107 protein-coding genes and 9 pseudogenes (1 of these 116 running past the window's edge) are annotated in these 113,849 nt (G+C 60.2%); 47 read left to right on the top strand and 69 right to left on the bottom strand.

The genetic code is table 11. The features are described from left to right. From JQ604_RS26280 to JQ604_RS26230, 11 genes are all read right to left on the bottom strand, one after another. Window positions 1-701, bottom strand: partial view of a transketolase gene (locus JQ604_RS26280; protein WP_212363515.1) — the 5' portion only. Its footprint begins 139 nt before the window's first position; 701 of the gene's 840 nt are visible here — the first part of the coding sequence; the start codon lies at window positions 699-701; its stop codon lies beyond the left edge, outside the window. A gap of 576 nt (window positions 702-1,277) precedes the next feature. Beyond that, window positions 1,278-2,606, bottom strand: a complete 1,329-nt coding sequence (glcF, locus tag JQ604_RS26275; RefSeq protein WP_212363513.1) for a glycolate oxidase subunit GlcF — start codon at window positions 2,604-2,606, stop codon at window positions 1,278-1,280. A 2-nt stretch (window positions 2,607-2,608) separates the two neighbouring features. Beyond that, complete coding sequence (locus JQ604_RS26270; RefSeq protein WP_212363511.1) at window positions 2,609-3,793, bottom strand: FAD-binding protein; 1,185 nt, start codon at window positions 3,791-3,793, stop codon at window positions 2,609-2,611. Between the two features lie 40 nt (window positions 3,794-3,833). Beyond that, entirely contained in the window at window positions 3,834-5,267 is a 1,434-nt protein-coding gene (locus tag JQ604_RS26265) for an FAD-binding oxidoreductase (RefSeq protein ID WP_212363509.1), read from the bottom strand. A 309-nt stretch (window positions 5,268-5,576) separates the two neighbouring features. Further along, window positions 5,577-6,992 carry a pyruvate kinase gene (gene pyk / locus JQ604_RS26260; protein WP_212363507.1) on the bottom strand — a complete coding sequence of 472 codons (1,416 nt, stop codon included), beginning with the start codon at window positions 6,990-6,992 and terminating at the stop codon, window positions 5,577-5,579. Between the two features lie 70 nt (window positions 6,993-7,062). Beyond that, a complete protein-coding gene (locus JQ604_RS26255) occupies window positions 7,063-7,848 on the bottom strand; it encodes an SDR family NAD(P)-dependent oxidoreductase (RefSeq protein ID WP_212363505.1) in 786 nt (261 codons plus the stop codon). Window positions 7,849-7,875: 27 nt separating this feature from the next. Continuing rightward, the gene (locus tag JQ604_RS26250; RefSeq protein ID WP_212363503.1) at window positions 7,876-8,904 is read right to left on the bottom strand and encodes a TRAP transporter substrate-binding protein; all 1,029 of its coding nucleotides are present in this window, start codon (window positions 8,902-8,904) and stop codon (window positions 7,876-7,878) included. Between the two features lie 53 nt (window positions 8,905-8,957). Further along, window positions 8,958-10,808: a TRAP transporter large permease gene (locus JQ604_RS26245; protein ID WP_212363605.1), complete on the bottom strand. Its 1,851-nt coding sequence runs from the start codon at window positions 10,806-10,808 to the stop codon at window positions 8,958-8,960. A 110-nt stretch (window positions 10,809-10,918) separates the two neighbouring features. Further along, window positions 10,919-12,307, bottom strand: a complete 1,389-nt coding sequence (locus JQ604_RS26240) for a four-carbon acid sugar kinase family protein (RefSeq protein ID WP_212363501.1) — start codon at window positions 12,305-12,307, stop codon at window positions 10,919-10,921. Then, window positions 12,304-13,647, bottom strand: coding sequence for a ribulose-bisphosphate carboxylase large subunit family protein (locus JQ604_RS26235; protein WP_349631146.1), 1,344 nt, complete (start codon window positions 13,645-13,647; stop codon window positions 12,304-12,306). Before JQ604_RS26235 ends, JQ604_RS26240 begins: the two co-directional genes overlap by 4 nt. A gap of 141 nt (window positions 13,648-13,788) precedes the next feature. Next, entirely contained in the window at window positions 13,789-14,697 is a 909-nt protein-coding gene (locus tag JQ604_RS26230; RefSeq protein ID WP_212363499.1) for a LysR substrate-binding domain-containing protein, read from the bottom strand. A gap of 177 nt (window positions 14,698-14,874) precedes the next feature. Here JQ604_RS26230 and JQ604_RS26225 point away from each other — a divergent pair, with 177 nt between their 5' ends. Then, window positions 14,875-15,759 (top strand): 3-keto-5-aminohexanoate cleavage protein, encoded by an 885-nt coding sequence (locus JQ604_RS26225; protein ID WP_212363497.1) that lies wholly within the window; start codon window positions 14,875-14,877, stop codon window positions 15,757-15,759. Between the two features lie 196 nt (window positions 15,760-15,955). Here JQ604_RS26225 and JQ604_RS26220 read toward each other — a convergent pair whose 3' ends face one another. From JQ604_RS26220 to JQ604_RS26185, 8 genes are all read right to left on the bottom strand, one after another. Continuing rightward, the gene (locus JQ604_RS26220; protein WP_212363496.1) at window positions 15,956-16,936 is read right to left on the bottom strand and encodes an aldo/keto reductase; all 981 of its coding nucleotides are present in this window, start codon (window positions 16,934-16,936) and stop codon (window positions 15,956-15,958) included. 39 nt (window positions 16,937-16,975) lie between these two features. Beyond that, window positions 16,976-17,824, bottom strand: coding sequence for an N-acyl homoserine lactonase family protein (locus JQ604_RS26215; protein ID WP_212363494.1), 849 nt, complete (start codon window positions 17,822-17,824; stop codon window positions 16,976-16,978). After that, window positions 17,821-18,291, bottom strand: a complete 471-nt coding sequence (locus JQ604_RS26210; protein ID WP_212363492.1) for a hypothetical protein — start codon at window positions 18,289-18,291, stop codon at window positions 17,821-17,823. Before JQ604_RS26210 ends, JQ604_RS26215 begins: the two co-directional genes overlap by 4 nt. 8 nt (window positions 18,292-18,299) lie before the next feature. After that, window positions 18,300-19,349, bottom strand: a complete 1,050-nt coding sequence (locus tag JQ604_RS26205; RefSeq protein ID WP_212363490.1) for an aldo/keto reductase — start codon at window positions 19,347-19,349, stop codon at window positions 18,300-18,302. Window positions 19,350-19,376: 27 nt separating this feature from the next. Then, window positions 19,377-20,441, bottom strand: a complete 1,065-nt coding sequence (locus JQ604_RS26200; protein ID WP_212363488.1) for an aldo/keto reductase — start codon at window positions 20,439-20,441, stop codon at window positions 19,377-19,379. Window positions 20,442-20,506: 65 nt separating this feature from the next. After that, window positions 20,507-21,493 (bottom strand): substrate-binding domain-containing protein, encoded by a 987-nt coding sequence (locus JQ604_RS26195; RefSeq protein ID WP_212363487.1) that lies wholly within the window; start codon window positions 21,491-21,493, stop codon window positions 20,507-20,509. 92 nt (window positions 21,494-21,585) lie between these two features. Then, window positions 21,586-22,569: an ABC transporter permease gene (locus JQ604_RS26190; RefSeq protein ID WP_212363485.1), complete on the bottom strand. Its 984-nt coding sequence runs from the start codon at window positions 22,567-22,569 to the stop codon at window positions 21,586-21,588. Window positions 22,570-22,627: 58 nt separating this feature from the next. Continuing rightward, a complete protein-coding gene (locus JQ604_RS26185; RefSeq protein WP_212363483.1) occupies window positions 22,628-24,166 on the bottom strand; it encodes a sugar ABC transporter ATP-binding protein in 1,539 nt (512 codons plus the stop codon). 176 nt (window positions 24,167-24,342) lie between these two features. Between JQ604_RS26185 and JQ604_RS26180 the strand changes: the two genes are divergently transcribed. The 3 genes from JQ604_RS26180 (at window position 24,343) to JQ604_RS26170 (ending at window position 26,277) form a co-directional block, all read left to right on the top strand. Then, window positions 24,343-25,053, top strand: a complete 711-nt coding sequence (locus tag JQ604_RS26180; RefSeq protein WP_092083581.1) for a FadR/GntR family transcriptional regulator — start codon at window positions 24,343-24,345, stop codon at window positions 25,051-25,053. Between the two features lie 118 nt (window positions 25,054-25,171). Then, window positions 25,172-25,558, top strand: a complete 387-nt coding sequence (locus tag JQ604_RS26175; RefSeq protein WP_212363481.1) for a CidA/LrgA family protein — start codon at window positions 25,172-25,174, stop codon at window positions 25,556-25,558. Then, window positions 25,555-26,277, top strand: a complete 723-nt coding sequence (locus JQ604_RS26170) for an LrgB family protein (protein WP_212363479.1) — start codon at window positions 25,555-25,557, stop codon at window positions 26,275-26,277. The genes JQ604_RS26175 and JQ604_RS26170 overlap by 4 nt, the downstream gene beginning before the upstream one ends. Window positions 26,278-26,508: 231 nt before the next feature. Here JQ604_RS26170 and JQ604_RS26165 read toward each other — a convergent pair whose 3' ends face one another. From JQ604_RS26165 to JQ604_RS26155, 3 genes are read right to left on the bottom strand one after another with little or no spacing between them, the layout of a single operon-like run. Continuing rightward, window positions 26,509-26,949, bottom strand: a complete 441-nt coding sequence (locus JQ604_RS26165; protein ID WP_212363477.1) for an SRPBCC family protein — start codon at window positions 26,947-26,949, stop codon at window positions 26,509-26,511. A gap of 37 nt (window positions 26,950-26,986) precedes the next feature. Continuing rightward, window positions 26,987-28,543: a 4-hydroxyphenylacetate 3-hydroxylase family protein gene (locus JQ604_RS26160; protein ID WP_212363475.1), complete on the bottom strand. Its 1,557-nt coding sequence runs from the start codon at window positions 28,541-28,543 to the stop codon at window positions 26,987-26,989. A 5-nt stretch (window positions 28,544-28,548) separates the two neighbouring features. Further along, window positions 28,549-29,775 carry an ABC transporter substrate-binding protein gene (locus JQ604_RS26155; RefSeq protein ID WP_212363473.1) on the bottom strand — a complete coding sequence of 409 codons (1,227 nt, stop codon included), beginning with the start codon at window positions 29,773-29,775 and terminating at the stop codon, window positions 28,549-28,551. A 306-nt stretch (window positions 29,776-30,081) separates the two neighbouring features. Here JQ604_RS26155 and JQ604_RS26150 point away from each other — a divergent pair, with 306 nt between their 5' ends. Continuing rightward, a complete protein-coding gene (locus JQ604_RS26150; protein WP_349631145.1) occupies window positions 30,082-30,999 on the top strand; it encodes a winged helix-turn-helix transcriptional regulator in 918 nt (305 codons plus the stop codon). Here JQ604_RS26150 and JQ604_RS26145 read toward each other — a convergent pair whose 3' ends face one another. From JQ604_RS26145 to JQ604_RS26100, 10 genes are all read right to left on the bottom strand, one after another. Further along, window positions 31,000-32,541, bottom strand: coding sequence for a class I adenylate-forming enzyme family protein (locus tag JQ604_RS26145; RefSeq protein ID WP_212363469.1), 1,542 nt, complete (start codon window positions 32,539-32,541; stop codon window positions 31,000-31,002). It lies immediately after the preceding gene. 11 nt (window positions 32,542-32,552) lie between these two features. Continuing rightward, entirely contained in the window at window positions 32,553-33,302 is a 750-nt protein-coding gene (locus JQ604_RS26140) for an SDR family NAD(P)-dependent oxidoreductase (protein ID WP_212363468.1), read from the bottom strand. Then, window positions 33,295-35,661: a xanthine dehydrogenase family protein molybdopterin-binding subunit gene (locus tag JQ604_RS26135; protein WP_249158647.1), complete on the bottom strand. Its 2,367-nt coding sequence runs from the start codon at window positions 35,659-35,661 to the stop codon at window positions 33,295-33,297. Before JQ604_RS26135 ends, JQ604_RS26140 begins: the two co-directional genes overlap by 8 nt. A 28-nt stretch (window positions 35,662-35,689) precedes the next feature. Beyond that, complete coding sequence (locus tag JQ604_RS26130) at window positions 35,690-36,451, bottom strand: N-acyl homoserine lactonase family protein (RefSeq protein WP_212363464.1); 762 nt, start codon at window positions 36,449-36,451, stop codon at window positions 35,690-35,692. Next, a complete protein-coding gene (locus JQ604_RS26125) occupies window positions 36,448-36,930 on the bottom strand; it encodes a (2Fe-2S)-binding protein (protein ID WP_212363462.1) in 483 nt (160 codons plus the stop codon). Before JQ604_RS26125 ends, JQ604_RS26130 begins: the two co-directional genes overlap by 4 nt. A gap of 6 nt (window positions 36,931-36,936) precedes the next feature. Then, complete coding sequence (locus JQ604_RS26120) at window positions 36,937-37,797, bottom strand: FAD binding domain-containing protein (protein WP_212363460.1); 861 nt, start codon at window positions 37,795-37,797, stop codon at window positions 36,937-36,939. A gap of 39 nt (window positions 37,798-37,836) precedes the next feature. Further along, the gene (locus JQ604_RS26115; protein WP_212363457.1) at window positions 37,837-38,610 is read right to left on the bottom strand and encodes an enoyl-CoA hydratase-related protein; all 774 of its coding nucleotides are present in this window, start codon (window positions 38,608-38,610) and stop codon (window positions 37,837-37,839) included. Window positions 38,611-38,965: 355 nt separating this feature from the next. After that, window positions 38,966-39,562 carry a hypothetical protein gene (locus JQ604_RS26110; protein WP_212363456.1) on the bottom strand — a complete coding sequence of 199 codons (597 nt, stop codon included), beginning with the start codon at window positions 39,560-39,562 and terminating at the stop codon, window positions 38,966-38,968. Window positions 39,563-39,652: 90 nt separating this feature from the next. Continuing rightward, window positions 39,653-40,825, bottom strand: coding sequence for a Fic family protein (locus tag JQ604_RS26105; protein ID WP_212363454.1), 1,173 nt, complete (start codon window positions 40,823-40,825; stop codon window positions 39,653-39,655). Beyond that, window positions 40,788-40,946, bottom strand: a complete 159-nt coding sequence (locus JQ604_RS26100) for a hypothetical protein (RefSeq protein WP_212363452.1) — start codon at window positions 40,944-40,946, stop codon at window positions 40,788-40,790. The genes JQ604_RS26105 and JQ604_RS26100 overlap by 38 nt, the downstream gene beginning before the upstream one ends. Before the next feature lie 364 nt (window positions 40,947-41,310). Between JQ604_RS26100 and JQ604_RS26095 the strand changes: the two are divergent. Then, window positions 41,311-42,463, top strand: a pseudogene (locus tag JQ604_RS26095) (DUF2130 domain-containing protein). 223 nt (window positions 42,464-42,686) lie between these two features. On the opposite strand, the gene JQ604_RS26090 reads toward JQ604_RS26095, so the two are convergent. Next, window positions 42,687-43,103 (bottom strand): hypothetical protein, encoded by a 417-nt coding sequence (locus JQ604_RS26090; RefSeq protein ID WP_212363450.1) that lies wholly within the window; start codon window positions 43,101-43,103, stop codon window positions 42,687-42,689. Window positions 43,104-44,219: 1,116 nt separating this feature from the next. On the opposite strand from JQ604_RS26090, the gene JQ604_RS26085 reads away from it, so the two are divergent. Further along, on the top strand, window positions 44,220-44,474 hold the full coding sequence (locus tag JQ604_RS26085; RefSeq protein WP_212363448.1) for a helix-turn-helix domain-containing protein: 255 nt from the start codon (window positions 44,220-44,222) through the stop codon (window positions 44,472-44,474). Further along, window positions 44,474-45,787 carry a type II toxin-antitoxin system HipA family toxin gene (locus JQ604_RS26080; RefSeq protein ID WP_212363446.1) on the top strand — a complete coding sequence of 438 codons (1,314 nt, stop codon included), beginning with the start codon at window positions 44,474-44,476 and terminating at the stop codon, window positions 45,785-45,787. The genes JQ604_RS26085 and JQ604_RS26080 overlap by 1 nt, the downstream gene beginning before the upstream one ends. A 678-nt stretch (window positions 45,788-46,465) precedes the next feature. Here the strand turns inward: JQ604_RS26080 and JQ604_RS26075 are convergent. Further along, entirely contained in the window at window positions 46,466-46,711 is a 246-nt protein-coding gene (locus JQ604_RS26075) for a hypothetical protein (RefSeq protein ID WP_212363610.1), read from the bottom strand. A gap of 247 nt (window positions 46,712-46,958) precedes the next feature. Here JQ604_RS26075 and JQ604_RS26070 point away from each other — a divergent pair, with 247 nt between their 5' ends. The 4 genes and pseudogenes from JQ604_RS26070 to JQ604_RS41670 all read left to right on the top strand — a co-directional run. Continuing rightward, window positions 46,959-47,888 carry a class I mannose-6-phosphate isomerase gene (locus JQ604_RS26070; protein ID WP_212363445.1) on the top strand — a complete coding sequence of 310 codons (930 nt, stop codon included), beginning with the start codon at window positions 46,959-46,961 and terminating at the stop codon, window positions 47,886-47,888. Then, on the top strand, window positions 47,885-50,170 hold the full coding sequence (locus JQ604_RS26065; RefSeq protein WP_212363444.1) for a glycosyltransferase family 4 protein: 2,286 nt from the start codon (window positions 47,885-47,887) through the stop codon (window positions 50,168-50,170). Before JQ604_RS26070 ends, JQ604_RS26065 begins: the two co-directional genes overlap by 4 nt. Further along, entirely contained in the window at window positions 50,170-51,498 is a 1,329-nt protein-coding gene (locus JQ604_RS26060) for a glycoside hydrolase family 130 protein (RefSeq protein WP_212363443.1), read from the top strand. Before JQ604_RS26065 ends, JQ604_RS26060 begins: the two co-directional genes overlap by 1 nt. Before the next feature lie 197 nt (window positions 51,499-51,695). Next, window positions 51,696-51,928 (top strand): annotated as a pseudogene (locus tag JQ604_RS41670) (tyrosine-type recombinase/integrase); the annotation flags it as partial. A 121-nt stretch (window positions 51,929-52,049) separates the two neighbouring features. Here JQ604_RS41670 and JQ604_RS26055 read toward each other — a convergent pair. Then, window positions 52,050-52,388, bottom strand: a complete 339-nt coding sequence (locus JQ604_RS26055; protein WP_212363609.1) for a hypothetical protein — start codon at window positions 52,386-52,388, stop codon at window positions 52,050-52,052. A 421-nt stretch (window positions 52,389-52,809) separates the two neighbouring features. Here JQ604_RS26055 and JQ604_RS41665 point away from each other — a divergent pair, with 421 nt between their 5' ends. The 3 genes from JQ604_RS41665 to JQ604_RS26045 are packed head-to-tail and all read left to right on the top strand — an operon-like array spanning window position 52,810 to window position 53,618. Further along, window positions 52,810-53,019: a hypothetical protein gene (locus tag JQ604_RS41665; protein ID WP_349631150.1), complete on the top strand. Its 210-nt coding sequence runs from the start codon at window positions 52,810-52,812 to the stop codon at window positions 53,017-53,019. Next, window positions 53,016-53,312, top strand: a complete 297-nt coding sequence (locus tag JQ604_RS26050; protein WP_128963677.1) for a hypothetical protein — start codon at window positions 53,016-53,018, stop codon at window positions 53,310-53,312. The genes JQ604_RS41665 and JQ604_RS26050 overlap by 4 nt, the downstream gene beginning before the upstream one ends. 27 nt (window positions 53,313-53,339) lie before the next feature. Then, window positions 53,340-53,618, top strand: a complete 279-nt coding sequence (locus JQ604_RS26045; protein ID WP_212363442.1) for a DUF1488 family protein — start codon at window positions 53,340-53,342, stop codon at window positions 53,616-53,618. Between the two features lie 901 nt (window positions 53,619-54,519). Here JQ604_RS26045 and JQ604_RS26040 read toward each other — a convergent pair. Then, window positions 54,520-54,834 (bottom strand): annotated as a pseudogene (locus JQ604_RS26040) (transposase); the annotation flags it as partial. A 42-nt stretch (window positions 54,835-54,876) separates the two neighbouring features. Continuing rightward, window positions 54,877-55,039, bottom strand: a pseudogene (locus JQ604_RS26035) (DUF3606 domain-containing protein). Between the two features lie 129 nt (window positions 55,040-55,168). On the opposite strand from JQ604_RS26035, the gene ligD (JQ604_RS26030) reads away from it, so the two are divergent. The 4 genes from ligD (JQ604_RS26030) (at window position 55,169) to JQ604_RS26015 (ending at window position 59,001) form a co-directional block, all read left to right on the top strand. Next, window positions 55,169-56,092: a non-homologous end-joining DNA ligase gene (ligD, locus tag JQ604_RS26030; protein ID WP_212363441.1), complete on the top strand. Its 924-nt coding sequence runs from the start codon at window positions 55,169-55,171 to the stop codon at window positions 56,090-56,092. Window positions 56,093-56,706: 614 nt separating this feature from the next. Beyond that, entirely contained in the window at window positions 56,707-57,024 is a 318-nt protein-coding gene (locus JQ604_RS26025) for a PepSY domain-containing protein (RefSeq protein WP_212363440.1), read from the top strand. Window positions 57,025-57,035: 11 nt separating this feature from the next. Continuing rightward, window positions 57,036-57,665 (top strand): general stress protein, encoded by a 630-nt coding sequence (locus JQ604_RS26020; RefSeq protein WP_212363439.1) that lies wholly within the window; start codon window positions 57,036-57,038, stop codon window positions 57,663-57,665. Window positions 57,666-57,936: 271 nt separating this feature from the next. Further along, window positions 57,937-59,001, top strand: coding sequence for a zinc-binding metallopeptidase family protein (locus JQ604_RS26015; RefSeq protein WP_212363437.1), 1,065 nt, complete (start codon window positions 57,937-57,939; stop codon window positions 58,999-59,001). Window positions 59,002-59,145: 144 nt separating this feature from the next. Here JQ604_RS26015 and JQ604_RS26010 read toward each other — a convergent pair whose 3' ends face one another. Beyond that, window positions 59,146-60,180 carry an AI-2E family transporter gene (locus tag JQ604_RS26010; protein ID WP_249158645.1) on the bottom strand — a complete coding sequence of 345 codons (1,035 nt, stop codon included), beginning with the start codon at window positions 60,178-60,180 and terminating at the stop codon, window positions 59,146-59,148. Window positions 60,181-60,624: 444 nt separating this feature from the next. On the opposite strand from JQ604_RS26010, the gene JQ604_RS26005 reads away from it, so the two are divergent. From JQ604_RS26005 to JQ604_RS25995, 3 genes are all read left to right on the top strand, one after another. After that, window positions 60,625-61,023: a hypothetical protein gene (locus JQ604_RS26005; protein WP_249158644.1), complete on the top strand. Its 399-nt coding sequence runs from the start codon at window positions 60,625-60,627 to the stop codon at window positions 61,021-61,023. After that, window positions 61,020-61,979, top strand: a complete 960-nt coding sequence (ligD, locus tag JQ604_RS26000; protein ID WP_212363433.1) for a non-homologous end-joining DNA ligase — start codon at window positions 61,020-61,022, stop codon at window positions 61,977-61,979. The genes JQ604_RS26005 and ligD (JQ604_RS26000) overlap by 4 nt, the downstream gene beginning before the upstream one ends. Before the next feature lie 101 nt (window positions 61,980-62,080). After that, on the top strand, window positions 62,081-62,293 hold the full coding sequence (locus tag JQ604_RS25995; RefSeq protein WP_212363431.1) for a hypothetical protein: 213 nt from the start codon (window positions 62,081-62,083) through the stop codon (window positions 62,291-62,293). 74 nt (window positions 62,294-62,367) lie between these two features. Here the strand turns inward: JQ604_RS25995 and JQ604_RS25990 are convergent, their stop codons facing one another. Together JQ604_RS25990 and JQ604_RS25985 are read right to left on the bottom strand one after the other, a co-directional pair. Then, the gene (locus tag JQ604_RS25990) at window positions 62,368-62,823 is read right to left on the bottom strand and encodes a TspO/MBR family protein (RefSeq protein WP_212363429.1); all 456 of its coding nucleotides are present in this window, start codon (window positions 62,821-62,823) and stop codon (window positions 62,368-62,370) included. 16 nt (window positions 62,824-62,839) lie between these two features. Continuing rightward, window positions 62,840-62,989: a hypothetical protein gene (locus tag JQ604_RS25985; protein WP_212363428.1), complete on the bottom strand. Its 150-nt coding sequence runs from the start codon at window positions 62,987-62,989 to the stop codon at window positions 62,840-62,842. Window positions 62,990-63,732: 743 nt separating this feature from the next. On the opposite strand from JQ604_RS25985, the gene JQ604_RS25980 reads away from it, so the two are divergent. Both JQ604_RS25980 and JQ604_RS25975 read left to right on the top strand, forming a co-directional pair. Then, complete coding sequence (locus JQ604_RS25980; protein ID WP_212363426.1) at window positions 63,733-63,993, top strand: DUF7662 domain-containing protein; 261 nt, start codon at window positions 63,733-63,735, stop codon at window positions 63,991-63,993. 2,950 nt (window positions 63,994-66,943) lie between these two features. Next, on the top strand, window positions 66,944-67,258 hold the full coding sequence (locus JQ604_RS25975) for a hypothetical protein (protein WP_212363424.1): 315 nt from the start codon (window positions 66,944-66,946) through the stop codon (window positions 67,256-67,258). 995 nt (window positions 67,259-68,253) lie between these two features. On the opposite strand, the gene JQ604_RS42035 is transcribed toward JQ604_RS25975, so the two are convergent. Beyond that, entirely contained in the window at window positions 68,254-68,604 is a 351-nt protein-coding gene (locus JQ604_RS42035; protein ID WP_349631144.1) for a hypothetical protein, read from the bottom strand. A gap of 233 nt (window positions 68,605-68,837) precedes the next feature. Between JQ604_RS42035 and JQ604_RS25965 the strand changes: the two genes are divergently transcribed. Next, window positions 68,838-69,566: a Crp/Fnr family transcriptional regulator gene (locus JQ604_RS25965; RefSeq protein ID WP_212363422.1), complete on the top strand. Its 729-nt coding sequence runs from the start codon at window positions 68,838-68,840 to the stop codon at window positions 69,564-69,566. Here the strand turns inward: JQ604_RS25965 and JQ604_RS25960 are convergent. Both JQ604_RS25960 and JQ604_RS25955 read right to left on the bottom strand, forming a co-directional pair. Continuing rightward, entirely contained in the window at window positions 69,563-69,775 is a 213-nt protein-coding gene (locus JQ604_RS25960; protein ID WP_212363420.1) for a DUF6894 family protein, read from the bottom strand. The genes JQ604_RS25965 and JQ604_RS25960 overlap by 4 nt on opposite strands. Before the next feature lie 663 nt (window positions 69,776-70,438). Next, complete coding sequence (locus JQ604_RS25955) at window positions 70,439-70,645, bottom strand: DUF3606 domain-containing protein (RefSeq protein ID WP_212363419.1); 207 nt, start codon at window positions 70,643-70,645, stop codon at window positions 70,439-70,441. 122 nt (window positions 70,646-70,767) lie between these two features. Between JQ604_RS25955 and JQ604_RS25950 the strand changes: the two are divergent. The 4 genes and pseudogenes from JQ604_RS25950 to JQ604_RS25935 all read left to right on the top strand — a co-directional run. Then, window positions 70,768-71,316: pseudogene (locus JQ604_RS25950) on the top strand (DNA ligase); the annotation flags it as partial. 94 nt (window positions 71,317-71,410) lie between these two features. Continuing rightward, entirely contained in the window at window positions 71,411-72,319 is a 909-nt protein-coding gene (locus tag JQ604_RS25945; protein WP_349631143.1) for a hypothetical protein, read from the top strand. Further along, window positions 72,319-72,459: a hypothetical protein gene (locus JQ604_RS25940; RefSeq protein WP_212363415.1), complete on the top strand. Its 141-nt coding sequence runs from the start codon at window positions 72,319-72,321 to the stop codon at window positions 72,457-72,459. The genes JQ604_RS25945 and JQ604_RS25940 overlap by 1 nt, the downstream gene beginning before the upstream one ends. Before the next feature lie 279 nt (window positions 72,460-72,738). Next, window positions 72,739-73,974 (top strand): GNAT family N-acetyltransferase, encoded by a 1,236-nt coding sequence (locus JQ604_RS25935; protein ID WP_212363599.1) that lies wholly within the window; start codon window positions 72,739-72,741, stop codon window positions 73,972-73,974. 165 nt (window positions 73,975-74,139) lie between these two features. Here JQ604_RS25935 and JQ604_RS25930 read toward each other — a convergent pair whose 3' ends face one another. The 7 genes from JQ604_RS25930 to JQ604_RS25900 form a co-directional block, all read right to left on the bottom strand. Further along, window positions 74,140-74,295, bottom strand: coding sequence for a hypothetical protein (locus tag JQ604_RS25930; RefSeq protein ID WP_212363414.1), 156 nt, complete (start codon window positions 74,293-74,295; stop codon window positions 74,140-74,142). Next, entirely contained in the window at window positions 74,292-74,693 is a 402-nt protein-coding gene (locus tag JQ604_RS25925; protein WP_212363412.1) for a hypothetical protein, read from the bottom strand. The genes JQ604_RS25930 and JQ604_RS25925 overlap by 4 nt, the downstream gene beginning before the upstream one ends. Before the next feature lie 117 nt (window positions 74,694-74,810). Next, a complete protein-coding gene (locus JQ604_RS25920) occupies window positions 74,811-75,293 on the bottom strand; it encodes a protease IV (RefSeq protein ID WP_212363410.1) in 483 nt (160 codons plus the stop codon). Then, a complete protein-coding gene (locus JQ604_RS25915; protein WP_212363408.1) occupies window positions 75,290-76,510 on the bottom strand; it encodes a peptidoglycan-binding protein in 1,221 nt (406 codons plus the stop codon). Before JQ604_RS25915 ends, JQ604_RS25920 begins: the two co-directional genes overlap by 4 nt. A 21-nt stretch (window positions 76,511-76,531) precedes the next feature. After that, complete coding sequence (locus tag JQ604_RS25910; RefSeq protein ID WP_212363406.1) at window positions 76,532-76,828, bottom strand: hypothetical protein; 297 nt, start codon at window positions 76,826-76,828, stop codon at window positions 76,532-76,534. Then, window positions 76,825-78,015, bottom strand: coding sequence for a hypothetical protein (locus JQ604_RS25905; RefSeq protein ID WP_212363404.1), 1,191 nt, complete (start codon window positions 78,013-78,015; stop codon window positions 76,825-76,827). The genes JQ604_RS25910 and JQ604_RS25905 overlap by 4 nt, the downstream gene beginning before the upstream one ends. An 8-nt stretch (window positions 78,016-78,023) precedes the next feature. After that, window positions 78,024-79,712, bottom strand: coding sequence for a phage tail protein (locus tag JQ604_RS25900; protein ID WP_212363402.1), 1,689 nt, complete (start codon window positions 79,710-79,712; stop codon window positions 78,024-78,026). 433 nt (window positions 79,713-80,145) lie between these two features. Between JQ604_RS25900 and JQ604_RS25895 the strand changes: the two genes are divergently transcribed. Then, window positions 80,146-80,355 carry a hypothetical protein gene (locus JQ604_RS25895; RefSeq protein WP_212363400.1) on the top strand — a complete coding sequence of 70 codons (210 nt, stop codon included), beginning with the start codon at window positions 80,146-80,148 and terminating at the stop codon, window positions 80,353-80,355. A gap of 173 nt (window positions 80,356-80,528) precedes the next feature. Here JQ604_RS25895 and JQ604_RS25890 read toward each other — a convergent pair whose 3' ends face one another. From JQ604_RS25890 to JQ604_RS25845, 10 genes and pseudogenes are all read right to left on the bottom strand, one after another. Continuing rightward, window positions 80,529-80,702: a hypothetical protein gene (locus tag JQ604_RS25890; protein WP_212363398.1), complete on the bottom strand. Its 174-nt coding sequence runs from the start codon at window positions 80,700-80,702 to the stop codon at window positions 80,529-80,531. Between the two features lie 300 nt (window positions 80,703-81,002). Next, a pseudogene (locus JQ604_RS25885) lies at window positions 81,003-81,446 on the bottom strand (metallophosphoesterase family protein); the annotation flags it as partial. 172 nt (window positions 81,447-81,618) lie between these two features. Then, window positions 81,619-81,780 carry a DUF2934 domain-containing protein gene (locus tag JQ604_RS25880; protein ID WP_212363396.1) on the bottom strand — a complete coding sequence of 54 codons (162 nt, stop codon included), beginning with the start codon at window positions 81,778-81,780 and terminating at the stop codon, window positions 81,619-81,621. 160 nt (window positions 81,781-81,940) lie between these two features. Beyond that, complete coding sequence (locus tag JQ604_RS25875) at window positions 81,941-82,144, bottom strand: hypothetical protein (RefSeq protein WP_212363394.1); 204 nt, start codon at window positions 82,142-82,144, stop codon at window positions 81,941-81,943. A 202-nt stretch (window positions 82,145-82,346) separates the two neighbouring features. Further along, window positions 82,347-82,586 carry a hypothetical protein gene (locus JQ604_RS25870; protein ID WP_433996284.1) on the bottom strand — a complete coding sequence of 80 codons (240 nt, stop codon included), beginning with the start codon at window positions 82,584-82,586 and terminating at the stop codon, window positions 82,347-82,349. A gap of 17 nt (window positions 82,587-82,603) precedes the next feature. After that, window positions 82,604-82,927, bottom strand: a complete 324-nt coding sequence (locus tag JQ604_RS25865; RefSeq protein ID WP_212363593.1) for a hypothetical protein — start codon at window positions 82,925-82,927, stop codon at window positions 82,604-82,606. Window positions 82,928-83,010: 83 nt separating this feature from the next. After that, window positions 83,011-83,463 (bottom strand): Hsp20 family protein, encoded by a 453-nt coding sequence (locus tag JQ604_RS25860; protein WP_212363393.1) that lies wholly within the window; start codon window positions 83,461-83,463, stop codon window positions 83,011-83,013. A gap of 308 nt (window positions 83,464-83,771) precedes the next feature. Then, a complete protein-coding gene (locus tag JQ604_RS25855) occupies window positions 83,772-84,008 on the bottom strand; it encodes a hypothetical protein (RefSeq protein ID WP_212363391.1) in 237 nt (78 codons plus the stop codon). A gap of 763 nt (window positions 84,009-84,771) precedes the next feature. Next, window positions 84,772-85,146, bottom strand: coding sequence for a hypothetical protein (locus tag JQ604_RS25850; protein WP_212363390.1), 375 nt, complete (start codon window positions 85,144-85,146; stop codon window positions 84,772-84,774). A 188-nt stretch (window positions 85,147-85,334) separates the two neighbouring features. Then, the gene (locus JQ604_RS25845) at window positions 85,335-85,562 is read right to left on the bottom strand and encodes a hypothetical protein (protein WP_249158642.1); all 228 of its coding nucleotides are present in this window, start codon (window positions 85,560-85,562) and stop codon (window positions 85,335-85,337) included. Between the two features lie 279 nt (window positions 85,563-85,841). Here JQ604_RS25845 and JQ604_RS25840 point away from each other — a divergent pair, with 279 nt between their 5' ends. The 3 genes from JQ604_RS25840 (at window position 85,842) to JQ604_RS25830 (ending at window position 90,519) form a co-directional block, all read left to right on the top strand. Continuing rightward, complete coding sequence (locus JQ604_RS25840) at window positions 85,842-87,275, top strand: HlyD family efflux transporter periplasmic adaptor subunit (RefSeq protein ID WP_249158641.1); 1,434 nt, start codon at window positions 85,842-85,844, stop codon at window positions 87,273-87,275. A gap of 68 nt (window positions 87,276-87,343) precedes the next feature. After that, the gene (locus tag JQ604_RS25835) at window positions 87,344-88,537 is read left to right on the top strand and encodes a hypothetical protein (protein ID WP_433996287.1); all 1,194 of its coding nucleotides are present in this window, start codon (window positions 87,344-87,346) and stop codon (window positions 88,535-88,537) included. Continuing rightward, on the top strand, window positions 88,537-90,519 hold the full coding sequence (locus JQ604_RS25830) for a glycosyltransferase family 2 protein (RefSeq protein WP_212363389.1): 1,983 nt from the start codon (window positions 88,537-88,539) through the stop codon (window positions 90,517-90,519). The genes JQ604_RS25835 and JQ604_RS25830 overlap by 1 nt, the downstream gene beginning before the upstream one ends. A gap of 482 nt (window positions 90,520-91,001) precedes the next feature. Here the strand turns inward: JQ604_RS25830 and JQ604_RS25825 are convergent. Both JQ604_RS25825 and JQ604_RS25820 read right to left on the bottom strand, forming a co-directional pair. Then, window positions 91,002-91,943, bottom strand: a pseudogene (locus JQ604_RS25825) (response regulator); the annotation flags it as partial. A 75-nt stretch (window positions 91,944-92,018) separates the two neighbouring features. Then, window positions 92,019-92,813, bottom strand: a complete 795-nt coding sequence (locus tag JQ604_RS25820; RefSeq protein ID WP_212363387.1) for a PAS domain S-box protein — start codon at window positions 92,811-92,813, stop codon at window positions 92,019-92,021. A gap of 359 nt (window positions 92,814-93,172) precedes the next feature. Between JQ604_RS25820 and JQ604_RS25815 the strand changes: the two genes are divergently transcribed. Beyond that, window positions 93,173-94,606 carry a PAS domain-containing protein gene (locus JQ604_RS25815; protein ID WP_433996286.1) on the top strand — a complete coding sequence of 478 codons (1,434 nt, stop codon included), beginning with the start codon at window positions 93,173-93,175 and terminating at the stop codon, window positions 94,604-94,606. 169 nt (window positions 94,607-94,775) lie between these two features. On the opposite strand, the gene JQ604_RS25810 is transcribed toward JQ604_RS25815, so the two are convergent. The 3 genes and pseudogenes from JQ604_RS25810 to JQ604_RS25800 all read right to left on the bottom strand — a co-directional run bounded on the left by JQ604_RS25810 (window position 94,776) and on the right by JQ604_RS25800 (window position 98,170). After that, entirely contained in the window at window positions 94,776-95,951 is a 1,176-nt protein-coding gene (locus JQ604_RS25810; protein WP_212363385.1) for a Gfo/Idh/MocA family protein, read from the bottom strand. Window positions 95,952-95,967: 16 nt separating this feature from the next. Continuing rightward, a pseudogene (locus JQ604_RS25805) lies at window positions 95,968-97,022 on the bottom strand (sugar phosphate isomerase/epimerase family protein). 632 nt (window positions 97,023-97,654) lie between these two features. Continuing rightward, entirely contained in the window at window positions 97,655-98,170 is a 516-nt protein-coding gene (locus tag JQ604_RS25800; protein ID WP_249158639.1) for a septal ring lytic transglycosylase RlpA family protein, read from the bottom strand. A gap of 255 nt (window positions 98,171-98,425) precedes the next feature. Between JQ604_RS25800 and JQ604_RS25795 the strand changes: the two genes are divergently transcribed. After that, window positions 98,426-98,650, top strand: coding sequence for a hypothetical protein (locus JQ604_RS25795; protein WP_212363384.1), 225 nt, complete (start codon window positions 98,426-98,428; stop codon window positions 98,648-98,650). 170 nt (window positions 98,651-98,820) lie between these two features. Here JQ604_RS25795 and JQ604_RS25790 read toward each other — a convergent pair. After that, window positions 98,821-99,153: pseudogene (locus tag JQ604_RS25790) on the bottom strand (PRC-barrel domain-containing protein); the annotation flags it as partial. Window positions 99,154-100,030: 877 nt separating this feature from the next. Between JQ604_RS25790 and JQ604_RS25785 the strand changes: the two are divergent. Continuing rightward, window positions 100,031-100,279 (top strand): hypothetical protein, encoded by a 249-nt coding sequence (locus JQ604_RS25785; protein WP_212363381.1) that lies wholly within the window; start codon window positions 100,031-100,033, stop codon window positions 100,277-100,279. Window positions 100,280-100,470: 191 nt separating this feature from the next. On the opposite strand, the gene JQ604_RS25780 is transcribed toward JQ604_RS25785, so the two are convergent. Both JQ604_RS25780 and JQ604_RS25775 read right to left on the bottom strand, forming a co-directional pair. After that, window positions 100,471-100,626 carry a hypothetical protein gene (locus tag JQ604_RS25780; protein WP_212363379.1) on the bottom strand — a complete coding sequence of 52 codons (156 nt, stop codon included), beginning with the start codon at window positions 100,624-100,626 and terminating at the stop codon, window positions 100,471-100,473. Between the two features lie 15 nt (window positions 100,627-100,641). Beyond that, window positions 100,642-101,283: a MarC family protein gene (locus tag JQ604_RS25775; protein WP_212363377.1), complete on the bottom strand. Its 642-nt coding sequence runs from the start codon at window positions 101,281-101,283 to the stop codon at window positions 100,642-100,644. 422 nt (window positions 101,284-101,705) lie between these two features. Between JQ604_RS25775 and JQ604_RS25770 the strand changes: the two genes are divergently transcribed. The 7 genes from JQ604_RS25770 to rpoH all read left to right on the top strand — a co-directional run bounded on the left by JQ604_RS25770 (window position 101,706) and on the right by rpoH (window position 107,211). Further along, window positions 101,706-102,017, top strand: a complete 312-nt coding sequence (locus JQ604_RS25770) for a hypothetical protein (protein ID WP_212363375.1) — start codon at window positions 101,706-101,708, stop codon at window positions 102,015-102,017. A gap of 192 nt (window positions 102,018-102,209) precedes the next feature. Next, entirely contained in the window at window positions 102,210-102,707 is a 498-nt protein-coding gene (locus JQ604_RS25765) for an Hsp20/alpha crystallin family protein (protein ID WP_212363373.1), read from the top strand. A gap of 622 nt (window positions 102,708-103,329) precedes the next feature. Beyond that, a complete protein-coding gene (locus JQ604_RS25760) occupies window positions 103,330-104,469 on the top strand; it encodes a sensor histidine kinase (protein WP_212363371.1) in 1,140 nt (379 codons plus the stop codon). A gap of 460 nt (window positions 104,470-104,929) precedes the next feature. Further along, window positions 104,930-105,385 (top strand): small heat shock protein HspD, encoded by a 456-nt coding sequence (hspD, locus tag JQ604_RS25755; RefSeq protein WP_212363369.1) that lies wholly within the window; start codon window positions 104,930-104,932, stop codon window positions 105,383-105,385. 71 nt (window positions 105,386-105,456) lie between these two features. Further along, complete coding sequence (locus tag JQ604_RS25750) at window positions 105,457-105,777, top strand: hypothetical protein (protein WP_212363367.1); 321 nt, start codon at window positions 105,457-105,459, stop codon at window positions 105,775-105,777. A gap of 15 nt (window positions 105,778-105,792) precedes the next feature. Then, on the top strand, window positions 105,793-106,296 hold the full coding sequence (locus tag JQ604_RS25745) for a hypothetical protein (RefSeq protein WP_212363365.1): 504 nt from the start codon (window positions 105,793-105,795) through the stop codon (window positions 106,294-106,296). A gap of 24 nt (window positions 106,297-106,320) precedes the next feature. Beyond that, window positions 106,321-107,211, top strand: a complete 891-nt coding sequence (gene rpoH, locus JQ604_RS25740; protein ID WP_212363363.1) for an RNA polymerase sigma factor RpoH — start codon at window positions 106,321-106,323, stop codon at window positions 107,209-107,211. A 704-nt stretch (window positions 107,212-107,915) separates the two neighbouring features. Here rpoH and JQ604_RS25735 read toward each other — a convergent pair. After that, window positions 107,916-108,206, bottom strand: coding sequence for a hypothetical protein (locus JQ604_RS25735; RefSeq protein WP_212363362.1), 291 nt, complete (start codon window positions 108,204-108,206; stop codon window positions 107,916-107,918). Between the two features lie 212 nt (window positions 108,207-108,418). On the opposite strand from JQ604_RS25735, the gene JQ604_RS25730 reads away from it, so the two are divergent. The 4 genes from JQ604_RS25730 to JQ604_RS25715 form a co-directional block, all read left to right on the top strand. After that, window positions 108,419-109,726, top strand: coding sequence for an AfsR/SARP family transcriptional regulator (locus JQ604_RS25730; RefSeq protein ID WP_212363360.1), 1,308 nt, complete (start codon window positions 108,419-108,421; stop codon window positions 109,724-109,726). Then, a complete protein-coding gene (locus JQ604_RS25725) occupies window positions 109,723-110,052 on the top strand; it encodes a hypothetical protein (protein WP_212363358.1) in 330 nt (109 codons plus the stop codon). The genes JQ604_RS25730 and JQ604_RS25725 overlap by 4 nt, the downstream gene beginning before the upstream one ends. Further along, window positions 110,049-111,155 (top strand): HupE/UreJ family protein, encoded by a 1,107-nt coding sequence (locus JQ604_RS25720; RefSeq protein ID WP_212363356.1) that lies wholly within the window; start codon window positions 110,049-110,051, stop codon window positions 111,153-111,155. The genes JQ604_RS25725 and JQ604_RS25720 overlap by 4 nt, the downstream gene beginning before the upstream one ends. Window positions 111,156-113,031: 1,876 nt before the next feature. Next, window positions 113,032-113,849: TAXI family TRAP transporter solute-binding subunit (locus JQ604_RS25715; protein WP_212363354.1), on the top strand; the 818-nt coding region annotated here is incomplete at its 3' end.

Below are 113,849 nucleotides of genomic sequence, written 5' to 3'. Positions count from 1 at the left end.
GGCACGGCTCCCTCGTGCGTCTTTGCCGCATCGAATGCCGCGACTACGGCATTGAGATCGTTACCGTCCACCCGCTGAACGAACCAGCCGAATGATCGCACTTTGTCGACGAGGGGCTCAAAGCCCATCATTTGGCCGGAAGGGCCATCCGCCTGCTGGTTATTGACGTCGACCACGGCAATGAGATTGTCTAACTTGTAGTGAGTGGCGGACATCATCGCCTCCCACTTCGATCCTTCATCGAGCTCGCCGTCAGAGAATAAGGTGTAGACGAAGCTGTCGGATCCTTTTCGCTTCAATCCAAGGCATCGGCCGACCGCGATGGTAAGACCGAGCCCCAGCGAACCGCCCGACATTTCCATCCCCGGCGTGTAGCTTGCCATACCGGACATCGGCAGACGGCTATCATCGAAGCCGTAGGTCTCCAGCTCTGCCTCCGGAACGAGGCCCGCCTCGATCAGCGCGGCGTACAGTGCAATTGCATAGTGACCACTGGAGAGAAGGAAGCGGTCGCGCCCTTCCCACTCTGGATCTTCCGGCCGATACCGCATGGCATGGAAGTAAGCCACCGCCAATACGTCAGCGATATCCAGGGCTTGGGCGATGTAGCCCTGCCCTTGCACTTCGCCCATTCGGAGCGCATGGCATCTGATGCGGCGAGCTCGTTCGTGCAGTGAGACGTTGTGGCCTTGAACCGTCATGTCGCCTGATCCTAGTTGTTGCGGAACGCGCGAAACCCGCGCTCCAGTCGAACAGCGAACGAGACGAGGCATACGGCGATCTTCCGTTGCGCACTCGATCTGGGCGCTTCTCCGATTCGCGCGGCTCTTCGGTCCGCGATTGCCACCAGCAATATAAGTCTGGGCGATTACAGCAAACGAATTAGATCGGCATTTAGGTGATTCGGATTCATGCATGACGGCGACGCCGTTGCAGGTTTCGAGCGAAGATCGGCGCGAGCCATCCGCCCGCCCCGCTTAACATGCGTCAAGCAGGTGACATCGTCCTCCGTCTCTGGAGGACCCTTTGCAGGAACGCCGCGTCTTCCAACAACACATTGGAGATGTGACATGCTGAAAGATCGCTTTTGTTTGCCGTGGGCGCGCTCGCACTATCGACCCACTCCGCCCAATCGAGAACCGCCGCTCACATCAGAGCCATGCCGGATGCCGCTGGATGATCGGCAGCGACGTCTGAAACTAAGGTGGGCTTTGCGTCGTCCATGCTCGAGTTCTCAGCGCGCAATCTCGCACTCGCCGCAACCAGACACACAGTTGTTACTTCGCGCCCCTGAGATCAGCCGAACGCAATGACTTCGGCGCCGGCCCTCCGGTCGCCCAATCGAGCAATTGGATCGTATGGACAATCGGTATGTCGGCGCCATCGCCGATCTGCGTGATGCAGCCTATGTTTCCCGTCGCGATCAGGTCTGCTTTCACGCGTCGGATGTTTGCCACTTTTCGCGCACGCAATTGTTTCGCTATTTCCGGCTGAAGAATGTTGTAAGTCCCCGCCGATCCACAGCAGATGTGTCCTTCAGGTATATCCTTGACCGCAAAGCCGGCCTGTTTAAGCAACGCTTTCGGCTCCTCTGTGATCTTTTGACCATGCTGCATCGAACAGGCCGAATGGTAGGCGACGACGAGATTGCGCGCTCTCGGTGAGAAGTCCAGTTTCATCGGCCAGAGGAATTCGGTGATATCTCGCGCGATTGCAGAAACCCGCCGTGCCTTATCAGCATAGGCGGGATCTTCACGGAGCATGAAGCCATAATCCTTGATCGTCGTTCCGCATCCAGACGCCGTAATGATGATCGCGTCGAGGCCCTCGCCATCCATCTCTGCGATCCACGCGTCGATGTTTCTCCTTGCGAATTCGTGTGAATCGCGTTCGTGTCCGAGATGATGGACCAGCGCGCCACAGCACCCCTCACCTCTGGCTTGCACCACGTCGACTCCGTGGCGGGTCAGGAGCCGGACGGCTGCCTCATTGAAGTCGGGGCGTAGTACAGGCTGGGCACAACCGCTGAGAATTGCGACGCGGCCGCGCTTCTCTCCCATTGCCGGAAAAACACTCGGCTTTTGCGTGGCAGATCGAAGCGGCACTTGGGCTGGCGCGAGATCGAGCATTGCCGCAAGCCGATCGCCTACATGGGGCAGGCCGGCCAAGACATATTTTAACGGCCGGCCAATTTGCGCCGCAGTGATCGCCGCTCGAAACCGTCTCGGATAGGGAAGAATCATCGCGAGCATGGCCCGGACGAGCCGGTCGTGGAAGGGCCGCCGATACGTCTGTTCTATATAGGCGCGAGCATGATCCACTAGGTGCATGTAGTGCACGCCCGACGGACAGGTGGTCATGCACGACAGGCAGGATAGGCAGCGGTCGATGTGCTTGACGACTGGCGTGGTCGCCGGTTTGCTGCCCTCCAGCATGTCCTTGATCTGGTAGATGCGGCCGCGAGGGCTGTCGAGCTCGTCACCAAGCAGCAGATATGTCGGACAGGTGGCGGTGCAGAAGCCGCAATGAACGCAGCTTCGAAGGATCTTTTCCGAAGCCTCTGTTGCGGGATTCTGTAGTTGTTCAGCGGTAAACGTTGTCTGCATCGTTACAGCTCGGGGAACATCCGGCCAGGATTGAATATCCCAGTCGGATCGAGAGAGGCTTTCAGCCCGGTCTGAAGCCGCGCAATCGCTTCGATCGGTGGATCAAATACATCGACCGCAGCACGGACGTCTTCGGGTGCTCGCACGAGGGTGGCATGTCCACCGGCCTGACGGACCGCCGCGCGAATCGTTGCCGCACCGGCGGCACTCGCAGTTTCGCACGCCAGCCAGATCAACCCGCCACCCCAGTCAAAGAACCACCGCGCATCGATAGTCCGAGCAATCCGCGCCGCGACATCAGCACCCCTGGTCGGTGCCGTCGAGATGCGCCAGATCGCCTTATCGCGCGGCTCAGCGATGACCGTTGCATCGCGGATCGCCACCCAGAGATCCTTCGCAGCGTCATCGGCAAGCACCTCAGCCGTGTCGAACGCTTTCAAAAGCGACCGCAGCTCACCGAGGCGATATTCGACCGAATCTGGAAACCCCTCCACGCGGATCAAGGTGCGCGCGCCGCCACCGATTTTCGCTGGCAGGTGCGCTGCACCGCTGACATCATACGGCGAGCCGAGTGCCGCCGACAGCGCCGCTATGGCGGTCTGGTCGGAGAGGCCCACTAGACACAATGTTGCTACACGCTGTGGGCTCGGGACGACTTTGAACGTGACTTCGGTCAGGAAGCCGAGCGTGCCATGCGCGCCGACCATGAGTTTGACGAGGTCAAGGCCCGTCACGTTCTTCATCACACGACCGCCGCACTTGATCGCCTCGCCGCGTCCATTGACGAACCGCACCCCGAGAGAACTATCGCGGGCTGCCCCGCCAGCGATTCGGCGCGGTCCCGAAAGGTTCATCGCGGCGACCGCTCCGATCGTCGGTTCGCCGTCGCTGGCCAGCAGTGGGCGGTAGTCGAGAGGTTCGAAGGCGAGCTCTTGCCGATGCTCCGCGAGCAGCCGAACGATCCCACTGAGAGAGGCGCCAGGCTCGGCGGAAATCACGAATTCTGCTGGCTCATAGAGCGTGACTTTTGTCATTTGGGATGACGAGAGGATCGACTCGAATTGTGGCGGCCTGCCGAACGCGCGCTTCGTCCCACCGCCCTGAATCGCCAGTGGAGTGCGCTGGGCCGCAGCTTCTGCGACAATTGCGCAGGCATCAGCCTCAGACGTTGGATTATGGCGGGTCATATGGACAACTCCCTCCCGATGCCGGTGTCGCACGGCGTAGCTACGCCGTTAACCGGTTGTCGAGCGGGAACACTTTTGCGGGATTGAGCAGCCATGCAGGATCGAATACAGCTCGCACGCGCATCTGCTGCCGCAGATCGCGTTCCTCGAATTGGAAGCGCATCAAATCGCGTTTCTCGATCCCGACCCCGTGTTCGCCGGTCAGGCAGCCGCCAACTTCCACGCAGTATTTCAGGATGTCTTCGCCAGCGGCCTCCGCCTTTGCCTGCTCGGCTGGATCGTTAACGTTATAAAGAATCAGCGGATGCATGTTGCCGTCGCCCGCATGAAATACATTTGCGACGCGCAGGCCGTAGGATGCGACAATCTCGCCTGTCCGTTTCAAGACGTTCGACAGCTGACCAAGCGGCACTGTACCGTCCATGCAGATGTAGTCGGCAACACGCCCTGTTGCTCCGAACGCGGACTTGCGTCCTTTCCAAATTGCCGCGGCTTCCGCTGCGGAGTGGCTCTCCTTGATGTGACGGACATTGTGCTTCCGCGCGATTACGACGATCCGCGCGAGCACGGCTTCCATCTCACGCTCGGAGCCCTCCACCTCGATAATCAGAAGAGCGCCGACGTCGAGCGGATAACCTGCCTTGGCAAATCCTTCCACGATCTCGATCGTCTGCTTATCCATGAACTCAATGGCAACCGGGATGATGCCCGCACCCATGATTGCCGCGACACAGGCCCCCGCTTCCTCGCTCGTATCGAAGCCGAATAGGACGGGCTTGGCGCCCTCCGCGGCACGACGAATCCGCACGACCGCTTCGGTAACGACGCCGAGCTGGCCTTCCGATCCAACGATAAGACCGAGGAGATCGTAGCCTGGGCTGTCGAGGTGCTCTCCGCCGATCTCAACGATCGTTCCGTCGAGCAAGACAAGCGTCACGCCAAGGATGTTGTTCGTCGTCACGCCGTATTTCAGGCAATGCGCCCCGCCCGAATTCATGCCGATGTTGCCGGCGATGGTGCAGGCGAGCTGGCTCGACGGGTCGGGCGCATAGAAAAAGCCTTCGTGCGCAACTGCCTGGCTTACCGCAAGGTTGGTCACGCCCGCCTGCACTCGGGCGGTCCGGTTCTCGAAATTGACATCCAAGATCCGGTTCATCTTCGATACGCCGAGAACGATCGCATCCTCCTGCGGAATCGCGCCGCCCGCGAGCGACGTTCCGGCCCCGCGCGGAACAACCTTCACCTGATTTTGCGCACAGAACTTCAGGACGGTCGACACTTCCGTGGTGGTCGACGGAAGCAGGACCGCGAGCGGCATGCGCCGATAGGCGGTAAGGGCGTCGGTCTCGAAGGCGCGGCGTTCGTCTTCGGAGATGATGAGCGCCTCCGGGGCAACGAGTTGGCCGAGGCCGGTCAGAATTTCGCCGCGGCGGCCGAGCACGGCCTCGTCAGGTATTGGGAATGCAATCGGCATCTCTTCCTTCACTCCGCCCGGCAGAACGGGCCTTGTGCCACTAGCCAGATCAGATCCGCGGTTTGGAGGTTAGGTAACATCCTTCGGTTCTCCGACTACCCGCCATGAGAGCGAGCGAATGCGCTAGTAAGATGCGAGCGACCACGCGTCACTTGCCTAATTGAACCGTAGCAGCGCGGCAGCTTCCAAGGCCCTTTCCTTCGCATGGCTTTTAGTCTGCGAAGCGTAGAACCGCCACTGGGCGCGATGAGAGTGGACAAATGCCAACGACTAGTTGTAGCGGCGATGTTCGGTTAACGTTACAGAAACTCAAGGCACCGCCATAACGCGGATGTTGTTCGTGGTGCCGGCCTGCGCGAATGGGATTCCAGCGACGATCACTACCGTGTCCATACTTTCAGCGAACTGCTCGCCGACCGCGGTAGAGACGGCCCGAGACACCATCTCCTCGTAGTCGTTCACGTCGGTTGACGACACACTGTGCGTACCCCAGAGCAAGCAAAGCCGACGCGCAGTGTCCATGCTTGGAGTCACGGCAAGAACGGGAACATCCGGGCGGCGACGGGCAATGCGAGCCGCGGTCGTGCCTCCAGATGTGTAGACGACGATGGCAGAGGCATGGATCGCAGATGCTAAGCCCGCAGCCGCCGCGGCCACCGCGTGGGGAGCCGTGTGCTCCTCTTCCGGGCGCAACGCATCCACGATGGAGCGGTACATCTTGTGACGTTCGGTGCTGCGGATAATGCTATCCATCATCTCCACTGCCTCACGCGGGTACCGGCCTACGGCAGACTCCGCGGACAGCATGACCGCGTCGGCACCATCATAGATGGCCGTCGCCACATCGGATGCCTCCGCACGGGTCGGCGTCGGCGAAGCAACCATGGAGTCGAGCATTTGCGTGGCCACGATGACCGGCTTCACCGCCAATCGGCAGGCCCGCACCAATTCCTTTTGTCGGCCGGGAACGTCCTGATGAGGAATCTCGACGCCAAGATCGCCCCGCGCCACCATGACCGCGTCGGACAGACTAATAATGTCGTCGATCCGGTCGAGCGCCGCCGGCTTCTCGATCTTCGCGACGAGGCCTGCCCGATCCCCGATCAGCCCCCTCGCCTCAATGAGATCTCCCGGCCGCTGCACGAACGACAACGCCACCCAATCGACGCCCAGTTGGAGACCGAAATCGAGGTCTGCACGGTCTTTCGGAGTCAGTGGCGACAGATCGAGGATCGTCCCCGGCAGGTTAACTCCCTTGTGGTTGGAGAGCTTTCCACCGATGATCACCTCGGCTTCAAGGCTATCGCGACCGAGCGACTTGACACAAACTCGCAGCCGTCCATCGTCGATCAATAGATCATGCCCCGGCGCGGCCGCCGCAAACACCTCCGGATGCGGCAGCGGGATCGCATTCCGATCGCCTTCGGCGCCTTCCTGAACGAACCGGACGGTCTCGCCCGCCACCAGTGTCAGGCTCCCGTCGCGTAACGTACCGATGCGAATCTTGGGCCCCTGGAGGTCAAGCAAGATGCCGATCGGCCTGCCCGTCTCGATCTCCAGAGCCCGGATCGCGGCGTGGACCCTGGCATGGTCCTGCTTTGCGCCGTGACTGAAGTTGAGACGAAACGTATCGACCCCAGCTTCGAACAACTTTCGAAGCATGTCAGGCTCGCAGCACGCCGGTCCAACGGTCGCTACGATTTTTGCTCGGCGATTTCGGCGCACGTGAGTCACTCCATCGGCAAATCAGGACCCGCTCCCGGACGAAGCGGTTCCTCAGGGCCCTCTATCCCGGCTATCGCGGCGGCGCCTTGTCCGGCCCGAACATCAAGCCGGCCTCGCGGAATCCTCCGTCGACGTTCAACGTATGGCCGTGCACGTATCGGCTCTCGTCCGACGAGAGGAAGACCGCGGCATCGGCAATTTCCTCCGGAAGCCCATAGCGACTCATCGGAATGAGATACTCATAGGCCTTCCGCGTCGCCGGATCGTGCGCCGTCTTGGCCATCTCGGTTTCGATCGCTCCTGGCGCGATATTGTTGACATTGATCTTGTGCTGCGCGAGCTCGACCGCCATGACCTTCGTGAGCAACTCCAGCCCCGCTTTGGCCGCGCCATATGCGGCTCGTCCGTTTCCGCCGCGCTGTCCCGAAAGCGACGCAATGTTGATGATCTTTCCGCCGCGGCGCTGATTGACCATTTGGCGCGCAACTGCCTGCGCGACGATGAATGCGCCGGTCAAGTTGATCGAGATCATTCGTTGCCAATCCTCGAGCTTGATTTCGAGGAAGGGCGTATTGCCTCCGATGCCGGCATTGTTGATCAGGATGTCCAATCCGCCGCACTGCTGGGCGATCTCATCCAGCAACTCGGTCACAGACCCCTGGTCCGCCACATCCACCTTCAAGCCGAGATGCTCCCGGCTTGCGTTCTCAAGCATCGCCGCCGACACCTTCGCGCCATCAACGTTGAGGTCCGCGATGACAATGCGAGCCCCTTCCCGCGCCAATGCCTTCGAGATCGCGAAGCCAATACCGCGCGCGCCACCCGTGACGAGCGCTACCTTGTTGTTCAATCTCATGTCGATCTAACTCCCGCTCCGTCGTCCTCAGGTCAGCTTCCCGGTGGTGCGCTCAAGCGTCGTCCACAGTTCCTCGCCGTACTTTGCACGCCACTCCTTGTAGAATCCCGCAGTGCGAAGCGATTCCCGGAAGGCCGCGACATCAGGCTCGTTGAAGATGAGGCCCTTCTTGGACAGGTCGCCGCGCAAGGATGTCGCGAGCGTTGCCATGTCCTTTCTCTCGGCCATCACGGCATCGTTGATTGCAGTCGTGATGACCTTGCGGAGATCCTCCGGGATGGCCTCCCAGTTCCGCTTGTTGGCGACGCAGAAGAAGGCGTCCCACATGTGGCCGGTCATGGCACAGTATTTCTGAACCTCGAAGAGATTCGCCGTGAAGATATTTGCCAGCGAATTTTCCTGACCGTCGACGATCTTGGTCTGCAGCGCGGAATACAGTTCGCTGTAGTTGATCGTTGTCGGCGCGGCGCCAAAGGCCTGGAACATCGACGTCCAGAGCGCGCCGACCGGCACGCGGATCTTGACGCCCTTCAGATCGGCGGGGGTGCTGATTTGCTTCGTGCTTGTCGTGATGTTGCGGAATCCGTTGTCCCACATCTTGCCTACGGTTACGAGGTTCGCTTTTCCGATAGCAACCCGCAACGCATCGCCGAGCTCTCCGTCCATCGCCTTCCAGACGGCATCATAGTCGGGGAAGATGAACCCCAATCCGTAGATCGATGCCGATGGGACGATCGTCGAGAGAACATTGATCCCGGAATTGAGGAACAGATCGAGCCCGCCGGCGCGGAGTTGCGACAGCATGTCCGTGTCACCGCCGAGCTGGTTGTTGGGAAACACATTGATCTCCACCCGCCCCTTCGTTTCGGCCAGCACGCGTTCGGCCGCCTCTCTGGCGCGCGTCGTAATCGGATGAGACTCGGCGAGATTGAAGCCCCAGCGAAGCCGAAACTCCGCAGCCGCCCGAGCGCTCTTGATCGGAAATCCAACGCCAGTCGCCAGAGCTGCTGCCGTGGTCCCCTGCAGAAAAGTCCTGCGATTCAAAGTCCGTTTCATTGCTTCCTCCATTCTCTACGTGGTTCGTACTCTTATGGTCTGCGCATCACCGCTTACAGAAATCCCGTCGAGATCCACGGGACAAGCGCCACGATCACGAGCCCGATCAACAGTGCTGTCATGTAGCCCACGATGGGTTTCATTCCGGCGTCCGGGTTTACTCGGCTGATCGCGCAAGCTGCGTAGTAACCAACGCCGAACGGCGGCGCGAACAAGCCGACGCCCATCGCCAGTATGACGACCATCGAATAGTGAACGAGATCGATTCCGAGCGCTTGAGCGATCGGAAAAAGCAGCGGCCCGAAGAGAACAATCGCTGGGATGCCCTCCAGCACGCTGCCCAGTACGACGAAGGCTACGATGGACACCGCCATGAAGCTCATCGATCCGCCCGGCAGCTGCTTCATCGCCACGGCGAGCGCGCGCGAGAATCCCGATTGCGTCAAACTCCAGGCCATCGACGTAGCAGTGCCAATGATGAATAGAATTGCGCCGGACAAGCTGGCGGTCTCGACCAGCATGGGCTTGATCCGTCGCCAATCGAACTGCCTGTAGAACAGGACGCCGACGACAATCGCATAGAATATGCCGATCGTAGACACCTCGGTCGCAGTCGCCACGCCTTCGATGACCGCAGAGCGAATGACGAACGGCAACGCGATGGCCGGCACGGCAATCAGAAATGTCTCACCGATTTCCTTGGCGGAGGCACGATGGGCAAGGCTGCGGTCCTCGTTGCGGTACCTCCACGCGATGACGCAGCAGAGCGTAATCGCCAGGATGACGCCGGGGAGCAGGCCTCCGGTGAACAACGCCGCGATTGAGACACCGGTCACAGAGCCGATCGTGATGAGCACGATGCTGGGAGGAATTGTCTCGGTCTGGGCGCCCGTTGCCGCGAGCAGCGCGACGAGGTCTCCCTCCTTGGCGCCGCGACGCTTCATCTCAGGGAAAAGGACGGGTGCAACCGCTGCCATGTCCGCAGCTTTCGATCCGGAGATGCCGGAGACGAGGTACATGGCTCCGACGAGCACGTACAACAGGCCCCCGCGCACATGACCCAACAGACTGGCAAGGAATGCAACCATGGCCCGCGCCATGCCCGTCATTTCGATCAGCTGACCGAGAAAGACAAACAGAGGGACCGACAGCAGGATCAGATGGCTGACGCCCTCGTCAATGCGGCCCACGATGATGAGTGGCGGCGTCCTGGTCGTGAGCATCAGATAGCCGAACGTCGCCAGACCGAACGAAAAGGCGATCGGCACCCCGGTGAACACGGCGCACGCCACCACGACGACGAAGAAGATTATGAGATTGATGTTGCCAAGCGGCCCAAAGATCGGCTGGAGCAACCAAAATGCGCCCACGATGAACGCGACGATACCGATTGCAGACAAAGCCAATCTTGTGTCAGCGAGGCGAACGAGCCGAAGCAGTGCAAATATGCCCATCAACCCGAAGCCAACGGGTGCGGCGGTGGCGCGCCACGCATTGGAGAGGTCCATCGCCGGCGTCCTGACGATCGCTTCCTCGATGGCGTATTCGAGCGTGGCCGGGAAGAGCAGGACGACCAGCCCCAGCGATGCCGCCAACGCGATGGCGTCGAGTTGCGCCCGCATCCGGGGCGATACGAACGCGAATAGAGCTGTCATTCGCATATGCTCGCCCCGCCGCAATGCGATGGCGGAACCCAGCATCACGAGCCAGAGAAACAACATCGACGCGAGTTCGTCCGACCAGATGATCGGCTTGAGGAAGACGTAACGCGCCAGGACACCCGCAAACAGCAGCAAGATCTCGGCGGCAAGCAGTATGGAGACGCAAACCTCAAGCAGTCGGCCGATCAGTCGGTCGACGCCGTCTGCAGCCGCGAGCAGGCCGCTCTTGCTTGAGTTCTCCATGGCTTCTTCCAGAGCCGCGCGCGAACCAGCGTCGCCCGCACCATCGTGCGCAACCACGCCACCTGAAGGCATCGATGGGACACTCACGGCATCCTCCCTGTTCGTTTTTGTTAAATTTTGCCCAGCCGCCCGTGTTTGAAGAAATCTTCTTCGCCGAGTTGACCGCCCTTGAACGCTATCTGAAGTCCATCCAGCCGCCCGCGTGTCGCTCGGGCTCTGCAAAGTGGAACGCCCGGACTTACGCGGGCCGCAATTTCGAGGGCGTCTATGTCCAGCAGTTGCGCGACCTGGCTCGACGTGTCGCCGCCCGACAGCAGCAATCTCTTCAAAGGCACCGCATCGAGGATGTCACTGACGAGTCGTCCGAGCTTCCGGCCGAGATCGCGGCCGCCCTCATGCTTGGCGAACTCGCGAGACATTCCGCCGCCGACGAGCTTCTCAATCATCTTTCCGATCCGTGGGTCATCCGGACCGCGGGCGGTGTGCAATATGACGCTGCGTCCTTCCTTGAGCAGGGAAATGGCGCTCTGGACGATTTGGGTCGCGACGGCGCCATGCTTGTCGGCATCGAGCAAGTCGGCTGCATCGAGAGGCACTTCAGCAAAACCGGCCCGCACGGCGGCGTCGATCTGCAAGGCGGTCAGCGATGAAGCGCTGCCCGACACGGCGAGCACCTGGTCAACCGGGGACGGGTTACCGTAGGTTTCGGACGGCGCAGGAATGATCCCGGCCTCGCGCCACCATTGCATCAAGGCGTATTCCACGCCTGACGGGCCAACCACAAATGCGCTTCGATTACCGGCCGCGCGATCGGCGATCAGTCGGCCGACCTGCGTAAGTTGCGACGCATTCACGGAATCCAGCAATATTGCGTCGGGCGCAGATTTCGCCAGTTCTGCGAATCGGTCGGCGGCCCTCGCATGATTCTGATCAAGGAAGGGCAACGTGAGTTTTTCGATCTTGAGCGCTGCCTGCCGCGCGATATGGACGGCCAGATCGCTTTCGTTCATCGGCGTCACCGGATGAACGCTCATGATCGGGTGACGGTCGATTCTGTAGATGTTCCCATCCGTCCCGGATCGGGCGAATAGATTGCCGAAGAGGCAGTATCGTTGCAGTGAGGGCGTTCCGCCAACGATCGGGACCGGATCGTTGCCGAACACCGACTTTGCGATCTCGATCACCCGGCCGATGCTGCCGATCTCGGGCGAACTGTCGAAAGTCGAGCACACCTTGTAGTGCACGATCGGCGCACCGAGCGATGCAAGGTACCGGAAATCTCCCGACAGGCGCTCGGTCATCTCCGCGGGAGACATGCCGCGACTGACTCCGGCGAGGCCAACAACCTCGATGTCGCCGAAATGCTTCAAGACGTCTGGCGTCGGGGGACGTAGAAACAGCGCCGCACGAAGCCCGGCGAACGCCACAGCCTCCAGGGCGTCAGTCGACCCTGTGAAATCGTCGCCGTAGAATGCCAGCCGGTATCGACCTTGCGTCACGTCGCGCCCCCGAACTTCGAGAGGGCGAGCTGAAGTGGCCGATGGGATTTGGCGTATTCGGTTACTGACACGCCTTGAACCGCGGCTTCCCACGCTTCGCGCAGGCTCATGACACCATCAGCAATGCCACCGGGATGCCCCATGATGCCGCCTCCGGCCAGATGCATCAGATCGACACTTCCAAGCCGCTCGAACGTATCGCCGGCTTGTCCCGCCCATTGCCCTGACGAGAAGACCGGCATCATCGGCGTGACGCCTGAAAACGCCGACAGACACGACCTTGCCGAAGCAATGACCGAATCATCCGGCTCCCAGAACTTGCTCCTCAGGCCGTTGACATGCAGATGATCGACACCGGTCAGGCGCCATAGCTTTTGAAACGCGGCAAAGTCGAAGCCGAGCCACGGGTGGCGGGTAAACAGGCCCCATCCGTTGCGGTGACCGTGGATCGGTAGATCGGTGTATGTCCGCAAATGCTCGATTGCCGAAAAGCCGCACCAGTTCACACTCACCATCACGCACGTGCCGCCGGCTTCCAGCACAAGGTCGTGGCGACGTCGCATGTCGTCGATTGAGCCACTGATGTTGATCGCGTACATAGGCTTTCGACCCAACCGATCGGCATGCTTTTCGATGACGGGGAACACAGCCTTCAGACGCTCTTCAAAGGGCGCATACGGCGGATCCGCAATCAGTTCGTCGTCCTTGAGAAAGTCTATGCCGGCCTCGCAAAGCTTATCGACGAGCACGGCGGTCTCGGACGCAGACATACCAATACTGGGTTTCAGGATCGTACCGATCAATGGCCGATCAATAACCCCGGCCAAACGTCGGGTCCCGTCAACACCGAACTTCGGACCTGGAAAGCGCGCGGCGTAGCTAACGGGCATCTCGATGTCGAGGAGCCGGAGGCCCGTCGTCTCGCCGAGTTCGAACAGATTGCCCGCAACGGTCGCCAATAGCGTCGGGATATTGCAGCCTACATTATCAACCGGAAAGGCGATTTCGATTTCGCCGCGATGAAACGCTTTTGGACGATCCTTTTTCTCGAAGAAGGAACTGCGCAGAGTCGGGCTATCGACAGGCGGAAGCTCGGTGACGCTAATCACCCGGGCTCGCGATCGCTTCTTGAGCTCATCGGTCTCCCCGGGTAACGCAAGGAACGTCCCGCTCGACTGCTCCCCGGCAATGACTTCCGCTGCCCTCGCCACGCTATCGCCGGTCTCGACGATATATCGGGCGGTAAACTCGGATCGCGGACTATCGCTGTGCATGGTACGCCCTGTCGAGGTTTGCTGCGTTTCTTCCGAAATTTCGTCTCTTTCATCCGGACGGCCCACAGCACCGTTCGTATGATGGATGGGCACATCTGACCTTGAGTACCCCGCGGCAGCAAACGATATTGATGAAGCGAGATGTGAGAAAAACTCACATCATGCGATCCGCGGATCCAACACGGCTCGGGGCTTCGAAGGACTGGACTAGGCGTCCACGCTGCCCAGGGCCGCGCACATCTCCGCGGTGGCGGACATCTCGCGCGTGAGCCAGTTGGAAACCGCCCTACTTTCAGGACGGGTCGCCACGTGAGGAGCGGTCCAAAGCATCAACATTCGCTTGCCGGGAATGCTGCCGAATGGCGCGACCAGTCTTCCACTGTTGATCTCCTCGAGGACAAACATCGTGGGGACGAGGGCCAAGCCAAGGCCGCACAGCGCGGCCTGGATGAGCAAATAGAAGTGTTCGTAGGATTCTTGAATGCGGACATCTTGCCGCAGCCCCAACTCGTCGAGCCAGTCCGACCAGGCCTCGGGACGCGTCCGCGTCCCCAACAATCGGCAATCCGCGATGTCGCTTGGCCTTCTGAGCCTGTTAGCCTTCGCATAAGACGTCGCACAAACGGGCGAAATCCACTCCCGCGCAAGCTCTTTTATGACAACATCCTTGGGTGGTGTGATGGTGCTGGAGCGGATCGCGACACTCACTTTGTCACGGATGAAATCCACTTGATCGTAGTTCATGTTGAATTGGAGTTCGATATTCCTGTGAGCTTCGTGAAATCCCGCGAGGCGGGGTATCAGCCAATACATCATGATGGTCGCCGAACAGGAGACCGTCAGCGGTCCAGGCAATATCTGCTCGACACTACCATCTATAAGATTGAATGCAGCGGTGAGGCCTTCGGCCAGGCGACTCCCCTCAGGGGTCGGGTCTGTCGAGGAGGACGTTCGCACCAGGAGCGGAACGCCAAGCAATTCCTCGAGCGACCGGATATGGCGGCTGATCGCTCCATGAGTCACCGATAATTCGAGCGAAGCCGCAGTCATGCTGCGCAACCGCGCCGTTGCTTCGAAAGCACGTAACGCATTGAGCGAAGGCTTTGGACGCGCCATCCGACCCTCCAAACGACAACTCTAGCGGCTGTGAGCTTTTATCACAAGGGTGGCGTTAAAAGTCGTTTGGGGGTTCTGCGCCGGAGTCTTAAGCTGGCGCGACGCTCGATCATGGCTGGCCCAACCCACTACGGACGGCCTTGAAGTCTGCCCGATCGTTGGCATGAGGCATCAAGAATGGCGCACAAGAAGATGATCGTCGAGGCTCGCGTGAACGAATACGCGATGCGGGATGGAAACCCTCACGTTCCCTGGACGGCAGACGAAATCGCCGAGACGGCAGTTCGCTGCCGCGAAGCTGGGGCTTCAATTCTTCACTTCCACGCTCGTGCGGACGACGGAGCGCCGCTCCATACCGCCGAAAGGAACGCTGAGATCATCCGAAAGGTTCGGCAGAAGTGCGACATGCTGATACTGCCAACGCTCGGCTTCTTCGCCAACGACACCGACCCGAATGCGAGGATTAACTGCATTCTCGAGCTTGCCAAGGACCCGGCGACCAAACCGGACATCGTTCCGATTGACACCGGCAGCACCAATCTCGACGTATTCGACCGTGAGAAGCTCGGTTTTTCGCACGCCGATCGCGTTTACGAAAACCGAACCAACGCAGTGGAGCATTACTTTCGCTGCCTGAAGAATGCCGGCATCAAACCGAAGATGACCTGCTGGTCGATCGGCTTTGTGCGACGCGCGCTGGCATTCATGGAGATGGGCCTCGTGGCCGAGCCCGGCTACTTCCTGCTCAACATGACCGATGGGCCGTATCTCACCGGCCATCCCGGTACGCTCGAAGGATTGGACGCATTCTTGCCGTTCCTGCCCAAGACCGTCAGGCACAGCTGGACTGCCAATATTGTCGGCGGAAATTTGTTGGATCTGTGCGAGGGCGTCGCGAGGCGTGGCGGCAATATCGCTCCGGGGATTGGAGACTACCCATATATTGAGCTCGGCTGTCCGACCAACGAGGAACTCGTCCGCCGCACTTGCATGATTGCGCGAGGATGCGGCCGGGAGATCGCCTCGCCAGATGACGTCCGCGAGATCCTCGAAATCTCCTGATGCGGCGCATCTCGACACGAAAGGGTGCTGGAGAACGCCCTTCGGTAAAAATCAGCCAACGAGACCAAGAATTCTGCACATCTACGAGGTTCTCCCTGACTGTGCCGGGATCTTAATAGACCCCGGCACTTTTTTTGCGGCAGGTACGCTTGCGGGCGCAACCTCTCAGAATAAAGCGGTCCGATTGGGCTGCGCTCTATTTCAATCCAACCACGGTATGAGGCACGTAGCGCTCTTCCAGCCTGCCTATTTCATCGGATGTCAGCTTCAGGCCGAGCGCTGCGATCGCATCGTCAAGGTGCTGCGTCTTGGTCGCACCAACAATTGGTGCCGTCACTCCAGCCTTCGCAGCGACCCATGCCAGCGCCACGTGCGCTGGAGCCACTCGTCGTTCCATCGCAATATCCGTAACTGCGTCGACGATGCTCCGGTCGGCAGCTTCGGCATGGCCGTAGAACTGTGCCGTTACGTTGTCAGTATCGGAGCGAGAGCTTCTCTCAGTCCAGGGGCGGGTGAGCCGGCCCCGGGCAAGCGGACTAAACGCAATCACACCGACGCCTTCGTCCCGACAGAGCGGAAGCATTTCTCGCTCTTCTTCTCTGTAGAGAAGATTCAAATGACACTGCATGGAGACGAAACGCGCCCACGAATTCGCGTCAGATCGGTACAAAGCCTTGGCGAATTGCCATGCATAGACATTGCTCGCACCAATGTAGCGCACTTTCCCGCTTCGTACGAGGTCGTTCAAGGCTTCAAGTGTCTCATCGATTGGCGTGTCGTTGTCCCAGAAATGGATCTGGTACAGATCGATATAGTCAGTGCCGAGCCTCCGGAGACTGGCTTCCGCTTCGGCAATAATTGCCTTTCGCGAAAGGCCGATCCCGTTTGGTCCCGGGCGCATGCGGCCGTAGACCTTCGTAGCGATCACGATTTCGTCTCGCGGTACCATTTCCTTGAGAATCTTACCGACGATCTCCTCGCTCGTACCGTCCGAGTACACGTTGGCCGTATCAAAGCAATTGATCCCGGAATCGAGAGCCTTCCGGATGAATGGCCGGCTATCGCTCTCGCTTAGGGTCCAAGGATGATTCCCCCGCTCCCCGACTCCGTAACTCATGCAACCCAGCACAATCCGCGAAATCTTGAGGCCCGAACGGCCCAAACGGATGAAATCCATGAGCGATATCCTTCGGGCCCTACCAGCCCCTAAGCTGTTTCAAAGTGTCGTGATGTCAGTGATCCGAAGTCCACGATCGCTCAACCGAGACGGGAAGTGATCCTTGAGCTTTTCCTCGTGGACGGGGACGAGCCTCAGCATGTCGCCGCCGACGCCGGCGAGCATCTCTTCCGCCGTGAGGATGAGATTGGTCTGGCTTCCCGTCGCCAGTCCTGGCGGCACGAAGCACGGATCATCTCGATCGCCTCCGTGCAGGTTTTCGTAGGTGTAGACAACGTCTCCGGTAAGGACCCATCGGTCCTCTAAGCTTCCGCCGTTACGGACGACCACGTACTGCGAACCTGCCGTGTGGGTGTCAAAGGCGGGAAGAAGGTCGATATTCGGCAGGACGTCATGCGACGCCCCGTCCAGTACGACCAGTCGATTCTTCATTCCGAGATCCACGAGCTTCAAGACATCAGTAGGATTGATGCCGCCGAGGAGAGATCGAAAACGACGTCCCTTGGACAGGGCCCAGATCCAGCTCTCGATTTCGCGCTTCTGGATGTAGAACTTGGCGTTCGGGAAGTAGGCCAGCCCACCCATGTGGTCGAAATCAGCATGAGTTAGGAACACGTGTTGCACATCGTCGGGACGAATGCCGACGGCACCCAACACTTCAGAAGGGGGGGACCAACCGGTGACTCCGATGGTATTGGCGATCTCGCCTCCGAAATCCGACTGATCGTAGCCCGTATCAACCAAAGCGACCGTGTCGCGGCCACGCAGGAGCACATAGGCAAACGGCAGGTTCATGCTTCCGCTATTGTGCCGGCCGTACAGCACCCCGCTTGTCGGGTGTTTGGGACTGGCTGCGTATTCAAGCACGGTGATGGCATATCTTGTCATTCGGACGCTCCGATCAGAAAGTCAGCACCAAGGTTCAGTTGACCGCAGCACTGCCGCAGGTCGATCAAGCCTCCGCTACCGACCGGGCTCGCCCGACGCAGATGGCCCCAAGCCCTTGACAGCAAGCTCGCCTCGCTCGTGCGCAGATGCGGCGCCAAGGCGGCCGCCCGCGTCGGCAGCAGCAAATGCGCCGCCTGCTTCACGTGATGATGCTCGTGCCGCCGCTGCAGCGGCACCCGAACCGCTGCAAGAACATCGTACACCTGATCCGAATCGCCGGCGTCAGGCTTGCTTTCGTCCCCCAGATGCGACGTTCCGATGAAGTTCGCGAGAAGACGAACAGAGCGGTCGGTCACGACATCGCGCAGATAGCGGACGACCGGCCCGATCACGATATCGTACTCCGCGACCGCTGAACCAGGTGCAATGCCTTCGAAGGGATCGTCGGCACGGAACTGTGCGCCCACAAACCCGCTCACGAGGATTGCCCGCCTTCAGGAACCGGAGCATTCGATGGGATCAGTATGGAGGCCCTCAAATCCTGCCAGAGAGCAGCGGGTATCCGCGCCGAGACAGCGTGGACGTTCTGGGTAACCTCGCTTGTCGACTTCGCGCCCTGAACCACCGTGGCCACGGCGGGATGCGCTTGCACGAACTGCGTCGCGACGGTCGGCAAGTCAACACCGTGCCGTTCGCAAACTTCCTCGATTGAACGGACGCGCTCAAGGATAGCGCTCGGGACCTGCTGGTAGTCATAAGTCGAGGCCGCGGCCTTCGATCCAGCGGCCAGGATGCCCGAATTGTAGATGCCGCCCGCAATCACCGAGACATTCCGCGACCGCAGTTCGTCGAAGTGCCCATCGAGTGGTGCATGGTTGAGAAGCGTGTATCGACCTGCGATCAACGCGCAGTCAATCGGGAATTCGCGCGCTACTCCAACGACGGATTCGGTCTCGTTTACCCCCAGCCCTACCGCACCGATAGCACCCGAACTCTTCAGCTCCTCGAGGGCACGGTATCCGCTCTCACGGAGTTGGTTCCAGTAAAATTCTGCTTGATCGCCATGCCATGCGCGCCCGACGTCGTGGACCAGAAGCACATCGATATAATCGAGGCCCAAACGCTGCTGACTGTCCTCGAACGAGCGCATCACACCGCCGTACGTGTAGTCGTAGGTGTCTCTAAACGGGTATGGATCAACCCATTCGATGCCGTACACCGTGTCGAGCTTCGGTGTTCGGCTTGCGGGCTTGAGCACGCGGCCGCACTTCGTGCTCACGACGACCTGATCGCGAATGCGGAGGTCCCGGAGAGCACGGCCAAGGAAATGCTCGGCTTTTCCGAGACCGTACATCGGCGCGCAATCGAAATAGCGGACCCCGAGATCGAAAGCTGCCTTAACGACAGCTTCGAATTCGGAATAGGGCACTCCGACATTGAACCCTGAAAGAGGCACTGTCCCGAGCCCCGCGGATGTGACGGACACTTTAGTGCGGCCTAGAGTTCGTTTTTCGAGCGGAAGCATCGCTCTTCTCCTTGCTTGTGTGGAAATTTAGTCGGACAGGGCCAGGGAGCCCTGATCCGGGAGCGGGGCTTCTTTGGGAATCAGACCTTCGCTCTTGAGGTCCATCCAGAACGCCTGAGGAATTGGCGCCGATATCGAGGCGACGTTCTGCTCCACATGTGCCGTTGTGAGCGCGCCTTGAACCACCGATGTCACGGCCGGATGCGCATAGACGAACTGGGAAGCCGCATTGGCGAGCGCGACGTTGTGACGTTCGCAGACAGCTTCCAGCGCCTTCACGCGCTGTACGATCGCTTCGGACGCCGTCTGGTAGTCATAGGTCCGCGTCAAGGCGTTACCCCGACTGCCCTCCGCCAGGATCCCCGAATTGTAGACCCCGCCCGCGATGATGCCGATGCTGCGACGTTGGGCCTCGGGAAAGAAGTCAGTCAGTGGCGCATGATTGAGGAGCGTGTACCGCCCTGCCACAAGCGAGCAGTCGAGATCGAACTCGGCTGCCACTTCAAGCACCGAAGCCGTCTCGTTAACACCGAGACCGATCGCCTTGACCGCTCCCGAGCGACGGAGTTCGTCGCACGCGCGGTATCCGCTCTCGCGGAGTTGCGACAGATAAAGTGGATACTTCTCCTGGTGCCAGACTCCGCTCACATCGTGCAGGAAAAGAATGTCGATGCGGTCGAGACCGAGGCGCTGCTGGCTGTCCTCGAAGGACCGCATGATGCCATCGTAACTGTAATCGTATTCGTCGACGAAGGGCAGCGGATCGACCCAATTGATCCCGTAGAGACTTTCCGCGCGCTTCGAACGGCTTGCCGGCTTCAACAGCCGGCCCGCTTTGGTGCTTACCACGACCTCCGGACGAAGACCGTGAACACGAAGGACATGGCCGAGGAAATGCTCCGACTTTCCGAGACCATAGAGCGGAGCAACATCGAAATAGCGTACGCCCTGCTCGTAGGCCTTCAGGATCACCGCCTCGAAGGTCTCGAAGCTAACCGGAACACCGCACCCGCCCAAAGGTGATGTTCCCAGCCCAAGCGAAGTCAAATTCAGACGCCCGTTCGGAAGCGCCCTCTTCTGCAGAGCCACCATATCCAGATATCCCTGTTTAAGCATCAGTGCGCACGCGGCTGTTCACCGCGTGCGCACGATTGGAGTCACATGTATTTTGCGACGTTCGAGGAATCCAAGAGAAGCCAGGGAACGACGTAGTCCTTCTGCGCCCCGCCTTTCCACTCCATCAGAGACTCCCAGATTTCGGACCGGGGCTTGTAGCTGTCTCCCTTGACGGCACGTAAGGCGAGATCGACCGCGCCCTGCCCCTCAGCACGGGCGTACTTGTAGAGCGTTATGGTCATTTCGCCTTTCTGAACGGCACGCTTTCCATCCGGAATGCCATCGATCGCAAGCACCGGAACGGACTTGAAGTCGACCTTTGCGCTCTTCATGGCCTCGATCGCGCCCAGCGCCATCTCGTCATTTTCGGCGAGTACGGCATTGATCTGCCCCGGATGCGCGAGCAACCAATTCTCCATGAGCGACTGCCCCTCGGCACGGCTCCAGTTGCCCGACTTGCTGGCAATCAACTTGAGCTTCGGGAACTTGGCCAAGCCGGCATCGATGCCAGCCTTGCGCTCGATCTGCGCCGACTGACCGATCGGACCTTCCATGAGCACCACGTTCCCACCATTCGGAAGCAGCTTGCCGAGTTGCTCCCCGATGATACGCCCTCCTTCAGTGTCGTTGACGATGATCGACGCGGTGTAGTTCTTCGACGCTGTTTTCAGAGCCGACACGATCACCGGAATGCGAGCGGCAATGGCCTTGTCGATCGCGGGGGTCGACGCCTGAAGATCGAACGGCGACATAATGATGGCATCGAACTTTTGGGTAATGGCCGTATCGATCTGGTTAGCTTGGACGAGAGGATCGTACTTGCCGTCAAAGATCGTGACTGCGACAGAACCGTCCTTAACTGCCGGATGGCTCTGAATCTCGCTGGACCAGGCCTTCATGTATTCGCCGGATTCTCCGAACGATAGGGCGGCGATCCGTGTCTTGCTTTGAGCAAAGGCCGTACTGGTCGAAAGAATGATTGCAGCAGCGGCGAAACCCGCCATCGTCGATCTACGCGTAAACTTCATTGTCTCCTCCGATTGATATAGTCAGTCACCTAGTCCGCCCATTGCTGGGCGTTACAGCCGTTTCCCATCGTCTGTAATGGTTTTCGCAGGGGTCACTTGCGAAATTGGTCAAGCATCACGGCGACGACAATGATCGCGCCCTTGAGAAGCTGCTGGTAGTAGGAAGACACGCCCATCAGATCCATGCCGTTGTTGATGGTTCCAATGATGAGTGCGCCGAACAACGTCCCGACCAGCGAACCGCGTCCTCCTGCGAGGCTAGTCCCGCCGATCACCACGGCCGCAATCGCGTCGAGTTCGTAACCGATGCCCGCCTGTGGAAGTGCGGCGGTAGTGCGAGACGTCAGCACCAGACCGGCGAGTCCGGCAAGAAGTCCGGAGATCACGTAGGTGGATGCAATGACGGTCCGAGTCGAGATGCCGCTCGTCTTGGCCGCCTTGTCGTTCCCTCCTACGGCGTAAACGTAGCGTCCGAAGGTGGTGTAAGAGAGCACCACCCAGCCGGTCGCGAACACAAGAAAGAGGATCAAGACCGGTACGGGGACGCCCGCCACGCTGCCGCCGCCGATCCAACGAAACGACTCGGAGAGATTCGGAACAGGGCGCCCATCAGAGAAGATGAGGGTCAAGCCGCGAGCCATGCTCAGCATTCCGAGCGTGGCGACGAAAGGCGGGACATTGAAGGTCGTCACGATGACGCCGTTCAGCAAGCCCAACAGCGCGCCCGTCCCGAGTCCCGCCAGAACCGCCCAAAGCACGAAGTGCTGGTTGGTCGAAGTCACGAGGCTGGCAGCGATCATGCCCGCGAGGGCCATCACTGAGCCGACGGAAAGGTCAATGCCCCTTGTCAGAATGACGAACGTCACTCCGATCGCCAAAACGCCGTTGATCGAGGATTGCCGCAGCAGGTTCACCCAGTTCAGCCATGTCATGAAGTACTCGTTGGCCACGGCGAAGAACGCCGAAATCACCACGAACACGATGACGATGCTGAACGACTTCAGGTATGGTCCTATAGCAGCGATACTTTTGGATCGGGCACCCGTCGCGACGTTGCTTATTACGTTGGCCACCATATCCACTCCTTGCTTCGACCGCATGCGCACGCGAGTTCTTGAAAAACCTTCGATCCGCTCAACTGGCGAGATCTGTAAGCATTTGCTGGGTTGTCTCGTGCCCGTCGACGACGTGATCGAGTCGTCCCTGCCGGAACACCGCAATTCGATCGCTGATTTGGAGTATCTCCGGCGCTTCGGATGAGACGACGAGCACCCCATTGCCCTTCGCCGCGAACTCGCGGAGAAAAGCGTAGATCTCCTGCTTTGAGCCCTCGTCGATTCCACGTGTTGGCTCGTCGCATATCAGCAAACGCGGATTGGTCAGGAGACAGCGTGCGAAAACCACCTTCTGCTGGTTTCCGCCGCTAAGCGTCTCTACAGCAACGTTTGGAGATGCCGCCTTGATCCGATGTAACTTCATCATCCGATCGGTCGCAGCCGCCTCCGCTTTGCGACGGACAAATCCGCTGACGGCGCGAAGCGTTAGCGATGACAAGGCAATGTTGTGTGCGATAGACGCGCAAAGAACGAGGCCGGTATCCTTCCGATCCTCGGAAACCATAGCCATGCCTTGTCGGATGCACTTCTTGGGATTACCCGGATCCACCCTTTTCCCATCGAGGAAGACGTCGCCGGCGGTCGGCGCGTGGATGCCGAATATCGTTTCCAAGAATTCGGTCCGACCCGAGCCAAGCAAACCGTAGATGCCCAGGACTTCTCCTGCAGCGACGGTCACAGAGATGTTCTTGAAGTGAGATCCGCGCGACAAGGAGCGCACTTCGAGCAGGATTGGCGCGCCTTCGTTGGGCCTTCCCTTTTCGACCGTCTTGATCTCGTGCCCGACGATCTGTGTAACGAGGTGATTGCGATCGATCGAGGAGATTGCACCGCTTTCGATGAACCGACCGTCGCGGAAAACCGTGTATTCGTCCGCGATCTCGAAAATCTCGGTCAATTTGTGCGAGACGTAGATGATCGCGGATCCGCGTGCTTTTATCCGCTTCAGCGCATTGAAGAGGATATGCACCTCGTGCTCGCCGATGGCCGAGGTGGGCTCGTCCATAATGACGATGTCCGCACGGTGGCTAAGTGCCTTCGCTATCTCGACGAGTTGGATCTGGGCCAGGCTCAAGTCCCGCATGCGGGCGCCGACGGGAACATCGAACTCAAGGTCATCCAGAAGCCGTTTTGCGGCCCGCCGCATCTTCGGGAAGTCCACCACAAGGCCGCCGATCTTCGGCTCTCTTCCCAAGTAGATGTTCTCGGCCACGGTCATCTCGGGAACCGGAGACAATTCCTGAGTGATGATGGTCACGCCATGCCGCAAAGCATCCGCGGCACTCCTGAAATCGACAGCCACCCCGTCGATGCGAATGCTGCCTTCGTCGCGGTGCAACAAGCCCATCACGATGTTCAGGAAGGTCGACTTTCCGGCGCCGTTACCGCCGCAGAGCGCGTGGACGGTTCCGCGCTTGAGGACAAGCCGACCGTCGCGAAGGGCTGGAACGCCGTTGAAAGACTTCGCGACACCGTCCGCTACCAGCAGAGGCTGGTCGTGCAGCCCAATGGCAGCGTCATCGCGGACTTCCGGCTCTGCCCCGGACAACGAAAGCATTGATTTCCTCCAGCGGACGTCTTGGCGTCTGCGCCGAGATATGAGGTCATACCTTATACCTGTTGTCAACAGAGATCATACCTCCTACCTTGTGGATGTTCGTTGGTTTGATCTGGTCGCGCGGCGGCTTATGTGATCGCAATGCGACGGCGGAAAATGAGAGCTGCGAGCGACCGATGGAGCAGATGGAGAACAAGAAGCTACCCACGCGTGTCGAAGTCGCGCTGAATTACATCACCGGTGAAATTGCCAAGGGCAATTTGAATCCAGGTGACAAGCTACCCAACGAGAAGGAGCTTGCAGAAAAGCTCGGCATCAGCCGCACTCCGATCCGCGAGGCCATGAAGACCCTTGCGGTCTCAGGACTGATCGAGACGCGGCATGGGCACGGCAACTACATCCGCAAGGACGAAGGCACTGCCGTGATGCCGCTGATGATGTTCCAACTCTATCTCCAGGATTCTTCACCTGAAATGCTGATGGAGCTCCGGTACATTTTCGATCGAAACTGCGCAGAGCTGGCTTCGATCAGGCGCACCGATCGTGATCTGGCAATTATGCGCGAAAGCATCGACCGCCTGAAGGCTCTCTCGGAGGATCCCAACTCGCCAATCGAGAAGCTGCTGGAGGCCGACCTTGATTTTCATCGCGCGGTCTATGCGGCAGCGGGCAACAAACTCATCGTTGTGATCGCTGACTTCGTTCTGAACATGGTCGCTCCTTGGGTTCGCAAATCGCTGGAGGTCAGTGGGCGCTATCGCGCCGTTGGGCTGCACGAGAAGATGTACGCAATGATCCGCGATCAGAAGACAGGTTTGCTCAGCCGAGAAAGCGTCGAGGCGAACATGGAGCACTTCATGTCGTCTCTGAAGATTCCGGCAGCGTAGCTTCCAGCGGCGTCAGGTTGCGCTTCGGCTCGGTAAGAGCGCCCTCTAACGATTTGTCGCTCCGCAAGGCGACCGCGCAGACTCCGTCGCGGCGTCTGTCACGCAACGGACATTTCTCATGATCGCGAGCCTGAGCTTGATTCTGCTCTGCCAGCTGGCCGGCGAAGCGATCGTGCGCGGCCTTAACCTACCGATGCCAGGACCGGTGCTCGGCCTGTCATTCTTGCTGCTTCTTCTCTTGACGCGCGATCGCTACGTTGCGCTCCGTCGAGGCCCTTTGCACAACGATGCCGTCGAGAGCACGGGCCGCGGCTTGCTCGCCCATCTATCTCTGTTATTTATTCCTGCGGGCGTCGGTGTTGTGCAGAGGCTCGACCTGGTTGTCGAACATGGTGTCGGAATCCTGCTGACGCTGGCTGCGTCCGTGGTCGTCACTTTGCTCGTGACCGTCGCCACATTCCTCGCAGTCAGCCGCCTGCTCGCGAGAAACCAGACAACGCAATGAACGGAAACTCATCCTCTCTTTGGGTTTATCTCTCGCAGTCGCCTCTCCTCTGGCTGACCGTAACGCTCTCTGTCTATGCCATCGCAGATGCCGTCTCGCTTGCGACGCATCGCCATCCGCTGGCAAATCCGGTCCTTCACTCAATCTGGATCATCGGCGGATTCCTGCTCATCACGAACACTTCTTACACCACGTACTTTTCCGGCGCGCAGTTTGTGCACTTCCTGCTCGGTCCAGCTACAGTGGCACTCGCGGTACCACTGTATGACAACCGCAAACGCGTCGTAGCTGCGATCGTGCCGATGCTGATCTCACTGGTCGCCGGCTCAATCACAGCCATCGTCTCCGTCGTTCTGTTCGCCCGGGCCTTTGGTCTGCCACAGGCAGTCATCCTCTCGCTGGCGCCGAAATCGGTCACTGCAGGCGTAGCCATGGGTATCAGCGAATCCCTGCGTGGCGATGCATCTCTAACAGCGGTTTCAGTCGTCCTCACCGGCATAATGGGTGCCATCATTGTCACTCCGCTTATGAATCGGATAGCCATCACTGATTTCCGCGCTCGCGGTTTCGCGGTCGGCATCGCTGCGCACGGCATCGGCACAGCACGCGCGTTTCAAGTCGACGAAGTGGCCGGCGTTTTTTCTGGCATTGCCATGGGCCTGAATGCGCTTGTAACGTCGTTGTTGGTGCCGCTCGCGGTAACATTGCTGCTGCACTGATGTACCGATGCCGTCGCGTATCGACGTGCCGCTTGAAGCGAAGGCGGCAGGAGAACTGATACGGTCTCGATGGATAGACGTTGGCGTCCTCGCCGCATTGCGCCTTACGCAATGCCGCTGGCGCGGAGGCATGCTTTGTCGCCATCCAAGATTCCCCTACGCAGAGAACATTCGGGTGGCAAGTCATGGTAAACTAGGGTTGCTCAGGCGAATTGGACGAGCGGTCGTGAATTAAAGTGACCGCGCGAAACTGATAAAGAACTCATCTGCCAGTTTCTTCGCCGTGCCGTTGACAAGTCGCTGCCCCAGTTGCGCCAGCTTTCCGCCGATTTGCGCCTCGACCTGATACGTCAAAAGGGTGCCATTGTCTCGCTCGAGAAGCCTGACTTTTGCGCCGCCCCTTGCGAAGCCCGCGACACCGCCCTCGCCTTCTCCCGCGATATTGTAGCTGTTCGGCGGGTCGAGGTCGGTGAGAGCGACCTTGCCTCTAAACCGCGCCGAAACAGGCCCCACCTTTATCTTTGCGACGGCGCGAAATCCTTGACGGTCGATCTCCTCCAGTTGCTCGCATCCGGGAATACAGGCTTTCAGAACCGCGGGGTCGTTCAGTTTGGCCCAAACGACCTCCCTCGGGGCGGCGAGCTGGATCTCGCCCGTCATTGTCATAGCCATTGTCGTCTCCAAAAAACTCGAGCTGAACCAGCGCGCCTCAATCGCGAACGGGCGCGAATACCCGGGCCATGTAACTCGATAGATCGTCCTCGATCTTCGCCCGCGATGTCGATGAAATGCCGGCAAGCGCCTTGGCCAACTCTTTTTTGAAGTCGATCTGCATCGACCGCGCGATCTGGATCCGTTGCGCCTGCGGCGAACCCGCCCCATGCATTGATTCCGTCAGATATCCGACCGCGTTCCTGCCCAACGTCATGTTCTCGACGAGGCGCAGAACACGGATCCTGTCCTCCGTCGCAACTTCCGGCCGGCCTTTCAGATATTTTTCGATCAGGGGACCGATCGTCTCATGGCGCAGCTCGCGTTCCGACGGCAAGGTCACCATCAGTCCGCCCGCGAGATCCTGCGCCAGCCGGCCGATCTCGTAGGGCAAGCGCGTGACGTGGTGCTTGCAGACGTTCGCAAGCATCTCGTCCGGTAGGTACGCCCCCGAGTTCATCGCGATCCCCTGGTGGCTCGCGGCGATGCCCGCGCCGTAGATGGTTTCGTTCAGATGGGTCATCTCGACCAGCTTGTCGCGGATATGGGAGGCGCGCTCGACTCCGTTATAGTCTGCGATCGTCGCCGCTGCGCCGATCAGAACGTCTCCGACGCCGGTCTTGCAGACGTAGCTGCGCCGATGATAGCAGGTGAAGCGTTCGACCAGCGCAGATGCAAATTCCACCTCGCCGTCCATGAAGACGTGCTCGGCCGGGATGAACACATCCTCGAAGACGATCATGGCTTCCTGGCCGGCGAACCGCGCATTGCCCGCGTCGATGTCGCCCTCTTCGGCGCTGCGGGCATCGCAGGATTGCCGGCCATAGATGTAGGTGATGCCCTCAGCATCAACAGGGAGCGCGCCGACGATGGCGTAGTCCTTGTCGTCCAGGTCCAGCCTCATCGTCGGCATAACGATGAGCCAATGCGAGTTCAAGCAACCTGTCTGATGCGCCTTAGCCCCGCTGATAAAGACGCCCTCCGACGTACGCCGCGTGACATGCACGAAGAGATCGGGATCCGCTTGCTGCGACGGTGATTTGCCGCGATCACCCTTCACGTCGGTCATCGCGCCGCCGATCACAAGATTGGAGCGTTGGACCCGCACGAGAAAGTCCTTGAACCGATCATGGTAGCCCGTGCCGTACTTCCGGTCCAGATCATGGGTCACGGAGTGCAGCGCGTTCAACGCGTCCATGCCGACGCAGCGCTGAAAGCAAGTGCCCGTCAACTGCCCGAGCCTGCGCTGCATCTTGTTCTGCATGACCAGGTCTGCGGGGCTGGTCGCGATATGCAGAAAGCGGTTGATGCGCTCGCCGGTCAATGGCGATGTCGCCGACGCCAACTCGGGGTTGTCGTTGGCGAGATCGTAGGTTTCCGCGACGGCGTTGATCGAGGGCCGGATGATCGGATGATCGACCGGCTCAGCAACCGTTTCGCCCATCAGATAGACCTTGAGCTTGCGGCCCCTCAGGCTTGCGACATAATCGGCGCCGCTGCGGATCGGCTCCCGAGCAAGTGTGGCGAGACCCTCGATAGCGGCGTCCTGATCCATCTAGGTTACCCCTTCTTGACCTGCGGGCAGAGGCTGTCCTTGAGCGGACGGAACGCCTGCTCGCCCGGGATCACTTCGCGCAGCTTGTAGAAATCCCATTCGCCCTTGGACTCCGACGGCTGCTTCACTTCGTACACATACATGTCGTGCACCATGCGCCCGTCCTCGCGGATACGACCGTTCTTGGCGAAGAAGTCGTTGATCGGCATTTCGCGCATCTTGCTCATGACGGCCTTGGCTTCGTCGGTGCCCGCAGCTTCGATCGCCTTGAGATAGTGCATGGTCGACGAATAGTCGCCGGCATCGCCCATGTGCGGCATCCGCTTCATGCGTTCATAGAAGCGCTTGGACCATGCACGCGTCTCGTCGTCGCGATCCCAATAGAAGGCATTCGTCAGTACGAGCCCCTGTGCCGTCCGCAGGCCGAGGCTCTTGATATCGGTGATCCACACGAGCAATCCGGCCAGCGTCTGGCCGCCCTTCGTGATCCCGAACTCCTGTGCCGACTTGATCGAGTTGACGAGGACATTGCCTGAACCTGCGAGGCCGATGACTTGGGCTTTTGACGACTGCGCCTGGAGCAGAAATGATGATTGATCGAAGGCCTCGACCGGGTATCGCGTCGATCCGACCACCTCGCCACCCAGGCTCTTCACGACCGAAGTCGTATCTGCTTCCAGCGCATGTCCAAAGGCATAGTCCGCCGTCAGGAAGTACCAACTCTTCTGACCTGCCTTCATCAGCGCGCTGCCGGTGCCGCGGGCGAGCGCGTAGGTGTCGTAGGCATAGTGAACGCTGTTGGGCGTGCAGGCATCATTGGTGAGGCGCGATGAACCGGAGCCGTTGATGATGGCGATGCGGTTCTTCTGCTGCGCAAGCTGGGAGACGGTGAGCGCGATCGAGGAATTGATCAAATTTGCGACCATGTCGACATGATCGACGTCGAACCATTTGCGGGCGAGGCCCGAGGCGGTGTCAGGCTTGTTCTGGTGATCGGCCACCAGCACCTCGATCGGCTTGCCCAGCAACTTGCCGCCGAAATCCTCGACTGCCATCTTCACTGCCGTTACGGACCCCTCACCGGATTCGTGAGAGAACTGGCCGGACATGTCGGTCAGCACGCCGATCTTCACGGCATCGTCGGAAACCGCAGCCGTCTGCGCGGCGACATTGCTCCCCAAGACAACCGCCGCTGCGGCTGCGATCAAGATTGTCTGCACTCCAGCCTTCATGATGCTCCTCCCTTGAAAATCAGCCGCGGTGCGATCCGCAATATTACATGCATAACTAGACTTTGTTACATGCGTAACTAGACTGATTTTTTGTGAGAGTCAATCGCGCCGATGTGTTAAACGGACCGAGCTTGTGAAGCGGCCCTTGAATGGTGACTGCGAATACGGATTGCCCGAGACATGCCAGCCACCGCCAAGGCCCCGTCCACGAAACCATCGGTACGATCGACGGCGAAGGCGCCCAAGAGCCAGGCCAGCGTTACCAGGCGCGAACGAAACTGTTCTGTCGCGCGCACGTTGGATATCGTGTCCGACGCCTGGGCTTTCCTGATCATCCGCGAGGCGTTCTTCGGCACGCAGACTTTCGAGGCGTTCCGTGCCGCACTCGGCATTCCCAGGGCGACACTGACCGATCGTCTGCGGAAACTCACGCAGCTCGCGATCTTCCGGCAGGTCGCGCCCGGCACGTCGCTGCGCAAGGAATATCGTCTGACCAAAATGGGCTTCGATCTCTATCCGAGCTTCATCGCGTTGATGCAATTCGGCGATCGCTGGCTCGCAGGCGGCAAGCCCGCGCCACTGACACTGGTCCATATCGGCTGCGGTTGCGACAGCCACCCGATCGTCGCGTGCTCGCATTGTGGCGAAAGCGTCAACGCGCGCGATGCCAAATACCGCGACGGGCCGGGCGCCGGGCGCCACCCCGCCAAGGCCGGCCGCAACACAAGGAGGGCCTCCGACGGCAACCGCTTTCAGCTCGGCCGTCCAAGCTCGGTGTCGCGCGCACTCGAGATCATTGGCGACAAATGGAGCTTCATGGTCGTGCGCGAGGGCTTCTTCGGCAATCGTCGCTACGACAAGATCCTGACCGAACTCGAGATCGCGCCTAATATCCTGACCGACCGCCTCAACCGTCTCGTCACCAGCGGCGTGTTGCGCCGTCGGCAATACCAGAGCTCGCCCGATCGCTATGAGTATCTTCTCACCGACATGGGGCGCGACCTCTACGGGCCCTTCATCACCATGCTGCAGTGGGGCGATCGTTGGCTCTCCAAGGGCAAGCCGCCCCTGCTGCTCACCCACCTCACCTGCGGGCATGATTTCCATGCGTCGGTGAATTGCGACCGCTGCAAGCAGCCCATCGTCGCCGCCGACATGCGCTACAGGCTGACCTACGATCCCAAGGCGTTTGGTGCCCTGGGCCCGCGTTCCGTCGATTCATAGTCAAGCTTGGCTCAATCCCTCGACCAGCCTGAAGCGCATGATCTTCCCCGAGCCGGTGCGCGGGATCTCGGCGACAAGATGGGTCGCTTCAGGGATCTTGTAGGATGAGAGATGGGCCCTGCAGTGGTCCATCAGCGACGCGACATCCAGCTCATTGGCCTTGGCCACGACAAAGAGGCACGGCACTTCGCCGAGTGTGGCGTGACTGATGCCGACAACGGCACAATCGGTCACTTGCGGATGCCGCACCACGACCTCCTCGATCTCGGCCGGCGCGATGTTCTGGCCGCCGCGGATGATCAGTTCCTTGATCCGGCCGGTGATCGTCAGGTAGCCGCTTGTGTCCGATTTCGCGAGATCGCCGGTATGATACCAGCCCTTTCGCAGGGCAGACGCAGTCTCCGCCGGCTTATTGTGATAGCCGTGCATCAGGTTCGGCCCCCGCACGATCAGCTCGCCTTCCGCGCCGATCGGGACATCCTCAAGCGAGGATGGATCGACGATGCGTGCGGCAAGGCCAGGCACCGGCAATCCGCACGATCCCATCGGCCGCGCGCCGTGCAGCCAGTTCATCGTGACCATCGTGGACGTCTCGGTGATGCCGTATCCGTCCAGCAGTCGTGTCTTGAACTGCTCCTCGAACGCATTGTTCAGGGTGGCCGGCATGATGGCGCCGGCGGAGATGCACAGACGGACCGAGCCGAGGCGTTCGATGCGGGCTTCCTGCGCGCGATGCAGAAGATAATGAAACATCGTCGGCACGCCAGGCAGGATCGAATACTTGCCCGTCTGCAACAGATCGAGCGCCTGCTGCGGCGAAAACTTCTCCATGATGTGCTCGCTCGCACCGACCGCGAGCACGCTGAGCACCGACAAATTGAGGCCGTAGGAGTGAAACAGCGGCAGCGGTGACAGAACGACATCCTTGTCGGTCAGCTCGCAGATCGGCGCCCAGCATGCCGCCGCGATCCACAGCATGCCGCGCAACGACAGTAGCACGCCTTTCGCCCGGCCCGTCGTGCCGGACGTGTAGATGATGAAGGACGAGCGATCGATATCGTCAGGATCGAGTGGAGTTGCGCCGCTCTCTACCGAAAGATCCGCCAGCGCGATGCCGGCCCGAGCCGCATCCGCGCCGGCAAAGATCACCGTCGGCGCAATTCCGGCATCACTGCAGATCTTCGCGATCAGGTCCTTCTTCGCCGGAGCCGTGATGACCAGGCTGCAGCCGGCATCGGTCAGACGATAGCTGATCTCACCTTCCGCGGCATCGAAGCTGATAGGCACTACGACCGCCCCGGCACGCAATGCCGCGAAGCAGGCTTCGATCCAGTCGACGCCATTGGGCAGATAGATCGCAACCTCGTCGCCCTCCCGAAGACCGGCCTTCGCCAGGTTCGCGGCGACCGCAGCGGTACGCTTCGCAAGCTCCGTGTACGTGACGGATCGCGACGAATCCCAATAGGCAACCTGCTCGGGCCGCTGTTTCGCATGACGATCAAGGAGCGTTGCGATCGGAGCGATCAGATCAACGTGCAGCATCGTCGTATCTCCTAGACCATACTGTACCCGCCGTTGACGCTAATGACCTGCCCCGTGATCCAGCTGCCCGCATCGGAGGCCAGCAGGGCGACCAACGGTGCAACGTCGGACGGCAAGCCCAGCCTGCGGATCGCATAGGCCTTGACCAGCTTGTCGCGGTTGGCATCGACCCAGGTCTTGTCGTGGGCAGTTTCGATGAGGCCGAGCGAGATCGAATTCGCTGTCACGCCAGAGCGGCCCCATTCGCGGGCCAGCGATTTCATCAGCGCGATGGTGCCGGCGCGCGCGGCCGCACCGAGCGCAAGGCCGGATTCGCCGACCCTCGAGGAGTCCCCCATGATCGATATGATGCGGCCATGGCCGGACGCTTCGAGCAACGGCCCGGCGCTGTGGGAACAATTCAGCGCACCGTACAGGCAGGTGTCGATTTGCTTCTTCCAGTCCTCGGGCGTGCTTTCGCTGAAGCGCTTGCGAAACACCAGCCCGGCGTTGTTGACGAGGATATCGAGCCCGCCGAAATCGTGCTTGATGCCGGCGACCATTTTCCGAACGACGTCGGCGTCCGAAATGTCGGCCTGATAGGCCCTCGCCTTGCCGCCGCCCTTCTCGATCTCGGTGACTACCGCCTCGGCCTCGGACTTCGAGCTGTGATAGTTGACCGCAACGCTGGCGCCGTGATCCGCCAGCAGCTTCGCGATCGCCGCGCCCACATCCCGTCCGCCGCCGGTCACAAGGGCAACACGTCCTTTGAGATCACTCATCTGCTTTTCCTCTCGCGTTGAATCTGGCCTGCTCCATGAGCCTGAAGATGCGCTCCGGAGTCATCGGAAGAATGGACACGTCGACGCCGAGCGGCGACAGCGCGTCGGCGATCGCATTGGCAATGGCGGCCGGCGCGCCGATCGTGCCGCCCTCGCCCATGCCGCGGAATCCGCCGGCCACCGCCGATTCGCTTTCGATGTGGATGACGTCCATGGCCGGCACTTCGGGCGCGGAAGGGATCACGTAGTCGACGAGGCTCGCGCTCAGGAGCTGGCCGTCATCGTCATAGATGAGCTCCTCGAACAGCGCCGCACCGATGCCTTGCGCGACGCCGCCATGGACCTGGCCGTCGACGATCATCGGATTGATGATCCTCCCGCAATCCTCGGCGACCACATATTTCAGGATCTTGACGAAGCAGGTCGCGGGATCGACTTCCACCACAGCGATATGGGTGGCTGCGGCAGTCGTCCCATTGATCGGGTCGTAGGTGTATGTCGCCGTCAGTTCCTCGCGCGCCTCGACGGGCAGCGTCTTCATGTCGGAATAAACAGCCTTGGCGACCTGCTTGAAGGTCACCGCGCGGTCAGTGCCGATGACCGCAGCCTTGCCGTCGGAAACCTCGATGTCATCCTGGTTGGCCTCCAGGAGATGAGACGCGACCCGCTTGATCTTGTCCTGGAGGATGCGCGAGGCATGCTTGGCAGCACCGCCGCCCAGTACCGCGCTACGGCTCGCATAGGTCCCGGTCGACATCGGAACCTCGTCGCTGTCCCCCTGGATCACGCGGACATCCTCGAAGCGGGCACCGAGATCATCGGCCACGATCTGCGCCAGCGTCGTCTCAAGCCCTTGTCCATGAGAGGCGACACCAAAGGCCGCCGTAACACCACCGGTCGAATCGATGTTGATCTTCGCCGTCTCCGAGCCGGTGTTGATCGGCATTCCCGGTGCGACGGCGATCCGCGAGCCGATGCCGGTCAACTCCGCGTAGGAGGCGATCCCGATGCCAAATAGACGTCCCTGCTTGCGCGCGGCCGCTTGCTGGACCCGAAGGTGTTCGTAACCAGCAGCCTCAGCAGCGGCATCGAGGCACTCGACGAAACCTGTCTTGTCCCAGATGATTCCGGACGCGATCCGGTACGGAAATTCCTCGGCCCGCACCAGGTTGCGGCGCCTGATTTCCAGCGGATCGAGGCCGAGCGCCTTGCCGCCAAGATCCATCAGGCGCTCGGCGACAAAGGTCGAGATCGGCCGGCCAACGCCGCGGTAGGGACCGGTCGGTGGCTTGCAGGTGGCGACGCCGCGGACGGCGCCCCGATACGACGCGATCTTGTAGGGTCCCGGAAGGAAGCTGACGACCTGGACCGGCTCCAGCCCACAGGTCCAGGGATAGATCGAATAGGCCCCGACGTCGCCGATCACATCCGCTTGCAGTGAGGTCGCGACGCCGTTGGCGTCAAATCCCATCTCGGCATCGACGATCTCGGCGAAGGCCTGGCTCGAGCTGCTCACATCTTCCAGACGATCAGCCGTCCACTTCAGCGAGCGGCCAAGCTTGCGCGCCGCGATGCAGATCAGGAGCTCTTCCGGATAGAGCGACCCCTTCGATCCAAAGCTGCCACCGACATCGGGCGCCACAACGCGCAACCGATGACCTGGAAGATCAAGTGATTCCGAAATCGCGTCGCGGACGATGCCGGGAATGTTCGACGACGTATAGAGCGTGATCGCGTCTCGCCGCTTGTCGTACTCGGCCGTATAGCTCCGCGGCTCCATCGCAAGTGGTGCCTTGCGGGTCATCTCAAACCGGCCGCCGACCCTGACCGCAGCGGCCTTAAGATCGGCAGCCACGTCGCCTTTCTTGAACTCGCGCGCGATGAGGACATTGGTGCCTGCCTCTTCGTGCAGCAGCGCCGCGTCGCCTGCGACGGCGAGCTCCGCACGCGCGAGCGCGCCAAGCGGCTCGTAGTCGACCTCGATTAACTCGAGCGCATCCTCCGCAAGATATCGTGAGGTCGCTATGATGGCAGCAACGGCCTCGCCGACATAGCGAACCTTACCGGTGGCCAGAGGCACGATTGGCGTCGCGTAATAGTTCGGCATCCGCGAGAATGGAATCACCGGCTTGAAGTCACCGGTGATACACTCCGCGGTGAACACCGCAACCACACCGGGCGACGTCTGGGCAGCAGCGGTATCGATCCGAGCGATCCGCGCATGCGGCTGTCCACTGCGAAGGAACGCAATGTGAAGCGGCCGGTCCGGCTTCCGGTCGGCACTGTATTCGCCGCGCCCGGTCAAGAGCCGCGGGTCTTCAGTACGCTTGATCGGCGCGCCGACATTCCGCGGTCGCATAACGTCTGATGGCTCAGCGCGCCTGTCATTACTCATAGCCGTCGCTTCCCTTGCGTAGGCCCCGCCACTGCTGGTCGTCATGGCCACAGATCACCGCAGCACCGGCGTTCTCCATCCGCCGAACTTCAGCGAACGTCTTCAATTGCTCATCGACGTTCCAGGTGTTGCGCGGCGCGGTATCGGCATCAAGATTCTGACGCAGGCTGACCGCGTCAGACGCCAGCAGGAATTGTCCGTCGCGATTGAGACTGACCAGCGCACCGAGCGTGCCCGGCGTATGGCCCGGCAGCGGCACCAGCACGACGCTGCCGTCACCGAAAAGATCCCTCTCCCCGTTCACCGCCTCGATTGGCTGCCCAGTGTCCCAATCCGCGCGGAGATAACCGGCCGCTTCAGCACCCGGCGCCTTCGCGGCATCGATCTCCTTGGCATGGGCCAGGATCGTCGCCTTCCGGAACAACTGATTGCAGCCGCAATGATCGGGGTGAAAATGAGAATTCACGACGATATCGATATCACCGGGCTCAATTCCGACGCAGGCGAGGCTTGGCAGCAGCGTTTCACTCGCGCGCATCAGCGGCGTCATGACCTTCGCAAGCGTCCCCCAGCGCGCTTCGGCGTCATGCACCACCGAAGGGTGACAGCCGGTATCGAACAGCACGTTGCCCTGCTTGTGCCGGATCAGGGCACTGCTCACCGGAAGGTCGATCATTTCACTGCGGTCGGCGCCGGACACGTAGATGCTCTTCTTCATCCGCAGGCGCCCGGCGGGGAGGAAATTGAGTTTCATGTCACGGCCTCCGCGCGCTTGGCCGCCGCAGCTCTGATCGCCGCGACAATGTTCTGGTATCCAGTGCAGCGGCAGAGATTGCCGGACAGCCCCTCCCTGATCTCATCGTCGGTCGCGAGCGGATATTTCCGGAGCAGATCTTCGCCTGTGATCAGCATGCCGGGCGTGCAGAAGCCGCATTGAAGCCCGTGGTGCTCACGAAACTCGGCCTGCAGCGTATTCAGTGCCACCGGCGTCCCAAGTCCCTCCACCGTCGTAATCTCGGCGCCGTTGGCTTGAACGGCGAGCATCAGGCAAGAACGGACGCTATCGCCATTCACGAGCACGGTGCATGCGCCGCAGACGCCATGCTCACATCCGACATGAGTGCCCGTCAGTCCGAGCGTTTCACGCAGGAAGTCAGACAACAGGAGCCGCGGCTCCACGTCCGATACGTCGTACTTCGTTCCGTTGACGGTCACCGATACTGTCACGCTCATCGCCGATCACCCTTTCGTGGCCAGGGCCGTCTGCATGGCTCGTCTGGCCAACCGCCCGAGCAAATGGTGGCGGTATTCGGCCGAGGCATGCAGATCGCCATTTGCAGACACGCAGGACGTGACAAGCCCGGAAAATCGGTCCGGCGTCTGGTTGTCGATGGCGATATCGCGGAGCTTGGCCTCGACCTCTTTCAGCCGGAGCGGCGTATCGGCCACGCCCATCACGGCAACGCGCACGTCCTCGATGGTAGAAGCCCTGCGCCGGACAGAGACAGCAATACTGGCCAGCGCGAAATCACCGAAACGGCGAGCGACCTCCTCGAAGGCCCACCCGTCGTGTTGCAGGATCGGGAATTCGATCTCCACCACGATCTCTTCGGGCTCCAGGCAATTCGTCAACGCGTCGACGAAGAAATCCTCGGCAGCGACCGTCCTCCGGCCGGATGGTCCCTGAACCAACAGGCTCGCGCCGTAAAACAGTGACAGCATCGGCAACTCGGCCGCCGGATCTGCGTGGGACAGGCTGCCACCGATAGTGCCGCGATTGCGGATCGCCAGATGAGCCACGTAACGCATCGCCGCGGCCATCACAGGCAGCTTCGATCCAATCAGCGGCGATTGCTCGATCTCGCGATGCCGCGTCAATGCGCCGATCGCGACGCGATCGCCTCTCAGCTCGATGAACGACAGGTCCTTGATGCCATTGAGGTCGACCAGCACCGCAGGCCGCGTCATCCGAAAATTCAAAAGAGGTAGCAGGCTCTGCCCACCGGCGAGAACCTTGCCCTCGCCATTGGCCGCGCGCAGAGCTTCGACTGCGGCGTCCACCGTCGCTGGCGCAACATATTCAAACTTGGCAGGCTTCATCGCATTTGCCCTCCAAGACTGTTTCCGTGTTTGCCATCGCTACTCGCCACGAAACCGCGGAGCTCTCTTCTCCGCAAACGCGCGTCGACCTTCCCTGAAATCCGCGCTATCGGATGCAACATCGACGAGTTGCTGCGCCACGGCCAAATCGAGCCCGCCGGCGCCCATCGAAAGCCCGTTCAGCATGTACTTCGCACCGCCGATCGAAAGTGGCGCATTGTCCGCCAGCCGCTTCAGGAAGCGTTCAGCGGCGAGCGGCGCATCGTCGTGGATCTCGTCGATCAATCCCATCGACATCGCCTGTTCGGCCGAATAGCGATCCGCGGAGTAAAGGACGCGCTTGGCGTTTGCGATGCCGGTCAGGACCAACAATCGTTGCACGCTCCGAACGCCATAAACGATGGAGAGCTTTGCCGACGGAATTCCGATTGTTGCGGTTCGATCGCCGAAGCGAAAGTCGCATGCCAATGCAAGATGACAACCGCCTCCAAGGCAATAGCCGGAAATGACTGCAACAACCGGCTTTCCCAACGCCGCTATCGCGCCGGAACAGGCATCGACAGCGACCTCGTAGTCGGCGGCCTGTCGCTTATCGTCCCGTATACTGTCGAACTCGGAGATATCGGCGCCGACGGAAAAGTCCTTGCCCTCGCCCGCCAGCACGACCGCCCGAACGTCCCGGTCGCTCGCGAAGTGTGAGAAGATGTCGGCGAGTTCACGCCACATCGCCAGCGTGACGGCGTTCCTCGCCGAGGGCCGGTTCAATGCGACGCGCGCTATGCCGTCCCTTTTCGCGACGATTATATCTTTCACGAGGGCCTCTCCTCCCGAACAGCTCAGACCTTGGGCCGAACGCTTTTTGTTACTTGCATAAGTAGACTGATCTTTTAGGCGAAGTCAAGGTGGGCCACGCCGGCCGTTTTGCGCCGCGATGGCTTTCATTCGTCTCGCCGCGGGCTTTCGATTCATGGCGGCTCTGAATAAGACCATTATTCGTCCGCTCACGAGCGGTCTCCATGTTCAGTGAAACCATGGACAGTACTGGCTTGGGTGAGCAGCGAAAGCTCGCCCCTCGCACTTCTGCCTACCCGAATCTAGAATCGACGCTGATCTGGCGGTAACGAACGCCTATAGGAATCCGCGTCCGCTGTGCCGGATCGTACGCCCTTCAACACACTCTGGGATAGGTGGTACTGGTCGATGCAGCCTCTTGAAATGGGGCGGCAGTCTGCGCAGTAGCTCGTTCGAGATAAGGGCGAAGGGCGACAACGAGCTGGCTCACCAGCTTCTTCTGCTCAGCCTCAATTTCCGCTTTCTTTGCTCCCGGTGCGAGATTGAATTGAACCGGGCCAGCCTTGTGTCTTAGGTCAAAAGGCAGGGCATCCCGATTGCCGTAGTGCGTATTTTGCACCATCAAAATCGCCTTGCTTCCCAGTGCGTGATGGGCATGGCCATATTCGATGGCAACGTTTGAATTCATGAGCCGCTTGGAGCCGTCATCCGATGCACCAACAAGCGTGACATCGGCCACAAAGACAACAGAACGCTCGATCTTCTCGAAAATGGTCGGAGCAAGATCAGGACTGCCCGGTACACCCTGCCGATCTTGATCCAAATGAAGTCCTTCACGGGTTTCGGCGGCCGTGGGCTCCTCCACATCAGGAGCCTGCTTGAGCGCGTCGATGGCAAGCGATAGGGCGGCGCGCACAAAATGGCGCCCAGTCTTGCCGGGTGTGTCGGACTGCCAGGACCAAAACACTTTCATGTAAACTCCAGCCGCCACTGGCCGCCCGAGCTCGATGCTCCGCTATGACCTTCGGGTTATGAGCTTGACAAGTTACGCGCGCTATCCCTGTCACGCTTCACGTGGCTGGTAGAGTCGCGGAAACCAGCGCTCGACGGCGTCTGGCGGGAACGCCAGCCGCACAGGACTGCGAGTTGTGGGCGAAGCCAAGTAGCCTTTCGAAATAAGTTCGTTGAGGACAGTGCGCGCTTGTCGTTCGCCATAGCCGGTGATGTCGGCAGCATCCCCTCGTTTGAACTCTCCTTGCATGACGGCCAACTTCAGAATAGGCCAAGAGCTTTTCAGCAGGCGTTTTGCACCGATCTCTTCCTTCGTCCATATTTCCATTCGGTTCATCAGTTCAGACGGCTCTAAAAGCTGTCCCATGAAGTCGACTTGGTCGACACAGGTCGAAAGGAAGTACCGACAGAAATCCACCAGCCCTGCCTCAGTAAGGTTACCGCGGCCGTCAAGATCGCCACGCCTTGGTTCATCGGCGCCTTGAAGGGTGGCCTTATAGCTAGCGACAGAGCGAGCCAGTCCCCGGGACACCGACCATAGTTCCGAACCGACGCCCAATTCGCGCAATAGCGCATGTGAGAACAGCCGCGCGACACGGCCGTTACCGTCGAGGAAGGGGTGGATCCACGCCAGTCGATGATGTGAAGCAGCGACGCCGACGATGCGATCGATTTTCGAGAGATGGTTTGAACTGTAGGCTTCGCAAAAACGTTTCAAGAAGGCCGGCAGCACGTCTGGATCGGGCGGAACGTGCATTCCTTCCTGGACATGCCGCGCGCGCAGTTCTCCCGGCGCCATCTTCACGCGCTTCTTGGTCTGCGGATTTTCCACCCACCACATATCTTCGGGGACGCGGCTGTAGAACTCGCGGTGAATCCATCGGATGAAATCTGTGGAGAGGACGCCGCCAGACCCCTCCCCCCGGTCGATCATCGATTGGACTTCGATATGCGCCTTCGCTTCGAGCTGGAGATTCCGTTTCTCAGGCTCTTTCGCGAAATCGTCTTTCAGCGCGCGATCAATATCGATCAGTGTGGTATTGTGGTTTTCGATGAGGTTTGAGTAGTAGCAGTTCATCGAGCGTACGAGATCGCCGATCGAGCTCCGCAAAGCTGGGCTTAGCCTTGCCGCCAGCCCGCTGGCCTTCGCGACCAGGTCGGTTGCAAGATCCGTTAGCTCCTTGTTTTCACCGGGAACCAAGGGCTCCATTCTGGTGACAGTCATTTTTGCCGCCTTCTCTGCCAGTCAATTCCTCAATAAGATTAAGCTCATAGGGCCAGCCAAGCCAACGGTCTTTGCCGCTTTTTTTGCCGCTTTCGCGGCCCAAAATTTCGCCCTTGATCATGTTTTGTTCTCATCTAGAATACATTCCTAAGATGTACGGCTTGCGGAGCTGCGGTCGTACGTCGGCTCGTCGACGATACGGATTCCGTGGAAAACCCACGGGCCAAGTCGATATCGAAGACGGAGATGTGGACATCGAAAGCGGCGACATCGCCATCGCGCGCGGATGATGTTGAATCCAGCCGCACTGATGACAGGGGAAGTTCATGAGTTTTAAAGCAACCGCCGCCGGCGCTTTGCATGAGCCGACCCTGCATTGTCCCAACTGCAATCACGAGATCCGGCTGACGGAGTCGCTGGCCGCTCCCCTCCTCGCTGAGACCCGTCAGCGCTTTCAACAGCAGCTCGCCAGCAAAGATGCCGAGATGGAGCGTAAGACCGAGGTGCTGCGGCTGGAGCGCGAGCAGGTCGTCAAGGATCGTGAGCAAATCGAAAGCCAGGTGGCAAAGCGATTGGCCGCCGAACGCGTCCAGCTGGTCGCGGCCGAAAGCAAGAAGGCGCGGGAGGCGGCCACGGCCGAGTTGCAGGCGAAAGAGGCGGAAGCCGCGGAGCTGCGCGCCACCCTGCTTACCAACAATGTGAAGCTTGCCGAGGCCCAAAAGCAGCAGGCCGAACTGATGCGGCAGCAGCGGGCGCTCGAAGAGGAAAAGCGCGAGCTCGACCTGACGATAGAAAAGCGCGTGCAAGCCTCTGTTAGCGAAATCCAGATCAAGGCCAGGCAGGAAGCTGACGAGGCTGCGCGATTGCGTGTTGCCGAGAAAGACCAGACCATCGAATCGATGACGCGCACGATCGAGGAACTCAAGCGCAAGGCAGAACAGGGATCACAGCAATCTCAAGGGGAGGTTCTTGAGCTCGAGCTCGAAGAACTTCTGCGCGCGCTTTCCGAGCGATTCGATCGAGCCGGTTGGCAAGGGTGAGCTCGGGGCCGACGTTGTTCAACAGGTGAATGGCGCCATTGGCCAACCTGCCGGCATCATCCTTTGGGAAACCAAGCGCACCAAGGCATGGAGTGACGGGTGGCTTGCCAAATTGCGTGACGACCAGCGTCGTTCCGGCGCCAACGTCGCTCTGATCATCTCCCATGCGCTACCAAAACACGTGGAGCAATTTGACCTGGTCGACGGTGTATGGGTGGCTCATCCGCGTTGTGCATTGCCGGTCGCCGTGGCGCTCCGTCAGGGACTAATCGATGTGAGCAGCTCGCGCCTTGTTCAGCAGGGTCAGCAGACCAAGATGGAGCAGGTTTATCACTACCTGACCGGCACGAAGTTTCGGCAGCGGGTCGAAGCTGTCGTTGAGAAATTCACCGATATGCGCGACGACCTGGACAAGGAACGCAAGTTCATGGGCCGACAATGGGCCAAGCGTGAAACCCAGATCCTCGCCGTGGTGGACTCGACGGTTGGCATGGTGGGCGACCTGCAGGCGATCGCCGGCAAGGCAATGCCAGAGATTCCGAGCCTCGATATGCCGCTGCTTGAGAACGTCGCCGCCCCTGAACGGAAAGTGGGATAATTGGCCGATGCTGATGGCGAACTCGGGTCGGCCACCATGCGCGACCAAGGTTTGTGCCTTTGCCTGGATGGATCGCCGGGTCGCGACAACACCCTCGTTCTTAGCTGTTCTCAATCAACTAGTCGTCGCCGGGCAGCACTTGATTGCTCCAGCGAGCGGTCTTCCATTCCATGTCGGCGCGATCGAAAACCGAGGCTGCTCGTCGGGCCCCAACCGATGTTTCCTACGACGCGCTCGCCCGTCTTTGCCGTACCGACTCGCGCCGGTGCCGCTTTCGCTCCCGCTTGCGCCGGACTGGCATTATCGAAGGCATCGGAGTCAGAGTCGTGGCCGGTGTCGGCTCCTCGACCGAGGGTACCGGAGGCGGCTCCATCGCTAGGACTGGCGCGGGCTGCGCCTCCATATTCTCAAGAACCGAGCGCCCCTTGTCAGTGATGCACCAGCCGCCGTTCAGCCGCTCGACGAGACCTTGAGAGAAGATATCCAGGCCGGGCACGCGGGCTGCCAGTCTTTTGGTGCGTTCGGCCCAGTCCCGTCCGCTGGTCGCCAGGATCGCCACATCGCGCTTGAGGTCCGCCATCGCTGCGAACCCGTCCGGATAGCTGACCAACACCTTGAGAACCGTCACCTGGAAGTTCACTGCCCCGCGCCCTACCCTGCTTCCGCGAACTTACTCCTCGACATCTTAGGAGCCCAGGTGAGCGGTTGTCGACTCTCGCCGTTCAGCCAGGGGTTGCGGTATCAAGGTGCGCCTCATCAATAGTCGGCGGCTTGGGCGATATGAACATCCTGCCTGCTTCTTCTTTCCAAGCGGCCGCCCTCGCCGGATCCGTTTCGTCGAAAGGAACTCGACGTACCAATCTTTGAAGGCGACGTTCGCTGGTTTCGCCGACGCCGGTCGGATGTTCGTAGACGCGCAATGCGCATTCGTGGAGTGCATCCCCTCGGTCAGTTGGCACTTGCGGTCATTTACTCTGGGTTGCATCGTAATCACAAGCCAACCATTTCGACGAGACGCGGTTCTCCCCGACTAAGCGAAACCGTACGTTCCGTCCTTCGCCCCAGGCCGCATCTGCGGTGAAAAAAGCCGCGATGCGCCGCAGGCGCATCGCCAGACAAGAAGAAGCGTGTCAGACGAAGCGCAGCGGAGTGAACCCGCGGACGCCGAGACCGGTTAAGAGGGCACCCGGATCCAGGAGGCTGGTGATACCGGCGCCGGCGCTTGCCGGCGGCCCCTGGCCCGAGTGCCCCCGGCGAGGCGTTCCTTGTGCCTCGCGAGGGATCGTTACCCAAGGGCCGAGACGCAGACTCGGCGAACGCAGTTCGTAGAGCCCGGTCCGCACAGCGGACGCGCCCTGTCGGCGCGCTAGCTTAGCCAGTACCTGCTCATCCCCCCAGTTGTTCTGTTCCTCGATCGGCTTCTCCTAGATGATCCATTGGGAACAGCGCCAAAGGGCGCAACAGGCATCGTGAAGCGTTTGCCTGCTCGTGACAGTCCGCGTCGCGCGAGGCGGTGTGTCCGGGCAAGGTCCGCTTTCGCGCGGTGGCTCGGCAAGAGTGAGCCTGACGGGTCCGCCTGCTTGGGATTTAGCGCCCGATATCTGGAACATTTGCAGAAATACCATCTTCCGGGGGCCGGAATCCGCGATCGCGTATATTTTTGATTTACACGCGTTCCCGTATATTTAAAAACTATACGGGAATGCGTATATTGACATTATATACGCGACTGCGTATATTGGCCGCGGAGCCAAACATGACGCAGCATATTGCCCGAACGGAAAAGCAGCTGGGAGCCATCCTGCGCAGAGTTCGGAAGCAAGCCGGCCTGTCACAGTCGGAGCTTGGGAAAAACATCCATCTGCGTCAGGGGACAGTATCCCGGCTCGAAGGAGGGGCACCGGCCATTCAGCTCCGCACGCTCATGGAAGCGTTGGCCGCCCTCAATCTTGAGCTCGTGGTCCGCCGGCGGAGCCAAGCCACTGCCGCCGACATCGAGGACATCTTCTGATGGCCCGTCCGAGAGCCCATCCGCCGCTGAACGTCTTCGTGAACGGGCGCCTCGCCGGGGTGCTCAACCGTGAGTCCAGCGGCGCCATCGACTTTCGCTACGATGCGCAATGGCTGGCCTGGAATTCGACCTTCCCGATTTCACTCTCCCTACCCCTTCGCGAGGACCGCTATATCGGCGCCCCCGTTATCAACGTGTTCGACAACTTGCTGCCGGACAGCGAACCAATACGACGGCGCGTCGCCGAGCGTGTTGGGGCAAACGGTACAGACGCATACAGCATGCTCACGGCTATCGGTCACGATTGTGTCGGCGCACTCCAATTCCTGCCGGAAGGCACCGACCCGGGACCGGCCGGAACGATTGATGGCAAACTCGTTAGCAACGACGACGTCGCCAATCTCATTCAGAACCTCGCAATGGCTCCGCTCGGCCTTGATGAGGACGACGACTTTCGGATTTCCATCGCCGGTGCGCAGGAAAAGACGGCTCTGCTGCGCCGGGACGGCAAATGGTACAAGCCGACCGGCACCACGGCGACGACGCACATTCTGAAGCCGCAAATCGGACGTCTGCCAAACGGCGTCGATCTCTCAAACAGCGTTGAGAACGAATATTTCTGTCTCAAGCTGATCTCAGCGCTTGGCGTGCCTGCGGCCCATGCCGAGATCGCGGACTTCGGCGGCCGCCGGACACTCGTTGTCGAGCGCTTTGATCGCCGCTGGACCGGCGACCAGCGCTTGCTTCGCCTCCCCCAGGAAGATTGTTGTCAGGCATTGTCCGTTCCGCCGACGAAAAGATATCAGTCCGACGGCGGCCCCGGCATGAAGGAGATTCTAGAATTACTCAAAGGCAGCGATGCACCGATTGAGGATCTTGCGACATTCATGCGCGCCGGTATCGTATTCTGGCTGATCGGCGCGACCGATGCTCATGCCAAGAACTTCAGCTTGTTTCTAAATCCCGGTGGGCGTTTCCGTCTCACGCCGCTCTACGACGTGCTCAGCGCACAACCCAGTCTGGACGCGAAGCAAATTCAATCCAAGGCATTCAAGCTCGCCATGTCCGTCGGCAAGAGCCGCCACTACACGATGAATGAAATCTTGCCGCGCCACTTCATACAGACCGCTGAGATTTCAGGCGTCGGCACCACCGTCGTGCGCTCCATCTTCAATGATCTCACGGAAACGTTCGAAACAACGTTTGCAGAGGTGCTGGAGGCACTACCCAAGGGTTTCCCAAAGAAACTAACGAATTCGATCCGAACCGCTGCGGTTCACCGCCTGGAGCTTATCAGTAGAGACGGAAAATAATTTTGATCGAATCGATCCGCGCTAATTGGCCGCTCCCAGCTTTTCATCAACTGATTCGACTATCGACGAATGATGTGTAACGTCACCGTCCGCCGCGATCGTGGTGAGCTGTGCGAAGCCGCCACATGGCAGAGCTCGCCGATCGTCAGTTGCCGAGTGACACGCGCGTCATGCGGCACACCTTCCGATGGCTCGCAGAGCCATCCTTGCGAACTGACCCAAGCTGAACAAATTCTGTTACCTCTTCGGCGCGACCGAGTAATGATGGGGGCACCGAAAGCTTCAAGGCCTTGGCGATTTTCAGATTAATTGTCTCGTCACGGCTGACCGGCATAGTTGCCGCCAATATCGCGTACGAGCTCACGGAGATCGAGCGCCTTGCCGCTTTCCGTGACGTCTGCAAACAACACTCGACGAAAGGATGCTAGCGGATATACGCGGGGCATTGCTGGTATTTCGTGCCGACAATTCGACGATTTATGAGCAAAGAGGCGCAGCCAGTCTCATGTTTTCCGTCATCGATGTTGAATTTGGAATCTGACATAGGAATCCTGTGTGCCTGGACGACAGCCAAACTTGCTGGTTCGAACGATCTCGCGGCGACTGGTGCTGATGGGTCCAAGTGAGCGAAATTTTCCGACGTGCACTGGAAACTGCCGGCCTAGCGAACGGCCTCGTTCACCATTGAACGATAACCGCAACAGCGACAATCAGGCCGAAGAACACCGGGAGCAGTATGGGTGGTACGAGCCACTCCCGCAGATCGAACTTCTGGATGCTGGACATGTCGACCGCCTTGTTGTGGCGGGAGCACAAGCTCTCAGTCACCGGCAGATGCCAAGCATGAACGGTGATCGGTACACCAGACTCCCTTTCCGTGGCGATGTCGAGGGAAAACGCAACAAATGATAGGGAATGCGACATTATCGCCGACGCCGGTTCGAATGTGGCCTTCTCCGTGTTGATAACACGTCGGCTCGGCGCGCAAACTGACCGCGTTCCTCACCGCAACGGTTGTTATCCGTTGCCGGCGTAGCCATATGCTCTTGGAGCAGACCGGCTCTCGCTCCGGAACGAGTCCCAGATCTGACGCCTTCGCTTCACGTCACCGGTGGTGAAATCGGCCAACGGCGCGTCGCCTTGATGCGCGCGTATGGGGTCAGGACAACATATGCCCATCGAGCACGCCTCCGTTCGGGTCGTACACAAGCCTTGGGGTGTTAGCGATCTGCGGCCCTGGAGCGGCATCGACGGCGCCCAAGATGCCGTGGGGGAGTTGTGGTTCGAGCGAGCCGACGAGAGAGCATCGAAGCCTGCCTTGCTGCTCAAGCTGCTGTTCACGAACGAACCGCTGTCGATCCAGGTCCATCCGGATGACACGTTCGCGCGCGCGATGGGAATGCCGAACGGCAAGAGCGAGGCCTGGTACATCCTGTCCGCAAAGCCGGACGCAAAGATCGGTATTGGCCTGAAACATCGGGTGACGCCGCAGGACTTGCGCGCAGCGGTCAGGGACGGCTCGATCGTCGAGCTGGTGCAATGGCGCTATGTTGCGACAGGAGATGTCGTATTCATCCCCGCCGGCACGATCCACGCGCTTGGCCCCGGCATAGTACTGGCCGAAATTCAGCAGCATAGTGGCGCGACATACCGGCTGTTCGACTACGGCAGAGGACGCGAATTGCATGAGGACGACGGTATTGCGGTGGCCAACGCCTGGCCGCTTCGATCCGGCGGTCGCGTCACACGCCTGACCAACGAACGGACGGTTCTTGTCGCGAGCCAGTATTTCGTCTTCGAAAGACTTCACCTGCCCGCGGGCTCGAGCTGGGCGCTGCTCGCTGAGCGGGAGACCTGGATGCTTGTCCTCGACGGCCACGCGGCGATCGGATTGAAGGCCGTATCCGTTGGACAGGGGGTCTTCGCCAACGGCGGCCGTGCGAGTATCGAGGTCGGCGCCAATGGATTGACCGCGTTGGTCGCCTATCCGGCGGCTGCTCCGGTCGCTGGCCTGCTGAAGACGCTGGGCGAGCCGTCGATCGACTTCCTCGGCTCGACCCCCGTTCCCGAATCCACCGGCGTTTTCAAGGTGCGGACATGACGCCGCTCGGCAGGATCGCGTTGATCGGCAATTCGTTACCGCGCCGCTGCGGCATCGCGACATTCACTACCGACCTGCAGCGCGCGATTACGAATTCGCGGCCCAATCTCGTTGCCTCCATCGTGGCGATGACCGATCACGGTCAAGCCTACGACTATCCCGATTCGGTCGCCCTGCAGATCAGGGATGACTCGATCGAATCCTATAAGCGCGCCGCGGCATTGCTGAATTCGGGCCGGTTCGATGTCGCTTGTCTGCAGCACGAATTCGGCATCTTCGGCGGCGAATCCGGTTCCCACATCCTCGAACTGCTGTCGCGTCTTTCCATGCCTGTGGTGACGACGCTGCATACCGTTCTGTCCGAGCCGACGTCGGCTCAACGCGCGGTCATGGATCGCATCGTCGAGATGTCCTCAAAGATCGTCGTGATGGCCAACAAGGGACACGAGCTGCTTTGCAGCGTCTACCGCGTGCCGGGCGAAAAGATCGAGATCATCGCACATGGCATCCCCGATTTTCCTTTTGTCGAGCCCGATGCGGCAAAGGCCCGGCTCGGTTTCAGCGGCCGCTCGGTGATTCTAACGTTCGGTCTGTTATCCCCCAGCAAGGGCATCGAGATCATGATTGACGCCATGCCGTCAATTCTGAAGCAATGTCCCGATGCGGTCTACGTCGTGCTCGGTGCGACCCACCCCAATCTGGTTCGTGACCAGGGTGAAGCCTATCGCGAAAGCCTGGTGAAGCGGGTACGCCAGCTCGGCGTCGAGGATCACGTCGTATTTCTCGACCAGTTTGTCGACCAGGCGACGCTGCTCGAGTTCATTTCGATGTGCGACATCTACGTCACGCCCTATCTCAACGAGGCGCAGATGACGTCGGGGACGCTGGCTTACAGCTTTGGCCTCGGCAAGCCGGTTGTCTCGACGCCGTACTGGCATGCACGGGAGCTGCTGGCCGACGGACGCGGCGCGCTCGTTGCGTTTAACGACGCTCCTGAGACTGGTCGCACCATAGCGGAGTTGCTGACCGACAAGCCGCGCCGGCAGGCCATGCGCGAGCGAGCCTATGCGGCCAGCCGTCCGATGACATGGGAACGCACCGCCGAGCGGTACATGGCGACATTCGCGAACGCGCGGCAGAGCCACTCGTTGAAAGCGGTTGCGCGCGACGCGACGGCCGCGGCCGTATCGCAAATTCCGGTGGCGCCCGCTATGCAAACCGCCCATTTTCTGTCGATGTGTGATGACACCGGCCTGCTGCAGCATGCCGTGCATTCGGTGCCGGATCGGCTGCATGGCTATTGCGTCGACGACAATGCGCGCGCGCTGCTGCTGGCCTGCGCCCTCAACGAGCCGGGCGAGCAGCCGCTGGCTGATGTTTTGACCGCCCGGTTTGCCGCCTTTGTCCAGCATGCGTGGAATCCGGATACCGGCCGCTTTCGCAACTTCATGGGGTACGACCGCACCTGGCTGGAAGAGAAAGGCTCCGAGGACAGTCATGGGCGGACCTTGTGGGCGCTGGGCCAATGTGCGCGCAGGGACGCCAGCGGCGCCCGGCGCCGATGGGCGGCGGCATTATTTACCGAGGCGTTGCCGATCGCGAAATCTTTCGATTCGCCACGTGCGTCGGCCTTCACGCTGCTGGGCCTCGACGCCTATTGCGCCGCAAGTCCCGATGATCGCCGCGCCCGCGACATGCGGCGGGGTCTGGCCGACAGGCTAATGCTCTGTCTGGAGTCGGTCGAGACGCCGGAGTGGATCTGGTTCGAAGAGGGCCTCGCTTATGACAATGCACGACTGCCCGAGGCTCTGATTGTTACTGGTTTGGCGACGCGGAATCGCGGTTATATCGACGCCGGGTTGAAGTCCCTGCGGTGGCTGATGACGCAGCAAACGTCTCCGATGGGGCATTTCCGCCCGGTCGGCACCGCCGGTTTCGGTGAACAACGAAAACCGCCTCACGCCTTCGATCAGCAGCCGGTGGAAGCAACCGCGACCATCGCGGCCTGCCTGACCGCGCTGCGCGCGGAGGGCGACGCCGAATGGAAGGAAGAGGCAACCAACGTCTTCGCCTGGTTCCTGGGCAGCAATGACCTTTCGGTTGCGCTCGTCGATACCGAGACTGGCAGCTGTCGCGATGGACTTCATCCCGACCGGGCCAACGAAAATCGCGGGGGAGAGTCGGTGGTGTGCTATCTTCTGGGACTTGCCGAGATCCGCCAGCTTGCCCGTGTGAGTGTTAACCAGGCAGATTCCGTGGCGCTGCGCGCCGTAGGGGCCTGATGCAATATCCGCTCCGGCCAATCGAGGGCACGCCTTTGCACGCTACATTTCTGAACCGGCAAGCACTCCATCTGCGCCCCGACCCCGCGCGCGTCATCGTGCGCCCGTTCAAGCCGGCGACCGAACCACGCGATCTCAACCCGACCGACAAGAGCCGGGCTAATCATATCGTCGAGCGCGTTCTCAACCTCGATGCGGAGGAGGCGGCGCACCAGTTGGCCGACGTGCTTGAGAACTTCGCGGGCAGGCATCGCAACCTGCTCGAGACGTTCGAGCTTCGTGCCGACGAGATGGAGCAGGCGCTGGCAGCGCATTGCAGCTTTACCAGAGTGCAACGCCAGCTAATCGGCGCCTACTTCATGAACGAGTATTCGTTCGAAGCCTCGGCGCTGTTCAATCCGAGCATTGTAGCGCACCCTGATCAGTCGGGGACGCCGGCAGGCAGCCTGCGCTTCATTCTCAGCCTGCGTGCCGTCGGCGAAGGACATGTGTCGTCGCTTACCTTTCGTACCGGTACCGTCGCCTCTGACGGCAGCATTGATGTCGAACCGACAGTTCGGCTCGCTTCAAGTCCGCAGATTCGGCATCTCATTCCCGGACCGATTGGCGACGAGGTGGAACTCGCCTTCAGGCCGGATCATGACATCAGCGAGCGCGTTATCTTTCCGGTCACAGCCTCGCAGTCGCACGGCATCGAAGACGCCCGCTTTGTCGAATTCATCGACGGCGGCCGGAAGACCTATTACGCGACCTACACCGCCTACCAAGGTACGGCAATCCGATCGGAATTGATCGAGACCGGCGACTTTATCTCGTTCCGGATGTCGCCGCTGCATGGTGCTGCCGCGCGCAATAAGGGCATGGCGCTGTTTCCACGCAGGATCGACGGCAAATTCGCCATGATCGCGCGGCAGGACAACGAGAACCTGTACCTGGTCTATTCGGATGACCTGTACAGATGGGAAGGTGGCCAAGCCCTCCTGAAACCGCAATTTCCATGGGAGTTCGTGCAGATCGGAAATTGCGGATCGCCGATCGAGCTAGAAGAGGGATGGCTGCTGCTCACGCACGGCGTCGGGCCAGTCCGAAAATACTCGATCGGCGCGGCGTTGCTCGACAAGTGCGACCCCTCCAAGGTGCTGGCTCGTTCGAGCGAACCGCTGTTGCGGCCCGAGCCGTCCGAGCGCGAAGGATATGTTCCCAATGTCGTCTACACCTGCGGAGCGATAGCGCATAACGACCGGATTATTCTGCCGTATGCCGTCTCCGACACTTATTCGCACTTCGCTACAATGAAGGTCTCCGCGCTGTTGCAGGCCATGACGTAAATCTGGCGTCGGGCGGTGCGATTTGTCCGTTCGAGGGAGAATCCCATGGTTCGGAGACCTGCTATTTCGTTCAGGCATTCAATGTCGGCCGAGAGCTACAGGGATATCGTCATCGATCGCCCCGGATCGGTCACGGCGACCGCCCATGCAATTCGTCTGGACCCCCGATGCCCAGGCTCAGTCGATCCGGCGATACGACGACCCGCCAGGATGCCTTACTCCTATCTCATTGGATCGCTGACATCGGACCGGACCCTCACCTGTTCGGGACACATTCCCTTCGCCGGACCAAGGCGACCTTGATCTATCGCCGAACCGGCAACCAGTGAGCATACAGCTTCTTCTGGGGCACACGAAAATCGAGTGTACCGTCCGCTATCTCAGCATCGAGGTCGACGATGCCCTGGCGATAGCAGAACAGGTAGACGTCCGACTGGAAGGTAGAGCGGACGCGCTCCGCTCTGCCCTCGCAGACGGCTTCGGGCCAGAAGATGGTTAGAAGCACCGGCTGAGATTGCCGGTTCGCACCAGTCCGCACGAGGAGACCTCCGCTATTTCTTCTTTGCCGGCCCGAAATTCGGCTGCCAGGCGGCCTCCTTGCGGCTTGGCGCCGCAGCGATCACCTTGGCCTTCTCCCTCTTCGGTTTCTTGGCTTCGCGATTGCCGCGTTGTTCTCCCTTGGCCATGTAGGTCTCCTCTTGAGGTTTCTCTTGGGGTTTGAGTTCGTCCAGTTCGTCAGATTGCAGCACGCGGCCGCGCGGCGTGCAGACGCGCACGTCTATGTAACCGTCGCGCAGCAGTTTTCGCGCCAGCCGCAGCGCGAGGGTCGCGCTGCCGCGGCCATGATTGGCGCAGCCATATTCGTTCGTTCCAGTGACGAGGTAGGGCACGCGGATCGGCCTAGCCATGGAACAGCGCAGCCGCCGCGACGAGCAGCAGAAGGAACAGGGGAACGATGACGGGCGGAACGATCCATTCCGAGGCACGAAAACGCGGCATCGCATGCTCCTGCACGAGCACGAAGTCGTGCTTCAGTGACTGGTTTCTCGGCGGGAGCGCACGTGACCCTCAGTCACCGGTCGATGCCGTAGCGGAACATGCGGTGATGGGAATGACCTTATGCCTGCATCACGCCGATAGCGAGGACTAAAACGCCGCGCGCCCGGTGGCCTCGATAGTGCTGGCTATTGCCCTGTTCAGAGCGCATGGTCGTGATCGTCGGTGTCGGTTGGGGCGGCTATCGCAGGAAGGCAGGCGCGCATGACCACCCGTTAGCGGCGGGAAACCGTCACATTCAAGAATCCGTTCCACATCCGCGGCATCGCGCGGGAATTGCCGGCGGGCCCCTATGAGGTCGTCACCGACGAAGAGATGATCGACGGGTTGTCGTTTGCGGTCTGGCGCCGTGTCGCCACTATGATTACGGTGCCGTCCGAAGCGGTGCAGGGCGCGACAGAGGTGCGCTCGATTGGTTCGGTCGAACTCGCGGACGCTCAACGCGCCGATGTAAAGCGCCGATGACCGACATCCCGGTCGAGCTCGACAAGCACCGCGGCATGGCCGCGCAGAAGGCCACCGACCTGCGCCGCGCGCTGGCCGAGGTCGAGAACAATGTCAGGGAGCTGCGCGAACGCGAGTCCGATCTCGAAAACCGCCTGATGACGGTGCCCGCCACCTCATGGCCTGAGGCGGCGGTGAAGGCGCGCTATCTGCTCAACCTTTACGTTGCGAGCCTCCCCGCCGAGGACACGCGCCACCGCGCCCTGGTATCGGCGCTGTTCGACGATTTCCTCCGGCTCGGCGGGGAGTGCTGAGGCGACAAAAGCGTACTGGAGCAGGCTATGACATTGACCAGCGGCCGCTTTATCGGTCACGAGTATGACCGGATGATCGTACGGTTCTCGATGCACGACGATGCCAAGGAGATTCCTTGCGCGATAACGACCTCTGCGATGGACTATCTTGAGCGCGGCCCGCAAGTCCGGCCCGAGCAGCGGGAAGCCCAGTTCATCCGCCTTCGGGACCGCATCGAAGCGAGCACCGCAATCAAATATCGCGCGACGGAGTTCGAAGGCACCCCGCCCGGCATCGTGCTGCGAGGCATCGATTTTAGGCCTTAGGCGGGCTGCAACAAGGCACACTTATGTATGCGGGCTGCCCTGACGCCTAAGGGTAGCCTTGTCGGCTTCCAGCAATTCGATGGCGCATCGGATCATCGCCAGGCTAAGGGTGTCCATCCCAGGTGATATCAACACGCGAAGATGTTCAATCTCGTCGTCTATCTGGTCGCACTTATTGCACATGTGCATCCCACCACTTCGAGCGGGAGCAACAAGCTCTCGGTCACCGATAGTGCCCAAGGATTCGGAAAGGCGATTAAGCTTAAAGCCGATCTTCGAGCGGCGTTCCTAAGAAGCCATATGTCACCATCGGCTGCTAGATGACGCATCCAATGGCTTACGAGCTCAAAGCAAAAACGCCGCCCGCTTAAATCAAGCGCAGGCGGCGGCTTACCAGCCCCGGGAGGGTGAGAGTAAAATCCCGATAAAGGTTTGTCTCCACTTGGCATGCTGAAGTTCAACACGTCGGCCAAGAACAAGACCAAAATTCAAGTGGGCGGCTGTAGTCCCGGTGAGGACAACCAGTTGTTAATCTCCCCGGCAACATCGATCTGCCGGGCTTTTCGCAGAAGCTCCGCGCGGCGGACGCCAGCAGGCATCCCGTTGGCCTGTAGGCGGAGATTGATCGCCTCTTGCGCGAGGCGGTATTCGAATGTCGAGGATTGTCCTAGGGACCGTTGAGCCGGCATGTATGGCGCTCCGCTGCGGGATTGAGCGGGAGCGCAACCTGCGTTCACACCACCGATAGATGCTATGGGCCGTTCGATGGCAGTGGGACAGTGCGCCTTTATCTGTCGAATAGCGAGCGCTTTGTTCGGGTCCTGGCAGGAACTATTTGCGAATTGCCGGAAGCTAGTCGATGGTCTGTAATGCAGTACTGGCCGGGAGCATCTCTCTTGCAATTCTCCGCCCTGAAGACGAACTTCATGTCGCTTCCTTCGCGAAGTAGGCTGCGGCCTTTTTTAGGATGTCCCGTTCAGCCTTCAGCTTGGCGACTTCGCGCCGCAGCCGCTCGATCTCCAGTTGCTCGGGCTTCATCTGGCCGTGGCCGGGGACGGCCTGCACGGGGTCGGAGCCGAACTCCTTCACCCATTTGCGCAGCACGTTCTCATGAACGTCGAGGTCTCGGCCAGCTTGCGCTACCGATACCCCGCGCTCCCTGACAAGCTTGACCGCCTCGATCTTGAACTCTCGGCTTGAACCTTCGTCTCTGCATGACCCACCTCCGGCTGTATGAAACACCCAATCTTGGTGTCCATCAAACCGGCAGCAGCTCAACCTTCTTCACCATCTTCTTGACGGCCGCACTCGAGCGGCCGGTCTTTCGCGTCTCGTAGCTCACCTCGTAGTCCTCCACACCGGTCACACGAGCGATCCTGCTTGCGGCCGCGCGCGGTCTGCTTCTTTGTCTTCTTTGCCATTCCAGATCTCCTTTCACGAAGAAGGCCAAACGCGAATTGACTCAGAGGGTTCCCGGCGCGAGGAATGATCGGAACGAATTTGTATGTGCGAGTTTGAATCAGCCTGTTTGAGTTTGTGGAGTTTGGTCAGTGGCGTTTCAGCGTCGAAAGCCGGAGGCGATCGGGATTAAGGCCCCTTTCCCCGGCTTCATAGCTCCGGCCCTCGCCTCGCCGATCGACAAGGTGCCGAGTGGCACACGCTGGATTCACGAGATCAAATTCGACGGCTACCGCGTCCAGGTTCACCTCGCCAACGAGGCCGTCCACATCTTCACCCGCCGCGGCAATGATTGGACAAAGCGTTTCAAGAAAATCGCCGACGATGCCTGGCACATCAAGGCGGCCTCGGCGATCGTCGACGGCGAGGTGGTGCTGCCCGCGCCCGATGGCACAACGGACTTCTCGGTTCTGCAGAACGAACTGCGCGGCAAGTCGACGAAGATCGTGCTGGTCGCCTTCGACTTGCTCTATCTCAACGGCCGCGACCTGCGGAAGCTGCCGCTGCACGAACGCAAGGCCCAGCTGAAGAAGATCACCGCCGGCACCGACGTCCAGTTCAGCGATAGCTTCGAGGTCGACGGCCCGGAAATATTCAAGCACGCCTGTAAGGTTGGCCTCGAGGGCATTGTCTCCAAGGTGAGGGACAGCGTCTACCCGACCGGCGCCCGTAGCCACGTCTGGGTGAAGAAGACCTGCGCGCAGCACGAGACGCTGACCATCGCCGGCTTCGCCCTCGACGGCAAGGAGTGGGACGGGATCTATGTCGGCCGCCGCAAGGGCGATGACCTCGTCTATGCCGGCAAGGTCGACCACGGTTTCGACAAGGCTTCGATCGCCGAACTGCGCGCCCGCCTGACGCCGCTGATCCGCAAGACCCAGCCCTACAGCAAGCGCATCGCGCACAAGGCCATCTGGGTCGAGCCCGAGGTGCTGGCCGAAATCGAATATCGGACGAAGTCTGCCGAGGGTAAGGTGCGGCACCCGTTCTTTCGTGGCATCAGGGAGGATCTATGAGTCATCGTTCCTGCTTGCTCTGCGACGACACCGGCTGGATCTGCGAAAACCATGCGAACATCCCTTCGCAAGGCGACGGAGCCTGCACCTGTGGCGGCGCCGGCGTCCCCCTGCCCGCTCTGCAACCGGACGGGTGAAGGCGAAGCGCCCGGCTGCCGCGGGGTTCAAGCCTATCTTCGACAAGGACGGATGGCGGCACTAGCCACCGACGATGGAGCAAAAGAATAGCAACCTTTGTCTCTCCTGCACGTCTGGAAACTTGCGACGAGTTTTTCCTCCCAAGTCGCCTGGATCGTTCCGGTCAGAACAAGAGGTCTGACCGGAACGTCCATGAAATAGGCCCCTAAGTCGAATGCCGACAACCTACATCAACGAAGACGACGTCCGTCTTGGCGCATTTCATCTCTGGTAGGAAGCTGGCGAACCTGCGGGCAGCAGGGACACTTTCTGGTACCAAGCCGAGAACGAACTGCTCGACGAACGAGCAACGCGGGACGTGAACACGGATGGCAGTTAGCCATATGAAACGCTCGCAGCAGAGCGGGAGAAAATAAGCAACCAATTCAAGGTCTGTCAGTTGTCGGCCGGCACAATCAACGTACGGAGGACAAGTGATGTCACGTCTAATTGCTTTTTACATTGCGCTATTGCTGCTGGGATCCGGACCTGCAAATGCTCAGCAGCCAGCGCAGAGCGGCCCGGGTAACAACGCGATCAACAGTTCTGATCAAAATAATTCGAACGCCCCCGTCGCCGGTCGCAACAGCTTCACCGAAGGACAGGCGAAGTCCAAGATCGAATCGGCCGGTTATTCCAACATCTCCGACCTGAAGAAGGACGATAACGGAGTTTGGCGCGGGAAAGCCGACAAGTCCGGTAAGAAGACCGATGTCAGCGTGGACTTCCAAGGCAACATGAACCCGGCAAATTAAGGAGTATTTCGATGACGACCACCATCTCAAGGCTCTATGACAATTATTCGGACGCAGAACGTGCAGTCGCGCGGCTGGAAGCCGCCGGCGTGCCGCATTCGGACATCAGCATCGTCGCGAACAATTCCGACAATTGGTACAATTCATCCAGCAGCAAGGTCGATCGCGACCGTGACGGCGTGGACGATCGCGCAGAGGGCGCCGGCACAGGTGCAGGCATCGGTGCCGGCCTCGGCGGAGCGGCTGGACTTCTTGCCGGGCTTGGTATGCTGGCCATTCCAGGGCTGGGACCTGTTGTCGCAGCGGGCTGGCTGGCGTCGACAGCGGTCGGAGCCGCGGCTGGTGCTACGACGGGAGGTATCGTTGGCGCGCTGACCCAGGCAGGTGTCTCGAAAGACGATGCATCGCAATATGCGGAGGGTGTCCGTCGGGGTGGAACGTTGGTGTCAGCGAGAGTGCCTGACCAGAACCGCGCGCAGCTGGATGCCATCCTCCAGGAATCGTCAGTGACCCTCCAGGAGCGGAGCACTGCCTGGCGGAAATCCGGCTGGACCGACTTCGATGCGGCGAGTCCGCCAATGGCGGTGGATGACATTCGCCGAGAGCGCCAGCTCTACGGCACCGGCGCACGCCGAGTGTAGCGCGTTGACTCCACAGCGACGATGGTGTTTGCGAATGACATCATCATCAAAAGGATCAAAGTCACAAACCAAGCACCCGGCGATCGGCCGGGTGCGACGATCACAGCGGTCACTAGGGTCTGCGAGAGCCATCCGGCCCGCCCCTGAGGCAACCCGGGTGAGACGCCAGCCAATAGAATGGCGCCTCCACCGTTCGTTCGGAACTGAACACCAGCATGGGAGATTAAGTGGACCGTTCATACCGCTCACGCGTAAAACCTCATACCCGCCGATGAAGATTTTCTCCTGTCAGTCCTGCGAAAACATTCTCTATTTCGAGAATCAAAGATGCGGCCGTTGCGGCCACAGGCTGGCGTACGACCCAAGAAGCGAAAGCCTGGTAGCACTGGAAGCCGAGGACTCGGCCTTTCGTTCGGTGACGGGAGGCCCTCAACGCTTCTTCTGTGACAATGCGAGCCGTGACGCTTGCAACTGGCTTGTCCCGAAAGGCCAAGACGGCGGCTTCTGCCTGGCATGCCGGCACAATGGCACCATCCCGGACCTCTCCGCACCAAGCAACCTGGCGGGCTGGCGCGAGCTCGAGACGGCCAAGCATCGTCTGCTCTATTCCTTGATGCGCTGGCGTTTGCCGCTGCGGACGCGCGTCGAAGACCCCAAGCACGGCCTGATCTTCAACTTCCTCGCCGATACGCCTGCGGCCAAAGTCATGACTGGCCACGAAAACGGAGTGATCACCATCGCTTTGTCGGAAGCGGACGACATCGAGCGGGAGAGGCGCCGGGTCGAGATGGGCGAGCCCTATCGCACACTGCTGGGTCATTTCAGGCATGAAGTGGGGCATCACTACTGGGACTTGCTCGTGCGCGACGGCGGCCAACTGGAAGCATGCCGGTCACTCTTCGGAGACGACTCTCAAGATTACCAAGCGACGCTCGAACGACATTACCGCGACGGTCCACCGTCCGATTGGCAAGATCGCTACGTCTCACCCTACGCGTCGGTACATCCCTGGGAGGACTTTGCCGAGACGTGGGCGCACTACCTCCACATTGTCGATACGCTCGAGATGGCCGCACAATTCGGCATTCAGGTCACTCCCTCCACGGGAGCGTCCGAAGGATTCGCGGCGAAGCTCGATTTCGATCCATACGCGATCACTGACTTCGACCGCGTCGTGACCTCCTGGCTCCCGTTCGTCTTCGCCATGAACAGCGTGAACCGAGCTATCGGCTCGAAGGACTTGTATCCTTTCGTGCTTGCACCTGCCGTGATCGAGAAGCTGAGGTTCATTCATAGGCTGGTTCAGAGGAGACGAGCCGGTCCGGCCGAGCGATAGCGCTCTACTGTCCAGGCACGCACGCTCAATACACGGTCAGCAACTTCGGTCACTTGATCGCTGTACGGAATGCGTTCCCCGTCCTGTCCCGCGGACGCTGTGCAAGATCCGACGTAAGGTCACAGCTTCCAAGGATCAGCTTCCTCAAGCTTGAGGCTGGGGGCGAAAGATCCATTCGCGCCACACCGCGAGCAGTGCAGCCATGATGACCGGTCCGAGGAAAAGACCCATCAGCCCGAACGCTGCGAGCCCGCCGAATATCCCAACGAACGCGAGCAGAAACGGAAGACGCGCCGAGCCGCTTACCAGCGTCGGCCAAACAAAATGATCACCGGCGAGCATGACTAGGCAGCCCCACAGAAATACGCAAGTTCCGGCGATCCCACTGCCGCCGTCGGATATCGTAACTATCGCTGCGACAGTGAAGGCAAGCCAGGCCCCAAACGGAATCAAAGCGAAGGCGGTAGTGAAGATCACGAGCATCAGCGCGTTCGGCACGCCCGCCACAAAATAGCCGATGCCGATCGCGGCTCCCTCACCTAAGGCGACCAGCACAGTGCCGTTCACAGTCGCGCGTGTTGCATCGATCATCTTCTCCACCAAGCCCTCCCCTGCATCGCCGAAGAGACGGTCGCAAGTCTCAAGGAAACGGTTTGCGACCGAGCGACCGCTGCGGAGCAGAGCGAACAGCGTCAGCAAAGAAAAGAACAGCAGAAAGAGGCGGTGAAGAAGTTGACCGCCGAGGGTGCGGAAGAGGTCGGATACGTTGTCAGCATAAACTGTCTTCAGCCACGCCGTGGCCGCCTTCGGATCCGACAGATTGGCGCGCCACCATTGCTCCAAGCTCTCCGCGGCAATCGGGAGCCGGGCAATCCAGTCCGGCACCTCGATCCCGCCCTCCCGCGCTCTCTTTAGCCAGTCGACGAGCGAGTCACTTTGCTGGGCGACCTCATAAACGGCGAGCGAAATCGGGGTCACCATTATCAACGCGACGAGAATGGTAAAGACGAGGGCTGCTACCCCTGACGGGCCCCTCATAAAGCGCGTGGCGAATGCGAGATATAACGGCCACAGGGCAACGGCCAAGATGGTGGCCCAAATCAGCGCAGGCAGAAAGCTTGCGGCAGTCCACAGCCCGAGCGCGGCCAGCGCCAGCGCCAGAACAATTCTGGCATTCATGCGCGCGTCCGGGCCCAAAGGAAGCGGCTTCTGCACGACAGAGCTAACCGCGGTCGCGCGGGAGCCCGTTGAACGGAGTTTCTTAGATGCAGCTTTCGATGTGACGGTCATCCGAAAGTGCAAGCTCCGTTGCGGCTACGCTACCTAAGTCTCGGCGAGAGAACTCGATCCGTCGGCGGGCGAGCCGGGAGGGGCACACGCTTGGGAATGCGTACCACGCGGACTTTGCCGATCGTTGCTTCAGGTCGGGCCACTCGTCTGCCGCGCCAGGCTGCCACCTCCTCTTCAAGGCTCGCGGCCCGGCCGACGCTCTTGCCTTCTACAGTGCGCATTTCGCCTCCACTCTTGATTGCCGCCCATAAAACGGACTTGTGCAAGGAATGTTCCGAAACCAGGAACTGCCGATGGGTCGCCGCCGTTCTTCGCTGGCGGAGGCTTTTGCGCATGGGCTTGAGACGATCGATCGAAGGACTCGGACCTTACCCGTCGCTGCTTCTGCTGGCATTACCGACCGCGGTTGTCGAGCCGCTCAAACTTGCCGCTGTGGCCGTGGCTGGTGAGGGCCATTGGATGAGCGGCACGGCAATGATCGTCGCCTGCTACGCGTTTAGCCTTCTGGTCGTCGAGCGGCTCTTCGTGATCGTGAAGCCAAAACTTCTCACGATCCCTTGGTTCGCGAAACTTTGGAAAGGATTCGCTTCGGTGCGGAGGCGTGCCCTGCAACTCTTCAGATGCGGCTTAGGGCTCTGTCGTGATCGGGAGGTCGGTACGCCGATCTCATTCCCCCAACGAGCCTCTGACGCTGGAAAGACATCCTTCGATCCGCGGTCGGCCTCCAAATGAACCGAGCGTCGACCCTGCCGAAGCGCTTGCAGCCGATGCTGGCGACGCTGACTGACGCACCGTTCGACGATCCGGCATGGGTGTTCGAGGACAAGTTTGACGGCTTCCGTATGGTGTCGGAAATCCGCCGCGGCAAGGTCGCGCTCTACAGCCGCAACGGCAAGATCATCAGCCATTCATATACAGAGATCGCGAAGGCACTCGAAAACGTGAAGGGAGATGCGGTGCTTGACGGCGAGCTCGTCGCGATTGGCCCAGACGGCGTGTCGCACTTCCAGCTGCTGCAGAACGCGTTGCGCCACGAGGCAAAGCTGCTGTATTGCACGTTCGATCTGATGTTCGCCGACGGTGAAGACCTGCGGGCGCTGCCACTTCTGGAGCGCAAGAAGCGGCTTAAGGCCATCCTGCCGCGGCACAAGCTGATCGCCTTCAGCAATCACCGCAAAGGCAGCGGGAAACAGTTCTTCGCTGAAGCCGAGCGAAGGCATCTCGAAGGCATCATGGCCAAGCGCGCCGACAGTCCATACGCGTCTGGAAGCCGGACGGCAGATTGGCTGAAGGTGAAGACCGCGCAACGGCAGGAGGTCGTGATCGCAGGCTTCACAGCGCCTAGGCGCACAAGGCCGTTCTTCGGTGCCCTGGTGCTGGCGGTGCGGGAAGACGACGCATGGCAGTACATCGGGCATGTCGGCACCGGCTTCAGCCATCAGACCCTGGAAGAACTCTATGGCAAGCTGAGAAGGCTGAAGTCGGCGAAGTCGCCCTTCCCTGCCAAGGTGAAGGACGAGCGCGTCACGACCTGGGTCCGGCCTTCCCTGGTCGCCGAGGTGCGGTTCGCGGAATGGACGAGCAAGGGTGAGCTCCGCCAGCCGGTTTATCTGGGGCTAAGAACTGACAAGAAGGCAAAGGATGTGACGCGCGAGCGACCTAGGAGCTTGGCGCATCCCGGAGGCTAGGAACGGTCGTGAGCAGGCCGCCGTTCGCCGCCAGTGGAACGAGTTGGCCCGTCTGACGATAGACAGGAGCAGAGCCTGTGGTCTGACCAAAGGAGGCACATATGGCCAGTGAAGGTCTCATTCCATCGAGCACGCCGGAGCAGCGAATTGAGCAAGCTTCAGAGGCGATCCGTCACATGGCAGAGGATGACTTTCAGCCGCTCCTACCAACACGGAACCGGTGGCTGCATCATTTGGCGGAAGCGACTCGCGCGGCGCCGCTTCAATCTTTGGCTGTCGCTTTTCTGGTGGGCTTTGCATTGGCTCATCGCTGAGCGTCTTCGTCTTAGAGTTTGAGCCTTATGCCGCCGGGGAAGTCTACGATGTGATCAAATGGTGCACCGGTGCTCTAGTTGAGCCGATAGAGCATGTAGTTCAACAGCGATGCGAATCCGACCCACACGGCGTATGGCACGAATAATACCGATGCGAGCCGATCGTCCCTCCATTGGACTCCGATAAAGCCGACGATAGCCGCCAGCAGGGCCAAAATGATTGCGAGCCCGCCTAGCATGCTATGGAGCGTAAAGAAGATTGGGGACCAGAGGAAATTCAGCGCCAACTGCCCAAACCAAAGTTGCATCGCCACGCCTGTTGGATTGCGCAGATAGGTCCGCCAGCCCGCGATCGCGATCATCACGTAGAGAACGGTCCACGCGATCGGAAACACCCGATTCGGGGGATAAAATGGCGGCTTTTGAAGGCCGGCATACCACGCGCCAGGCAGGTTCGTTGCCCCGATCACCCATCCGGCACCAACAACCAAACCGATAAAAAGCAACAGCAATCCAAGACGCGTGCTCATTGCTTTCCTCGGTGCCTCAAGCTTCCTTTTGCGAAACCTGCGTGATCTCCCGCCGGCAGTCAGCCGCGAAGGCCATCAGCCGTTCGACAGTCAAGGCGTCCAGTGCGCTCTTAGCCAACCGCTCAGCACGTTCGGCCTGCTCGAGTAAGTATTGATATCGCGGCATGGCCCCCACCTCCATTTCACGAGCAACTTGAATCGAATTGCATCGTTCCCGACCATGACGGAACGTGGCTAATACTCAGTAAACTGCGTGAGGGTAAGTCAGCCGGCCCTCGCTGACGGATCAGGAACCAGCCGGCCGTTCCCCCAAGAGCACAACGCCGCCTGCTTGAGAACTTCTGTTGGCGGCGTAGCAATAACCCAAATGGACTATCGCAGATGGATTACTAAGCTTCATTGAAGCAGCAATGATCGCGGGTTAGCATTGCTTGTTTTCTAAAGAACATGAATTTTCGCAATGCAAACAGCATTGAGTATTGCACTGATCGCGACCGCTCTTCTCGGCCTGTTGGTCTTGGCATTGCGCCTTGGACTGAGGTGGTCACTCTCGCGCACGCTAAAGAAGCGTTGAGATCCGTTACTTCTGGGCTCGATGCGAAGAGCTGATTGGAGTTTTGTGTATGAGTTTCCAGCGCATTTCAGATGAGAGCTTGACGCTTTTCGGGCCGGCCCAGGCCCTGGGGGAGAAACCCAACATGGAAGCGGCGCTCGAAAGTATCCGTCGTCAGGCTGACGCAGACCGAGGTCATAAGCACCACTTCACCGCCAGTTCAAGTGTTCGCGATCGCGCGGAAAAGCTGCGAGAGGAACTCGACAGGCGAAAGCTTCAATACTCCCCTATTCGGTGGCCTACCTAGCCAGGTGGTCGGGCTCTCGAAGTGAATAGAATTGAGATTGGGTCAGCTCATGTCCGTCTACGACCCATTGCGCCAAAAGCTGGAAGCTGTCGAAGAGTCAAGCGTTCGGCTTTCTTTCGCCGATCTCGAAGCCATCCTGGGAAAGCCCCTTCCCGTCTCAGCCTATAAATTTACGGCCTGGTGGGGAAACAACTGCAAGGTCGGGCATGTGCAAACTCAAACTTGGTTAAGTGCTGGATTTGAGGCTCGTACCGTTTCGCTGAGGAAGCGCACCGTCGAATTTCATCGCCTTGGCAAGAAGACAGACTAGCGACCATTCGAGCTGCACGAAAGTTGGCGCCGACAAGTTCGGAATAGCAGGGGATTCTTAGTTTAACCGCGCGTCGGCTCGGGAGGACTTGGCATTGGAAGCCCATATTGCTCGGCCCGAAGGGATGCGATGGCTCGATACGATGCGGCCTGTTTTAAGAGCGCAGCCTTAAAGGACGGTTGTTTTTCAGATGCGGCAAGCCGCTCGAGAGCAACCGCACGCTCCAGATATTCTAGAAGCATCTTCACCGCAGTGGCCTACATCTCAGTGAGACGCCGCCTCCCTTGATCACGCCGATCGAAGTGAGTGATCAGGATTAGGCACGCGATAAACGTCACGATCGCGATTGAAGTCACAAGAGCAACAAGAAGCATGCAGCATTTCCCGCTCGATTGAGTGCGCGCTTGAAACTGCATCTTCTTCCCGATTCGAGAGCGAGGCTACATTCATCTTTTAGCCCGGCGCAGGAACTTTTCGATTTAGTCTCAAGTGGCTCAAATGACGCATGATGAGCACTTCAGCTAGGGCAGTGCCTCGAGCTGGTGATAGGGATACTGATCAAACGAGAGCTGATGTTTATGCGCGTGCGCCGATTCTTCACGATGTGCTCAGATAGATTAGCGGCCCTACAGCAACGAGGAACGGTGAAAAGCCGATTGCCCTTACGATCCAAAAGCCCGGTTGGCCCAGAGCATCCAGATCACGCTGCATCGGCACACTCCGTTGATCGAGGCGCCCCGATCCAATGGGAGGCAGCGGACCGGGGTCCCCGACGACACTGACGAGCCGCCCAGCGCGGAGGATGGGCGACGCTACACCGTGCGCCCGCCGCATGGTTCCGGCATTAACTCAAGACATTTGGCTTGGCGTTCATGCGCAATCGCCCGAGGCCGCCCGCCAACTCGTCGCCGACATACAGGCTGCTTTGCCTAAGTGCGGAATCCCGCAGGCGGCGACGAATCTTCGCCTGATCAGAGGATGGCCCTCTTCAATCGCTCACAGGTCAGCATGAACCTGATCTAGAGCATCTTTCGGACTCTCGGCTGTGCGGAGATCCTCAAGCATTCGCTGACGAAGTTCTCTCATGCTCTCTAGCGCTCGCCGATTCTTCGAGCGTACATGAACGGATACGAGAGTTCGAACAGTGGATGGCACCGAAGGTCTCGAATGGCGGGTATTCTCCACGGTACCTGATCCTGCCGAAAACAAACTATCACCTAGGTGAATCCCGCTCCGCGGAGCCCGGGATGGCGAGCTGAAGAAGGTGCGACAGGCCGACGTTGCCCTGCATATCGACGAATGGGCGTCCTCACCCGGATTGAGGTCCCCCACCTAAGCCCTTCGCCGTCGTTGGAGCAATTGTATTCGTAAGTAGCCGTTGCGACGCCGGCATCAACAGCAAAAGATAATAGTGTTTGAGCCCTTCAACCATCACCTTCACCGACTCGTGCCAACGGCCCCAGAGCTTTCACGCAACACACCAGGGCCGCCGACCGCCCAGCTCAACGGGCTGAGGAAAGCACTCGAGCCGGTAGGCGCAGACTCGATTCCGGACATCGGATTTCGTTCCAACCGAGCGCTTCGCAGCCGCCCACCGAATTCATCGAGCACGCGCTGACGTTCGAGCGGCTCGCTGCCGAGGAAGCGAACCCGGAGACCAAAGCCCTGTTCGAGAAGCAGGCAAAAGCTTACCGCAAGCTCGCGGCCGACAGGGCCGAAAAATACGGACTGCCTCTGCCGAGCGTGCCAGAAAAATCGGGCTGATCGCCTGCAACGGCAATCCATCATCGTTCGTCGCTGCTGGTGCTTCAGGACGCGAGCAACACCAAGGTCGCCAGAACGACCAAAACAGTCGATCCGACTAACGCAAGGGGAAGCCAGTCAGAGCGCATAGAAACGAGCTAATCCACGAGCCGGTACGGCCGTTGATCTAAATCAAGCAGCGCCAGTATCGAGCCAAGGGATTCTGGCGTTTCACGCTGGTGTCCTCGACCACGCAAAGGATCACACCTTCGATATCGGCGCCGCAGTACCTTACCAGCAGGCCCTTGAACGGGCGATGGAGGTCGCAAGGCGGCGACGGTCGGAGAGGATCATTGTCGAGCCGTAGACGCCGGGAGCCGTTCCGGCGTTCTCGTTCGTTGCGCAAACCTAGCAAAAGCGAGCGTCACGCCGCGCTGGAACGTTGTCGCTGCCCGTTCGTTTTAGATGGCGACGACGTCTCCTCCTGCCGGTGGGCGTCGTCGCAGAACGGCCCCGGCTTATCAGGTCCCCCCTGGCCGGGGCCGCTCCTTTTGTGCCCCACCCAACACGGTGGATCGTTCGCATTCGAAAAAGCACCGAAGGCCTCAGCCCTTGGGGGATGTCGAGCTGAGGCCTTCTGCGCGGTGGCCCATTGGCGGCGAATTAGGGCCGTGCTGCCAGATTGTCCCGAGCGAACGGTTCCCGCAAATTAATTGCGTTTTGCGGCGCGGCGAGCCCGGATCGTTGCGCGCACAACCTTTGTATGGAGGAATGGTCGAACGGGACGAGAACGGGGAACCGCCCTCAGCACCACCCGGTTATGAGTGCATGATAATGGTGCTGGTCGCAACGGGGCTGGGAATGGTGACGTTCGCAGTCTCGATGGCGGCGATCTTTTACTTTGACGCTCGGTCAGAGCAGCGCCAGTAGGGAACGATCAGCTTGACAGCGCATCAATAGAAGGCCCCCAGCCGAAAGTGCCCCCCGACTGCTGGAGGAAAACCCCCTTGCGGGTTGGCGGCCCCCACTTGGGGCCGTTTGCTATTAGGCCGCCTCAGTTGGTGCTGTCCTACGGACGGCACCCCTCAGTTGGAGACCCGTAGTTCTCCGTCCGGAGAACAAAACCCCGGGCCCCGTAGTTCTCCGACTGTGAACGGAGTTCGTGATGTGGCGATGCCGCCTCATCGGGCTACCCGGAGCAAAAGTAATGCGTCGCTCCCCTACTCTCGTCCCGCAGGATGGGGCAGACCAAGACACCTATGTTGTGCTCAGCGACCTTGGGCGCCTTGGTCGCGTTTGGTGCGAAGCAGACGAAGAAGACACTGATCGCGAAGCGCTGATCCGCGACCTCATGAAAGACCAGTACAGCCATCCGGCCCGTATCGTGGCATTCAACACGACGGAGGGGTGGTCCCGCGATGTGACGGAAGAAATTGCCGAAGAAGTCTGGACCAGATGCAGCGAGATCGGCGAGATACCAGCTTCGGTTCAGTCGCTCTTGGAGACGGTCGGGAAGCTGTGAGCGATCAAACGTTCGGCCGTGATGATGCGGCTCTGTCCGCTTCCTGTAGGCTAGGCGTCGACCTTCTCGCCGATGCGCATCGACGAACGTATGAGGACGCCGATTCACATAGGTTATGGATGCAGCCCCCTCGCCTCGGGAAACTAGGCGTCCGGGGAGGGCCAACGCTTTTCATTTCGAAAATTTTGAAACCCGGAAGGGGCCGTTGGAAACAGCGGCCCTTTCGGCTTTAGGTGCCTCGATCGGAGTGCTCCTTCAGAGCAGTCCTCAGCTCCAAATCGGACACATAAAATGCCTAGGCGACCGGGGCCCTGCCCCGGACCCGGCGCGCGGGCGGCTCCGCCTCGGGCACCGCCAGGCGGGGCCGCCTACGGTTTCAGTCTTAACTCTTCTTCCGCAACAGCTCTCGCTCGTATGCGGCCTCAGCCGGGGTCAGCGGGTGTTCTCCGTCGACATAGGCGCGGGCCTCTTTTTCCGTCATGCCCATCTTTCGCCCTCGCTTGAATGCGCGGGTCCGTAAGACAATTGAGATCCTCAGCCGCATCTTCCCAAAGATGTTCAACGGCCGCACCCCCGCGTGCTTTCGAAGCTCAGAATCTAGCGGACGGTCGGCGGGCCTTCCACCAGAAGGGGCTACCGCCATACTGTGTTGAAACCGACGCGGCCGCCGCTCCGAAAGGGAGATCGCCGAGACCGAGCGCGCAGAATGAGCTTGGCCGAGGTACTTGGGCCGTCAACGGCCCACCTTGGCCCGGGCCGCCAGATCAGCGCGGGCCGTCAATCCGCAACGAGGCCTTAGCTCGGGGTCGGGGGCGAGGAGCTGAGGTCCTGGTCGGCACTTCGTGGGTTGCCGGACCTGCGCGGTGCAGGCCAGCGAGGCAAACCTATATCCCGGATGGCAGGCTACTGATTCGCATTTCCGTGATGGGCGCCTATCTTTCGTATATGCGCCGATCGCCCTTGGAACCTTGCCTCCCGACGTCCGGGAAAGACACTCATTTCGGCGATTGCAATCCGTTAGAATTGGCCCACTCGTCGAGATGGATGGCGGTGTCTGCCGCTCTGGCCTTCTTCAGAAGCGCGTCCCGCTCCGGTCCCGGCGCCAACGCGGCAGCACGCTGTCGCGCGCCCTTGGCGAACGCCTCAAGACGCCGTTGAAGAGTTTGGGTCTGCTTGATACGCCGCCGCTTGAACATGACTTCGCTCCTCCATTGATCGGAAAATAAATGGGAGAGCCAAGAGGCTTCTATAACAGGCGTTAACTTCGCCGGCGCGCGTTCACGAATTCGCCTTACGATCCGCATGCCAGCCACGTATCGCTCGATCAGCGCAGCGATGCCTTCCAAGTTGCTACGTCAACCGCGGCCAGCACGTGGAGGTGGGCAATCTTGCCATCTAGCTTGTCGAAAAGCGGCGCTGCCCCAAAATCAAGGGTTTGATAAAGAGGAACGGTTCCCGTTCTCGAGGGTTAACTTGTCATCATCGGCAACGATCATGGGCGCTCGTGGCTGAGAGTGTAGCGCTCCCGCCTGCAAGGCCGGAGTGTTCTCGACCGCTCTGGTGCCGCGGAAGGCAACCGATGACTTCGAATCTGGCTTCAACGCTCATCACGAAGCTTACAGTTTCAAACAATCTGGACAGTGCTGATATTCGCGCGATTCACGGCTTGCCGATCCGCGAAAGAAAGCTCGGCGCCAGCGCGCTGATCGTAGCTGATGGCGCACGCTCGACCGATTGTTGCCTCCTCGCGGAAGGCTTCGCGTTTCGCGCGAAGACGACATTTGAAGGGCAACGGCAGGTGCTCTCGCTCCATATTCCGGGAGAGATCCCAGACCTGCAAAGCCTCCACTTGCATGTGATGGATCACGAATTGGTCGCTCTCACACCCTGCAAAGTTGGCTTCATCGCGCACGAGGCGATCAGAGATGCGAACCAGCAGCGACCGAACCTTGCGGCTGCGCTATGGCGGGAAACACTGATCGATTCCGCCATTTTCCGGGAATGGATCGTCAATGTTGGACGGCGATCGGCCGCAGCTCGAATGGCCCATCTCTTAGTCGAGATGCACCAGCGGCTCAAAGCGGTTGGGCTTACTCAGGACGATGGCTTCGCCTTTCCTATCACGCAAGCCGAACTTGGCGATTGCCTCGGCCTGTCCACGGTTCATGTCAACCGCACGCTGCAGTCGCTGCGAAAAGATGGCCTGATCAGCGTGGAAAGGGCCGAGTTTCGCATCCTCGATATGCAAGGGCTGGAGTTTTTGGCGGGTTTTGACCCGACATACCTGCATTTGAACCCTAGCATCTAGCGAAGTCTCTGCGCCGATACTGCCACTCTGAAGATTGTGATCTCATCACGGCTGACCGCGATGGACCAATCCCCACCGTCCAGGCCAACAGACGACTCGATATCGCGAACGGTCCTCAGGGCCTGCAGGCAGGCCGCATCATCGTCGGCCAATTCCTCGGCGGCCTCGAACGGTTCACCGTTGGAAATTTTGAATGAATATTTAGCCATGTAAGAGCGAACTCCAATACGGTCCCTGGCATGAGGATGATGCCTCCATTGTCGATGGCGGCAAGGTGAGGTCAGCCCCCCGGAGAAGGGGTTGTAATTAACGTAGGTGAATGAAACCCGATTAATTTGGAGGGGCAATCGTCGCCCGTTGGCTTGTTGACTGCCATCGTCGCTCGCCTCAACTTAAATAGCTGGCGCTTCGCCTGCTCGGCGGGCGTCCATAGTAGGACGGCCCCGGCCACCAAGCCCCCCAACCCCAAGCCGGGGTCGTTCCATGCTGGTTGGTCTTTCGTGCGACTGATGCTGTTCGCAAATATGCTTGCGCGCGTGGCTATTAGCCCTTCGGAAGTAGTTAGGAAAAGCCAGAACTACATCAATTGCGGATAGTGGCCGCTTAGGACAAAGTGGCAATGCCGCCCTATCGATCGCCGGTTGGCGGTGCCAGCAGAGGGCCTCAGTTCATCCCGCTTTCCAGAGCTGAGGCCTTCAGCTGGGTTAAGGCGGCCCACGGCGCCGCGGCTGAGGCAGCCTCGGTAACCCATGTGAAGGCAATGTGGGATTTCAGCTGATTAGATACCGAGCTTGACCGAGCCCTTGGCCTCCAAACCCGGCTCGGTCGGGGCCTCGCGCCGTTCACGGGCGGCGCGAGGCCGTCATCCGCTCCTAGCGCGCTCGCTTTTTCGCCGTGCCAAGCTTCAGTTCGACCTGGCGTCGGCTGTTGCCGACTTTCTTCACTGTCTTCTTCACGGCCGCAGCCGACCGGCCGGTCTTGCGAGCCTCATAGCTCACCTCATGCTTCTGACCACCGGCAACGCGCGCCCGATCCTGCTTGCGGCCCCGCGTCGTCTGCTTCTTTGCCTTCTTCGCCATTCCGGCCTCCTGTTGAATGAAGCCAAACGCGAGTAGAGTCAGTGGGTTCCTCAGCGACCTGCGCCGGGAACGTTTTCGCCCGTGCCAGTTTGAATCAGCCTGTTGCGTTTGCGGAGTTGTAAGTGGCGTTTGAGCGTAGGAAGCCGGCGGCCATTGGGATCAAGGCCCCATTCCCCGGCTTCATTGCCCCGGCCTTGGCTTCGCTTATCGACAAGGTGCCGAGCGGCACCAGATGGGTGCATGAGATCAAATTTGACGGCTACCGCGTCCAAGTCCACCTCGCCAACGAGGCGGTGCACGTCTTCACCCGACGCGGCAACGATTGGACCAATCGGTTCAAGAAAATCGCGGACGACGCCTGGCACATCAAGGCAGCCTCGGCGATCATCGACGGCGAAGTGGTGGTGCCGGCACCGGACGGTACGACCGATTTCTCGGTCCTGCAAAACGAGCTACGCGGCAAGTCGACCAAAATCGTGCTGGTCGCCTTCGACCTGTTGTATCTCAACGGACGTGATCTCCGGAAGCTGCCGCTGGGCGAGCGCAAGGCAGAGCTGAAGAAGATCATCGCCGGCACCGATGTCCAGTTGAGTGAGAGCTTCGAGGTCGACGGGCCCGAATTGTTCAAACACGCTTGCAAGGTCGGACTGGAAGGCGTCGTGTCCAAGGTGGCGCTGGCGCGCGTGGTGCTGACCAACCGCGAGCATGTCATCGCGCTCGAGGCGCGCGACAAGGGCCTGATGGGCATGCTGCTGCGCTATCCCTATGAGGTGCCGCGACCAGGCCGAATATTTCGAGGACATCGAAGACGTCAAGATCACCAAGGACATGCTCGACCTCGCCAAGCACATCGTCGAGCAGAAGTCCGGCCACTTCGAGCCGGAGAAGTTCGAAGACCATTACGAGACGGCGCTGCAGGAGCTGCTGGCGCAGAAGCAGAAGGGCCTGCCGATCGCGACCACCCGCAAGCCGGCACCGAGCAATGTCTACAATCTGATGGACGCGCTGAAGCAGAGCCTGAAAGCGTCCGGCAAAGAAAGCCGCGGCCAAGCCACGTCGCAAGGCCGGCTGATGCCGGCCCGCTCCTTCGAACCCTGCCTGCCGTCCCCGGCCACGGTGGTCCCGGCCAGCGCCGACTGGCTGCACGAGATCAAACATGACGGCTACCGCCTGATCGTGCACCGCGAGGGCAAGCGGGTGCGCCTCTTCACCCGCAACGGGCACGACTGGTCCGGCCGATTTCCGCTGATCACCGAGGCAGCCCTGCGCAATCGCAAGACGTCGTTCGTGCTCGATGGCGAGGCCGTACTGCTCGGCGTCGATGGCCGCAGCGACTTCAACGGCCTGCATTCGCGCAAGCACGACGCCGAAGTCGAATTCTACGCCTTCGACCTCCTGATGTCGGACAACGATGACCTGCGCGAGTGGCCGCTGTTCCTGCGCAAGGGCGCGCTGGCCCGCATGCTCGCCCGCCGCGTCGACGGCATCTTCCTGTCCGACTTCGAACACGGCGAGATCGGCCCGGAGTTGTATCGCCACGCCTGCCTGATGGGGCTCGAGGGCATGGTCAGCAAGCGTCGCGATCGGCCCTACCGCGCCGGCCGGTCGAAGGACTGGATCAAGGTCAAGAACCGGAAGCACCCGGCAATGGGCCGGGAGATGGAGGCGAGCTGATGGCTACGGTCTGGATCTACACCAACACGTCCAAACCCGTCGGCGATGTCGAGCACCTTAAGGTGTTTGCTGACCCCGACACAGCGTTGGCCTGGTTCAAGGACCACGATCCGAAAGGCGAGCCTTCGAATATTCGGTAGTCGGCCCGCCGGCCTCGCGCGCTGGACTTCGGTCAGCCCACCCTTGATCTAGTCGGCCCTAGCCCCCGCAGAGGTAACTCCATTTTCCTGCCCGTGAACAAAGTTGCCCGCTTGCCGTGAGGCGAGCCTGCTTGCTTAATGTTTCGGGCGAAAGTGAGGAACTAGGGCGCGGCAGCGGTGCACCACAACTACAGGGTATTCATCATCAACAGCGCCGGCGCGATTATCAACCGCGCACATTTGCCCTGTCTAAATGATGACGCTGCAAGAGAACGCGCGATGCACCTCGCGAGCTACGGGCAGGCCGTGGAGTTATGGGACGGCCCGCGCAAGATAGCAATTGAGAGCCAAACGGCGCCCGGAGATGTTTGGTTGCCCTCAAGGCGCATCGCTTCCGTCGATATCGTCCACGATGTCGCGGTTGCCGAGTCGGTCTGGCGCAGTCTTGAGACCCCGGACCAGTGCACGCCATATCAGCGGTTCGATCTGCTCGCTGCCTGGCAGCGCCACGTCGGTAAGCGCGCGGGGCTGCTGCCCTTCCTGGTGATCGCCCGTGATGACGACAACCGACCGCTGGGGCTTCTGCCGCTTGCGTTGCAGACCACCATCGGCGTGCGTTGCGCGACTTTCATGGGCGGCGCGCACGCTACCTTCAACATGGGCCTTTGGGATCGCGAATTCGCGGCGAGCGCCACCGGGGCCGATCTCCATGCGCTTATGAACATGCTCGCTGCGCGTAACGAGGCCGACATTCTGGTCCTGCGCCAGCAGCCGGCGTACTGGCGCGAGCTGCAAAACCCCCTCGCATTGCTGCCGCATGAGCCCTCGGCTGCCCACTGCCCGGTCCGCACAATCGAGCGCGGCGCGACAGAGGTGAACCTGATCAGCGAAACCGTCCGCCGCCGGTTGAATCGCAAGGAGCGCAACTTGCAGGCGTTTGCCGGCTACCGCTATTACATTGCGTCCAATGACGCAGATATCGCCCGACTGCTCGACTGGTTCTTTCGGCTCAAGCCGGAGCGACTGGCCCAGCAGAAGCTGCCCAACATCTTCGCCGAACCGGGCGTGGAGCAATTCATCCGGGAAGCCTGCATGACGAAGCTGCCCGGCGGCAGCCACCTCATCGACATCCATGCGCTCGAATGTGATGAAGAGGTGCTCGCGATCTTTGCCGGCGTCTCCAACGGCGATCGCTGCTCGATGATGTTCAACACCTACACGATGTCGCGGAAAGCGAGGTGCAGCCCCGGCCTGATTCTCATACGAAACATGGTCGATCATTTTGCAGCTCAGAACTATCGTGCTTTCGATTTCGGCATCGGCTCGTTCGACTACAAGCTGGTTTTCTGCAAGGACCACGAGCCGATATTCGATAGCTTCATTCCGCTCAGCTTGCGCGGCCGTTTGATGGTCGGCACCGTTTCCGCTCTTAACGGCGTCAAGCGGTTGGTGAAAAGCAATTCAGCGCTGCACCGGTTCGCGCTGAACTTCCGCAACCATGTTCTGCTGAAGTGAGCTCGGGGAATTGTTGGTAGCGAACTGCCACCGGGCTGCGCCAAGTTCCGTCGTCTGCCTGGATGGCTTCGAAGGACTACTATCCGAAAGGTGTGGCCTCCGGAACATCCAGTACTCGGCCCCGCACGGCCTCACGCGCTGGACTTCGGTTAGCCCACCCTTGATCTAAGAACGCTGCCGGCGCTTGCGGCGCAGCCGCACCTCATCGACGACGCAGAAGGCGACCACGGCGCCAACCACGATAATGGCCGCGAGCAGGATGTCGGACAGCTCGGCGTACAACAGTGCGGCATCGCGCAGGATCTGCGACTCGAGCTTCATGGATGGCCCCCAGTCTTGATGGCCTCGATCCGGTCGGTCATGCGGTCGAGACGGCTCGAGATGTCCTGCTTGAGATCGCCGAACCCACGCTCCATGCGGGTGACAACGCTCTCAAAGCTGGTCTTGCGGACGAACTCGTCGCGCGACCAGATCTCGACCTGGTAGAGCTTGGCGGCCAACGCGCGCGCTTCGGCCGCCGCTTCCTGCGCTTCGCGCTTGGCCTCGGAGGTTGCCGCCTCGGATGTCCGCTTGAACTCGGCAAGTTCGTCGATCGCCTTGAACGCGCGCGCCTCGGCCTTGGTAATGCGGTCGGAAGAGCGCGTCCAGAACGTCACGATCGTGCCAAGCGCACCGATCGCCGCGATCACAGCGCCCCACGTTACGACGTCACAGCTCATTGCACCCCACTCCGATAATTCTCGCGCACGACGTCGTACCAGGCGCGCCCCTGCTCGAGCCGGCGATTGGCTTCCTCCAGCGCATCGCGGGTTTGCGCCAGGCGTGCCCGCGCGTCGTCATTGAGGCTTGCCGAGGGCACGCCAACGGGAGCGAACAGGCGCGCCGCCGGCGGCGGCAGCTCCCGCTGGAGCGGCGCAGGCGCTGGATTTGATGCGCATGCCGCGCAGGTCATCGCAGCTGAGAGCACAAGCCCCCGTAATCCGTTTCTTGAGATCCTCGACATAGGCATCGGTCCCTGCCCTTTCCTCGTCTGCCTGTTGCTGGATGGTGGCCGCGCGCGACGCCTCGTCGCCGGCGGCTTTCTTGGCTGCGTCGATATCGGCGCGCGCGGCAGCGAGCTGCGCCTCGAGCGCCTTCTCGCGCCACGCGCCGTCCGCGGCCGCATAGCCGGCGTTGTAGAGATGCAGGCCGGCGGCCGCGGCGCCGCCGCCGACCACGAGCGCGATGAGGCCGGCGAGCGCAGCGCCAGCCCAGAACGGCGACAGCCGGACGCCGGCGAGCTGCGCGCCGGCGACGATCGCAGAGATGACCGCGCTCATGTGTTTTTACCCATGCGGTAGTCGAGGACGCGCTTGGCCTCGATCTTGTCGGCGACATGCCAAATCAGCACGCCGAGGCCGGCGATGACCGCGAGCACGACGACGCCGGCGAGTAGCCAGGCGATCATCTGCGGATTGAGACCAAGTCCACCAACCGCATCGCGCGCGCCGGCGACCGCGGTCGCCTTGTCGGTGATCCACGCCAGCACGCCGGCGCCGGTGAGGCCTCCGCTGGTGCCGAAGATTTTGCCGGCCCACCCCTTGACCTGGTCCGTGATGGCGATGGTCTGCACGCCCTGCTCGCGCAGATCCTGCGTCGTCGCGTTGGCGCGGACCTCGGAGACCCGGCGCGGCTCGGCCCGCGCCAGCGCCGTCAACAACTCGTCGTCGATGTCAGGCTTGAGCGGCAGATCGTGCTCATGGCGGAACGCCAGGATCGCGGCCTCGGTCCGACCTTTCGGCGAGAGCTGGCCGTCGACGGCGCCCGTATCGTAGTAGCCGAGCTCGCGCAGCCGCTGCTGCACCTGGATCACGACGTCGGGATCGGGCGGCGGCGCGACATGCGGCAACTCGGCATGCGCCTCCGGATGGTGCTCGGCCAGGCCGCGCTCGAACAGCACCGCCTCGCGCTCGCGCCTCTTGTAGACGCCATTGGTCGGCGCCCACAGCCGTTTCATCGAGCGGATCAGGCCGGGAATCTTCTCGAGCTCGCCGCGGCCGACGCACCCGCGGATCTCGCGCATCTCGGCATAGCGCGGACCAGGCTTCACAAAGCCCGCGGCGTCGCGATTATAGGCGATCGACCAAAGCACGCCCTTGCAATGCGGCCCGAGCGCGCCAGCGCCGGGACAGTAACGCTCGAGGATCGCCAGATAGCGCGGCAGGTCCTGGTCGGCGAGCACCTCGAGGGCGACCTCCCAGGGAAGATCGATCTGGTGACCATACTTGCGCACGAAGGCCGCCGCCTTCGCCCCGCGCACGCCGGAGGCACTGACCAGGATCTTGAGCTCGGCGTCGGAGACCTTGCCGGCCCAATCGGCGCGGATCTGCTCGCGGGTTTGGGTGCCAAAGTCATAGCCGATGCCGCCGGTCGGTCCCGATGCCTGGCCGGGATATTCGAGGCTGCGATAGTGGCGCTCGTAGCAGGCCTCGCTGGTCACTTCCTCGTCGACGACCAGGTTAAACGACTCGTGCGAAATCCCATGCAGCTCGAGCATGTGGGTTAGCCTCTAGTGATTTTAGGATTGAGAGTTGTGTCGGCCTACGGCCCGACCTCGACGCCAAGCGTCGCCGCGATTTCGTTCATGCACCGCGCCGAGCAGCTGGCGCAGCCAGTTCCAGCCGAGCAGAAAGCGCGCATTCGTAACCACCATCGGCTCGCACTGCGCCATCAGCACCTGCCACAAGATCCACACCTCCGGGCCGCGATCGCGGATCGCCTCACGGATGATGCCGGCCTCGTCGGTCGTAAACTGCGCGATCAGGTCCTGCGGCAAAACACTTTCCGCCGGCGTCACTGGCGCTTCATCGGTCATCCGTTCTTCCCCCTGCCGGCGGTCCAGCCTTCCGTCATCAGCGTCTTGTTGGTGCCTGAGTCCGAGAAGCTACACCTGATCCGGATTTGCGCGCTCGTGTTGGTGCGCACCTGCAGCGTCACGATCGGAGCCAGCGACGTGTTGCTCAGTTGCTGGCCATTGCCGGCGAAGTCCGGCGCGGCGTCGGTGACGGCGGGATCGCTATAGAGCGTCGAGCAAACCGTTGCCGAGGTGGACACCGTCGTGCGCGCGCGAAACTTCGCCAGCACATTGATACCGGGCGGGACACTGAGCGTGGACAGCACAGCAGAGGTGCCTGGGTTTGTTGCATTGACGTCCTGCACCGGCGCGTCCCACGCGAAATAATCGCCATCCTGGACAAACTTGGTCCATTGCGCCGAGCCGTTCGTCTTCATTGCGCCGATGCGGCGGAACAGCGTGTAGGACGCCGGCAAGGTCGGAGACGACGCCGACGTCGAGAGCAGAACATCGACCACGCCAGTGTCGGTTCGCTCGATCAGATAGACGTGGTACCAGGTCGCATTCGCGATCGTGCCAGTATCGAGCGCGCCGTTGCCGCTACCCACCGCCCAGGCCGACGTCGTCTTGCTTATTGACCCGGCGAGCAACAGTAGATTCAGGTTCGTGCTGTCGATGGCCTCGCCGGCAGCAACACTGAATGCTGCCGATGATCCGGCGGTCGATAACGTCAGGCCCGCGATATAGCCGCGCGGCAGATGTGTGAATGCGTAGCCCTGGAACATCCATGTGCCGCCACTCTTGAGCCAGAGCTTGCCGGTCGAGGGCTGCAGCGCATACTGATTGTTGTTGCCAAGCGACGGATCAGGAACCGTCGCCGTCAGCGCCACGAAGAAGAAAAACCCGTCCGTGTTCAGGGCAGCAACGAGAGTCGAGACATCGGCCATGGCCTGCGCGCCGGCGAAGCGCTGCGGCGAGACTTTCCAGATCTTATAGGCGACGCCGCTCTGGTTGCCGCCGTCCCAAGGCGGGATTACGATGTGAGTGGTATCAGTAACATCGGTGATGACCGACTGGAAATTGCCGATCTGCAAGATGTCGCCGGGCCGCGCGTTGACGCCGGACCAGATGGTGCCAACGCCGCCCACTGTGGTGCCGCCGGCCGAAACCGAAACCGTGCCCGTGGAATAGCTCGCAAGCGCTGTCATGGTACCCCTTAGCGTCTAAAGTCTGTCACGTACATTTGGCCGGCTGTACAATCCAGAAAACCGCCGCCACTCACACCCGTGACTTGAATTGCGAACGTATGGTTGCCTGCGGAAAGCCCGGTCACCGTCCATTCGACGTTGATCGGTGCATCAAGGTCGAAATGGTTTGCCAACGACTGAAACAGCATCGTCCAAACGAATTGTTTGACCACTGTGCCGTCGACAACAATATTGACGCCGTTCTTTGGTCGATTCCCCGCATAGTCCAGATCTGGCGATGACCACTGTCCGCAATAGCGGATCGTCGCCTTGCCTGACTGGATGTTGACCACCTGACTGCACACGGTTGTCGTCGCAACCACGTGCCCGGTCGCGCTGGTCGCAAACACCTGCGTATTGCTGACGGCGCCGGCAATGATATTCGGCAGATCGACGCCGCCGACGGCGATCTGGTTGGTCGTGATCGAGCCCGCAACGATCTTGCTGGCATTCAGCGTGCCGTCGAGAAATACGTTTCCGCTGATACCAATCGAGGCGACGCCGCCGATGGTGCCGGTCGTAAACACGCTGACCGGTGCACCGCCGCTATAACCGGGCAGCTTGATCTGGAATTTATCGGCGGTGACGACAAAGCTAGACGTTCCCGACCCGCCATTGACCAGCTGGATGCCGGCGATGCTGCCGTTGACGTCGAGCGCCACGCTCCACGCCGCGGCCGCGTAGCCGTTGAGCGTGGCAATCGCGCTGGCGTTGGTCGTGATCGAGGCATTGACGGTCGCAAACTGCGCCGTCACCGTCCCCTGATAGCTCGCAAGGGCGGTTTGCGTGTTGACCGCCACGGTCTGCACATCAGAGATCGCCGCGAAGGCGGCGGCCGAGCGCGCCGCGAGCTGCGAGCGGACCTCCTTTTTGTCGCTCCAGTTCCGCGCATCCTGGTTGGCGCTGATAGCCGCGATCTGCTGTAGCGCAAAGTTGAGCTGGTCCTGCAGCGCGTCCTGAACGGTCGTCACCTGCGCCTTGACCGCCGCGTCGAACTCCGCGAGCGAATAGCGCACATCCGGCGTCGTGACCGCGGTCCAGCCGGACCAGGCCATGTCGCGCGGCGACGATGGAATGTACTGACCGCGCACCTGGTAGGCCGTCGCCGGCAGCAGCGACTGCGTGATGATGAGATTGCCGGCAGTCGGGCGATCGCTGCGGCCGCGAGTCACGATCGAGCTGTTGGAGGCCAGGCGCACCTCGAACTGAAGCCCGCTGATGCCGGGTTGGCCGCCATCCCAGCTGATCAGGATCGCTGGGCGCCGGCCGACGCCTGTGTCATCGACCAGCGTATAGGGCTGCACATTCCAGGACGTCACGCCCTGCGCCGGCGGCGGGCTCGAGACCGTGGTGCCGCCCGTGACGGGCTGCAAATCCGTGGTGCGATCCCAATCGTAGTCTGACGGATCGACCTCGGTCAGGCTCAACGATACATCGAGGTTGGCCTTATCGACGGCGGCGTCGACGCGGAACTGCTTGGACGAATAGCCATTGCGAACCGAGGTCCACTCACCGACGTCGCCAGGCTCGACCACCCAAAACGCCGGCGGCAGGGTCAGGGTGTGGGTGCGCGCGCGCTGCGCCTCCTCGATCGCCGACTTTTGCAGGCGCTGCGCCTGCTCAGGATAGGGCACGAAATCGAACTGCGGATTGGCCATCAAACGACGGCCGCCATCGCGCAGCTCGAGGTCGGTCCCCTCGCATCGGCACTGCGGATCTGCGTTCGCTAACGCAGCGGCTCTTATGATCAATTGGCGGAGAACGGAATCCCCGCAGGACCACATGACCCGTCGCGTTCGCAGTATCTCGATTTGGAACTAACCGCCCGACTCCAGCATATTAGGCTTTGACAGCTCAAACCTACGGTTAGGACCCGTAAAAACTTGGTTGTGCCATGCAGCATCGTCGCCGCTTCAAGCAAATCAAGTCCCTGGAAGATCGCCTGGCCGAAGAGGCAATCCGCCTCCGCGAGCGAGCAAAACAACTCCCACCCGGCCCTCAGCGCCAAGCGTTGCTCGACAAAGCCCGCCAAGCCCAGACCGGCTCTCATCTCAGCGGATGGCTGATACCTTCCGAACGTCGGACGCAGCGATGAGCAAAAATCCCCCGTTGATCATCGTCACGGTATCGAACCCGGCAGCGTTCTCCGGTAAGGGCAGTGTCATCGTGCTGGAATACACTGATGTCGCCGCAGCCGCGATTGTGGCCCGAAAGATCGCGCGGGAGACCGGACGGTCCGTCACCGTTCGCAGTCTGGAGGCCGGCGAGATCGATATGATTCCGGCGGCTACAATCCACTGAGCGCAAAAGGCCCCAGCTCGGATTGGAGAGAGACGAGCTGGGGCCCTTGCGGCGAACACTTTGGGGTTGCCTGGACCCACGCGGTGAGGGCCGGCAGCCGAAGCCTACACTGGGTTTCGCTGATCTCCCGCTTCGCTTTTTCGTGATTGCAACAGGAGCGCCCCTTCGCCCACTCAACCGATCTTCTCCGTTTCGTCGGCAAGCCTGTGCCAGCGCTTCGCGACCTCGAGCAATGTTTGTTTGGCAATCTGGTCTTGAGCGGCCTCCGCCATGGCTTCGGCCTCTTTCGCTTTCCGGCGATATTCCTCGGACGTTATGGATATGCCCCAGCAACGCAGCGGCGGCATCATGGTTTCCGGTAAAAAATAACCCCGCCGGAGCGGGGCAGTCAGTCCATCCTTCGCGTCCTCCCAAGACAGATCATAATTCCACGTCCTGGTCGGCCCTATGTTCAAAAGTGGACAAACGGAAAAAGCGAGGAGACTTCGCCTTCCCAACCGCACTCGCGACATGTCCTGTGGAGGCCCTATTCTTCGCTTTTTAACTCAACGACCTTGCGTTATTCCTTCGGCTCATGCGCTCGTTTGCGGCCGAGAAACGTGTCGCGACCGGCACGGCCAATGGCGTCGGTGATTTACAACGGTCCTTCAGTCGCGGTCGAGATCGTAAATGATTGGCCGCATATCGTCAGCCGTGATCTCGATCGTGGCTAATGTCATCGCCAGATTGAAGCGCCGCCTGCCCGCGCTTCCCGGATTCAAATACATCACGGGGCCGACAAGATCGATCTTCGCCACGTGGGAGTGGCCGGAGACGACGATGTCGATGCCGAGCGCGACGGGATCGACCTGCAACGTCTTGAGGTCGTGCAGCACGTAGAGGGTCCGCCCCGCGAGCCGTGTAGATGCTGTCTCAGCATATCCACTCGCCCAATCGCCGGTGTCGACATTGCCTCTGATCGCAGTAACCGGTGCGATCTTGCTCAGCGCGGGGATGATAGCGGGGCTTCCAATATCACCGCTGTGGATGATGTGGTCGACACCGGCAAGGCGGCGCTCAGCCTCGGGCCTCAGGAGGCCATGTGTATCGGAACGTCATGAGCCGGTTGGTGGACTGATCAAATTAGGCTGCTTCGTTGCGCGGCAGCTCGACTCAACGATCGAGCGGGGCTTTTTTCACCTTCAAGCCGAGTTCCGAGATGTCAATGCATTGGCGCGGCATACCTTCGCCGCACAAGCAGCCGAAGCCCGCTCCAGGTGATGGTCACAGCGTGTCCGGTGTGCGGAGAGGATTGGACTTGTCCGCATTCCGCAGCTCCTGTTCAGCCAATTGCCAGAACTCGTCGTCGCGGCCCTCTGGTTTGCCATGGCGCTCCCAGATCTGATGTGCGCGCTCTCTGATTTCCTGTTCGGTCGGCTCGGGCATACGGGACCCCACGGCTATTCCCCAGAAGCACAAGCTTCAGCGGAGGATGCCCCAGTCTGACGCGGGACAACTGAGCCGTAGAAGTAAGCCGCAATGCCGCTCGTGGGTTCCAATGTCACATCGCGTCATGACGCCTTTTCTACGAACGCCTCCGCGTCGTTCAGGCGACGCCAAGGTCCGGTAAGCTGGCCTCGTCGAGGCGAAAACCTGCAGCGAGCGCGGACTGGATGCCTTCCTGCGATCGGTCAATCTCAAACCAGGCTGCCAATGAACCGCCCCGCCCCATCACAGGCGGCCGGGTAATGGCCTGAACCTCGGTTTGAACCGCAGTGCCGTCTCTGTCGATACCATAAACGAAATCCACACCTCATCGCCCCTCACAAATCGTCAAGCAATGTTAGGCGGCCTTTCGTGTTCGCCGCGAGACAAAAAGTTTGAGAGCCTCGTCCTCTTGCGCAATTCGTTGCGCGAAACGGCCACGCTCCGCTTCGGAACTCGCTGTGTCCAGAAGGCGCCTATAATGGTCAATAACCTTCTGATGGCCTTCCACGATAAAGCTGTCTAACTCAGACATGGCGCTGCGTCTCCGTAACGGTTTGGGAAATGGATCCGGACGCTGGCAACGTGAATGGCAAGGCTTTTGACGACAGGGTCTCCATTGCCAATTGTTCTTCCTGCAGCCGGCGTTCGATGTAGCTGCGCTCAAGCTCGGTCAGCTTGGTTGCCAACAAACGGCGGTAGCGATGGATATTGTTGCGATGAGCGCACAAGCGGGCCAAGTTTTCATCCATCATCGTCGTCAACATTTGCGTCATCCCTACAGTCAGGCGGCGGCGCGTCTCTCGGTCGAGCGCAACCGCATTGGCTTGCCTCCCGGTGGATGGCGCGGGCCGCTTCCGTCGAGCGCACGGAGCGCTTCGAGGATGTCGTCGATATGAACCGGTGCCCTGGCCCCGCAAGGCGCGCGCAGGACGGGACAGGATGCGATGGCGGACGCATCGGAAGCCCAGGAGGCCAAGATCGCCCGCTTTTCCGACAGGCTAAGAGCCGGATCCGAGACGACGTCGCGCGGATGATCGAACATCGTGCTGGGGTGACGAAGAGCGTTGAGGTCGAAAACGTTGTCATACGCGGGCGTCGTCCGCATCGGTGCCTCCATTCGTTGACGCATTGGTGTGAAGTCGCGCGGGATGTCCCGCGCGACTTTGGTCGGCCCAAGTCGCCGGTCGGTTACGCGGCCTTGGACTCGATCTGCGTGACGTTGCCGGGCGCGGCACCGTTGATCGCGATGCGGCGTGGCTTCATGGCCTCGGGGATTTCCCGCTGCAGTTCGATGAGAAGCAGTCCGTCCTGGAAGCGCGCCCCCTTCACTTCGACATGATCCGCAAGGGTGAACTGGCGCTTGAAGTTTCGCGTCGAGATGCCGCGATGCAGGAAGGTCTTCTCCCCCTTCTCAGCCTTTCTGCCCTCGAGGGTCAGGACATTCTCCTCGGCAGTCAGCGTCACTTCATCGGGCGTAAAGCCGGCGAGCGCCACCGAAATCTGGAAGCGGTTCTCATCGAGTCGCTCGATATTGTAGGGGGGAAAGCTCTCTTCGGCGGTCCGCTGGACCTCGTCGAGAACGTTGAACAGGCGGTCGAAGCCGATAGTCGACCTCCACAGGGGAGTCCAATCATACCTCATAGCCAAATCCTCCTAAGAGCAAGATGGGTACGAGCCGGCGCCGGACACCTGCCGGCGCCCGCCTTCACTACGGAGCCCAAAGGCGCCCCGACCGCATCGGGTGCGGCAATCACAAGAATTGTCATCTCGAAAAAAAGTTCAAGGGGGGTCCTGAAAAAAATTCGCGGCCGGCCAATAACTGCTTATCGGATTTGCTATTTGCCGTGATGGCCTGCCCGGCCGAGGTAATGACGGGCTCAATTGGTTACCACACCCTTATGGGTGCGAAGCAGCCGCCGACTGAGTTGAGCGGCGGGCTTTCTGGCTTTCTAGCTCGATCGATCGTCACTGAGACTGAAAAGTCGTAGCGACGACCCTGCTTTTGCTTTGTCTCTTACCTTACGATCGATCAGCATCTCGGCGCGTCGCTTCGCCAGTTCGGGCAACCGGGTGCGCACCTTGCTCGCGAGGGATTGGCCGTCCAACAGCATCGCGATCTCGAATAGATCATCGTAGCGGCGCGCAACCGTGAAAGGGATACCTTTGTAGATGAAGCGGCTGGGCATGCGCCTAACTTATGGAGTACGAGCGCCGGTTGTACCGGGAAAGTACGGAGGACGCCTCCGCTACTGGAATGGGCCTATGCCACCGCACCGTTTCGCCCTTTGTTTGCGGCTTGCGGCCACTCTAAACTTAATCGTCCCAGGTTCGCTCTCCGCATTGGCATTCGAACATGCGAACGTGACCGCCGGTTCGGACGTTCAGCATGGTGCGGACCAGCTGTTGGGGTTGGCCGCATGCCCGGCATGGCTTGGCGGGCTTGGCCGCAATTGCTGCAAACGAAATTCTCTGCTGATCCTGTGATGCTTCCATAATGCTCACCAACCGTGCAAGCGAACGATTCCCATAAGTTGCAATCTGAACATTCGTTCCGACGTCGGACCCGTGTTTTTGCCAGAAAGTCAATTGAGGAGACCTTAGTCGTCCAGATTGGGAAATGGGATTGGGTCTTGGTTTGACCGGCCCAAAAGTGAGGTTCCTCCAATAACCTAAGTTAGAAACCAATCTGCACCGTCGTACTTAAAGGCACATGCAAGACGTTCATTTAGTTCGCGTCAGGACCAACAGCGGCGAACGTCAGGTTGGGCTTGCCGCAACTGAGCGAGTCGAAGCTGTAGACGCAGTGCTTGAGGTGGTCCCAGAGGGCTGGACCGCTTGCCTTGTCGATCACACCCGATCCCGATGACGCGACGGCTCTCGCCTTGAAGCCGGGTGAAGTCCGCCAGCGTGAGGTGTCGTAATTCGTTCGCGCGAACGTCCCGTCCCAAGTCATCCCAAACGATATGATCGCAACCTGGTGCAGCGAAAGTCGCGGACCGGAGCGCCTATGGAGTTGCGGAGGGACAGGAAGAGCTTCCTAGCTCCCTTGCACTGCCTGCAATCAGTCGGCGGAGCAGCGAGTGTCCTGACCAGACAGCCCTCGACCGCCTGTTCAACACCCATCTGTTCAAGCTTCCGGCGCGACAATCGAAAGCCCTTCTTGCGGCTTTTGTCCAAATTCACTTTGCGATACCGGTAACGCGGCTGTTTCCGTGGCAGCTTCACAATCGGCAAACGCTCCGTGCTGCCGTCCACATACCGCTTCAGCAAAAACCGTTCTTCGCCTTCCTCAATGATCTCAACATTGATCGGCTTCTTCGACATCGCTACTTCTTCGCGCGCTTCCGCATTCTCACACCGTCACCCTCCGCCGCTTCGGGGATGAACTCCACCGCCGGCTTTTCGAGGGCGGCTGCAATTGAGTCAAGGTGCGCTCCTGTGCCGATGGTGGGCCAGGCTGTGTCTCCACTCGCTTGATGATGGTCGGAATGCAACTGCGTGATGAAATGCCCTCAACGCGCCGAGCGGGATCTACTTCTGGAACAGCCGCATCGATGAGCCCCGACCAAAGTCGAACAGCAGTTCTCCGGCCCCGCCTCCACCAGCGTCGCCGCGCTGAAATTAGACACGCGCGGCGTCGGCGTCCACGTGCCGTGAAGCGTCACCTTGAGCGGATCGGCGGCCGCAGCAGCGGCGACCGCCAGCAGCGCGACGGCTGCGGCCAACAGGACATTTCTCATCAATTCGCTCCGGGCTGGCGGCGGCTTGGAATCAAGTCCGGCGATTGAGCGCTGAACGATGAAGGACTCCGCGCGCTCGACACAATTCCGACGCGCGAGCGTCTCTATTCCCGATCCAACAAGCAAGCCGACATTGCCGATTTTTTTCGACCGAGCAACATCGCTTAGGAACACGAGGCTTCGGTCCCTGTTAGCGGCCTATTGAAAGCTGGCGGGAAAACTTGGTAGCCACGTTTGAAGGCGACGCTCCCGAGGCATCGGTCAGGAAGGGAGTCAGCAATGCACCAGACCATGAATGGCGCTTCTCCGGACAGAAGCGGTGGCAGGCGGGCAAGGCATCAGCCCGTGATCCTTCGAGCATCCTCTCTCATGATCGGGGGCGCGCTGTCGGTTCTGCTGGTGAGTGCCGTTGTCCCCCCGATTATCGCCGATCAATCCGATCGGGCCGTGGTCAATGCGCCGCTGACGTTGTTGACCGCACCGATCGATGGCGAAGTTGGCCCGCTCTCCAAGCAAATCAGCAACGCCGTGAAACCCGGCGATTATCTTACACGGATATCAAATGCACGGGTCGACGAGTCTGCGCTGATTGCACTGGAGCAGAAAACCTCAGATGCACGTGCGAAGCTCGAAGCCACCAAGGAGAAGAAAGCGTCAGACGAAGCCTATCTGAAGGTGCTGGATACCGAGATCAGCAATCAGACGGAGACGCTGCGCACGCAACTCCAGTCGCAGATCGTCGCGTTGCGGGCGCGGGTCGCGGAGGCGGATTCGTTGAGCGGAGCGAAAAAGGCCCTGGTTGACCGTCAGTCCACCCTGGTCGCCCGCAACGCCGCAAGCATGGACATGCTGAACCCCACGAAGGCACAGTATTCGGCGGCGCTGCACAGCGCCGAGGCCGAACGGGCCAAGCTCAATCAGAAGATCGCGCAGCTCGATGCGCTTCAGAAGGGCATCTTTGTCGGCGACGACCTCGTCTCGACCGGAACCCTCGTTCAGAAGCGCCGCGACATCAGCCTCGACGCAACGCGGATGGCGATCGAGGAAAAGGAGCTCACGGCGGCGCTACAGGATCAGCAGTCTCTCGTGGACAAGGAGCGACGACGACTGGCGAGCCTGGCTGATGCCGATGTCATGATCTCCACGCCGGGAACGATCCTGTCCATGGGAGTGACACCGGGTCGCCGCGTCAACGCCGGCGATGCCCTCGCCTCTCTCGTCGATTGCGACAAGCGCTTCGTGACGGCGATCTTCTCCTATCGGCAGTCCCAAAGCATGAAGGTCGGAACGCGCGTCCGTATCGACAACGCCGATTTCAAGTCCGGCATCGTCGAAGCCATCCTGCCAAAGACGACCGACAAGGTCGACGAACGATACGCGGTGCCGTTCCCGCAGACCGAACGGCGCGAACTCTACGCGATCATCACGCCTGACAGTCGTGACAGCGAGGCGGTGAGCTCCGAGCCGGTCAGCACGGCCAGCGAAACGACGCCCTGCACCGTCGGCCAATGGGTCACCGTCACCAAGGACAAGGCATTGCTTCCGTCGATGTCCGTCAGCTGGCGCCACGTCGAAAACCTCCTCGCCTCGTCGGACACCGACGAGGGCCCGGCAGCTGCCGAAAGGCAGGAAAGCAAGCGCCCAACAGTCCCCACCTCGCTGCTTGCCGCGTTGCTTTTCGCTGCATCGGTCGCTCAGCGCGCGATTCCGTGACCGAGCACTGTCCAGGACGCGGTATGCCGCCGCTAAAACGAGTTGCCGCTATCGCAATCTGGCTTGCCATGATGAGCCCCGCCGCCGGAGGTTCGAACGGCGATCCGAGCACAGGCGCGCGACATGACTGCGCCGCCTTGGCGAACGCCGTGACATCGCAGGCGGCCGGCGCCAGCGCCGTGTTCCTGCGCAGCTATGAACCGGGCGACGGCGAGACCGACTTGCCGGCGGCACTGGCCAGCTCTGCATTCGTCTATGACAACGCGCTCGCGGCGATCGCGCTGGTGGCTTGCGGCGATGTGGAGCGAGCAAGCCTGATCGGCAATGCCCTCAGTCGCGCGGTTCGGAGCGATCGCACGTTCACCGACGGCCGGGTGCGCAATGCCTATCGCGCCGGTGCATTGGGGGAAGGATCCCCGGCACTGCCCGGCTGGTGGGACCGGGACCAGAATATCTGGGCTGAAGACGCCGCGCAGGATGGCAGCTCGACCGGTAACGCCGGCTGGACCGTTCTGGCACTCCTGACGCTGCATCAAGCCACCGCCGATGCGTCCTTCCTCGCGGACGCTGAGCGTGTGATGGATTGGGTCACGGCCAACGTCTCCTCGGGTGCCGGATTCCGTGGCGGCTTTCACGGCTACGACCCGCAATCGGTCCCCATCACCTGGATATCGACAGAACACAACGTCGACATCAACGCGGCGGCCGCCTGGCTGCATCGCCTCACCGGCAAGGCCAAGCACGCCGAAGCCGCAGCACAGGCACGGCGCTTCGTCGAGCGGGCCTTTGTCGAGGATCATTTCCTCCTCGGGACGAAGCCCGACGGCAGCCTCGCCGATCCCGCGTTGCTGGCTTTGGACGTCCAGCTCTGGCCCTGGATGGCGATTGCCGACGGACCGGCTACATGGCGATCCGCCCTGGAATTTGCTGCCACTCACCTGAACGTCGGCGACGGCTTCGACTTCAACGGTGACCGGGACGGCGTATGGATCGAAGGCACCGCGCAGGCCGCCCTGGCCTACCGGATCGCCGGCGATCCCATGAAATGCAGGCAGCTGCTGGCGACGCTTGAAGCCGACCGTACACCATCCGGCTTTTTCAATGCGAGCCGAACCGCGCGGCTCTCGACGGGCCTTTCGGTCGATCCAACCAGGACCACACCGGATTTCTTCTACTTCAAGCGACCGCATCTGGGCGCGACCGCATGGGTGACACTGGCGGCCGTGGGGTGGAATCCGTTTACGGGAAGAAGAGTTGATTGATGTTCGAATCCGCCGCTGACATCTCCTCCATCCTATCGATCGATATCGGCCTGCTGATCGGGTTGCTGGTCCTAACACAGCTGCTCGACCCCGCGCGCAGCGGCGACCGGATTCTGTTGGGAACAGCCACCGGAGCGCTGCTCGTCACCTACGCCGTGTGGCGTTGGCACGATACCCTTCCTGCACCTTCATTCACGATGCAGGCGTGGTGGCAGTATCTGTTCTTTGCGCTCGAAGCGCTCGCCATCGCCTACACGTTGATGTCGATCATCATTCTCTTCCGGAGCATTGACCGGTCCGGGCAAGCCGACGCAGCACAGCGCGTCATGGAACAAGCGGGCATCTACCCTGCCGTCGATGTCTTCATCTGCACGTATGACGAACCGCTCGAGATTCTGGAGAGATCCATCCTGACGGCGCTGGCGCTGGACTATCCCAATTTCACCGTCTGGGTCCTCGATGATACAAGGCGCGGATGGCTGCGCGAATATTGTGAAGATGCGGGTGCGTGCTACATCACGCGGGCCAGCAATGAACACGCCAAGGCAGGTAATCTTAACAATGCTCTTGCAGTCACCGCTGCGCGGACCAACGCTCCGGTCATCATGGTGCTGGATGCGGATTTCGCGCCGCGTCCGAATTTCCTGCGCCGCACGGTCGCCCTGCTTGCCAGCCCGCAGGTCGCTGTGGTGCAGACCCCGCAGTTCTACCACAACCCTGATCCCATCCAGCATAATCTGACGGCCACGCAAAGTTGGGTCGACGATCAGCGCTTCTTCTTCGATATCTTTCAGCCGGCCAAGGATGCATGGGGATGCGCGTTCTGCGTCGGCACGGCCTTTGTCGTTCGCCGCGATCGCTTGATCGAGATCGGTGGATTTCCCGACCAGACGGTCACGGAAGATATCCATCTGACCTACGCCCTGCTGGCGAAGGGCTACGAGACCTGGTGGCTGAACGAGCGGCTGAGCGCTGGCCTCGCCGCCGAGGGTTTGCCCGAATACGTCACGCAAAGAGCCCGCTGGTGCCTCGGAACGGTCCAGCTCGCGCTGCTTCGCGATGGGCCGCTCCTTGGCCGCGGATTCTCGCTGATCCAGCGATGGCAATATCTGCATGGCATCCTGAACTGGCTGTGCAAGCCATTCTTGGTCATGCTGCTGGTGGCCCCCTCCGTCTATTGGTTTGCGGACATCCCTGCCTTCGAGGCCGACTATCTCTCATTCCTGCGCTACGGCGTGCCAGCGCTGCTCGGCCAGATGATCTACATGGCTTGGGCCTCGAGGTCGCGCACCCTCCCGCTCTTCATGGAAGCGACCCACGCCATTGCCGCCTTCGCGATTTCCGCCACGCTGATCAGCGCCGCCGTAAAGCCATTCGGCCGGCCGTTCAAGATCACCAACAAGGGTGGCGACCGCTCAGAGCCAACGACCCAATGGAAATTCGCGGCGCTGTTCGGCTTCATCTCGTTCGGCTCCGCGGCCAGCATCATCTGGGCATTTGTATCGCCATCTGGCGCCAGCGAGATTTCGCCGCTCGATTATTTCAACCTGCTCTGGGCCGGCGTCGCCATGGTGATCGCCTTCATCGCGTTTCTGGTCTGCTTCGAGCCGGGGCGCGGTGAGATCTTGTTTGACGTCGACGAGGCAACGCACCTGGCATCGGGTGACAAGGTCGTTCCTGGTCTGCTGACGGCGTTATCGATGTCGAGCGCCCAGGTGTGCTGCCAAGTCGCCGAAAGCCGGCCGTCCGGTCTGGTGCCCGGCCCCGTGTGGCTTCATCTCAATTCGCTGGGTTGGATTGGCGCGGAGATTTCGGATTACAATAAGCTCACCATTGGGTTGCGCCTTCGGCCAAATGCGGCCCAGCGCAAGGCACTCGCGGTTCGGCTGTTCGGTCTTCTCGACGGCAACGTTGCCAGCACCGCGAGCATCCGCGGGACAATTGCCGCCACGATAAGAAAAGGGCTGCGGGGAGGTAGCTAGAGTCGTCGATATCGTCGCGATCAGCCGCGCATCTTCCTCATCAACGGCTCTGTCCCTGAGCGAGTGAACGGTATGCGACGGTTGCTGCTCATCCAACTGGACCACGCCTGCCAGACCTGGGTGGGCCTAGTCTAGCCTAGGTTGCATTGCGCTGGAAAAATTGACAAATCTCAACGTGTAGTTTTAGGATGATGAAACCTTGGGATCGCACCTGTCCGCAAAGCCAATCTTGCTGGCACATTTGGTCAGTCATAGAGCATTTGGTCAGTCATAGGCAAAGCTCAGTACAGCCAGCATCAAGCAGAAGTACACGGCTTGGCGTGACACCTGCCCACCATCAACTTCACGCATCCAAACTGCAGGGCCTCTGCAGATAACACGGTGGAGGCCTTTCTATGCTCCCGGGAAGCGATTGGCATCGCCGCAAATTCGGAAGCGACCCCTTTTACGTTCTGTTTTGGATCACCGCCACCCCTTGTATCTCATTCACCGCTCGATAGGCTGGCCAACTTTGCAGCGAGTTCGTTGCTGTTGAATGGCTTGACCATTCGTGGAAGATCGGCCGCAATGCCCTCACTTTCGGCGTAACCCGACACGAGCAGCACCTGCGTTCCCGGCAGCTCCGAACGAACCAATCGCGCCAAGTCTGCGCCGTTCATTCCTGTCATCAGATGGTCGGTAATAAGCAATTGGGGTTTGAGGCCGTCGCCGATCAACCGAATTGCCTCTTCCGCCGAAGCAGCTTCCAGAACGGCGTATCCAAGTTCTGTCAGCATGTCCGCGGCTGTTGCGCGCACGAGGTCCTCATCGTCAACAAGAAGCGCCGTTCCGACAGATATTCTGACATAGCGACCCGCATTCAAGTTGGCGCGATATCCCGGATTAACGGCTTGGGCGTCCGCAGTAATGCGCAACGTTCCGCCGCTAGGCATGGCGTCACGCGCATTGACCGCGAGGTTGAGGAGAGCCATCTCTAGCTGGTTCTCATCGACCTTTGCCGCCGGTAATTCCTGCTCGATGTCGATCGAAACCTTGATCTGGGGACCGGACGTGCTCGCGATCAACTCGCCCATTCCCCGAACCAGTTCCCCCACGTCAGCCGGCCTGACCTGGAGTGGTTGACGTCGGGCGAATGCGAGCAACCGCTGCACCAGCGTCTTGGCTCGTTCTGCCGACTGCATCGCCCCGGCGATCAACCGTTGCTCGCGCTCCCCGCCCGTTCCTCTGCGTTGCAAGGCATCCAGCGCGCCGACGATTGGCGTCAATAGGTTATTGAAATCGTGGGCGACGCCACCAGTAAGCTGGCCCATCGCCTCCATTTTTTGACCTTGACGGAGTGTCTCCTCTGCTCTTGCCAGCCGCTCCTGCTCACGGAGTCGTTCGGTGACATCGTAGACGAACTGGTAAGCTCCAATCCGGTCCCCTTTCGCGTTCCGAAGGGTGTTGTACTTCATCTCGTAGTAGCGGCGTTCGCGAGTGGCGTCGCCGAACGCCCCAATCTACCCAGCTTCTCGCTCGCTGAATTTATGAGGCTGCCTATAGTAGGTCATGAACTTGCCGACGACATGCCCGCTGACGACAAGAGGAATGAACGCAAGGCCGCGAATGCCTTCGTTCTCGATGACTTTCTTCAAGGCTTCAGGTTCATTCGTATCCCGGATGTCGGCGACGAAGATCGGGACCGCGTCGCTCGTGTCCGGTGTCCATGGCGAGTGACCATCTACGGCTTTGCGGTATTGTTCGCTGATATCCTTCCATGCGACGAAGCGCATGACGGAAGCCGAATCAAACAAAAGTATTGATGCGCGCTCGCACCCAAGCGCTTCGGTGATCGCCTCCAGCGCCGCCTCATAAACCTCTTGTGCGGATTTCGCAGCTTGGAGCCGCTCGGTCAGGTGAAAGAGCGTTCCGAGCTCGCGGATAGTCCGTGACAGAGAATCTGCAACGCCCTTTCGTTCGCGGATGTCTCGGCAAAACGTCGCTCCCCCTATGATCGCGCCCTTCTGGTCACGTAAAGGCGAAACTGTCAGCTCCACAGCGACCAGCGTGCCATCCTTGCCCACCCTGATAGTTTCAAATTGGCCGTAGCTTGCACCAGCACTTACGCTGTCGATGACATCTTCGGCGGCGGATCGCTTCTGGTGCGGAATTAAATCCAGTAGGGAGTGTCCGATGATCTCATCGGCGGCATAGCCGAAGAGGCGTTCTGCCGCGGGATTCCACTGTGTAATCCTGCCATCTGCGCGCCAGCACCAAATCGCGTCGGGCGAGCCCGCCAGGACCGTCGACAGCACAACTGGCTCAGGCTCTCCGATCTCGTCGGGGTATGATTTTCGCTGCACTGCAGAAACCGGACTGTCTGCCCCACTAGACATGGCTAGAACCCTTGGCGGCCACCTTTCGCCGAAACACCCTCAGCAATCCTCGCTTCAAAAACCCTGACGACAACCGCATCTAACAGCAAGCCTTCGGGTTGGTTCCTATCGAGCGGGCCGTCTGCTGCAATGTTGGCGGTGTCGAAAGCCTAGCGACCACCTTGGATGTTGCATCAACGCGCAAAATCGGGTTGCGTGCGATTATGGGTAACAATCCCGATCGTCCCGGCGAAGGTAAAAGCGCGTTTCCTCCCACGAGCGGCGAATTGGCCTCGCTTATGCGCGCACGTGATTGGTCCACGACACACTTGGGCCCGATCGCCGACTGGCCTCAACACCTGAAGTCCGCTGTCACCCTCATGCTTCCCGCCGACGCACAGATTGTCCTGTTCTGGGGAGCGGAGTTTATTGCTCTGTACAACGATGCCTATGCGCCCACTATCGGCGACAAGCATCCAAAGGCTCTCGGCCGGCCGGCCCGGGAAAGTTGGACCGAGCTGTGGGATGACCTGGAACCGCTGCTGCGGCGTGTTCTTGAGACGGGCGAAACGGTATCCGCCAAGGATCGTCCGTTTTACATCGAGCGACATGGCTACCCAGAGAACGTCTATTTTGACATCTCCTACTCCCCGGTCCGCAGCGACACGGGTGAAATAGGCGGTGTTCTGTGCATCGTGAGCGAGACGACGGAACGGGTTGTCGCACAGGCCGAACTAGCCAAGGCGCAAGAACGACTGACCCTGGCCCTGAGTGCGGCCGGAATGGTGGGGACATTCGATTGGCATGTCCAGTCTGACACTTTCTATTCCGATGCCCGCTTTGCAGAGATGTTCTCGGTCGATGCCGAAAAAGGAGTAAAGGGCGCCCCCTTGGCGGAGTATCTTGCGGGCCTCTATCCGGAGGATGTTGAGCGGATCGCCAAAGCTGTCGATCACGCCGTGAAGAACCGGGAACGATATGTGCAGGAATACCGGGTGATGAAAAAGGGTGGAGATGTCCGGTGGGTCGAAGCCCGCGGCGAGTGCCTTTATGACAGGGATGGCAAGCCTGATCGCTTCGTCGGCGTAGTGGTGGACGTAACCAGTCAAAAAAATGCGCAAGAGCGTCAGCGGCTGCTGGCACGGGAAGCAGACCATCGGGTAAAGAATATCTTTGCCAATTTCCATTCATTGATCAGCCTGAGCGCGCGGTCTGCCCGTACTCCTCAGGAGATGGCTCAGGCACTTCGTGGCCGCATGGATGCGCTTCTGCGGGCGAAGGATCTTATTCGCCCCGGCATCATGGGCACCGAACACGAAAGTGAGCGTACCACCGTGGACGCGCTCGTACGCACGGTGTTGCAGCCCTATGAAGATGGCTCGCCCAACCGCATTATCGTGAGCGGACCCAAAGTGCCTGTTGGGGCGAAGTCCGTGACAGGACTTGCTCTCGCGCTGCATGAGACGGCGACGAATGCCGTAAAGTACGGAGCTCTCTCCCTGCCGAATGGATCAATTCACGTCACGTGGGACGCCAATCAAGATGATTTTCATCTTGAGTGGGATGAAATCGGCGGCCCCATCATCGAAGCGAGGCCGCAGTCAAGGGGTTTCGGTACGATTCTTACCGAGCGAAGCGTAACTTCCGAGCTGAGAGGCAAAATAGAGCACGATTGGCGGAGGAATGGTCTGAAATTGACTTTAAGCGTCCCGCTTAAACAACTCGCGGGATAAAAACGCTCCTTCGCCATAGCCGCCACATTTGCTGCAGACGCACAAAGACAGTCGGTATCGGAGCGAAGCGGACATCCCCGGCGGCTGATTGGTCGGCGCCCTAGTTGCGCTTCAAGCCACTTCACACCTCTCCCGTATCATCATGATTGTCAGAAACAGTCGCTAGGAATCATCTCACGCGAACCCAAGCACCAGAGCCTGCGGACGACTTCACTGCAGCCTCGATGAACCTCATGCCGGCGAGACCATCCTCGACTGTCGGGAAGATCACCTCAGGATCTGGTTTGCTTCCTGCGCGCGCGGCACGGATGGCACGTGCTGCCTCGGCATAGATGGTTGCGAAACCTTCGAGGTAACCTTCCGGGTGGCCGGAAGGCACGCGGGTGACGCGGCTTGCCGCCAGCCCAACTGCGGCACCACCACGGGTCAGAAGCTGCCTGGGCTGTCCGTAAGGCGTGAACCAGAGTTGATTGGGATTTTCTTGCGCCCATTCGAGGCCGCCACTGGTGCCGTAGACGCGCAGCTTCAGGCCATTCTCATTGCCGACCGCAACCTGGCTCGCCCACAGCATGCCTTTGGCGCCGCCTTTCCACTTCAGGAGGATCTGCACGTCGTCATCGAGACGGCGTCCCTCGACGAAGGTGGAAAGCTCAGCGAGAAGCTGGTCGAGCTCGAGCCCGCTGACAAAACAGGCCAGATGATAGGCGTGGGTGCCGATGTCGCCGATGCACCCGCCGGCGCCGGACCGCGTTGGGTCGGTGCGCCATGCCGCCTGCTTGTGGCCGCTTGCCTCCAGCCGCTCGGTCAGCCAATCCTGCAGATATTCGACCTGCACGACCCGGATCTCGCCGAGATCGCCATTCGCGATCATTGCGCGGGCCTGCCGCACCAAAGGATAGCCCGTGTAGTTGTAGGTGACCGCGAAGATCTTGCCGGTCTTCTCGACCAACGCCTTCAGCTCCTCGGCCTCGACAACGCTCGTCGCCAGCGGCTTGTCGCAGATGACATGGATGCCGGCCTCCAGGAAGACTTTCGCGACGGCGCTATGCAAATGGTTCGGCGTCACGATCGAGACGACCTCGATCCCATCCGCACGCGCCGCTTCCCCTTTTGCCATCAACTCGAACGAACCATAGGCACGTTCCTCGGCGATCCCGAGCTCTTTCGCCGATGCTTCCGCCCGGGCCGGATCCGAGGCAAGCGCGCCGGCGACGAGTTCGAATTGGTCGTCAATGCGGGCCGCGATGCGGTGGACGGCGCCGATAAAGGCGCCCTGCCCGCCGCCGACCATGCCGAGCCGAATACGACGGTCCACACTGGCGTCGTTGCGTGCCTCGATAGCCATGTCTCCCCTCCCTCACTCAGGAGATGCCGATCATCTTACGGATCATCATATCGTCGGTGCCGGAGCCCGCGAAATCGTCGAAGGCTTTCTCGGTGACTCGAATGATGTGATTCTTGATGAACTCGGCGCCCTCGCGCGCACCTTGCTCAGGATGCTTCAGCGCACATTCCCATTCCAGCACCGCCCAACTTTCGTAATCATATTGCGTCACTTTGAGAAGATAGCGCCGAAATCAACTTGACCATCACCTGGAGAACGGAAGCGGCCGGCACGATCGATCCAACTTTGGAATCCGCCATACACGCCCTGGCGGCCGGTCGGGTTGAACTCGGCGTCCTTGACGTGAAACGCCTTGATGCGGTCGTGATAAATGTCGATGTAGTCGAGATAGTCGAGTTGCTGCAGCACGAAATGCGAAGGGTCGTAGAGCAGGTTCGCGCGCGCATGATTCTTCACTCGATCGAGAAACATCTCATAGGAAATGCCGTCGTGCAGATCCTCGCCCGGGTGGATCTCATAAGCGAGATCAACGCCGTGCTCGTCGGCATAATCAAGAATAGGCTGCCAGCGCTTCGCGAGTTCGTCGAACGCACCCTCGATGAGGCCAGGCGGCCGCTGCGGCCAGGGATAGACATATGGCCAGGCGAGCGCACCCGAAAAGGTCGCCTGCACCGACAGGCCGAGACGCCTGGAGGCTACGACGGCGCGCTTGACCTGATCGACTGCCCATTCCGTGCGCGCCTTCGACTTGCCGCGCACCTCAGCTTGGGCGAACCCATCGAAGATTGCATCATAGGCCGGATGAACGGCGACAAGCTGGCCCTGGAGATGTGTCGAGAGTTCGGTGATCGCAAGGCCGTGCCGGCCTGCGACGCCTTTGACTTCATCGGCGTAGTCCTGTGACTCCGATGCTTTCTTGAGGTCGATAAGCCGGCCATCCCAGCTCGGGATTTGTATGCCGAGGTAACCGAGAGAGGCGGCCCATCCGCAGATGCACTCCAATGAATTGAAAGGCGCAGTGTCGCCGGCAAACTGCGCGAGGAAAATTGCCGGCCCCTTGATCGTTCGCATCGTTTAACTCCTCCGACCTTGACACATGTTAAAGCTTAGCCAGACCGCGCGCTGTAACAAATCAGTTTCGCCAGATCGTTGCGAACGAGCAAGCTACGTCAGTTCGAACAAAGATGCGACCGCGTGAGCTGATTGAATCCCGCCGCCAATCAACTTCCTTTCCCTCAGCGACGCGGCAAGGAAGATCCTCGTCGGTGGAAAATTCGGCCGACAGAGAGCCCATCCGGTGGCCTCCTGCTCGCCGGTTTTTCCCTGCCCAACTCAACGTAAGTAAACACGCTGTTCCTCAGAGGGAACACGCCATGCATGGATATGCAAGCGCGGTTTGAAACGCTTCGCTTGGTCTGGCTTTCCACGGCCCATAGGGAACGGATCGCCAGAGATGCCATTAAGTGTAGATGGAGCACTTCTTTCTGAACATCATATGCGGGAGCGTGCTGCTGCTAGTGACGGCCTTTGGTTTGGCGTCGCCGAAGCATGATCCGAGTTTAGCTGAAGCACAAAATGCGCCGTTGCTGAATATCGTTCCGCGTTAACCTCTCTCGGCGAGAATGGTCGCAACAAGTGGTCTTCATGCGGACGCCACGTTAGCCTCACACGACCTAACGACGCGACAACTGGCCGCGGTCCGCTTAAAGCAATTTCGCATGAACCTTGACTACGCCACGTTCCGTAATGCCCAAGCTGCGCGCAGCTCCAAGAGAAAGATCAAGAACCCGGTCTCGAACCCACGTCCCGCGATCGGTGATACGAACCACCACCGACTTGCCGCTCGCAAGCTCAGTGACGCGAACTCTTGTGCCGAATGGCAGATTGCGATGCGCTGCTGTCAATGCGTCCCGGTGGAACGGCGAGCCGCTGGCCGTTTTTCCTTTTCCATATGAATAGAAAGAGGCTTTTCCAGAAAACGTCCGATTGAACGATCGGTCCGCTGAGCGAACTTCACGTGTTGGCTGTTGTCCGATCAGAGGTTGCGGCTGTGCCTCGCCCTCATTTGTCTGGTCAGGTCTCTCAGGGGCAGGATCTGCATGAGCCTTCGGAATAACGGACCACCTGTCGTCGAACGACTGCGCTGCAGCAGGGGTCGTATTGATCGCCATCCACGCGGGAACTGTTGCAATGGCGATCATTCCAGAAAGAAGACGCATGATCTGCCTCACTCAAAACTGAAAACAACACTCGACAATGCAAATTTCCATGATGTGTTCCTGCACATGCGGGGCTTCCAGCATGCTGGGCAGGGGAAAAATGCACGCCGATAGGCACTGAGGTGTGTAGACGCAGTTAGCAAGCATGAATAGCGAAACGAAACGGCATGTGCCCGTCGGGGTCGGGAAAAATCGGAACTTCGATCAAGCCTCCTCGTTGGCTGTGACTACTTACCCATTGTTTGAGGAGACATCATGAAGAAGCTGATCCTGTGCGGCGCTCTCGCGGCTTTCGCCCTCGGCACCCAGGCCGCCAGTGCCGCCGAGTTCTACATTGTCCGCGATGCGACCACCAAGAAGTGCACGGTCGTCGACACCAAGCCGACGACGACTACCACGACGGTCGTGGGCGACGGCGTCTACAAGACCAAGACGGAGGCTGAGTCCGCCGTGAAGACCACGAAGGTCTGCACCGAGTAGTAACCGCATGACGCTTTTCACGCACTGAGCGATTGTAGGCGCGCAAGAGCGGCCCGACCGGCACTCCGGGGCGGGCCGCTTTTGTTTGGCAAGCCGCACTCGGTTATGGTCTGCACGAAAAAGGGCCTCCAGATGGAGACCCCTGTTTTTCCGAAGAACGTTGTGTCCTGTTAGTTGTAGTCCGAATACTTGAACTGCGGGAGCGCCTTCAGCTGCTCCTTGTTGCCGCTCATGACGGCATGGTCGGGCACCCAATCGTTCGCGTTGCGATTCGTGGTGGTCGTTGAGGCCGTGCCGGTGGTTGTCTCGCGGGTCGTTGTCGAGGTGCCGCTCGCGCTCGTCCGGACCGGCTCTTCGACGAACTTCAGCTTGTCCATCGAGACGGCGATGTCATGTTCGCCCATACCGAGGAAGCCGCCGATGCCGACCACCACCGCGTTGATCTTGCCGCTCTTGTCCACGAGCAACTCGTTGATGTCGCCGAGCTTCTCGTTGGCCTCGTGCTCGGCGTCTCGCTGTCTTCACTCCAGGCGGGCGATGATCTCTCGTTAAGTCTGGAAACGAGAAGTCCGCCTGCTCGTCAAAAGCGGATACCTTTGATGCTCAATCGGCAAAATGCGCTCCCCTGTGCCAAGCGGCTTCGGAATTCAGGAACGACCGGAACTTGGGCGATCGCGCCGTCGGCGAAAGGCATCGTCGAGAAGACCCGCTCAATGCCTAACCGGGCACAGGCTAAAGGCGGCGAAGAGTCACCCGTAGAGCGCGCCGCACGAAGGTACTGGCAGCTCTTCCTCATACAAGCGTCTCTGCGTCGCATCACGGCGTAACATTCGCACGCGATCTTCTCAAGTTTCCTTCGATCGATCTCCACCATTTCCGCGTCGGTCAGATAAGATGCCGCCCGCTGCTCGAAGCTTGCGCATCGTCAGCGTTACCGTTGTTCAGCGCACTCGGAGAAGTTGTGCTAGCGCCCCGTGCATTAGCTGTATTCCGCTTTGGCCGACCCGGTCGTGAATCTAGCAACCATCGAGCCATACGGCATTCCACCGGATGCACCGCATTACAGGCCGCGACGTTGTTGAGCTGCAGCAATTGTGTGCGAAGATGGCGGAGGACGTGCCTAATCGCGGCGCTTTTTTCAAAGGCAAGCTTTAACTGCGTGACAGGAACCTGGAGGGCGGCGCCAGGCACATAGGCAGTTGCCGTGACTGGCGATCGCGAGGGACTGAGAAGCGAGAGGGCGCGAGTAGCCGGCGAGGCGTTGATCGGAACAGACGAATTATCAACGGTTACAGGCTACGGTTGTGGAACCAGACCAAGCGTCTAGGATGCGGAAGTATTTTTTTATCAGTGGTTGCTTACACGCACTCGGGGGCTACCATGCCGACGACGGAAGAATTCCGCGAAGAGGTTGAGGCCCAAATCTCTCGGGCGTCCAAGCAAGGCCGTCCACATGTCGAGATTAACGCTGGCGAGATCCACCGGATCGTCAGCCCTGACGAGAACCGTCATTCCGTGGCCTGCAACGCGATGCGCGAGCTTATGGAGCCTTCCGACGAGATTATCCACGCGCCGCCAGCCGGGGACGGTCCATCCTTCACAGTTCGCTATCGCCTTCCCAGAGTTTGAGAGCTCAGAATTTGCCGGTCTGCCCCTAACGTGACGCCGAAGGACAACGTCAACAGGCCCCAGATCCGATGAAAGAGTAAAAGATGTGGTGCGGGCGACCTAGGGAATTGACTCACCCCAAGGCGAGGGAAAGGCAGTGAACGGCCGCCGTTCTGTGCAGACAGTTGAGTAGTGGCGGGCAAAAAGTCCAGTTAGATACTTGAAATCGCTGCCACCGGCCGCTCGATATGCGGAATTGAATAACCGTGCTCAGGTTTGTCACCCATCAACAGAAGCCATGCCACTAGAATCAGGGCTGCACAAACAACCGCAAACCCGGCGGCGACTATGTCGCGAAAATCGTCCATCTTATTCTTACGACTTCAATTCGCACTCAGGATCCTCGCATCGCGGATTCCATCGAAGATAAACTGCGAAGCCAGTGCAGCAAGGATGACGCCCGCTAGGCGAGCGATCACATTCGATCCGGTGGTTTTTGGAAGCCGGTGCAACAGGTCCGTAAAGACCATTGCCCCATACGTCAGAACGAGGCAGATGAGCATTGAAGTGAGGACGACGACAGACTTAGCGAGATCGCCCGTCGCCTGCCCCATGAGCAAGACGCCGGCAGTTAGACCGGCCGGACCCGCGATCACAGGGAATGCGAGCGGAAAAATCGCGATATGACCGGGTGCCAGCGCTTCCCTGCGCTCTCCGGCAGTGAGGGTGGAAAGTCCGGCAGGGTGTCCGAAGATGAGCTGGATGGCTTGAAGCAGCAGCAGCACCCCGCCTGCAAAACGAAAGGCTTCAAGTGACACGTGTAGAGCACCAAGCAATTGGACGCCGACCAGCGCAAAGCCGAACAAGACCCCGCCCGCAATAAGCACAGCCCGAAGCGCCAAGCGAAGCCGGTCCGGGCGGTGTACACCACACGTCACCCCTCCGAACACCAGCGCGGTGTCGATGGGGCCTATGGCCACAAAGAGGGTCGCGAAAGTCGTTACGGCGAAATCGGAGATCGGCATCGGAGCTGAAACATGTGGGGCGGCTCGAGCCCCTAACCGTTCAGAGGAACGATCGTTCAAAACGAATTGGCATGCCGGCTGGATGTCGCAAAAAATTTTTGCGGACCCCCTTGATGGCCATTTTTCCGATTCCTAAGTCGTTTGCCGCCGGGGGCCGGCTTCGGCCCCCGGGTCGCCGAGAGGAGTCGAGGAGCCCCCGACATCGGCGCCGCCGATGGGCACGAACCAGACCGAGCCCGTCCGCGACGATCGCCGGCTCACCCTCGAGAAGGAGAAAGGAAAGACATACCGGGAGACCAAGATGAGCACGCGCATGCAATCTCGATCGCAGAAGAGCATAGCGACGGTAGTGCATTGGCTCATGTTCGCCCTCAGCTTTCTGACGATCGGATGGATCAGCTTCGTACCGACAGGAGGATGAGATGACCAAGAATCAGAAACTCTTCGTCACAATCGTGGGGGCCTTCGGCCGCAGCCGAAGAATTGGCGCCGGCGCTGTCGCATTGGCGATGTTGTTGCCGATCGGCGCCGTCGCCATGGACAGCACGCCTAAAGTCACGTCCGCTCGAACCGGCTATACAGTGCCGCTGCCGCCCATCCGCTATCTCGATTCAACGCGTTGGATGGAATGGAAGCCCAGAGGACCGGTGTTCAAGGTGGATACCCTGCTGCTCCCGGGCAGCACCCAACCGGGCGTTTTCCGCCTTCCCTCGGATTACGCTGAAGCCGTTTGAGGCTGAAAATGGGAAAGCCGGCAACCTGACCCCCGCCAAGCGGCCGGCTAATTCCGATCGTCGGCGCGCGCCAGCGAAAACCGGAAACCCGAAACTATAGGGGTCAGAGAGCAACCCGTCTTCGAGCGGTGACCGCTGTCCAGCCGCCTCGGGAGAGCTGCGACAATTCTAACCTACGAAAAGGAGTTCAAAATGGCACTACGCGACCTCGTTCCATGGAACAACAGTTCACGCAAAGTGAGCGTATCATCAAATGAAACAAGCAATCCGTTTCTTGCGCTCCATCGTGAAATGAACCGCATGTTCGACGACGCATTCCGCAACTTCGACATTGGTTCTTTCGGCTCGTCCTCCATGATGGGTTGGCCAAGCGTCGAGCTCAACGAGACGGAAAAGGAGGTCAAGGTCCTCGCCGAACTTCCCGGCCTCGACCAGAACGACGTTGCGATTGAACTCTCCGACGGCGTGCTGACCATCAGCGGCGAAAAAAAGCGCGAAACGGAAGACAAGGAGCGTCGCTTTAGCGAGCGCTACTACGGACGTTTCGAGCGACGTATTCCCGTTGATGACGTCGACCAGGACAGAGTTGCCGCGTCATTTAAGGACGGGGTCCTCACCGTGATGCTGCCCAAGCTGCCTGCGGCACAGCGGAAGGTAAAACGGATAGCAATTAACGGAAGTAAACAATAGCTGAAAGTAGGATAAAGCCGGGTGGGGCTTCTCCCCGCCCGCCCTCATCGAGGGGCGCTGCCATGAGCACTTTGCCCTTATCGGCCAATTCGGACTTTACGGCTCGTCAACCCGTCTCCTGTGCGATGACGCGGTCGGCATCTGCGGCGGACGTGCAAGCCACGAGCGACGAAGAATTGGAGTCGCTGATCCGCCGGGATTACGAGCGGTGCCATCCCGGCGACACACTGGATGATCTCAAGCGGCGGGCCGCGTTCTCAAAGGAGGATAGAGGACTATTGCGAGATTGGATGGCGATAGCGGCGGCCTATAGGAAACGTTGCATCAACCGCGGTCGACGAAGCTAAAGGCACGGCGCGGTAGCTCTCTTGTGGAACGATCAGATTTTCCAACCAGAGGTGACTTTGGAGGGGGCCCGAACCAAGATATCCGCGCGACGCGTCCGCGTCCTTTCCGCTGCCTCTCTAGGGCCGCGCTTTCGCGACCAGCAGCAAGGTGTGGCCCGTCGACAACCCGCCCTCACCCGCAGTCGGTTTGTCCACGTGGCTAGATCGCTAGGAGATTGTCATAGGAACCTGCGGCGGGCAGTAAGCATTTATCCGGTTCGCGATGGGAGACCAAAGTGCCCCCTTCGGAAGCGCACAAGCTTCGCAGACAAGTCTCTACATTGTCGGAGTTCGGCAAGCGAGCTTTGCGGAGCGATGACATAGATGGTCTCCTACAAGAGGCAACCAAGCTCGTTTCTGATGCCATCGATGTTGAGCTAGTGAAAGTGCTGGAGCTCGTCCCAGGCGGCGAGAATTTGCTTGTCCGAGCCGGGGTGAACTGGAACCCCGGCGTGGTGGGGCATGCCACAATACCTGCGCATGAGGGTTCGCCGGCTGGCTATGCCTTGCACACGAACCAGCCTGTGATCACCGAGGATACCAACAAGGAGGTTCGATTCGCGATTCCCGAGCTGCTGATCGAGCATAGCGTCAGGAGCACCGTCAATGTTGTTATTCGCGGCGAGGACGGCCCATTCGGTGTGCTGGAGGTTGACTCGCGGCAGCTCCGGAAATTCGAGCAGGACGATATCGATTTTCTTCAGAACTACGCCAATCTCTTGGCTTCTGCTATCGACCGAGTGAGGATCCAGCGAGAATTGGCGGAGCGGGCGCTCAGGCAGGAAGTGCTCGGTCATGAGCTTCAGCATCGCATCAATAACATGCTGACGACTATCCAAGCCGTCGCGCGGAGGACGCGCGCCAAAAGCAAGAGCCTTGATGAGTTCGCAAAAGCTTTTGAGGACCGACTGAAGGCGATTGCGCGCACTCATGCTTTATTGAACCGGACCCATACGAGCAAGATCGATATCCGCGAAGTTCTCTCTCAGGAGCTCTCATTGCACGGCGCTGTCGAGGGCGAGAACCTTAAGCAGCGCGGCCCAAAGATCTTGATTCCGGCGAAACAGGCCGAAGTGTTGTCGATGGCAATACACGAACTTGCCACAAACGCCGTTAAGCACGGCGCCCTATCCGTGGAGAACGGTCAAATTGATATATCGTGGGACGCTCATGATCGAGGCAATGAAAATGAGTTCCAACTGCGCTGGCGGGAGCGGGCGTGGCCTATCGCGCACCCGCCGCCTCGGCGAGGCTTCGGTTCAGATTTTCTCGAGAAATCGATACCACATATGTTGAACGGGCGATTCGAGCGAAGGTTTGGCTCTGATGGAATAGAATGCACCGTCTCATTTTTGTTGGATAAGAATCATAATTGAGTGGAGCGCATTCATCCAGACGACGTTTTCGGGCGCCCCACTTGGATAGGCGTTGTCTTGTCAAACGCCTGCAACAGGCCGAGCGCCTCTCGCGATCACCCCGCTAAGCAAATTACATAGGCGACGCTGAAAGCGCCGCCTGCCCTCTTAGCCAATTGACCCCCTCCATGGAAAAACCGGACAGCCAACGGGCCATAGGGCTGCAGCCAAGATCCTCGCCCGCACCCGCTTCAGTGGGAAAGTTCTTTGGTGATTTGTTAATGAAACTCGGGCCCCCCAGCGGCCCTCATCGGTCTTGAAAAAATTTTCGAGCCCCTCTTGAAACCAAAAACGACTTTGCTAATTTTTTTCTCGCCACCGAACGGTGGCGTCCGGGCGCCCCAAGGGCCCGGGCACTGAGACGGGCACCGGTCGTGTCCGGTGCCGCTCGTATCCATCTTGCTCTTAGGAGGATTTGGTTATGCGCACTTACGACTTCTCTCCCCTGTGGCGCTCGACCGTTGGTTTCGACCGCCTGTTTGACCTCGCGGAAATGGCCCAGCGGGCCGGCGAGGACAATTATCCACCCTATAACATCGAACGACTGGCCGAGGACCGCTATCAGATTTCGCTGGCGGTTGCCGGTTTTGCGCCGAACGACATCACGATCACGGCTGAACAGAACGTGGTCACGATCGAAGGCAGCAAGCCCGACAAGACCGAGCGAGACTTCCTCTATCGCGGTATCTCGACCCGCAACTTCAAGCGCCAGTTCAACCTGGCGGACTATGTCCAGGTCAAGAGCGCCGGGTTCGACAATGGCCTGCTCAAGATCGAGCTGGTCCGGGAAATCCCGGAAGCCATGAAGCCGCGCCGGATCGCGATCAACGGCGTGCCAGCCGACAACGTCCAGAAACTGGAAGCCAAGGCCGCCTAAAGGCGGCTCTGGCCGGCGCCGCGCGAGGCTTCGCGCGGCTGCCGCTCATCGTCAATGAAAAGGAGGATACCATGCGGCCGACGACCGCCGACGACAACGTTTTCGACTTCACCGCGCTCCTGCATCCAGGTACCGCCTTCGAGCATCCAAAGGATGTGGTGAATCACTCGGCCCTGACAACGGCTGAGAAGAGGGCAATTCTGGCATCCTGGGCCTCGGATGCTTCTGCAATAGCCTCTTGCCCGTCCATGCGCTCACCCGTCGGGCTGAAGAAACCAGTATCGATCGACGAGATCCTGGAAGCTTTGTGCGAACTCGACGGCGGTCCCCGGAATCCTCCTGGAGGCAAGCCGTGTCGATTGCGCTCTACCGAACGTGCCATTGCTGCCTGAAGCCGGAGGCGGATCATGCTCGTAAACTTGGAACTGCTGCGTGCGCATCAAAAGAATATCGACCGCTATCGCAGGCTGCTCGTAACGCATCTGTCGGACCTTGAACGCTCGTTTATTCAGCGCCGACTGAGCGAGGAGCAAGCCTCCGTGAAAGGACTTTTGCGAGAGGCGTTCCCCGACCGCCTCTCCGCGGGACTGCCGAGCATCGACGGACGAAGGGCGACGCTTGAAGTGGCTGCGCTGCTGCACCCGGCCGACGCATTCGATCATCCCTTGGACGTCGTCGACGACTGCGATCTGACGTCTTACGAGAAGCGGGCAATTCTGTCGTCCTGGGCCGCAGATGCTTGCGCCGCTCCCCAGCCAAGCAGGCCGGTCCGGCACAGTACTGCCGTCAGCTTCGACGATATCATCGATGCCTTGCATCTTCTGGAGTCTGAACCAGAGCCCGCCGTCGGTCACAGTAATGGATCTAGCCGGCACTCTGGCGCGCAACCGTCCGGACACTCTTTCTCTTAATTTCCAAAACGTTCGGAGGAGGAAATGTATCAAACCGTGTCTCAACCGCTGCCATCCGCCGCTAGCGGGCTGACGCACTATCTTGCTCAAATTCGGAAGTTTCCGGTACTGACGCAAGAGGAGGAGACCCACTTCGGAAGGCGCTGGCGTCAGCACTCCGATCGCGATGCAGCCTATCGTCTGGTCACCAGCCACCTCCGTCTCGTTGCGAAGATCGCAATGCGCTACCGTGGCTACGGCTTGCCAGTCGCTGACATCATTTCGGAGGGCAATATCGGCCTGATGCAAGCAGTCAGGCGCTTCGATCCAGAGCGCGGGATTCGTCTTTCGACCTATGCAACGTGGTGGATCAAAGCGGCGATACAGGAATATGTCCTCCGATCGTGGTCGCTGGTGAAGATTGCGGCAACTTCCGCCCAAAAGAAATTGTTCTTCAAACTGAGGCGAACAAAGAGCGCTATTTCTGCACTCGACGATGGAGATTTGCGACCGGATCAAGTCAAGACAATCTCTGAACGTCTTAAAGTATCTGAGCGCGAAGTTGTGGCCATGGATCGCCGCCTTCGTGGCGACATCTCCCTGAATGCTCGAACCGATGGCGCCCCGGATGCGGCCGAGGCGCTCGAACGACTTGTTGATCCCTCGCCTTGCCATGACGTCGCGTTGGCTGACGATGAAGAATTGTCACGACGGCGCTCCGCTCTGAAGGCCGCCATTCAATCTCTCAGCCCCCGCGAAAGACACATCTTTAGTGAACGCTACTTGAGCGAGGCGCCTGCCACGCTCGAAACGCTCGCCGCGGAGTATGGCATCTCCCGTGAGCGCATCCGCCAAATCGAGCTGCGGGCATTCCAGAAAGTGAAATCCGCGATGCAGGAAGGGGAAACCTATCAAAAGCAGCGCGCAGCCAAATGAATCAACAGAAGGCATTAACCCACAAGGCTTGAATACGCAGATGTTAACGCCAGTAGTTCTCTCAATGATGATTGCAAACACCGTGGCGGCGTCTGGAGTCATCATCGTGGCAGGGCTAACCCCGGTCTTCCGGGATCCTCGCACGCTAGAATCGAACGGACCCAAGAACTTAGAACAGCTTGCTGAACACACTAGTATTCCTGCCCAAGGCGATGGGTTGCGAAATGCAGCTTGACTAGTCGGCCATCGGCTATGGTGGTCAATGGCGGATCGCGTTGATTTCGCCGTCGTTGCGGCGCGGGGTATCCGCCAATCGCCTTTCTATGGGTTTGCTCGCCAAGGTGCCCCTAGATGACTACTTCTATAGGTCGAGGTTCAGACGAGGGTGATTTCCGCTTTGGCCACAGGCCACTCCGCGACAGCCTCTCAAACGACTGAATCTGGAACACGTCAACGGCGACGCTCTCACTGGTTCCGTGTTGCTTGGATTCGCAAATGGAATGTTATTCAAGAAGTCGGCCAAAGGCCCTGCGCCGGCTAATCTCGATGCGAGGATCGATCGCAAAGATGCAACGGCAATTCTCCTATCGATCCAAAGCGAACAAATTGGACAACGTTCGAAGTTCGATTTCTCTTTCGGAGCTTTGAAACTCGACTGCCGCGCGGCGGCTGCTGGGAGGTCAGACACCGCGCGCCAGCGGTTCCTACCGAGCGGGCTCGGTCGTTACCACCGGGAAGAGAGCCAGCGTAGTAATCGTTTCGCCGTCGCTGCGGGCAATCTGCTCCTCATGTACGCCCTGGCGCGGCGCCAAGACCGGGGCCGACACGCCCGCCGCAAGCGTCTCCTGCTGAGCGTTGGCCGGTCCCAATGCCACGAACTGGTGCGGGGTGATCGGAAAGCCCATGACTTCATACGTCGGGAGTTCCGCGGCATTGGCTCCGATTGTGCCTATCACGAGAGCTGCGGCTGTTGCGATCGACAAGCGGTTCCACATAGTCATCTCCGTTGGTAATAGGGGCCCTGACCTCGCACGCAGAGTACTGACCGGCCGCAATGGACCTGTGGGTGCGAGCGTGATAAATTCGCAAAATCGTCGGACCGGGTGCTTTTTGCACTCCGAGCATAGGGCCGGCGGATATGGCGAAGGCAAACCTCGCACTTCTCGGGAGTTTCCGGTTCCACGGGGATACCGGAGAGCCCATCCCATTGGCCACCAAGAAGACGACAGCCCTGCTGGCTTATCTGGCAATGCATATGGGCGAAGCCCAGGCGCGACCAAAACTTGCGGCCTTGTTGTGGGGCGACCACGTCGAGACACAAGCTCGAGATAGCCTGCGACAGGCACTAAGCCTTTTGCGCAGGGCATTGTCATGCACCTGTTCTGACGCCGCCGTGGTTACTCATGAGGACACGATCGCTCTGGCACCGACGGCGCTCGACGTCGATGCAAGGGTGTTCGAGGATCTCATCAAGGAATCGGGAGTCGAAAACCTCGAGCGGGCCATCGGACTCTATCGCGGCGAATTCCTCGAAGGCTTCCAGGTATCGGCGCCTGAGTTTGAACGCTGGGCAGCGGCGGAACGTCAGCGGTTGCGTGAACTTGCCTTGGAAGGCATGGCGAAGCTGCTCGATCATCACCTGTCCGCAGGTATGATCGAACGTGGCATTTATGTTGCCACACGCCTGCTCGCCGAAGATCCTCTGCAGGAACGGGTACATCGCACCCTTATGGAGCTGTATGCCAGGCAGGGCAGGCAGGGCGCGGCGCTCCGCCAATATCGCACCTGCACCGAACTGCTCTCCAGGGAATTGGGAATTGAGCCCGACGCGCAGACCAAGACATTGCACCGCCATCTCTTGCGAGAATGGCACCGAATGCAGCCGCCCCAAGTCGCAACTTTGCACAGATCAGCGTCAGAGGACACTCCTGTCCGGGGCGGCGACGCATTGCCGGCCACGGAACTCTTGGACAGGGTCGTCCCTCCCTCGGTCCGCACGACTGCCGTGTTGGGCAATCTTCCCCTCCTGACAACGAGCTTCTTAGGGCGCGACAGAGAGCTTACCAGGGCCGGCGAAATCCTTTCCAACGCACGACTGATCACGCTGACCGGTCCCGGCGGGATCGGCAAGACACGGCTTGCACTGCAGCTTGCGGCGAAGCTGCAAGACAACTATCCAGACGGCACGTGGCTGGTGGAGTTCGCCGCTTTCGACAATCCTGATGCCACCGGTCATGCAGTCGCCGACGTCTTCGGCATCACCCAACAAGCCGGAAAAACTATCGAGCAAAGCGTCGCCAATTCGCTTGCCGGGCGACGTCAGCTTGTCATTCTCGATAATTGCGAACACTTGATCGACGCAATAGCCAGCCTTGCACGAGAAATCATGGCGGCATGCCCGCACGTCACCCTGCTGGCCACCAGTCGCGAGACGCTGATGATCGATGGCGAGCGGACCTTAGCCGCGGCACGCGGCGCGTTACCCTGCTCCGTGCGGGCGAGACAGAGTGGGTGACGCCGGACGGCGTCAACATCGGCGCCGCCGGGCTCCAGGTCAGCAAGGCCGTTCAGATCATGCACAATTCCGGGCCGGTCCGCGAGATCGAGGCGGCAGAGCTCGTGGGGAGCGATCCGGCGCCGTTCGGCCTCGACCCGCCGCGGCTCTCCGTGAAGTTCTACGGAGGCTTTGGCGAGCTGGTGCTTGCCGCCAGCTTCGGCGAGTTCAACCCCGAGGGGTACCTCCAGTACATGCGCATCGACGACAATCCGCGGCTGTACCTGATGTCCCGCTTCGTCGGCGGCGAATGGGCCGAGGTCATGACTGGAGCGGAAGCGCGATGACGCCGCCCGCCTCTCCCCACCGCGCGGCCCCGTGGGCCGCTCTTGCCCTGCTGCTGTTGCTCGGACCAGCGCACGGACACGTCGCCGGATCGATGGGCTATGCCACGGTGAGCCTGTCCGGCGGAACTGTCCGATACAGCCTCACGCTCGGTCCCGACGCGGTCGCGACGGCCGTCGCCGAGACGGCCGGCGGCGTACGGCCGCAGCGCCGTGAAGGCTACGCCACGCTGGCCGATTTGGTCGCGCGCAAAGTCGCGATTTCAGCGAACGGGGTGAAATGCGAGCCGGTGCCCGGGACGGTCACGCCGCCCACGCCCGACCGCGCCAACGCGGTGGTAACCGTCGATTACGCCTGCCCCGGCACGCCGCACGAACTTTTGCTGCGCGACGACCTGTCCGACGCGCTCGGCAACGACTACCACACGCTTGTCCGTGTCGAAGCCCTGGGGAGCGTGCAGCAATACACCCTCGAACGCGACCGGCACGAGGCTCGCCTCGCTGTCGCAGCACCGAGCGGGAGCCCGGCGCCCGAGGTTACCGCCGGGAGCGGCGTCTTCGCCTTCTTTCGGCTCGGCATCGAGCACATCCTGACGGGAGTTGATCACCTCCTGTTCGTGCTGGCCCTCGTCCTGGGCGGCGGAGGAATTGGATCCTTGTTCGCCGTTATCACCGCCTTCACGGTAGCGCACAGTATCACCCTGGCCGTGGCGGTACTGGGCGCGGCCTCGCCGCCTAGTTGGATCGTCGAGCCGGTGATCGCGCTGTCGATCGTCTACGTCGCGGCCGAAAACATTTTCCGCAGACGCACGGCGTCGTGGCGCTGGGCCGTGGGCTTCGCGTTTGGCCTCGTGCATGGCTTCGGCTTTGCCGGCGCGTTGCTCGATCTCGATCTGCCCCCGGGCGCCCTGGCCGGCGCGCTCGTGTCGTTCAACCTCGGCGTTGAAGCCGGCCAGGCAGCGGTGATCGCCGCTTTCCTGCCGGTCCTCCTCTGGTTTCGGCGCGCCGCGTGGGAGCGGCGGGCGGTGACGGCGCTCTCCGCGCTCGTGCTGGTCGCTGGGCTCGCCTTCCTCGTCGATCGCGTTCTGGTCCCCGCGAACTGGTGAGATTCCCCCAAGTCGGGCGACCGCCTCGTTATGTTGACCTCCTAAACTGGTGCGGCTGGTCATCTTCAAGTCGGAGGGCTTCCAATCCAGCGTCCGATTGGAGACGTACTTGCTTCCAATTCGAGCGATGGTAGGACCGATTTTGACCCGTTTGAGACATAAGCGGCCAGCCCTGACGCGGTCCACGCGGGATCGGGTGATGGGGGAAAGCGAAGTGCACAAGATGATCGGCGATCACGTTTACGATTGCCAACCTGTCATCGCGATTAAGCGAAGGCGGGCAGCAGTTCGAGTATCGGATGACCATCAAAAGCCGCGACAGGCTGAACGCCGAACGACTCGCAAAACATTCGCGCGACCTACCCGAACTAGTCGAGTTTCGCATCCCAACGGGCAACTAAGAAGGAAAGTTTCTTTTAGCTTCCTCTGCGGTGCGGATGTCTCCTGTTGGCCCATCGCGACATATTGCGCTGCCGCCCGAAGTCGGCCGCCATCGAGGCAAAGCGGACATTGCGTTAGTCGCATCATGCCGCTGCGTTTTGGATACACGCCTAGCTACTGAAGTGTACATCAAAGGAGGGAGCGGATGACTACAGCTGATGTTCGCGCAGTGGATTTGATGAATTGCCCCGAAAAGGGAGCCTTCATCGAGAGACCGCTGCGCATCACATTCACACGCACTTTGGCAAGGAATTCATTGAGTTGGCTGGAGCCGCAAGGGGACTCGACGCCCCTGTCATTACGAATGAATGCGCAACAGGCTTTGCTTGAGCGAGAGAGATTCAAACCGAGCCCCCTACAAAGGCTTCGTTTCCCGCAAAATGCCGTACTGTACCGATTTCCGGAGTTCTAGGATTCGGAGAAAAATGCATTCTCCAGACCCATTCTCTGCTCGTTTTTAGTACGGCCGGCATTCTCCGAATGGAAAAAATACACGAAAACAGCCGAGTTTTCGGGCCTGTCTCCGCTTCGAGATACGAACTTTCCGGGCAAAGTGGCGGAGGGAGAGAAGCTAGAAAAAGAGATGCTCGACCGCTCCACCCGGACCCTCTCGCTAGGCCAAGCTAAGTGTAAGACGTGCTCGGGCCTTTACGCTGGGAGCCCGCAGCGCACGCTGCCTAATCTACCAAAATTACCAACACCTTAGCCTTATTCTGGGCCAATTTCGGCGGAAGCCTCCGGTTCACCGGGTTGGTCGAGGATCAATCAGTGTGGATCAGAATTGTAGCTGCCGGAATCGGCTTGATTGCAATGGGCGCCGTTGCAGCGCTGGGGAGGAATCCCGCGGCCTTGTCTGCGGCAGCCTACCCGGTCGCAGAGACCGCGGCTAAGGCCGACCGGCTTCCGCTCACCGTTGAGTACCACGGTGCAACTGAGGACACCGTAGGCGCCGCGTCTGCCGCGGTCGTCGCAGCGGTGACGCCGCCGGCCCCAGTCGATCTAGTTGAGCCACCTCCCAACCCGAAACCGGCTCCTCAAGCTCCACCGCATATCATCTCTCGCCATTGGCATGATCCGGCCGCCTTAAAGTTCAACTCGCAAAAACGCGTGGCGATGAGCAGGAGATCGCAACCAGTTCGGCACGAAAAGCCCAAGCAAGTTGTCGAGGCGAAAAACTGCAGCGAGAGCGGACTGGACACCCTCCTCCGCTCGGTCAATCTCAAGCCGCGTTGTTAATGAAACGACCCACCCATCACAGGAGGTGAGGGCCTGAACGTGACGGATCCCTGGCCGCCATGCGTCGAGAACGCATAACAGCGCCGAGCTTCGCCTCTCCATAAGCCTGGGACAATGCGCCGGCGAGGAACTGCTCGGAGAGCCGCAAGTTCCCGTAGGAGGAAATGGCGGCGGGAGCTGTGGCAAGAGCTAGGGAGCGATGGACGGAAAGCAAATACCCTCCTCCGACAGCAGCAACAGGCAAGATATTCAGCGGAGAAAGGCCCGCTCCCTGCTGCTGGTTCTGGCCGTCGGATTCGCGGTTTTTTTGGCCGCTGCCGGAGCGCTCAACTACATCCTGCAGCCTACGACGCTTCGGATCGCCGTGGGGCCGACCGGTAGCGAGGACCACGCGGTGGTCGAGGCCATGGCCGAGGCTTTTGCCGACGAAAGCAGGACCGTTCTGCTGTCCACGATCCCGACCGCTGGAGCGGCCGAATCGCTCGGCCTTCTGGGCAATGGAAAAGCCGACCTCGCGGTCGGCCGCGCTGATCTGAGCATGCCTTCGGACGCGCAGACGCTCGCCGTGCTGCGCAAGAACTACGTCGTCCTGTGGTCGTTTTCCGGATCAGGCGGCAAGGCCGCGAGGAAAAAGACAGCGGTAAAGATCGCTGAGGTCGCTGATCTCGCCGGTCACAAGGTGGGCGTTATCGGCAGGACGGCAGCAAATGCGTCGGTTCTGCGTGTCATTCTCAGCGGGTCCGGCGTGGAGTCGGACAAGCTCGCTGTGGCGCAGTTCGGCACGGACGAGATCGAAAAGCTCGCGCAAGATCGCACCATCGATGCGTTTCTCGCCGTGGGCCCGCTCGACAGCAAAATCACAGCCGACGCGATCGCAGCAACAGCTCGCACGCGCGGCGCGCCGAAGTTTCTCTCGATCGACGCCTCTGAAGCCATCGCATTGAGGCACTCGCGCTATGAAGCTGAGGAGATTCCACCAAGCGTCTTCAACGCAAAGCCGGCATGGCCCGAGGAAAA

Origin of the sequence: Bradyrhizobium jicamae (genome assembly GCF_018130695.1) — a bacterium.
Taxonomy (GTDB): Bacteria; Pseudomonadota; Alphaproteobacteria; order Rhizobiales; family Xanthobacteraceae; genus Bradyrhizobium; species Bradyrhizobium jicamae_B.
Note: the sequence above shows the minus strand (reverse complement) of the source record. Positions and strands in the feature narration are given on the sequence as shown.

Bases quoted from the DNA above. Each gene is read 5' to 3' on its own strand.
- JQ604_RS25765 (WP_212363373.1), top strand. From the start codon at position 102,210: ATGGCACTACGCGACCTCGTTCCATGGAACAACAGTTCACGCAAAGTG.
- JQ604_RS26140 (WP_212363468.1), bottom strand. From the start codon at position 33,302: ATGAGTGATCTCAAAGGACGTGTTGCCCTTGTGACCGGCGGCGGACGG.
- JQ604_RS25810 (WP_212363385.1), bottom strand. From the start codon at position 95,951: ATGGCTATCGAGGCACGCAACGACGCCAGTGTGGACCGTCGTATTCGG.
- JQ604_RS26110 (WP_212363456.1), bottom strand. From the start codon at position 39,562: ATGAAAGTGTTTTGGTCCTGGCAGTCCGACACACCCGGCAAGACTGGG.
- JQ604_RS25910 (WP_212363406.1), bottom strand. From the start codon at position 76,828: ATGACCGATGAAGCGCCAGTGACGCCGGCGGAAAGTGTTTTGCCGCAG.
- JQ604_RS25935 (WP_212363599.1), top strand. From the start codon at position 72,739: ATGCACCTCGCGAGCTACGGGCAGGCCGTGGAGTTATGGGACGGCCCG.
- JQ604_RS25785 (WP_212363381.1), top strand. From the start codon at position 100,031: ATGCCGACGACGGAAGAATTCCGCGAAGAGGTTGAGGCCCAAATCTCT.
- JQ604_RS25850 (WP_212363390.1), bottom strand. From the start codon at position 85,146: ATGTCGAAGAAGCCGATCAATGTTGAGATCATTGAGGAAGGCGAAGAA.
- JQ604_RS25800 (WP_249158639.1), bottom strand. From the start codon at position 98,170: ATGCGTCTTCTTTCTGGAATGATCGCCATTGCAACAGTTCCCGCGTGG.
- JQ604_RS26005 (WP_249158644.1), top strand. From the start codon at position 60,625: ATGGGCTTGAGACGATCGATCGAAGGACTCGGACCTTACCCGTCGCTG.
- JQ604_RS25865 (WP_212363593.1), bottom strand. From the start codon at position 82,927: ATGCGGACGACGCCCGCGTATGACAACGTTTTCGACCTCAACGCTCTT.
- JQ604_RS26105 (WP_212363454.1), bottom strand. From the start codon at position 40,825: ATGACTGTCACCAGAATGGAGCCCTTGGTTCCCGGTGAAAACAAGGAG.
- JQ604_RS26200 (WP_212363488.1), bottom strand. From the start codon at position 20,441: ATGGTGGCTCTGCAGAAGAGGGCGCTTCCGAACGGGCGTCTGAATTTG.
- rpoH (WP_212363363.1), top strand. From the start codon at position 106,321: ATGTATCAAACCGTGTCTCAACCGCTGCCATCCGCCGCTAGCGGGCTG.
- JQ604_RS26180 (WP_092083581.1), top strand. From the start codon at position 24,343: ATGGAGCAGATGGAGAACAAGAAGCTACCCACGCGTGTCGAAGTCGCG.
- JQ604_RS25925 (WP_212363412.1), bottom strand. From the start codon at position 74,693: ATGAGCTGTGACGTCGTAACGTGGGGCGCTGTGATCGCGGCGATCGGT.
- JQ604_RS26195 (WP_212363487.1), bottom strand. From the start codon at position 21,493: ATGAAGTTTACGCGTAGATCGACGATGGCGGGTTTCGCCGCTGCTGCA.
- JQ604_RS26215 (WP_212363494.1), bottom strand. From the start codon at position 17,824: ATGACAAGATATGCCATCACCGTGCTTGAATACGCAGCCAGTCCCAAA.
- JQ604_RS26020 (WP_212363439.1), top strand. From the start codon at position 57,036: ATGACGACCACCATCTCAAGGCTCTATGACAATTATTCGGACGCAGAA.
- JQ604_RS26065 (WP_212363444.1), top strand. From the start codon at position 47,885: ATGACGCCGCTCGGCAGGATCGCGTTGATCGGCAATTCGTTACCGCGC.
- JQ604_RS25745 (WP_212363365.1), top strand. From the start codon at position 105,793: ATGCTCGTAAACTTGGAACTGCTGCGTGCGCATCAAAAGAATATCGAC.
- JQ604_RS26070 (WP_212363445.1), top strand. From the start codon at position 46,959: ATGCCCATCGAGCACGCCTCCGTTCGGGTCGTACACAAGCCTTGGGGT.
- JQ604_RS25795 (WP_212363384.1), top strand. From the start codon at position 98,426: ATGAAGAAGCTGATCCTGTGCGGCGCTCTCGCGGCTTTCGCCCTCGGC.
- JQ604_RS26075 (WP_212363610.1), bottom strand. From the start codon at position 46,711: ATGTCGCATTCCCTATCATTTGTTGCGTTTTCCCTCGACATCGCCACG.
- JQ604_RS25735 (WP_212363362.1), bottom strand. From the start codon at position 108,206: ATGTGGAACCGCTTGTCGATCGCAACAGCCGCAGCTCTCGTGATAGGC.
- JQ604_RS25995 (WP_212363431.1), top strand. From the start codon at position 62,081: ATGGCCAGTGAAGGTCTCATTCCATCGAGCACGCCGGAGCAGCGAATT.
- JQ604_RS26185 (WP_212363483.1), bottom strand. From the start codon at position 24,166: ATGCTTTCGTTGTCCGGGGCAGAGCCGGAAGTCCGCGATGACGCTGCC.
- JQ604_RS26155 (WP_212363473.1), bottom strand. From the start codon at position 29,775: ATGAAGGCTGGAGTGCAGACAATCTTGATCGCAGCCGCAGCGGCGGTT.
- JQ604_RS26045 (WP_212363442.1), top strand. From the start codon at position 53,340: ATGACATTGACCAGCGGCCGCTTTATCGGTCACGAGTATGACCGGATG.
- JQ604_RS26060 (WP_212363443.1), top strand. From the start codon at position 50,170: ATGCAATATCCGCTCCGGCCAATCGAGGGCACGCCTTTGCACGCTACA.
- JQ604_RS25895 (WP_212363400.1), top strand. From the start codon at position 80,146: ATGAGCAAAAATCCCCCGTTGATCATCGTCACGGTATCGAACCCGGCA.
- JQ604_RS26190 (WP_212363485.1), bottom strand. From the start codon at position 22,569: ATGGTGGCCAACGTAATAAGCAACGTCGCGACGGGTGCCCGATCCAAA.
- JQ604_RS25840 (WP_249158641.1), top strand. From the start codon at position 85,842: ATGCACCAGACCATGAATGGCGCTTCTCCGGACAGAAGCGGTGGCAGG.
- JQ604_RS26085 (WP_212363448.1), top strand. From the start codon at position 44,220: ATGACGCAGCATATTGCCCGAACGGAAAAGCAGCTGGGAGCCATCCTG.
- JQ604_RS25990 (WP_212363429.1), bottom strand. From the start codon at position 62,823: ATGAGCACGCGTCTTGGATTGCTGTTGCTTTTTATCGGTTTGGTTGTT.
- JQ604_RS25835 (WP_433996287.1), top strand. From the start codon at position 87,344: ATGATGAGCCCCGCCGCCGGAGGTTCGAACGGCGATCCGAGCACAGGC.
- JQ604_RS26145 (WP_212363469.1), bottom strand. From the start codon at position 32,541: ATGCTGCACGTTGATCTGATCGCTCCGATCGCAACGCTCCTTGATCGT.
- JQ604_RS26225 (WP_212363497.1), top strand. From the start codon at position 14,875: ATGGCGCACAAGAAGATGATCGTCGAGGCTCGCGTGAACGAATACGCG.
- hspD (WP_212363369.1), top strand. From the start codon at position 104,930: ATGCGCACTTACGACTTCTCTCCCCTGTGGCGCTCGACCGTTGGTTTC.
- JQ604_RS25720 (WP_212363356.1), top strand. From the start codon at position 110,049: ATGACGCCGCCCGCCTCTCCCCACCGCGCGGCCCCGTGGGCCGCTCTT.
- JQ604_RS25920 (WP_212363410.1), bottom strand. From the start codon at position 75,293: ATGAGCGCGGTCATCTCTGCGATCGTCGCCGGCGCGCAGCTCGCCGGC.
- JQ604_RS26050 (WP_128963677.1), top strand. From the start codon at position 53,016: ATGACCGACATCCCGGTCGAGCTCGACAAGCACCGCGGCATGGCCGCG.
- glcF (WP_212363513.1), bottom strand. From the start codon at position 2,606: ATGCAGACAACGTTTACCGCTGAACAACTACAGAATCCCGCAACAGAG.
- JQ604_RS26010 (WP_249158645.1), bottom strand. From the start codon at position 60,180: ATGAATGCCAGAATTGTTCTGGCGCTGGCGCTGGCCGCGCTCGGGCTG.
- JQ604_RS25870 (WP_433996284.1), bottom strand. From the start codon at position 82,586: ATGTTGACGACGATGATGGATGAAAACTTGGCCCGCTTGTGCGCTCAT.
- JQ604_RS25890 (WP_212363398.1), bottom strand. From the start codon at position 80,702: ATGCCGCCGCTGCGTTGCTGGGGCATATCCATAACGTCCGAGGAATAT.
- JQ604_RS26120 (WP_212363460.1), bottom strand. From the start codon at position 37,797: ATGAAGCCTGCCAAGTTTGAATATGTTGCGCCAGCGACGGTGGACGCC.
- JQ604_RS25880 (WP_212363396.1), bottom strand. From the start codon at position 81,780: ATGCCCGAGCCGACCGAACAGGAAATCAGAGAGCGCGCACATCAGATC.
- ligD (WP_212363433.1), top strand. From the start codon at position 61,020: ATGAACCGAGCGTCGACCCTGCCGAAGCGCTTGCAGCCGATGCTGGCG.
- JQ604_RS26270 (WP_212363511.1), bottom strand. From the start codon at position 3,793: ATGACCCGCCATAATCCAACGTCTGAGGCTGATGCCTGCGCAATTGTC.
- JQ604_RS26175 (WP_212363481.1), top strand. From the start codon at position 25,172: ATGATCGCGAGCCTGAGCTTGATTCTGCTCTGCCAGCTGGCCGGCGAA.
- JQ604_RS25980 (WP_212363426.1), top strand. From the start codon at position 63,733: ATGTCCGTCTACGACCCATTGCGCCAAAAGCTGGAAGCTGTCGAAGAG.
- JQ604_RS25815 (WP_433996286.1), top strand. From the start codon at position 93,173: ATGCGCGCACGTGATTGGTCCACGACACACTTGGGCCCGATCGCCGAC.
- JQ604_RS25940 (WP_212363415.1), top strand. From the start codon at position 72,319: ATGGCTACGGTCTGGATCTACACCAACACGTCCAAACCCGTCGGCGAT.
- JQ604_RS26255 (WP_212363505.1), bottom strand. From the start codon at position 7,848: ATGAGATTGAACAACAAGGTAGCGCTCGTCACGGGTGGCGCGCGCGGT.
- JQ604_RS26220 (WP_212363496.1), bottom strand. From the start codon at position 16,936: ATGGATTTCATCCGTTTGGGCCGTTCGGGCCTCAAGATTTCGCGGATT.
- JQ604_RS25975 (WP_212363424.1), top strand. From the start codon at position 66,944: ATGCGTCGCTCCCCTACTCTCGTCCCGCAGGATGGGGCAGACCAAGAC.
- JQ604_RS25985 (WP_212363428.1), bottom strand. From the start codon at position 62,989: ATGCCGCGATATCAATACTTACTCGAGCAGGCCGAACGTGCTGAGCGG.
- JQ604_RS25930 (WP_212363414.1), bottom strand. From the start codon at position 74,295: ATGAAGCTCGAGTCGCAGATCCTGCGCGATGCCGCACTGTTGTACGCC.
- JQ604_RS25945 (WP_349631143.1), top strand. From the start codon at position 71,411: ATGAGGTGCCGCGACCAGGCCGAATATTTCGAGGACATCGAAGACGTC.
- JQ604_RS26125 (WP_212363462.1), bottom strand. From the start codon at position 36,930: ATGAGCGTGACAGTATCGGTGACCGTCAACGGAACGAAGTACGACGTA.
- JQ604_RS26135 (WP_249158647.1), bottom strand. From the start codon at position 35,661: ATGCGACCGCGGAATGTCGGCGCGCCGATCAAGCGTACTGAAGACCCG.
- JQ604_RS25860 (WP_212363393.1), bottom strand. From the start codon at position 83,463: ATGAGGTATGATTGGACTCCCCTGTGGAGGTCGACTATCGGCTTCGAC.
- JQ604_RS25780 (WP_212363379.1), bottom strand. From the start codon at position 100,626: ATGGACGATTTTCGCGACATAGTCGCCGCCGGGTTTGCGGTTGTTTGT.
- JQ604_RS25905 (WP_212363404.1), bottom strand. From the start codon at position 78,015: ATGACAGCGCTTGCGAGCTATTCCACGGGCACGGTTTCGGTTTCGGCC.
- JQ604_RS26170 (WP_212363479.1), top strand. From the start codon at position 25,555: ATGAACGGAAACTCATCCTCTCTTTGGGTTTATCTCTCGCAGTCGCCT.
- JQ604_RS25965 (WP_212363422.1), top strand. From the start codon at position 68,838: ATGACTTCGAATCTGGCTTCAACGCTCATCACGAAGCTTACAGTTTCA.
- JQ604_RS26160 (WP_212363475.1), bottom strand. From the start codon at position 28,543: ATGGATCAGGACGCCGCTATCGAGGGTCTCGCCACACTTGCTCGGGAG.
- JQ604_RS26015 (WP_212363437.1), top strand. From the start codon at position 57,937: ATGAAGATTTTCTCCTGTCAGTCCTGCGAAAACATTCTCTATTTCGAG.
- JQ604_RS26205 (WP_212363490.1), bottom strand. From the start codon at position 19,349: ATGCTTCCGCTCGAAAAACGAACTCTAGGCCGCACTAAAGTGTCCGTC.
- JQ604_RS25750 (WP_212363367.1), top strand. From the start codon at position 105,457: ATGCGGCCGACGACCGCCGACGACAACGTTTTCGACTTCACCGCGCTC.
- JQ604_RS25855 (WP_212363391.1), bottom strand. From the start codon at position 84,008: ATGCCCAGCCGCTTCATCTACAAAGGTATCCCTTTCACGGTTGCGCGC.
- JQ604_RS25960 (WP_212363420.1), bottom strand. From the start codon at position 69,775: ATGGCTAAATATTCATTCAAAATTTCCAACGGTGAACCGTTCGAGGCC.
- JQ604_RS26100 (WP_212363452.1), bottom strand. From the start codon at position 40,946: ATGATCAAGGGCGAAATTTTGGGCCGCGAAAGCGGCAAAAAAAGCGGC.
- JQ604_RS26080 (WP_212363446.1), top strand. From the start codon at position 44,474: ATGGCCCGTCCGAGAGCCCATCCGCCGCTGAACGTCTTCGTGAACGGG.
- JQ604_RS25830 (WP_212363389.1), top strand. From the start codon at position 88,537: ATGTTCGAATCCGCCGCTGACATCTCCTCCATCCTATCGATCGATATC.
- JQ604_RS26230 (WP_212363499.1), bottom strand. From the start codon at position 14,697: ATGGCGCGTCCAAAGCCTTCGCTCAATGCGTTACGTGCTTTCGAAGCA.
- JQ604_RS25955 (WP_212363419.1), bottom strand. From the start codon at position 70,645: ATGGCGAAGAAGGCAAAGAAGCAGACGACGCGGGGCCGCAAGCAGGAT.
- JQ604_RS26165 (WP_212363477.1), bottom strand. From the start codon at position 26,949: ATGGCTATGACAATGACGGGCGAGATCCAGCTCGCCGCCCCGAGGGAG.
- JQ604_RS26250 (WP_212363503.1), bottom strand. From the start codon at position 8,904: ATGAAACGGACTTTGAATCGCAGGACTTTTCTGCAGGGGACCACGGCA.
- JQ604_RS25770 (WP_212363375.1), top strand. From the start codon at position 101,706: ATGACCAAGAATCAGAAACTCTTCGTCACAATCGTGGGGGCCTTCGGC.
- JQ604_RS26130 (WP_212363464.1), bottom strand. From the start codon at position 36,451: ATGAAACTCAATTTCCTCCCCGCCGGGCGCCTGCGGATGAAGAAGAGC.
- JQ604_RS25775 (WP_212363377.1), bottom strand. From the start codon at position 101,283: ATGCCGATCTCCGATTTCGCCGTAACGACTTTCGCGACCCTCTTTGTG.
- JQ604_RS26245 (WP_212363605.1), bottom strand. From the start codon at position 10,808: ATGGAGAACTCAAGCAAGAGCGGCCTGCTCGCGGCTGCAGACGGCGTC.
- JQ604_RS25900 (WP_212363402.1), bottom strand. From the start codon at position 79,712: ATGGCCAATCCGCAGTTCGATTTCGTGCCCTATCCTGAGCAGGCGCAG.
- JQ604_RS26265 (WP_212363509.1), bottom strand. From the start codon at position 5,267: ATGCCGATTGCATTCCCAATACCTGACGAGGCCGTGCTCGGCCGCCGC.
- JQ604_RS25845 (WP_249158642.1), bottom strand. From the start codon at position 85,562: ATGAGAAATGTCCTGTTGGCCGCAGCCGTCGCGCTGCTGGCGGTCGCC.
- JQ604_RS25915 (WP_212363408.1), bottom strand. From the start codon at position 76,510: ATGCTCGAGCTGCATGGGATTTCGCACGAGTCGTTTAACCTGGTCGTC.
- JQ604_RS26025 (WP_212363440.1), top strand. From the start codon at position 56,707: ATGTCACGTCTAATTGCTTTTTACATTGCGCTATTGCTGCTGGGATCC.